This is a genomic window from Hymenobacter qilianensis (genome assembly GCF_014489555.1).
Lineage (GTDB): Bacteria > Bacteroidota > Bacteroidia > Cytophagales > Hymenobacteraceae > Hymenobacter > Hymenobacter qilianensis.
Map to the genome: position 1 here is coordinate 4,389,099 of NZ_CP060784.1, position 115,343 is coordinate 4,504,441.

Genomic DNA, 115,343 nt, shown 5'->3' on the forward strand with positions numbered 1-115,343 from the left:
GAAAAAAGGCACCCCAACAAACTCGGCAGCTAGCTCCGGCTTTTGCTCGGCCCGAATATCGATGAGAGCGGCCAGTTTGGCACCGGGCTGACGCTGCACCAACGCCGCGTGGCGGCGGCCGATGTGGCCCACCCCACAAATCACAAAGCGCACTTCAGGCTGCTCGACCCCAACGGGTAACGGTATACTCATGCAAAGGGGCGGGTTAAACCAAAAAAGGCGCGGATAGCCGTAACGATATAGCTTAGTTGGGCCGCGCTCAGCATCGGGTGGATGGGCAATGACAGCACGGTGCGGCACAAGTTCTCAGACACCGGAAACTGCCCGGCCCGTGAGCCAAGGTAGGCATAGGCGGGCTGCAAGTGCACCGGCACCGGATAATACACCATGCTCGGCACGCCCCGCTCGCGCAGATATTCTTGCAGCTCATCGCGCTGGGGGCATTTTCCAGGGTTAGGGTGTATTGGTGAAACACGTGGCTGCTCTGCGGGTCGCGGTATGGAATGCGGAGGCCGGAAATGCCCCCCAGCGCCGCATCGTAGTGGTCGGCGATGCGCTGGCGGGCGGCAGTCCAGGCGGGCAGATGGGGCAACTTTACGCGGAGCAAGGCCGCTTGCAGCGTATCGAGGCGGGAGTTGAGGCCGATGTGCTGGTGGTGGTACTTGCGGGTTTGGCCGTGGTTGGCGAGCTGGCGCAGGAAGGCGGCGCGGGCAGCATCATTTGTAAAAACAGCGCCGCCGTCGCCGAAGGCTCCAAGGTTTTTGGCCGGAAAAAACGACGTGGTGCCTACTTCTCCTATGGTGCCGGCTGCGGCTTGGGCGCCATCGGTAAATCGATACATGGCGCCAATGGCCTGGGCGTTGTCTTCGATTAGCGGAATGCCGCGGCGCGTTGAAAGCTGCATTAACGCCTCCATATCAGCACATTGCCCGAATAAATGCACTGCTAGTACTGCTCCCGTACGCGGCGTAATGGCAGCTTCCACCGCCACCGGATCGAGGCAGAAAGTGGTAGGCAGTACATCAACGAACATCGGCCGCAGGCCCAGCACGGCGGCGGCTTCGGCGGTGGCGACATAAGTAAAAGCGGGCAGAATAATTTCGGCGTTGGGGGGCAAATTCAAGCTCATCAGCGCCAGCTGGAGCGCGTCGGTGCCGTTGGCGCAGGGAATTACGTGCGGGCCACCGAGGGCGGCGCTCAGCTCCTGGGCAAAGGCTGCTACGGCCGGGCCATTGATAAACTCTGCTTCCCGCAGCACTACGCTTATAGCCTCGCCGAGGGCAGGCTGAAGGGCGGCGTGCTGAGCTGCCAGATCCAGCATGCGAATGGGTGCGGGCGGCACAAGATTGGTGGGCAATGGGCAGGGGAATGAAGAGTGGGCGCTAAGCACCAAATATAGCTGCAACCCCCAAACTAGCAGCCCCTAGGGCATGCAACCCCTACCCGCGCGCTTGCGTTTAGCCAAACAAAGATCAGACTTCCACACTGATCATTCCACCTCAGAACTAACCCCCTACTGCCATGTTTAAGAAACGAATAACCATGCATACCCTGGCCCTCTTGCTGATGGCTGGCGGTATCACTTTCTCGCAAGCCAGCTGTTCGCGCCAAGACCGCGCGGAAGTTTCGCAGGGAAGCGACCAGGCATACAACGACTTCAAGAATTTCGTCACCGAATCGGAAGCTAAAGCACAGGCGGCCAGCAATCAGGCCGAAGCCGATTATGAGCGTGAAACCACGCAGATGAAGGCCGATTACGATGCCAAAGTGGCGGCCGTAGACCAGTATGCCGATCAGTACGATGAGGCCCGCCGTCAGGAAATCGAGCAGCTTCGGACCCGCTACACCACCGCCTACGACCAGCGCGACCAGGCATGGCGCAATAAAACCAATACTGCCAGCGGCACCGATGCTACCACGGGTGTAGCCAGTGGGGCAGGCACCATGAAGGTGGGCAAATATTACAAGCCTACCAGCCCTGCTGCTCAGCTAACTGCCGCCAACGCGCGTCAGACGTATGAGAACTTCACGCAGATGATCAAGCAGAACGAGGACCGCTACGACATCGACGATTGGCGCAACATCAACGCCGAGTGGCGGGCCCTGGATGAGGCGTATGATGCTGTAAAAGGTGACATCAGCGCCAATGACCTGGCTGCTATTCAAAAGGAAAAGCTGAAGTACGCCGCCTTTAAGTCGGTGGATAAAACCCAAGCCCGCGCCGCGCAGGGAGCCAACGCCGTGAGCGACGAGGCCAAGGAAGTGAAAGACGAGACGGCCGATGAGCGCAGCAAAGTAGGCCAGGCCGTCAGCAACACCGCCTCCGATGTAAAGGAAACCGGCAAAGATGTTGGTAAAGGTGCGGCCAAAGTCGGCAAGAAAGTAGGCACCGCCGTGAAAGGTGCCTACAAAGAAGTGAAGTCGGAAGTCAAAAACACCGACAACGACTAAGTATCCTTTCCATGTTTTCAATAAAAAAAGCCCCCAGAGTTTCTCTGGGGGCTTTTTTATGGACTAGCGGGTATTTATTACTTCAATGCCCGCAGCGCCCAGAGCAGCTTCAGAATATCTAGGTTGCGCAGTTGGGGAGAACTTCCCAGCAACTGACGCTTCAGCAGGGGCTCAACTGGCGCTAACGCGATACGCGTAGCCGTTCCTAAGCCCAGGCGTTGCAGCTGTAAGGCTACACGCAGCAACTTGGTATCAGCGCCCAGCGCTTCCCTGCGGTACATATACACCAGGTTCTGCACGGCCTGGCGCGAGTTGAGCAGGAATGTCTCGCCAGCCTCCAGCCCATCGTGCAACACCGGATTGTCCAGATGCTGCACGGCAATTCCGGCGGCCCGCAGGCGCCAGCCGAACTTGGTATCCTCATGCCCGTAGCGCGTGAGCGTTTCGTCCAGTTTTACCTGATCAAACACATCCGCCCGCATCAATACATTCTTGAGCTTGAACTGGGAATGCGCAGTCTGCTGGCGCACCGCCGCCGAAAAAGCCTCCCGACAGCGCCCGTAGTGCCATCGCAGGTAAGCGGCAGTATCGGTAGGCGACGTGGGTTCATACGTGGTGCCGCCCACCAGCACGGGGGCCTTCGTCTGAACAATGGCGGCGGCGTAACGAGCCAAAAAGCGAGAATCAGGCAGATGTACGTTGTTATCAAGCAACAAAAGCCAAGGCTGCTTGGCACTGGCAGCCAAGCGGTTGCGCACGGCGGAGCGCCCGATGTTGTGGGGCAATTCCCGATATGTTACCAAAGGCCAGTCAATCAGCGCCCTGTTGAGCAGGCGGCAAGGCTCCTGCGAGCCATCGTCCAGACAGATAATCTCTACGGGCCCCTTCCAATCCATTGCCTGCCCGGCCAACGACTGTACTAGCCTGGTAACGTCGCGGTTATGAACAGGAATCAGAATGGACAGACCGGGCATGTGACCATCAACATTTAGCAATCAACAATGACCAGGTATTGTGCGCTTGCTCATTGCTACATGGCAATTGTAGAAGGCGTTATTCGGTCAGCTTGAAAGAAACCTGAGTTGAATCGATCAATTGCCCGTTCTCGCACTTCAGCACCCGCTTCGGGTACTGCCGGATGATCTGGTAGTTGTGCGTAGCCATCAGCACGGCCGTGCCCGCATTGTTGATTTCCACGAACAAGCGCATGATGTCGGCCGCTACTTCCGGGTCGAGGTTGCCGGTAGGTTCGTCGGCCAGCAGCAGCAATGGTTCGTTGAGCAAAGCGCGGGCAATAACTACCCGCTGCTGCTCGCCACCCGAAAGCTGGTGGGGCATTTTGCTGGCCGAGTTGGCCAGGCCCACGCGCATCAGCACTTCCGACAAGCGATTCTGAATGCGGGCCTTCCCGCTCCAGCCCGTTGCCTTTAGCACAAAAATCAGGTTTTCGGCTACGGTGCGGTCGAAAAGCAGCTGAAAATCCTGGAAAATAATGCCCAGCTTGCGCCGCAGATACGGCACCTTGCCGGAGCTCAGCTTTTGCAATGGAAAACCGGCCACGGTACCCACGCCCCCACCCAGCGGCAGATCGGCGTACAGCGTTTTAAGCAACGAGCTTTTGCCCGAGCCTGTCCGACCGACCAGATAAGCAAACTCGCCTTTTTCGAGGGTGAAGGTAATTTTTTGCAGTACCGTATTCACGTCCTGCATAATGTAGGCGTCGTGGAGCTCAACAACGGGTACGGCGGAATCTGACATAGTAACTATAACGCGAAATGAATCTGAGTGAGCTGCCACGGCGGGCCACTCAGTGAATACGAAGGCTGGGGGCTTTTTTAAGCCTAAAGCTCAGACTTCCAGCTTTTGCAGCTTTCCAAATTCCAAACCCGCAATCACCCCGGCCAGGGCTGTTTCCTTGCCTTCCAGCCCGTAGCGGTGCAAATCCTTCAAAGGGCGGTCGGCGCGGAAGTACGCAATCAGCACAAATTCCTCGTCGCGGAGCTGAATGTAGTCCGGAATTTTGGCCTTGCCTTTTACTTTGATGATGTACATATGGAGAGGAGCTAGAAGCTAGGATTCAGGAGTTGGAAGTCAGGAGCTAAAAAAGGAGATATGAACTACTCCTGTCTGCTGGCTCCTGACTTCTAATTCCTCAAAAATCATCCGTTCACCTTCTTATGATCGGCCAGAAACTGGGCCAGTCCTTTGTCGGTCAGCGGATGATTAAGCAAGCCGGTAATAACGTTGAGCGGACAAGTCACCACGTCAGCCCCGATTTCGGCGCACTGAATCAGGTGCGGCACGTGGCGCACCGACGCGGCCAGCACCTGCGTTGGGTAGCCGTAGTTGCTGAAAATATCCACTATCTGCTGCACCAGCACCAGTCCATCGTGCCCGATATCGTCTAAGCGGCCCACGAAGGGCGATACGTAGGTAGCCCCGGCTTTAGCGGCGAGCAGCGCTTGCCCGGCCGAGAAAATCAGGGTGCAATTGGTTTTGATGCCTTTTTCCGAGAAGTGCTTGATGGCTTTCACCCCGTCGCGGGTCATGGGCACTTTCACCACGATGTTAGGGTGCAGTTCGGCAAACATCTCGCCCTCGCGCACCATATCCTCGAAGGTGATACCGATAACTTCGGCCGACACGTCGCCATCTACCATCTCGCAGATCTGCCGGTAGTGGGCCATAATGTTGTCCATACCTTTGATGCCCTCTTTGGCCATCAATGATGGGTTGGTAGTCACGCCGTCCAGTACACCAAGCTCTACGGCTTCCTGAATTTCGCGCAGGTTAGCGGTATCAATAAAGAATTTCATGCGGTAGGTTATTACAAGAGAATGCCCCAAAGCTACCCAATTGCCGGCAAACGCGGCACTGGGTTTCGTTGGGGCATGGGCAAAAAAAAGCGAGCCAAAATCGCACCGCTCAACCGCCTACCCTTGCTACCTTCCGGTCCTGGGGGAGTTCAGCAGGAGCTGGTCGTTCTGACTCGCCGTTGCAAAGATAGACTACAGATTCGGCAGATGAAGCCAATTGTCCTGATTATTTTACGCTGAAGCAGCTAACCACAGAGTATCAACCACTTCAGATTGGGGATAACAGGCATTTAACAGCCATAAATCGGGCGGATGCACAAAACAGTTCTACTTCAGCCTGCATAATAGCCCCCTACTGATTTTGCAGGCTCGCGTTGGCCTCCTTACCTTTGCCCATGCCCCAACAGATTCTGATTCTTGATTTCGGCTCCCAGTACACGCAGCTCATTGCCCGACGCATTCGCGAGCTGAACGTCTACTGCGAGATTCATCCCTACACGCACGCCCCGGCCCTCACTGAGGATATCCGGGGCGTGGTGCTTTCGGGCTCGCCCTGCTCCGTGCGCGACCCTGACTCTCCCAACCCCGATTTGAGCCAATACCTGGGCCACGTGCCGGTGCTGGGCGTGTGCTACGGCGCGCAGCTGCTGGCTCAGCAGGGCGGCGGCGAAGTATTGCCCGCTACCATCCGCGAGTACGGCCGCGCCCGCATCAGTCACCTTGACCGGAGCAGCCCGCTTATGCGGGAGCTAAGCCTCGAATCGCAGGTGTGGATGTCGCACGGCGATACTATTCAAACGTTGCCCCCCGGCTACGAGATTATTGCCAGCACACACGAGGTAGACGTAGCCGCGTATCATATTGCTGGCCAGCCCACTTACGGCATTCAGTTTCACCCCGAGGTAACGCATTCTACCCAAGGCAAAACGCTGATGCGCAACTTTGTGGTCGATATCTGCGGCTGCGACCAAAGCTGGACGCCGGAGCACTTTGTGAGCAGCATGGTGGCGGCCTTGCAGCACACCATCGGCGAAACCGATCAGGTGATTCTGGGCTTATCCGGCGGCGTCGATTCCTCAGTGGCAGCTTTGCTGCTGCACGAAGCCATCGGGCCGCGTCTGCACGGCATTTTCGTGGATAACGGCCTGCTGCGTAAAGACGAGTACGAAGGCGTATTGCAGGCCTATGAAGTGCTGGGCCTAAACGTGCGCGGCGTGGATGCTTCGCAGGAGTTCTATTCGGCGCTCGCCGGCCTCTCTGATCCCGAGCTAAAGCGCAAAGCCATCGGCCGCACCTTTATTGAGGTATTTGAGCGCGAAGCTAAAAAAGTAGAAGGCGCTACCTGGCTGGCCCAGGGCACTATCTACCCCGACGTGATTGAATCGGTGTCGGTGAAGGGGCCGGCCGTGACGATCAAAAGTCACCACAACGTGGGCGGCCTGCCGGAGCTGATGAACCTGAAAGTAGTGGAACCGTTGCGCATGCTGTTCAAAGACGAGGTGCGCGAAGTGGGCGCGGCCCTAAATTTGCCCCCCGATATCCTGAACCGGCACCCTTTCCCCGGTCCTGGTTTGGCTATCCGCATCCTCGGCGACATCACGCCCCAGAAAGTACTGCTATTGCAGAAAGCTGATGCCATCTTCATTGATTCGCTACGTGAGTATGGCCTCTACGACAAAATCTGGCAGGCGGGCGTGATGCTTTTGCCCATTCAGAGCGTGGGCGTAATGGGCGATGAGCGCACCTACGAGCAGGTAGTAGCCCTGCGCGCGGTGACCAGCGTAGACGGTATGACCGCCGACTGGGCCCACCTCCCCTATGACTTTCTGGCCCACGTCTCGAACAAAATCATCAACCAGGTGCGCGGCATCAACCGCGTGGTGTACGACATTAGCTCGAAGCCGCCCGCTACCATTGAGTGGGAATAAATAGGACGTTAATAAAGCAAAAGCCGCTTCGGTAACCCGAAGCGGCTTTTGCTTTATTAACGTCCTATGAGAAATCCACAGTTCCTTATCCCATTCGCAACTGTGATTGTAGTTGCCTTTTGCTTATGGTTAAGTTGGCCAGGATTAAAGTGGCCTCCGCCACAACCCCTATGGAAACGGGTTCTCTTAGTGATCTGCTTTTTGATAAACCTTGCAGCTGGTATTCTTTTATTTTTTTTGGTTTTGGGTATAATAATTACTCAAACACATCATTCACAAGTATCTGATCGTTAATTATTTAATCTATTCAAACAGCCTTCTCAAGAGGAATAAAAAAGCCCCCAGATGAATTGCTGGGGGCTTTTTTATTCCTCTTGAGAAGGCTGTTTGAATGTTAGGATAGCGTCGGCGGCGTAATAGTAGGTAGGCGGTTGCTTCGGTTTCTGCTCTCGGCGGATGTAAGTAAACAATACGCGTAGCTGCATTGTGGCACTAGAAGCTGTAAGGCTGAGAGTTGGGAGTTGTACATTTTCATAGCCACCCTGTTGTCTGTTGCGAGCCAATGAGTCGGCGAAGCCAGCTGGCGATACGGAGAGGATTGACTGCCAACGATTCGGCTGAGTAAGGCGCTCCAGATAAATATAGCGGCCGGTTTTGGTATGGCGCAACCGAAATGTGCCTTCAGCCAGCTTAAACGTATCAAGCGCCGCGCTACCATTTATGCGTCTCTTTATGTGGCTCTCGCGGTTCCTGTAGCTGTTTATGTTGCGTAGCCAGTAATATCCAGGCCCAAGAACCGTCACATGAGATTCGACAGGCTCAAAATAGAGGTTTTGGCCTTGATCTTTGGTCGTTTCGGTTTCGTGATAGTCTACTCTTTCCAACCCGCTCACGTCAAACAACCGTTGCTGCTGCCAATCGCGCCTTTCCAAATGTTTGCCCTGCAACGAATCGGGCGTGACGAGCGAAGCGGTAAAAAAGGGCTGCACGGCATCCAGATTATTACGCTCAGCGAAGAAGTCAAAAATAGACGTGATACGCTTACCTGCTTCCTTGGGCAACTCGGCAACGCGCTGACCAGCACTATCAAGCTTACCATTTTGCAGCAGCTTGTACTCCTCGCTAACCTCGCGCAGTTGGGCCAACTGGCTACGCTCGGCCACCGAAAAAGCCCCCAGGGGCCGCCAGCCGACAAAAACGCAACGACGGCCAAGGAGGCAGGAATCCAGATGATGCCCCGCCCCTGCCGCACCAGAAAGTAAATGGTGATTATGGTGAGCCAGGCGGCCAGGGCCAGCACCAGATACCGCTCCTCCGTGATTCCATAGGCGCGAATACGTGTACCAATGGCCACAACCAACAGCCCCAACAGCGGAAACAAAGACCAATAAAACCAACGTGCGAATGTGCGAATCCAGGTGTTTTCGGCATTGTCGCGGATGGGATGGATGAGCAACAAAGCGAAAATACCCGCCACGGCTAGCGCCAGTATTAGCGTGGATACCCACCCTTTTGGCAGCTCCCACAACCCCAGAATCCGGGCCATGTAAGCGTAAAGGATGACTAGGTACAAGACTACCAAGGGCAAGAGCACGAATTGAGTAAAGAGCTTCAGTTCCTTTGGATAAGTCGCTTCCTGCTCCAACGCCTCAAAGTCTTCGGGCACGCCAGCCAGGAAGAACCAAGTATTGAATATCGTACCCAACACCGTGAATAAGTGAGGGTAAACCTTGTTATCAATATCGACATCAAACAAGTTATCAACCGCCACCAGAGCCAGCGAGCAGCCAACAAACAATACACCCGAATACACGCCCGCCGTCAGAATGCGGATGAACAGTGTCTCATTGTAGCGCCAGAACCCAGGGGTATCAGCTTGCCGGCGCAGTTCGAGTAAATAGGGCGATACAGCTACCAACAGGTGCATCCCAATTAGCATCAGTAGCAGCCGCAGTCCCCAAACCAGGTCTGGTTCGGGCGGACATAGGGTGTACCAAACCGCTAGAAGCAGTATAGCTCCGGCTTGCGTTAAGAGTTTCAGCCAACGAGGCCAATGGTAGCGCTCACCGGCCAAACTGACGCTCAGCGTAAGCGTGAGCCCCAGCACCGACGCCGAAATCAGCGGAAAAAGCCATTCAGGCAAGTTTTTTTCGAAGTCATCCAGACGCTGGGCATAGATACCAGCGGCGCACAATATCAATGCGCACAACAGCGTGAGGGGAAAGCGACGCACCACGCGGGCAGCTTCGCGCACGAGGCGCTGCAGAGAAGGCAGTTTCATGGAAAGCGCGAAATCAGCGCTACCAAATAACGCGAATATTCATTGTTTTCTATGTTATAGAGAACAGCAGGTAAACCAGAAATTTTGCCGTAAAAGTTGTTTAGCGCTCCTGCTCTTCTCTATGCATACCCGCGAGCTGGCGAACTGTGATATAACCCAGCAGCAGGAACGCGGAAAAGAGAACAGTGACGCCGTAAGTGCGCGGGTGAGCCATGGGGTGCAGCACCCGGTTGAGGATGTCGTAGAAGAGCGTGAGCGGATTCATAAATATATCCCAGCTGTTCCAGCGCAGGTAGCGGCCCAGATAAATCCCGAAGCTGCTCAACACAATCGCCGCCGTGGCAAAGCCCCAGCCGACGACCGTGCCCATGCGGCGGCGCACCAAGCCTTGCATCTCAATAAGGGATGCGTAAGCCAGCATTAATCCGTTCCAGGCACAGGTCAGGATCAAGGCCAGGTCGTACCAATAGGGCACGCCGGGACGCTGGGCCAGATGAAATAAGTCGGTGAGAATGTAGGGCGCGTTCGGAAAAAATAGCAGCCAGACGGCGCCAGTCGGCAGTAGCAGACGCCGCCGAACCGGCCCGGCCGCCAGGCCGAGCATCGTGCTGAGCCCGAAGGGAATTAAGGCCAGAAACAGGTTCCAGAGCAGAAACACAAACGTCAGCTCCTGCGTCATGAATACCCGAAACGTAATCAGCACGACGCTCAGGGTAATGGATGCGCCCAGCACAAACAGCAGCCCAAGACGTTGGCGCAGATGAGTGGCTGAGGGGAGCTGAGGCAGAGAAACAGGCATAAGCAGGCGAAGCGATGAGAGAAATACCGTAACGACCAAGTGCGGCGCTTGGGTATAGCCGAGCCGTGCGCACTTGCTAAAGATAAGACACGAGTCCGAAACACAAGCGTGTATGGCCTAAGCAATTGCTCGCGCGGGCTGCTCTGCGAATATTCAATGATTTGCCCCCAGCGGCCCCAGCAGTAAATCAGCCGGACGTAAGCGGCTCCGGGCCGATATCATCCCCGCCGATCCTGCGTACCTTTGTATGGCGCACGCAAGCATCGCTCACTGCCGCCTTTTCTCTCCCTCTTTATTCCATTGCCCCTCCTCTATGAGGCATCTGTACTCTCTTCGCTTCATTGCCTGCCTGTGTTGTTTTAGCTGGCTGACCGCAGTGCCCCTATTCGCCCAGACGACGACGGCAGCCCGGCCGGCCAGCAAACCAGCTAGTACGAAGCCAGCAACCACAAAAGCCCCCAGCCCACCAGCACTGCCTCCACCAAGGCCATAACTACCACTAAACCAACGCCATCATCTGCGGCCCGCAAATTGCCCCCCACGGCCCCAAAGACGGCCACAGCCAAGCCCCGCCCCGCCTTACCTGCCAATCTCAACTCCTCCGATCAGAACACGCGCTACCAGAACGGCAAGGTGCTGCTCGATCAGGGCCGCTACGACCTGGCGATGCAGGAGCTGGCACCCCTTACGCCCCAGCCGCCCGCTTTGAGCGTGGTGCTGAGGCTGCTTACTTGTATGCGGTAGCTGCCACCCGTGCTAAAAAGTGGGCGGAGGCGGAGCAAATGCTCAATTTGATTCGGGCCGAGTATAATAAGTGGGAGAATCTACCCGAAGCCATGTTCCTGCAAGCGCAGGTGTCGTTTGAGCAGGGCGAGCCCGACAATGCTTTGCAGGTGCTCGAACAGATTCCGAACAAGACGCTTGCCGCCGAGCAGGACGTCATAAAGGCTACCTATCTGGCTCGAATTCAGGACAAAGCGCTGTTTCAGAACCTATTGCAGCGCTATCCCAAAGATGCCGCCGTAGGTCGGGCTTATGCCGACAAGCTGATAGCCGGCGGTTGGTATACGGAGGCCGACAAGCCCGTTCTGGAGCAATTAATCAAGGATTTTTCCCTCGACCGGGCCCGTTACTCTGCTATTCCTCAGGCCCAAAAGAAGGCCATTTACCGAGTAGCAGTGCTGCTGCCCTTCGAGTTTAATGATCCAAGCTGGGAGAAAGTGCGTCGCAATCAGTTTGTTACGGACCTTTACGCAGGCTTGCTTCTCGCCCAGGATTCCTTGCAGCGCGAAGGCCGGCCCGTTCAGCTTTTTGCCTACGACACCGGCGCCGATACCATTCAACTCAAGCAGGTGCTGGCCTTGCCCGAGCTAGCCGGCATGGACATGATCATCGGACCGATATATAAGTCGGGCAGCAAGCTGCTGGCGCGCTATGCCCAACAGCGTCAGATTATTACCATCAATCCGCTTTCGCAGGATGGCAACCTGATCATCAGCAACAACTGGCATTATCTGTTTGAGCCCAGTATGGCGACCCAGGCTCAGGTAGCCGCTCAGTATGCCTTTCGCACCTTCAGCGGCCGCACGGCGGCTGTCCTGCACGAAGACACCAGCGACGATCTGGCCTTCGCTCAGGCTTATAAGACAGCTTATGAAGCGCTGGGGGGCAAAGTGCAGGTGCTACGGCGCCTTAACTCCAACCTGGAAGAGTCATTAGAGGCCGGCTTTACGGGCGTCGACCTCACTACTCTCGGTCATTTAGTTGTTGCCTCCGACAATCGGAAGGCCGGGGCGTATACCCTCAAGCATCTGCAAGCCCAGACTTCCCAACTACCGCTTATTACCTACGGCTCGTGGCTGGAAAATCCGTCGGTGAGCCCCAGCCGCCTCGATGCGCGCGACGTGTATCTGATTCATCGCAAGTACCTTGACCCGACTAGTTTTGGGGTGCGGCGCTTTCGCCAGCTGTATGTGCAGCGCCACAATTTGCCCCCAGCGTGTTTGCCCACTCGGGGTTTGAGTTGCTGTATTACTTCGGTCATCAGCTACATCAGCATGGCCCTGCATTTCAACAAGGCTTGGCTACGTCAGGTCCGGTTTCGGGCCCGCTATTCCAGGGTATTGGCTACCCAAATGGTGCCCACGACAATCAATACGTACCGCTTATCAAGCTTGAGCGACTAGAGGTAGAAGTGCAGAACCCGGTAGGCGGCCGTTAAGCCCAGCACCTGTATTCGCCTCACTTTCACTAGACTTTTACGCCTGTTCTCTGTTTTATCTCTATGAATTCAACCTCCCTCTCTCCTGCTCCCGAGCTTACGCTTACCACTAGCGAAGCTCTTTTTTCACGCGCCAAGAACCATATTCCCGGCGGTGTTAATTCGCCGGTACGAGCCTTTCGGGCCGTAGGTGGTCATCCGGTATTTATGCAGTCGGCGCAGGGCGCCTGGCTTACAGATGTGGATGGCAACAAGTATCTAGATTTTATAAACTCCTGGGGGCCAATGATATTGGGCCATGCGCCACAAGTTGTAGTGGAGGCAGTTCAAAAAGCTATTCCCAGCTCGCTGTCGTTTGGCGCGCCTACGCAGCGTGAGGTGGAAATGGCCGAGCTGATTAAAGCCATGGTGCCCAGCATTGAAAAAGTGCGGCTGGTGAACTCGGGTACGGAGGCCACCATGTCGGCCATCCGCGTGGCGCGCGGCTACACAGGGCGCGACAAGATCATCAAGTTTGAGGGCTGCTACCACGGCCATGGCGATTCCTTCCTTATTGCGGCCGGCAGCGGTGCCCTCACCCTGGGCACACCCGATTCGCCGGGCGTAACCGCCGGCGTGGCCCGCGATACCATCACCGTTCCTTACAACGATACCGAGGCCGTCCGCCAGGCCATTGAGGCAAACGCGGGCCAGGTGGCGGCGCTTATTCTGGAGCCGGTGGTCGGCAATATGGGCTTGGTAGCACCGGCCGAAGGCTATCTGCAAGCCCTGCGCGACCTGTGCACTGAGCACGGCATCGTCCTGATTTTTGATGAAGTGATGACCGGCTTCCGCCTTGCCCGCGGCGGGGCGCAGGAGCTGTACGGCATCAAGCCTGACATGACGACGCTGGGCAAAATCATTGGCGGCGGCATGCCGGTTGGCGCTTACGGTGGCCGTCAGGATATTATGGATAATGTAGCGCCCGCTGGCAAAGTGTATCAGGCCGGCACGCTTTCTGGCAACCCCATTGCAACGGCTGCTGGTATTGCTCAGTTAACCTATCTGCAGCAAAACCCTGACCTGTATACCGAGCTCGACCGCATCACCGCCCGCCTTGCTGACGGCACCCGGCAGATTGCCGCCGACCTCGGCCTGAACTATACCGTCAACCGCGTTGGCTCTATGTTCAGCGTATTTTTTACAGACAAACCAGTTCACAATTTGGAGGACGCCAAAACCTCAGACACCGAGGCATTTGGTCGCTACTTCCAGGCAATGCTGCGGCGGGGCATCTACCTGGCGCCGGCCCAATACGAAGCGCTGTTTGTGAGCACTGCCATCACCGACGAGCTGGTTGATGTGTATCTCACAGCCTGTCAGGAGTCTATGCGGGAAGCACACGGCTTGTAAACGAACGATTTGTAAGACAAAAAAGCCCCCAGAAAGGATCTGGGGGGCTTTTTTAGTAGCCAATGGTGCAGGTTGAGGTTATGGGAAGAACATTAAACATGACATCGGCTCCGGCTGCAACAGCCAGAGACGGTCCTAGGCCTCACTACATGCGCGGCTTATTCCGTTTGATCGAGCGCATTTTGCTCAAATATTGCCTTATTCTATCGTAGCCATGAGCTAGCAGTTACCTTTGCGGCCAAACTGTAGCTCCTCTTATGGCCCAACTTCGTCTCTTTTCTTCCTTATTTGTGTTGTGGTGCCTGCTCTTGCCTGCTTCCCAAATGGCACAAGCCCAGACGCCCGCGGAGGCCAATAAGCGCTTGTTCGACCGAAGCATTGATGAGCTAAACTTTCGTACCATGGAGACCGTGTACGACAAGTCGTTTACCCGGCGCAAGTTTCCGGTTACGCTCCGTACCTATCAGGCCCGACGCGAGTTTGACGACTTCAACAATAACGCTGACCTGAAGAAGCTGTTCCAAAACTACAACGACGTATCCGAGCGCTTTAAGAACCGTTTTGGCAAGGGTCGCCGCGACTTGGCCGAGTTTCAAAAGCAGCTCAACTCCGTCCTCATTGACAAGAACTTTGAGTTCTTTATCCGCGTGCTGCCCCGCGATGAGCGTGTAGCCCTCATCCGGTCTTTGCAGCGGATCATCAAACAATCTACTGCCCAATTTAACGCCTCCGAAGATCCGGCCCCGGAAGACCTGGCGGCTGACGGCGCGGCTGTGCCTCCCGCCGATGTTGATGCCGATCCGGAAGCGACAGCACCCGCTGAGCCGCTCGAAGACCCCGCCCCGCAGCCCGAAGCCGGAGTGCAGGAAACTGCTTCTGCTACGCACACCAATACTACCGATAGCCCCGCGCGCCACGATTGGGTTGATTACTTTACCCTGCTGCTGGCCGGCACGTCTACCCTGCTGCTGGTCTACCTTATCGTGAGTGTGCTGCCCGATCTTCGCGCCCGCCTCGACGGACTAGCCGACCAGATAGACCCACAGGCCCAGCGCCGCACACCGCGCCGTGATGCGATGGACCTACCCGAAGACCGCTACGAAGAGGAAGACAATTAACAGCTATGACGCTTTAAGCGGTGAGCGAATACCAGCCATCGAACTGCTTCTTAGCTGTTTATCCATTTTATTTCTTAAAACATGATTCTTACTGATCAGCAGATCCTGGCCGAAATAGAGCGGGGCAATATCGTCATTGAGCCCTATGATCGGGCTTGCTTAGGGACCAATTCGTACGACGTGCACCTGGGCCGCTACCTGGCCACGTACCGCGATGCTGTACTCGACGCTCGCGCTCACAATAAGATTGACGTGTTTGAAATGCCCGCTGAGGGCTTCGTGCTTCAGCCCGGCACTCTTTATCTGGGCGTAACGGAGGAGTACACGGAAAGCCACGCGCAGGTGCCGTTTCTGGAAGGCAAATCCAGCGTAGGCCGTCTGGGCATCGATATTCACGCCACTGCCGGCAAGGGCGACGTCGGCTTCTGCAACACCTGGACGCTTGAGATATCCGTGACCCAACAGGTGCGCGTTTATCCCGGCATGCCCATCGGTCAGCTTATCTATTTTGCAGTGCAGGGCGACGTGCAGACCTTCTACAATCGCAAAGCCAACGCCAAGTACAATGAGCGCACCGATAAGCCCGTTGAGTCGATGATGTGGAAAAACGAATGGTAAGAAAGGCTTGAAATACCCGGGCCAAACAAGTAGTTATACCGGTGCGCTTACTGTATAATGAAAATAAAAATTTGGCTAATAGCGCTGCTTCGCGCGGTAAGGGCTGAACCCACTGGCACAGTTTTTCGTTACTATCATACACAACCGTTGTCGTAAGCTTTATGCTGTTCCGACCGGTAATGATTGATTTAGGAGCTGATAAACGACTGACACTGATGAGAAAGAAACTTGCCACCGCTACCCTGGCTCTCACCGTTGCTCTCGGTGCGCAGGCTCAACAGAAGCCTGTCGCCGCTATGCCTCAGGACCAGACCCGCCCCACCCCACGACTGAACGCCGTGCAGGAGCGTGCCCAACGCCTCTCCGATCAGATGGCTAAGGAGTTGCGCCTTAATGGCTATCAGGCCACTAAGCTGCGCGCCATTAACGAAGATAAAGTTGCTAAGATGGCCGCCATCGAGCAGCAGCACGCCGGCAACCCCGCTCTTATTGAAGAAAAGTGCAAAGGGGTGTGCAAAGAGCGCGACAAAGAGTTAACCGCAGTTTTGTCTACCAACCAATACAGCGACTACTATAGCTCTCGTAGCTCTTTTTATAAGTATGATAAAGACTATGCGGCTACCGCTTCCGACTTCCTTTTCGTGAATTCGGTGAAGAACCCGCTACCAGCGAATAGTAAAGGTGCTACCATTGGCCCGGCCAAAACAACCACCCCTACTCGTTCTGCTTCAAGCTCGGGTAACAGGTAACACCCGGTTTCTACTATAAAAAAGCCCCCAGAATCTTTCTGGGGGCTTTTTTATGATATGTATGGAAGCAGCCTACTTGCTTTTGCTTTCCTCTTCCTCCAGATGCTGCATAAGCGTACGGCACAGCTCCTGCATTTTGGCGGCCATAACCTTGTCGTTGGTAGCTGTAGTAATGCTTTCGGCCATTGCCCCGATGGTATCCACATAGAAGCGCTTCATCTCATCAACGGGCATTTCCTTGGTCCAGAGGTCGATTTTCATCGTGCCCCGCTCGTCACGGTCCCAGAGAGCGATATTGATGGCTTTGGCGAAGTGAATATCGGGACCAGCATCGGTGGCCTGCCAGCTGATGGCTTCCGGCACTTTCTGATCGTCGAGGGCAATACTAAAGCGAATTTCAGATTTCTTCATTGCTTGAATTGCTAAATGGCCTTGAGTTAAATGGTTGATCGTTGCGGCCGTATTGGTGCCAGCAGAATGATCAGCCATTTAGCCCAAGGCCATTTAACCATTAAAATTTAAACGTAGTTGTTAAGCATTACCGGCATCACCAGCATCAGAATGCTTTCGTTGTCGTCGGCAGTGGTCGGCATGAGCAAGCCAGCGCGGTTAGGCGTGCTCAGTTCAAGGGTAATTTCTTCGGAATCAATATTGGAAAGCATTTCAGCCAGAAAACGGGCATTGAAGCCGATTTCCATATCCTCACCCTCATATTGACAAGCCAGGCGCTCGCTGGCTTCGTTGCTGAAGTCCAGATCCTCAGCCGAAACCGTTAGCTCGGAGCCAGCCAGACGCAACCGAACCTGGTGAGTCGTCTTGTTCGAGTAAATGGAAATACGTTTTACCGAATTCAGGAAATCGGCCCGGCTGATGATCAGGCGGTTTGGGTTGCTAACCGGAATTACGTTTTCGTAGTCAGGATAACGCTCATCAATCAGGCGGCATACGAGGCGCATCTGGTTGAAGCTGAAGAAGGCATTGGAGCTATTAAACTCCACTTTCACCGTGGTAGCCTCCGATGGCAAAGCGCTCTTAAGCAGGTTGAAAGCCTTACGCGGAATAATGAGGTTAGCTGACTGACCTGCGCCTACGTCCAAACGGCGGTAACGCAGCAGACGATGACCGTCCGTTGCTACAAACGTAGCCTGATTATCAGCCAACTGCACCAGAATACCGGTCATGGCTGGCCGCAGCTCGTCGGTGCTTACCGCGAAGATGGTTTTGTTGATAGCCCGTGCTAATGAGGACGATGGTATCTCAATCGGTGCTGAACCCTTCACCACCGGAACGCGCGGGAAATCGGTAGCATTCTCGCCGGCTAGCTTGTAGCGGCCGTTAGCCGAGCTGATTTCGATGGTGTACGTTTCCTCGTCCAGCGTAAACGTAACAGGCTGGTCGGGCAGATTTTTGAGCGTATCCAGCAGAATGCGGGCGGGGGCAGCAATGCGGCCTGTTTCGCGGGCTTCAACCGGCAGCTCGGTTATCATGCTGGTTTCCAGATCGGAAGCCGTAATGGTCAACTTGCCGTCCTCAATCTCGAAAAGAAAGTTCTCCAGAATAGGCACCACGGGGTTATTCGTGACTACGCCGTTAATGCTCTGGAGCTGCTTGAGCAAGGCAGAAGACGAGACAATGAATTTCATATAGTGGGGGTTCGGCCAGGGTTGGGATAAGGCGACAAAGATAGGTAGGAAGGCTGGGCTTTGAAAAGGAGAATGGCTGATGTTCTGCTAATGAAACATTCAATTGTAAGTATAACCAATCCTAACCCGTTACGACGAAAACAATCTTGCTCACCATGATCCGCAAACTGTTAGATGAATTTGAGTTAAGCTATGTGTTTATGAGAAGTTGAACAAAGCCAAATATATCGTGGCTAATACCAGTGCTAATAATTGTTTCGTTAGATGAAGAAAGAGCCTTACTAACTCGCGTTTCAATCAGATCATCTTTATTGCTACTGCGGCGTCCTTAGTCTCACAATGAACATCCTGCAACCTGTTGGTTCCCGAAGCTACATTCTGCCAGTTGCGATGTTGGCAATTATGCTATGCAATTGTGGCAGCCCACATAATGTTAGTGACAAGACCATGGACAACTTTATTATTAAGACATCTAGCAGGAAAATAAAGGAAAGATTTACAAGGGCTAAAGAAATTGCTGACAGCGTTGCTCGTATTGTAATCGCTCCTGAAAAGCTAGGAAACTTTTATTGCACATATCATTTCGAGTATTATGATGAACAGAGATACAGTAATGACTCTATCATTAGACCGCCTTTAAACTATCACATAAGCTACGTCTTGCTATATGAAGGAGATTCGATCGGATCAAGTGTAATTACAGTAGACAGCACATTTAAAGTCACTTACTGTCGTCTCGATGAGATGATTGGGCAGAAATATTTTCTTAATGATAAATTAGAAATCACGAAGACCAAGGCTTTAAGTATATCTAGTGCAAAGGGAATAGATGTGAACTCCACACACGCTCCAGCAGTGGCAGAGTTTAGATCTAACGCGGGAGACAGCTACAACAGGAACACGCAGACGCTAAGAAATTTAAAAACCTTAATCTATTTGCTTGATATAGAAAAGCGCAGATTCTATTGGGATATAGAAAATCACTGTGATGGTTGTACTGAGTTAAAGGTTGATGCTGAGACTGGCGAAGTATTCGATAAAAATAAAATAACCTTTATCTATTAAACTTAAAACCGAGCATACCGTCGTTTGCGGCGCCATGCCCGGAATAACCCAAAGCCCCCAGCAACACCAGTGGCGCGCCGATATTGAGGATCTGCCAGCGACGGCGCTGCTCCGTTATTTTCACTTTATCAAGCGGCCGGAGCGTAATCTGCTTGCTGCGAACAGCAATGAGCCCGGTTTCATCGAGCATATAATCGACGGCGTTCAGAGCCAGTTCGCGGTTGGCAAACTCGGTGTTGGCCAGACGGTCGAAGCCGAGGCGGAAGGGCTGCCCGGTTTTGGGGTCCAGCTCGCTACGCACAAAGTCACCATCACCGATGATAAGTATTTTACCGGGGCGGGCATTGGCTGCCGTGGCCGGTTGAAACTGCGTGGTGCCGGGCTGAGCACGATTGGCAAATAAGGAGCGAAACTGGCCTTCGAGCAGATAACCAACTGGCTTGAAGCTTTCGCGGTAGAGCTTGGCATTGGGCTCCATGCGGGCATCGTTCAGATTGACAGGCACCGGCGAAGGCAACACACGAGTATAGCGCGAGGTGAACAGCAGCGGCGTTTTGCGAATACCCACGGCCTTTACCGTGTCAATGGTGCTCACAAACTTGGTGTAAACCGCGTCGAGGTTGCGGGTGATGGGGTGCGGGCTGAACTGATTGATGAGCGGATAAAACTGCCACGGCATCGGCTCCACGGTGGGCTGGTCTCCGGTGGTACCCGTCACGAGCGGGATTACGCCGGAGTTCAGATCGAGCACTAAATCAGGGTTAATGCGGGCGCCGTACTTGAAGAGCAGATCTTCTAAATTGAGTTGATACGGGAAAGCCAGCATGCCGCCGCGGGCTGCGCTGTCGAGATTGACGCGCATGGCATCCATGAAAAAGAGCGCTTTGCCGCCCTGGGTAATAAACTGGTCGAGCTTGAACTTCTCAATTTCAGTGTAGGCTTGCTCGGGCTTGGCCACGATGACCGCGTCGAGAGTGCGCAGGTTGGGCACGGCAGCCAGATTAACCCGGTACACATCGTAATACTCTTGCAATGAGCCGATCAGGTCGCCGGCTTGGGCGTTGGTCAGTTCTCCGTGTCCTTCCACCACGCCAATGATTTTGCGGCGACCAGGCGACAATTTGCGGATGTTGCTGGCCAGCTCGTATTCCAGGCCTTCGATACTCTGATTCAGGCGCACATCAGAAGACGCGGTTTGGTTGCCGCGTAATAGCAGCACGTGCTTCTCGCGCGGACCAACGGCCACGGTGGCCCAGGGAAAGATGGTTTTCTCGACTCGCTTACCGTTCTCACTAGATGCCAGATTGGTAGGGCGCAGGCCTTTCTTAATCAGCGTTTCATGGTACTCACTGCGTGCTTTCTCGGAGCTGGCGGCCGAAGGGTCGACGAACACGTAGCGCAAATTTGCCCCCCCAAATACCTGCATCTCGTTCAGGGTTTCGCGCACGGCCTGCTGGAGGCGGCGGAAAGCGGGCGGAAAGTCACCATCCAGGTACACCGTGACCGTAACTGGCTCCGGCAGATTTTGCAGCAGCTGCTTGGTGGCCGGCGACATGGTATAGCGCTTTTCCTCCGTCAGATCGAGGCGAAAAAAGAGCCGCTGTCCTATGAAATTGAAAAGTAAAATCAGTCCAATGATGAGCAGAAACCGGATCAGGTCGCGGCGCTTGCGGGAAGATTGAATGGGTGGTTCGGGCATGTTGTGCGAGGCTTCCATCTTAGCTTTCTGGAGGGGTCAAGATGTAAGCAGAGTTACCAATTGCGGCTTTGCAGCACTAGCCGGGTGGCTAAGAGCAGCACGGCCATCAGGCTAAAGAAATACGTCAGGTCGCGGGAGTCGATCAGACCTTTGCTAATGTCGCGGTAGTGGGCCGCGATGCCGAGCTGACTGATATAATAAGCCGGGCTTCCTTCAAAGACAGATGCCAGCGAATCGAACCCCGAATACACCAAAAAGCAGCCCACCACAGCCACCAAAAAGGCAATAATCTGGTCGCGGGTAATGGCGGAGGCGAACACACCCATGGCCACAAACACCCCGGCCAAAAGCGCCAGCCCCAGATACGAGCCGACTGTAGCTGCCGAATCTATGTTGCCTTCCGGATTGCCGAGCTTGTACACCGAATAGTAATACAGAAGCGTAGGCAACAATGCTAGCAGCGCCAGCAGCAGACAAGCCAGAAATTTGCCCCCAGAATCTGACCATCGGTGAGCGGGCGGGTGAGCAGCAGCTCGATGGTGCCCGCCTTCTTTTCCTCGGCAAATGTGCGCATGGTGATGGCCGGAATCAGGAACAGAAAGATCCAGGGAGCAATATTGAACAGGGTTTGCAGGTCAGCGTAGCCGTAGTCCAGCACGCTGCTCTCCGGAAACACCCACACGAACAGCCCGGTAGCCACCAAGAAAACGCCTAGCACCACGTAGGCAACTGGCGAGCTTAGAAAGGCATTAAATTCTTTGCGAAGAATGGCAAACATTGGGGTCAATTAGTGAAAAAGGGCGGTCATGCAGAGGCGGAGCCGAAGCATCTCGCATGTTTAGCATGATTAATAATCCAGTATCAGCACGCGAGATGCTTCGCGTTGCTCTGCATGACCGCCTAATGATTTTATTTAGTCAGGTTCTGAAATACTTGCTCCAACGACTGCTCTTCTTGACGCAACCCCAGCAGTACCCAACCTTCCTGGGCCGCGAGGCGCGAAATTGCCCCCCGAACATCGGTCCCGGCGCTAGCCCGGATGTGGTACATATTCTGGGGGGCAATTTCGACGCTGGTAATGCCCGGCAACGCTCGCAAAGGAGCAGGGTCGATGGCTTGCTCAAATTCCGCCCGGATCAGCGTATCGCCAGCGGCGCGGGCCCCTAAGTCGCTCACCGAGCTATCGGCTACAAGCTGGCCCCTATTGATAATTACTACTCTCGTGCACAGAGCAGTTACCTCGGGCAGAATGTGAGTCGAGAAAATCACGGTTTTATCTTCGCCCAGCTCCCGGATAAGCGTACGAATCTCGCCAATCTGGTTGGGGTCAAGGCCGGTGGTGGGCTCATCGAGGATAAGTACGCCGGGGTCGTGAATCAGGGCTTGCGCCAACCCCACCCGCTGCCGGTAGCCTTTCGACAAGGCCCCGATCTGCTTGTTCTGCTCGCGGCCCAGTCCTACTCTATCCACCATTGCGGCCACGCGCTGGCGCCGCGCAGCACCTTTCAACCCGTGTACAGAGCCAATAAATTCGAGGTACTCATGCACGTACATATCCAGGTAAAGTGGGTTATGCTCAGGCAGATACCCCACCTGGCGGCGCACTTCCAGGGGCTCAGCCAGTACGTCGTGGCCGGCTACGCGCACCGTACCGGCACTGGGGGGCAAATAGCCGGTCGCAATCTTCATGGTCGTGGACTTGCCGGCCCCGTTTGGCCCTAGAAAGCCCAGAATCTCGCCTTTGCTCACCGAGAACGAAATATCATTCACGGCAGCTTGGCTCCCGAAATTTTTGGTCAGATGCTGTATTTCAACCATAGAATGTAGCGCGAAGCTCCAGCTCCGGACATCATTGCCGAGCCTAAAACGGAAGACAACGACAAGTGGGTACAAGGAAGCGCGAAGCTGGAGCTTCGCGCCACAAGTTTACTTTTTAGGCTGTAATGGTCGCATTTCCATGTCCACAATGTGGAAATTAAATGGCGTTTGCAGCGCATAAATGATGGTATCGGCAATATCCTGGGGCTGCATCATATGCTCATTGGCATCGGTGCCGGGGATATCGTCGAAGAAATTGGTTCGCACCGAGCCCGGATACAGGCAGGTGACTTTGATACCATCGTTGCGCACTTCCTTAAACAACGACTGCGAAAAGCCGCGCACAGCAAACTTGGATGCGCAGTAGCCCGCCATTTTTTCAATGCCCGTAGTTCCGGCAATAGATGAGATGTTCACGATATGGCCTATTTGCTGGCGCTTCATGGCAGGCAACACGGCCTGGCAGCAGTAAAAGGTACCGTGTACATTGGTATCAAACATCATATGCCAGTCATCAGCCGAGAAGCCATCTACCGGACCAGCAATGCCTAAGCCAGCATTGTTCACGAGCACATGCACCTCAGCGCCGAGTTGCTTGATTGTATTGGCAAACGCAACCTGCACACTGGCTTGCTTGCGCACATCGCACTCAAAAAAATGGAAGTGTTCGTGCTTCAGATCCTTCGGGCGGGTGCGCCCCCAGCCGGCTACAATAGCGCCCTTGGCCAGCAATGCCTGCGCTGTGGCCAGGCCAATGCCTTTGCTGACGCCCGTTAGAATAGCTACCTTGCCGGTCAGGTCCATAGTTTGGTGATGTTGCGAGTGAATAGTTGGTTGCAAGTTAGCTGCCCGCCGCGGCTTTTTCGCAGTTGGGTAAGTCTGCTGGTGCTGATGTCGTGGCTTTCGGGCTGCGCCAAGGATCACGAAGGCGATTGTTTTAAAAGCACGGGCAGCATCGTAACTGAACGCCGGGCGCTGCCACCCTTTCAGGACCTAGTCACCTACACCAACGTTGATGTGACGCTGGTGCAGGATACTACGCTGGCTGAACCTTACGCCGAGGTGCGCACCGGCAAAAATTTGCAGGAGGATATTGAGCTTCAGGTAGAAGATGGCCGGCTTACCGTTCGTAATACGAGCCGCTGCAACTGGGTGCGCCGCTACGACACGCCCCGCGAAGTAATCCTGCACGTAGCCAGTATCCACGACGTAGCCTTGCTGGGCGCTGGCAGCATCCGCACGGCCGGCAACTTCCGGGTCAGCACCGTTTTCTTTCACCTCGTAGGTGCCGGCGACTACGACCTCGACCTTACCAGCGACATTGTGTATCTGGATATGTACGAGTTAGGCGATGTGCGCCTGCGCGGTGCGGCCGATGAGCTAAGCCTGATTGTGGGCGGGCTTGGCTCGGTGCGAGCCACCGACTTACAAACCAAGCGCTGCTTTTTTGAGCTTACCCGCAGCAGCGACGGATCAGCTTACGTCAGGGCTTCCGACGTTGTGGGAGGCACCCATTCCGGCACCGGCACGCTTTACTATAGTGGCAATCCGGCTGCCACCGACATCCGGGTAACCGGCAAGGGCAAGGTAGTAGAGGTCAATTAACAATTGGCTTACCAGCCGCTGGCTAAATATCGCCTAGCTGCGGCCGAATCAACAGCTCCTCCACTACTGCCTGCGGCGACAAGGTGTAAGCTCCGAAAATGGCCTCAGCTACGTCTTCGGCCTTAATAAAGCGCTCGGGGGGCAAATCGGCGCCTTCCCAGCTAGCCGTAAGTGTAGCCCCCGGCAACACAGCCGTCACCCGGATACTCTGCTCTTTCAGCTCTTCGCGCAAGGCTTTCGTCAGGCCAAGCAAGGCAAACTTCGCTACGCTGTACGCGCCACCGCTGGGGTATGCCCGCAAACTGGCCACCGAGCACATCGTGAAAATATGCCCCCACCGTGCGCTAACATGCTGGGCAGCAAGGCGCGGGTTACATCATAGGTGCTATACAGGTTCACCTCGATCATGTGGCGCAGCACCGATCCATCCTCGGTGTCATCTTGGAGGCGGCCGGGCGTAAAGGCTCCGATATTATTTACCAACACCTCAATTTTGCCCCCCAGAGCCAGCACGAAATCGGTGAAGCGGCGGGCTTCGTCGGGTTGGCTCAGGTCGGCGGAAAGCGTATAGAGCTCACTGCCCGGAATTGCCTGCTCTATATCAGTGGCGAGCGTAAGCAAATCGGCGGTAGAGCGGGCGCAGGTGACGACCGCAAAGCCAGCCTGCGCAAAGCGCATGACCACAGCCCGCCCAATTCCCTTCGTTCCTCCGGTAACAATGATATATTTTTTCATTCCTTTACTTGTTGAGTTCGTTTTTACGTAGGGTTACCAAACACGGGCCGAGCATCGCTGTGGCGTAGCTGTTTGCTCTGCAAGTTCCTGTATTTCTCCCTTCCTTCTTCCGCTTTATGGTCAAAAACTTCGGCGAGTTTCTGCTTTTCATTCAAAGTATGGTCACGCGGACCGAGCGCCTCAAAACGCTTTGGCAGCGCACCCTCGAAGAGTCCGTAATTATTGGCTTCGACTCGGTTTTCATTGTCGCTATTGTAAGTGCGTTTATTGGCGCTGTTACGTGCGTTCAAATTTCCTATAACCTGGTTAGCCCGCTCATTCCGAAATCGACCATCGGGTTTATGGTGCGCGAAATGACCATCCTGGAACTGGCGCCTACCATCACCAGCATTGTGCTGGCCGGTAAAGTTGGCTCCAGCATTGCGGGTGGCTTGGGCACGATGCGCATCACCGAGCAGGTAGCAGCCCTAGAGGTAATGGGCATCAACTCAGCTTCTTACTTAGTACTTCCCCGTATTGTGGCGGCCATTCTCATGTTCCCGCTGCTGGTTATTCTGGCTATGGCGCTTTCTATTTTGGGCGGATACCTAGCTGGTACGCTCACCGGCGCTATCTCAGCTCAGGAATATATCGAAGGTCTCCGCACCGATTTTATTCCTTACAACATCGCCTTCGCCTTGATCAAATCGGTTGTATTTGCCTTCCTAGTGTCGGCTATTTCATCGTACAAAGGCTACTTCACGACGGGCGGCGCACTGGAAGTAGGAGCAGCCAGCACTGGTGCCGTAAACAACTCAATTATTGCAATCCTGATAGCCGACTTCGTGTTAGCAGCGCTGCTTTTGTAAAGCAGTAGGTTGGGCATAGGCTGGCAACATAAAGCCCCTCTCCCGATTGCTCCGCTCTAACCTCTTCCCCTATTATCTGTTTTGAACTCATGATTGAAATTCATAACGTCCAGAAATCCTTTAATGGCAACCAAGTGCTGAAGGGTATCACCTGCACGTTTGAGACGGGCAAATGCAACCTGTTGCTGGGTGGCTCAGGTACTGGCAAAAGCGTGCTGCTACAATGTATTGTAGGTCTTATGCAGCCCGACATTGGCAGCATAACTTACGATGGCAGCGTGTTTACCAACAACAAGGTGCAGATCAGGCAGGAGATCCGGCGCAAGATCGGGATGCTGTTTCAGGGCTCGGCTTTGTTCGACTCCATGACGGTGTACGAAAACATCGAGTTTCCTCTCAAGATGCTGACGCCTGAGATGACCAGGGAAGAGCGCCGCGACCGGGTGGAGTTTTGCCTGAAGCGGGTAGGCCTTGAAAACGCGGGCAACAAAATGCCCGCCGAAATCAGCGGCGGCATGAAGAAACGTGTGGGTATTGCCCGCGCCATTGCACCCAACTGTACTTACCTCTTCTGCGACGAACCCAACTCCGGCCTCGATCCGCTCACCAGCCTCAAGATTGACGAGCTGATTCACGAAATCACCCACGAGTACAACATCACCACTGCCATCATCACCCACGATATGAACTCGGTGATTGAAATTGGCGACCACATCATCTTTTTGCATAAAGGCCAAAAGCTGTGGGATGGTACCAAGGAAGAAATCCTGAACGCTCAAGTACCTGAACTGAAAGAATTTATCTTCAGCAGCAGCTTGGTGCGAGCCGCCAAAAAAGTGGACGACGAATCGGAAGGAGGCCTTGCAGCCATTACAGAAGGCGAATCAACCAGCGCTTAACTCTGGGTTTCTCTTCCACAAAAAAAGCCCCCAGACTATTCTCTGGGGGGCTTTTTTATTCAATCTGTGCTACGCATTCTGGTCACGCAGGCCTGTCAGGTGGGCCAAGTGGTGCTGGCCGTGCCAGGCATAGAGCGCCAAGGCTTGATCCAAGGTATAATCCCGATCGTTGCCGGGATGATAAAAAGTGTGCTGCCATTGCGCTTCCGTCAGGTGGTGAAGCAACACGGTCCAGCGGATATGTAAAGCCTCCAGCAGCGTCAAGGATACGGTGATAGGTGTTGCCTCTATATCGGGGAGTTCAGCCCAGGCATGCTCGTCGTAGGGCCGCACGGTGGGCCGTTCCTCGGTGAGAGCCAAGCGGAAACGCGTGTAGCTGTTGATGTGCGAATCGGCCAGATGGTGAATGACCTGGCGGCCCGTCCAGCCACCGGGCCTATACGGCTCTAAGAGCCGGACGCCGCCTATTTCGCGCGCCACAGTATTAAGCTGGACCGGCAGCTCAGCTATCTGCTGAATAAAAGTCGCGCGCTCAGGGGCGGAAAGCGGGCTCGCGGGCAGCGTCGGCTGACCGATTGGGTAGCGAAGATCAGGGCTGGGGGGCATTTTCAACTGGTTGAGTGGAAGGATAGGGCACAAAAAAAGCCTTCCATACAAGGAAGGCTTTCTTTCTAACATGACCAAAACTTAGCCGTTACGCTTATTAAGCTCATCGCGGATTTTGGCCGCTTTTTCGTAATCTTCTTTTTCGAGGGCCTGAGCCAGCATCTTGGTCAGCTCATCCAGCGACACCTGACCGCTCGGGTCGCGGGGGCTGGGCGCCGATGCCGGAGTGCCGCCATTGTCCTCGTCATCGTCGTCCTCGTCATCATCGTCCGAAGCATCTTCGGCGTTTTCATCAAGGTCGCTCAGGATGATACCAGCTTCGCTCAGCACGCTTTCCACGGTAAAGATCGGAACCCCGAACCGCAGGCCGATAGCAATGGCGTCACTGGGCCGCGCGTCTATTTCGAAGGTCGTGGCCCCATCGGAGCACACAATTTTGGAGTAGAATACGCCTTCCTTCAAATCCGAAATCATCACTTCGATGATGGCCACATGCACGTGCTCGGCAAACGACTTGAACAAGTCGTGCGTCAGCGGACGGTTGGGACTTATTTTTTCTATTTGAATAGCAATGCTCTGCGCCTCAAACATGCCAATGATGATAGGCAACCGACGGTTGCCCGTTTTTTCACCCAGAATAAGAGCGAAAGAACCCGATTGGGATTGGCTGGATGAGAGGCCGAGGATTTCGAGCTGAATTTTCTTCACAAGCGATTAAGCTGATTTTAGGTGTGTCGATTCGCGTTTATTAAACTAGTAATCAATAAGTTAATGCCATAAATAAAAACAAAAGCATCAACCTATCAAAACTCAATTTAGCAACGCATTAATTCAACTCTTTAACGGCCTGAGTTAATTTCGGTAGTACGTCGAATACGTCGCCAACGATGCCATAATCAGCCGCTTTAAAAAACGGAGCTTCTGGATCTTTGTTGATGACGACGATAACTTTCGACGAGTTTACGCCAGCCAAGTGCTGAATGGCGCCCGAAATACCGCAGGCAATATACAAGTTCGGCGACACCGTGATACCCGTCTGGCCAACGTGCTCGTGGTGAGGACGCCAATCGACGTCGGATACCGGCTTGGAGCAGGCAGTAGCTGCGCCCAGTGCTTTGGCTAAGTCTTCAATCAGATTCCAATTCTCTGGGCCTTTCATACCGCGGCCACCAGATACAACCTTATCAGCTTCGGGCAACAGAATACCACCAGCTTGCTCTTGCATGATCACCTGCTTTGGAGCATCGGCGAAGTCAGTGTCGGTGAGCTGGGCAGAGAACTGCTCCACAGTGGCGGTTTGGCCAGCATTGTGCAGAGGCTCCATCGAGTTTTTCTTGACCGCAATAATTTTTCGCTCGCCACTTAGAATAACGTCGGAGAAAGCCTTGCCGGAATACGCCCCGCGCTTCACTACAAATTGCCCCCCATCCATCTTGGGAAGCTCTACTACGTTGGTAGCCAAGCTGGCTTGCAGGCGCACCGATAAGCGCGAACCAACAGCCGCTCCAATGTTGGAGTTAGCCAGTACAATTATCTGCGCGCTTTCCTGCTGGGCTGCCGCAGCAATCAGCTTGGTGTAAGCGCCGTTTACGAAATCCTTGAGGCGGGAATCGTTATCGTATAATACTTTGCTGATGCCTTGCTCACCAAGGGTGGCAAGGTTGGTCTCGGTAGCCTCGCCCACGGCCACAGCCGTAGCCGTAGTGCCAAGCATTTGGGCTACCTGGCTTCCGTAGGAAGCTACTTCCAGCGAGGACTTTTTCACCTCACCGTTATCACACTCAACTACAATTAGAACAGACATTTATTTAGACATAAGAAGTGAAGTACAAGAAATGAGATGTTTACTAGAGAAGCTTGATATCAGCAGCATGTGCTTTGTGGTTCTCTAACCTCAATCCTGTATTAAATTACTTTGGCTTCGTTGCGCAGCAGTTTGATCAGGTCGCCGGCCGATTCGGCGGGAATAAGCTTAACACCCTGCTTCTTGGGGGGCAAAGCGAACTCGGTAACCTGGGTGCGGGCAGCTTCGCCGGTAGGCTCTACTACTTTCAAGGGCTTGGTCCGGGCCGTCATGATACCACGCATGTTAGGAATGCGGGGCTCGCACATGGGCTCCTGACACGAAACAACGAAAGGCGTAGCCACCTCCACTATTTCTTTGCCACCTTCAATCTCACGCTCCAGCGTGGCGGTGTTGCCTTCAACATCAAGCTTGATGGCCGGCGCTACGGTCGGAATGCCGAGCAGCTCGCCCACCATGCCATGCACTTGAAAGCCGTTGTAATCAATGCTTTCCTTACCCATCAAGATGATGTCATAGCCACCTTCTTTAACGGCAGCGGCAATTTGCTGAGCCACGAAAAAAGCGTCGGTGGGCTTGGCATTCACGCGGATAGCGTCGTCGGCACCAATGGCCAGGGCCTTACGGATATTGGGTTCCGTATCGGCTTCGCCTACGTTGAGCACCGTCACATTGCCGCCCAGCTTTTCCTTTAACTCAATGGCGCGGGTGAGGGCATATTCATCCCAAGGATTAATTACAAACTGCACCCCAGCCTTGTTGAGCTCCTTATTATCAGGAGTAAAGGCAATCTTGGTGGTCGTGTCGGGCACGTTGCTGATACAAACGAGAAACTTCATCGAAGGTGCTTATATGGACGAATAACTACGGGAAAGCCCCTAATTTCGGGCGAAGATACAGAAAACTCCTGCCCTATGGAAACCTCACCCAGCCGTTTACAGCAACTCTTGGCCTTCTACGCCGATGACCCCAACGACGCATTTACGATCTATGCGCTGGCCACCGAATATCGAGCAACAGAGCCACTGCTAGCTATGAAATATTATCAAACGCTGCTGGAAGAGCACCCCGACTACGTGGGGACTTACTACCATGCGGGCAAGCTGCTGGAGCAACTAGAAAAGCCCGAAGAGGCCGAAAAAGTTTACCGCCTAGGGTTGCAGGTGAGTCGTAAAGCTGGTCAGATGCACGCCGCTAGTGAGCTTCAACAGGCGCTGAATCAGCTACTGGGCCTAGATTACGAAGACGAGTAAAGCCATTAGCTTACTTATTTTGCACTAGCGCACGAGCCGCTTCCACGGCTACCCGGGCATTGGGCGCATAGGCATCAGCCCCGATTGTGCGCCACAACGTAGGATCGGCATTGAATGGCGCCCCTCCTACCATCACCGACACCTGGCTGGCGCCAATTGTATACTGTTTGGCGTTGATGAGCTGGCGCAGAATGTTCACATGGTGAGGCATGGAAGCGCCAAGCACGAGCAAATTGGCTTTAAACCCGACAACCGCCTTCCAGATATCATCGGTTGGGGTGTTGGCGCCTAAGAAGTAGGGCGTCCAGCCATCAAATTCCAGGAAGTCAGACACCATACGCACCGGCATACTGTGCAAATCGCTGGACACGGTAGTAGCCACGAAACGGAAGCCATTGGGAGCAGGTGCCTGCAAATATGGGTGGAGCATAGCCATGGCCAGCTCGGTGGCGGCGGTGCAATAGTGCTCTTGGGCAACAGTGATTTCGCCCCTGTGCCAACGCGAGCCCACTTCCCACTGCACAGGCATAAATACATGCTCGTAGATAAGGCGCACATCAATACCTTCTTTAGCTTCTTTTCGGAGTAAGCTGATAGCTTCGGCGCGCTGTCCAGCCAAGAGATTTGACAAGTACGCATCAGCAAGCGCTTTCAAAGGTGCCTCTTGGGAAGAATCAACTGGCGGGGAAGGCTCAGCTACTATCACTGGGTGCTCCAGCTCTTTAAAAGCTGCGCTCAGATAGCCCGCTGCGGCTATATACTCCGCGATGGGTAAGCGCTGGGCCAGAACCTGCTTGAGGGCCGTCAGCTGCTGAGTCAGCATCTGGTCGTGGGCCTCGTCGGCTGGATGGTGCCGGGAATGAAACAAATGCGCCTCAAATAAGCCGGCACTGTTCATCAAAATGGCGTTGGCCAAAGCATTAAGATGGCCTTGCATCTCTTGTTCGAGTGCTCGGCGGCTTTCTTCACTTCCCCCACAGTAGTCTACGTCCGGCGACAACTGACAATAAAGTACTGCAGCCTCCTCAGTTATGCTCTCGGCCTGTTGATAAATGGTTTCGGCCGTACGTTGCTGTTTTACATTCATTGCTACTTTCCCATTGCTGCCATCATAACACTACCGCGCAGTTTATCTTCTCAACCGCTATATACTTCTAATAGAATCTATTGTGTAGGGAAAGGGCACTAAAGCTACTTCGTGCTTTTACTGTGAACTAGGCTGGCTGGTTTCACTTATTGCGTTTTCATTCGTCATTTAATGACGAGCTTGTGTTTCGTATAAAATTCAGCGCCTCAACATCATTTAGTAGAGAATAAAGCGAGCTCAGCTTTTCACAAAATAGCGTTTATCTCACTGGGGGGCTTTTTTATTCCCTTATTACCGCCAACCATTGTAGAGCTAGCATCTTTGTCCAAACGGTAACGGCGGTATCGTCCGTTCGTGGCGCTGAACTTTCTCTGGTAGTCTCGTGTCAGAGGGGGCATGCGTAAAACCGCTTTTTTGTTTGCTGGGGGGCTTTTTGTGGCTGCTCCAGCCAGTCTGCTTGCCCAGACCACCGACCCTACCCTCAATGCTGATGCGCCCTTTGTGCGCAACATCCGCCCTGATCGGCCCGGCCGCACCATTACAACCAGTATGGTGCCCTTGGGCCAAGTTCAGGTAGATGCGGGCACCAACCGCTTTGAGCCGGCCGACGCCACAGGTTTCGGCTCGACTCGCACTTTGTCTGGCGCCACCCTGCGCATTGGACTACCCAGCCACATTGAGCTGCGCTTGACGCAAGGCTACCTCCATCCTACCGACAAGCGCGCCGTCACGCCCGCAATGGCTGCAGCAGTCGATTCTGAGGCACCCGTTCCTTCTACCGCTTTGCCCGGTGGTTTCGCGCCCCTAACCGTTGGGGCCAAGTTTTTGGCATCAACGGTACCTAATGCCCGCTCCCAAGTGGTGCTATTGGGCGAGGTAACACTACGCAATGGCGACGCCTCTTTCCCAAACAAAGTGCTGGAGCCCGGCGCGCGCTTACTAATCTCGCAACAGTTAGGACAGCGCTATGGGCTGGAAGCAAACTTCGGCTTTCGTCAGCGTGGCTTCCGCGCCGCCGACACCAAGCTAGGCACCTATCTCGGCACGCTGGCGCTGAATGGACCGCTGGGGGGCAATTTTGGCTTTTTCGCCGAAACGTATACCACATGGCAGCGCGAATCGAAGCTGGCGCCCGGTGCTACGGCCGGAATTTATTGGCGGCCGCTGCCTAACCTCCACTTCGACCTGAATGCCGGCCAAGGCTTCACCTCCGAAGCCGAAGGCTTATCCGTGGGAGCTGGCTTTAGCGTGCGCCTTCCTAAGTAATAACTTACTATTCGTTTAAAACGAGACGGCCGCCCCGATACTTACTTAGTGTCGGGGCGGCCGCTTTTACTCTACTTCGAAGCGCTACGGGCGCTGACCTACGCTGGCGGGCTCAATGCGGGTAGGCGTTTGGTCGCCGGCTATAATGCCGGTAGCACTACGCGCAATGGCCGTAATAATAGCCGTCATGTTGGTCATATTCAGGCTTTCCACTTCGTCGTCTACCGTGTGGTAAAGCTTATCCGTCGGAATCTGGTCGCTGCTGATGGTGTGGGCCGGCACGCCCAGACGGGCCAGGGTGGCATTATCGGAGCGGTAAAACAGGTTTTGCTCGGGATACGGATCGGGCTCGAAGCGGAAGGGTGTGCCTTCCAGCTTTTGCTGGAGCAGCTTGCCAAAGTCGGAGCGCTCGTAGCCGGTGATAAAGGCGGTCTGGGGGCCAAATTTGGCTTCCTTCCCGATCATCTCGATGTTGAACATGGCCACCACCTTCTGCGGATCAATCTGCTGAGAAAAATACTTCGAGCCGAAGCCCCCGATTTCCTCCGCCGTGAACGCCACGAATACCAGCGTCCGCTGATTCTTCTTTTTCTTCTTGCCGACCTCCAGCTTGTTCTTTTTAAAATACTCCGCCAGAGCTACCACGGCCGTTGTGCCGCTGGCATCATCATCGGCCCCGTTGGCAATGGAGTCGCCGGCCGTGGGGGGCAAAATTCCGATATGGTCATAATGAGCCGAAAACACTACCATTTCGGCTGCACGGGCTTTGTCCTTGGCCTGTCCGGGCAGGACTCCTACCACATTGCGCAGCTCTACCGTTTTGATGGTGGTGGTGGCCGTAGCAGCAAATTTGACGGGCGCCGCCGGAGCAGCCGCCAACACAAATACGCTGGCAAATGGCTTCGGCTGTTCGCCCTGCATACTGCTATGGCTCAGGTAGTCAGCCAGCTGCTTGAAACGCGGCGCATGGATTGGATCCACGAGAACCAGCGTGTTGGCAGTCGGTTGCAGCAAAGCGCCCATTTGCTGCCGCACGTTGTCCTGGGGGCCAATAACGACCACACGCGGCGGCGTGGCATCCTCGCTGGTCCAGCTGAGGGAAGGCAGCCCCGATATGGGCAGCACGTTTTCGGTCGCTACTGCCAAGCCGTCGAGCGTTACGCTGCCCGCAGTCGTACGTACTTCGTACGCCGGAAATACCTGCTCGTATGTGGTTAAGCCCGGCATTTTTTCCAGCCCAATCCGGTCAAACTCGGCGGCCAGAAACTTAGCGGCCTGCAAGCCACCCGGCTTACCGGCTGCCCGGCCCTTCATGTCATCAGCCGCCAACGTGCGGATAACACGCTCAACGTTTGCCTGCTTAATATTTTTCTGTGCTTCAGCTAGCTGGCTTATACAAGCCAATCCAATGATCAGGACAAGTTTTTTCATGGCTCAAGGTAGGAATTTTGCCTCACGACAAAACCAATTATCACGGTTCACCTATCTTCTGCCAGGCTTTTCACTTATCGTTGTTCCTATGCCGCTCCGCCCGCCCCTGATTTTGCTACTATTTCTGCTTTTCAGTGCCTGCACAACCGTACGAGAAACCCCTCCCGATGCCAGCCTGCGCAATACACGCTGGGTGCTCCGAACCCTGGCTGCCACCCCCATCAACACACTGGAGAGCAGTCAGGAAATCTACCTACAACTTAACGCTACTACCAATCAGCTGGATGGCTACGCGGGCTGCAACCGGTACTTCGGCCGCTTCGAGCAGCCCACGGCTACCACGCTGCGCCTCCTGAATATTGGCTCTACTAGGATGTTCTGCGAAGCCCGCCAACAGTTGGAAACCAACTATTTGAAAGCGCTTCAAGACGCTTCACGCTTTGAAATACAAGGCAACACCTTACGGTTGTACGCCGAAAAAAGCGACGAGCCGCTGGCAGTGTTTGAGGCCGTTTATTTAAAATAGGCTCACAAAAAAGCCCCCCAGTAAGATCTGGGGGGCTTTTTTAAGTCGCTAAAGCATAATTTATTTAGCAGGAAGCGCAGGCAACGTATTCAGCCAGGGCGCGAAAGCCACAAAATCAGCTTCGGTGCGTAGCGCCGGGCGCTTCTTAAGCTCCGCCTGAATCTGGGCCGAGTGCTCCGGCAATGCAGCTGCCAACGCCTTTGCGTTAAGCTTGATGGGCTGCAAACGACCATCGGCCGTACGGATGAAGTAGTCAGTCTGGTCGAGCAGCTCATCATAGCGCCGGTCGGCGCTGTAGGCCCCGCTGTAGCTGGCTTTTTGCAGGGTTTTGCGCTGAAGCTTGAGCAGGCTGTAGTTGCCCGGCACTAACACTTCAAAATACTCTTGGCGCAGAGCCGGGTCGGGCGCATCATAAAAGCGCTTAAAAGCTCGCGGCTGATTTTTGGTGGGGTCATTTAGCACGAAACCCTCCACCTTATTCATGTCCACATAAGTGGAGTCTTTGGGACTGCGCAGCATCAACAGCAGGCGCTGGTTGGCATCGTACTTCAGCTTTGTTTCGGGCAGGGGCACTTTGGAGGCCAGCTGAATAGTGCCCGGTATCCAAGCCGAAATCAAATAAGGCGTACCGCGCACACCCTCGTAGCGGTTGTCGAAGCTGATGGCAGCCGAACCGTTCACCAGCGACTTCAGGTTTTCCTGTGCTGCATTGCCCGAGCTAACGGCTGCACTTTGCGCCTGCGCGTGCAGGCTTACAAAAGCACTGGCTGCAATAAGAAAAGTGCGTAAGAGATTCATATTTGAATAACAGAGTGAATGGGAAATGCTACAACTTCGAAAATATATACAATTTTCGGGATAGAAGCCGCACTCTACCCACAGCCGCAGTTATGCCAGCGTCAATACAAGGTCGTCAGCATTTACTAAGGTCCCTTCGCCCAGGTGCAGGCTTTGCACGGTAGAGTCGTCGGGGGCGGTGATGGTGGTTTCCATTTTCATGGCTTCAATGATGAAGAGCGGCGTGTTGCGCTTCACCGCTTCGCCGTCTTTCACCAGCACTTTCGACAGCATTCCTTGCAAAGGAGCGCCCACCTGGCGCGGATTGGCTTTGTCAATCTTCTGATTACGCACCGTTTTGACTTCCACCGAGCGGTCGCGCACTTCCAGGTTGCGGGTCTGGCCATTGAAAGAGAAGAACACGGTACGGTTGCCGTCGTCGTTCACGTTGCCTACCGAGCGTAGCTTCACAATTACTGATTTGCCCCGAGCAATGTCGATGATGGTTTCCTCGCCGGGCTTAAGGCCATAGAAAAACACCCGCGTTGGAATCAGCGACACGTCGCCGAACTGCTGCACGTGCGCCCAATACTGCTCGAATACTTTGGGGTAGAGCAGGTAGGAAAGCAGATCGGTAAACTTAGTCTGGGGCCAAATTTGGTTTGAAAAGCCGCCCACTCCTTGTCAAAATCGATGGGCGCCAAGTGCTCGTTGGGTCGGTCAGTGAAGGGCTTTTCATCCTTGAGAATAAGCTTTTGCAGGTCAGCGGGCCAGCCGCCCTCTGGCTGCCCAATGTCGCCCCGGAACAGGCTCTGCACCGACTCCGGAAACGACAGGCTCTCCCCTTTCTCCAGCACGTCCTGGGTTGTCAGGTTATTCGTCACCATAAACAGCGCCATGTCGCCCACCACTTTCGACGAGGGCGTTACTTTCACGATGTCGCCAAATAGCTGATTCACGTCGGCGAAGGTTTGCTTTACCTGCTCAAACTTATCGCCCAGGCCCAGCGCCGCCGCCTGGGGCCGCAGGTTGGAATATTGCCCCCCAGGTATCTCGTGCTGAAACACTTCTGACGTACCGGCTTTCAAACCTGACTCAAACGGATAGTAGTACTCGCGCACCGTTTCCCAGTAGTTGGAAAACTCATTCAAGCTCCGCTGATCGAACTCCCGGTGTCGGGGCGTACCACGCAGCATCTCCACAATAGAGTTGAAATTAGGCTGCGAAGTAAGCCCTGATAAAGAGCCCAACGCTACATCAATCACATCTACATCTGCTTCAACTGCCTTTAGGTAAGTAGCTGCTTGTAAGGATGATGTATCATGTGTATGTAAATGAATAGGCAAGCTGATGGTAGACCGAAGTCCCTGAATAAGCTCAGTGGCGGCGTAAGGCTTGAGCAGGCCGGCCATGTCTTTAATGCAGAGAATATGGGCGCCTGCATCTTCGATCTGCTTAGCTAAGCGCAGATAATAGTCGAGGTTGTATTTAGGGCGCTTGGGGTCTAGAATGTCGCCGGTGTAGCAGATGCTGGCCTCGGCCAAACCCTGGGTTTTGTTGCGCACAAAACCGATGCAGGACTCCATTCCAGGCATCCAGTTAAGGGAGTCGAAAATGCGGAACACATCGACGCCCGTTTCCCAGGCCTGTTGCACAAAACGCTCAGTGAGGTTATCCGGGTATGCTTTGTAGCCCACGCCATTTGCCCCCGGATGAGCATTTGCAGCAAAATATTAGGCACCGCCGCTCTGATTTTAGCCAACCGCTCCCACGGATCTTCGTGCAGAAAGCGTAGGGCCACATCAAACGTAGCGCCACCCCACACCTCCATCGAGAAGGTTTGAGGATGCATTTTGGCGTAGCGTTCGGCCACCTTCAGCAGGTCGAAAGTGCGCATGCGCGTGGCCAGCAAACTCTGGTGGGCGTCGCGGAAGGTAGTATCGCAGTAATGAATGGGTTTATCGGCGCGCAACCACTGGGCAAATCCTTCGGGACCAAGCTCTGTGAGCTTGTCTTTGGTGCCGGGCTGGTGCGGCTCGGTGATGTTGGCGAACGGGATTTTGGGCTTGCGCAGGTCCCGTGTGGGGTCAATCAGCTTCTTAACGTCGGGGTTGCCATTGACCACCACATCGCCGATGTAAGCCAGCACTTTTGTGCCGCGGTCCTGGCGGGGCTTGTACTGGAATAGCTCCGGGTGGTCTTTGATAAAGTCCACGTTGGCCTTACCACTTACAAACTCGGGTTAGCAATGATATTTTGCAGAAACTGAATGTTGGTCTGTACCCCACGAATGCGGAATTCATCCAGCGTACGCGCCATTTTTTGGGCTGCACCTTCCAGCGTAGGCGCGTGGGCCGACACTTTCACCAGCAGCGAATCGAAGAAGGGTGACACTTTCACGCCCTGATACACCGAGCCCTGGTCGAGGCGAATACCGAAGCCGCCCGCCGAGCGATACGCCACGATGGTGCCGTAGTCGGGCTTAAAGTCGTTCTCGGGGTCTTCGGTAGTAATGCGGCACTGAATGGCGAAGCCGGTTTTGAGCGGTTTGCCCCCGGCTCCAGCCCAATTTCTGGGGAAGAAAGATTATAGCCGGCCGCAATATAAATCTGCGTTTTGATCAGGTCGATGCCGGTAATCATCTCCGTGACGGTGTGCTCCACCTGAATGCGCGGATTCACCTCAATAAAGTAGATGCGGTCCAGCTCGGGATTTACCAGAAATTCCACCGTGCCCACATTGTTGTAGTTCACCGCCCGGCCCAGACGCAAGGCGTACTCATACAGCAAATGGCGCTGATGATCAGCCAGATCCAGAGCGGGGGCAATTTCTACCACTTTCTGAAAGCGGCGCTGCACCGAGCAGTCGCGCTCGTAGAGGTGCACAATGTTGCCGTGGTTATCGGCTACCAGCTGCACTTCAATGTGCTTGGGGCGCTCCACAAATTTTTCCAGAAACACGGTGTCGTCGCCGAAGGCTTTCAACGCCTCATTCCGAGCTTCAAAAAAGCCTTTTTCCAGCTCGTCGTCGGTCCGGATAACGCGCATACCGCGCCCACCACCGCCGGAAGCTGCTTTGAGCATGACCGGATAGCCAATGCGATGCGCCTCATTTAGTGCTACTTCCAGATCAACCAGCTCCGCTTCGCTGCTTTCTATAATGGGCACCTGGCACTGTACGGCCACGCGCTTGGCGGCTACTTTGTCGCCGAGGGCTTCCATTACTTCCGGCCGCGGCCCCACGAAAATCACGCCTTCCTCCTGGCAGCGACGAGCGAACGTGGCGTTTTCGGCCAGAAAGCCGTAACCAGGATGAATAGCGTCGGCACCGTTTTCTTTGGCGGTACGCAGAATGGCTTCTATATCCAGATAAGGTTTCAGCGGCTCGTCGTCGCGGCCAATCTGATAGGCTTCATCGGCCTTGTAGCGGTGCAGGGAATAGCGATCCTCATAGGTGTACACAGCCACCGTCGGGATACCCAACTCGGTGGCGGCGCGCAGCACCCGGATAGCAATTTCACCACGGTTGGCAACGAGTAGCTTTTTGATATTCATAGTTTGGAGGTAAGTGAAGAGCGGGAAAGTGGAATCGGGACGAAGCTAGGCAATTGCGCAACAAGCTTCATGAACAGTTAGCGAATTTTTGCTAGTTGTCACTTATTCGCAATATCAGCTTTATTAGTTGCTTCGAAATAGCTGCTGCTTATCAAGGTAGTAAGCATTGCTAAAAAAGCCCCCCGGTAGTGTCCTGCTCTATACAAAAATCCCCTGCTCGGCTGCCGAAAGCCAAACAGGGGATTTGAAGCCAGAAACAATTCCGGATTTAGCGGGCAGCTCTCACCGAGCTGGCCCCACTGGCGCGGCTGCTTACTAGACGCGCATTGCCTTTATAGCGAATGTCGCTGGCGCCGGAAGCGGTTGATGACAGTTCCCCGTCGATATTAACCTGCGCGTCACTGGCGCCCGAAGCAACTATCTGAGCACCTTTGGATTGCAGCGCATACGCCTGGTACTCACTACCGCCGCTGACGTTCACTTTCTGCCGGTCGGCCTTTCCGGAAAGCTTTACATCGCTGGCACCGGAGCAGTTCACATCCAGACTTCTGGCATTGAGGTTGAGCGTTATATCGCTGGCGCCGCTGGCTTGCACTTTAAAGTCGTTGGCAGCGAAGGTCGATTGGCCCTTCACCGCCGACGCACCGCTCACAGAAACTGCCTTGAGGCTGGGGCAGGTGATATAAATATTAACGCTATTCTCATTGCGGCCCACCAGGTCGCGCCAGTTGAAATTACGGTCGCGGTATATTTTCAGGGTACCGTTCTGCACCTCCGTTTTCAGGTATTCCTGCACTTCCTCCGATGCCTCAACGACCACGCTTGTTGCGCCGCCCTGGCGTAGAAATACATTCACCGCACCACTTGCGCTGATGGCTTCGAAGCTGCCTGTTTGGCGGGTTTGCTTGGTCTGGGCTTGTACATAAACCTGGAGCGTACATGCTACTAAAAGCAGAATAAGAGTCTTGAGCTGAGTCGAGGTTTTCATGGTGTAGAATAATGATTAGAGAGTTGTCGAGGTAGATGAATAAGCCACAGGAAGGGTTGCCTAAAGTGCAGATAATATAATCATTTAGACGTTTATATAAAGCAGAAATAATCTGCAATGGCATTTGCTATCAGCGTTTTAATGGCTGGGGGCAAAATATTTTTTGCCTTCGGTCAAGATAGCCTGCAACCTTTTGTCTTCGTGCTGTCTCCCTCTCACATAGCACCCACAGTTCGACGTATATGATACCACGCTTTACTCGCTCTTTTTTGTGGCTTGGAATAGCTTTCGCGCTCAGCAGCTGCTCAGATGATTCTGATGTGGACGCCGCGCTGCTGAATGAGCGTTGGAAGCTGGCCGAAGTAGAGGGCGACGATATACGCCTTTCGAGCTTTTCCTTCGATCGGCAGTCTTATATTCAGTTCGTTGCGTCTGACAGCAAATTGCAAGGCTTGTCGGCCTGCGACGAGATTGGGGGCAATTTTCTCTTGATGCTGGCAGCAAAACGTTCACCATCACGCAAATCACAGTGAAGCCGGGCAGTTGTTCCAGTCCGGTATTTGGCGTGCGTTATCTGGCAGCGCTGCTTCGAACCGCCCGCTACGAGGTCAACAATAGGGAGCTTCGCCTGTACGATGCTACCCAGTCGACAGATCCAATCCTAACCTTTCGCGCAGAAGAATAAACTTACTCAACTACTTTATATTATCCACTGATTATTAGCCAATTATCTATCATTTATCTTATTTCTCAGGCCGGCAGAAGGTGCGCTTCTGCCGGCCTGATTTTTTGCTGCTCGTAGCAGCTTTTACTCAGCAATTAAATGAATGATGTATAGACGCAACACTTCGCGTCTTCGTGTTGAACAATGGTAGGTCGGATGGCGCCAGCAAGGAGACGCAAAGTATCACGTCTCTACATCGTCGGCGGAACCAGGTTGCGCGAATTGAGTCACGATAGTTAAGGGCGGCGCAAACCTTGGCCCTTTGGTTCAGTTGTCAAGAGACCCTTCACACCTGAACCACACGCATGGATTTCGCCCAAAAGAATATTCTCATCGTCGGTGCCTCGTCGGGCATCGGACTGGCTACAACCAAATTGCTGCACGGCCTTGGTGCCCAGCTGTTTACCGCCTCGCGCCACCTCTCACCCGAGCTGGCTGAGCTGCAAACCACCCACCTGGACCTCGACGCAACTCAACCCATCCCTCCTACCGCCCTCGATGCTCTGCCCGATACGCTGCACGGCTTTGTGTACTGTCCTGGCAGCATCAAGCTGCGGCCCTTCGAGCGGATTCCGCTGGATGATTTCAGGGCTGATTTTGAGTTGAACGTGATGGGCGCCGTGCAGCTGCTACAGCCCCTGATGAAGCGTCTGAAGAAGGCCGACGGCGCTTCGGTAATTCTGTTCAGCACGGTGGCCGCCACTACGGGCATGAGTTTTCACGCCAGTATTGCCACTGCCAAAGCCGCTCTGGAAGGCCTCACCCGCGCGCTGGCCGCCGAATTTGCCCCCCAGAACATCCGCGTCAACGCCGTGGCACCGTCGCTGACCAACACGCCGCTGGCCGCCCCTTTATTGAACACGCCCGAGAAAGCGGAAGGCGGGCCAAGCGCCACCCCTTGCAGCGCATCGGGCAACCCGAGGATCTGGCGTATATGGCGTCTTTCCTGCTCTCCGACCACAGCAGCTTTATCACGGGCCAGATAATGCCGGTTGATGGCGGCATGGGCCGGCTAAAGTAGTGAAATGGTGAGTGGTGAGTGGTGAGTGGTGAAGTGGTGAGTTTCCGTTCAGGAATTCACTTGTGTATTCGAACACGCTACAGACTCAAGCTCAGCCAGCACTTCCGTTTCGCCATTCATCACTTCACAAACTCACCATTTCACCTTTACCTATGAAAATCACGCTTTTCTGGCACCGGCGCGACCTTCGGGTGCATGATAATGTGGGCCTGGCTGCGGCGTTGCAGAGCGGGCACCCAGTAGTGCCACTGTTCATATACGACCGCGAGATTCTGGATTTGCTGCCTAGCCGCCGCGACGCGCGCGTCACGTTTATCTATCAGCAAGTGGAACACCTGGCGGCTCAGACGGAGGCTGCGGGGGCAATTTTCTGGCTGTCTACGGCCGGCCGCTCGAGGTATTTGAGCAATTGCTTCGCCAGCACGACATAGCGGCCGTGTATACCAACGAGGACTACGAGCCCTACGCTCAGGAGCGCGACACGGCCGTAGCAGCCCTTTGCCAGCAGCACGGCGCCGGTTTTCGGGCGTTCAAGGATCAGGTTATTTTTGCCAAAAGCGAGATTATGACCAAATCGGGCACGGTTCCGAAAGTATTTGGCTCTTACCAGAAAGCGTGGTTGGCGGCACTAAGCGACGAGCAGTTAAAGGCGCATCCGTCCGCCGAGTTGTTTCGCGATGACAACCTGCACCGCTTGCCCGATGCGCCCGCTCGCCCGACGCTGAAGGATATGGGCTTCGAGCATTTTGAACAATTCGTGCCCGCCACCGAACTGCCCGACGAGGCCCTGGTTCGCAACTACCACCTCACCCGCAACCAGCCCGGCCTGGTGAACAGCAGCACCCGCCGCTCGGTGCACCTGCGCTTCGGGACGCTGAGCGCGCGCGAACTCATGCGCCAAGCCAAGGAGTTGAATCCCAAGCTGCTGTCCGAATTAATCTGGCGCGACTTCTTTATGATGTTGCTTTGGCATTACCCCTTCACGGCCACCGAAAGCTACGACCCTAAGCTGCGCCGCGTGCCCTACCGCAACAATGAACAGGAGTTTGAAGCCTGGTGCGAAGGCCGTACGGGCTACCCGCTCGTGGATGCGGGCATGCGGGAGCTGAACGCGACAGGCTACATGCCGAACCGCGCCCGTATTGCCGCGGCCGGCTTCCTGGTCAAACACCTGCTCATCGATTGGCGCTGGGGCGATAAGTATTTTTCCGACAAGCTTCTCGACTATGATATGTCGCAGAACGTGGGCAACTGGCAATGGATGGCCGGCACCGGAGCCACAGCCGCCCCGTGGTTTCGGGTGTACAGTCCCCAAAGTCAGCAGGAACAATACGACCCTACGTTTGCCTACATCTGGCAGTGGATACCCGAGTTTGGCACCTGTGAATACCCCAAACCCATTGTAGATCACAAGTTTGCACGCGAACGGGCCATCGAAACCCTGCGCGCCGCCTACCGCCAAGCCGAGTAAGGGCAGTGGGTGGTGCCCTTACTTCAACTTTACCAAGTCTTTAGCTGTTGTATCTGTTCTATGGAAAACACGGAAAAGGACCGCATTAAGCAGGCTTACCTGACTTACGTACTAGACAAAAACAGGCCCCCAGCTTCGGTGTTTAAGCTTACCAAGAGGCTGAACATCCCTGAGGAAACTTTCTACCGCTATTACCCCAATTTTGGCGCTGTCGACCGCGAGCTTTGGGCTGATTTTGGCCGACAAGCGCGCGAAAAAGCTGCCTTGGAACCTGTATGGCAGGAATATGGTGCCCGCGAAAAGCTGCTGGCCTTCTATTATACCTTGCTCGAAATCCTGAAGCAAAACCGCAGCTACGCCCTCATGGCGCTGCGGCGCTCCATGCCGAACGTGCCGGGAATTACGCCCCGCGTTCTGGACGATTTTCGCAGTGAGTTTATCATGTTTGTGGAAGCGTTGCTGCGTGAGGGCCGGCGGACCGAGGAAATTGCCCCCCGGCGCTTCGTGCAGGATAGTTACCCCCGCCTTTTCTGGACGCAGGCGCTGTTTGTGCTCACTTTCTTTGCCAAGGACGAAAGCCTGAACTTCGAGCGCACCGACGCGGCCGTTGAAAAAGCCGTCACGCTCAGCTTCGACTTAGTGGGCCCCAACTCCTTCGACTCGGCCCTCGATCTGACGCGCTTTCTGCTGCACAAGCGTCGCTAATGGCTGATTTCGTGGATAATTTGCCCCCCAGCCCGCCAGTGGCGGACGAGGCTACGCCCGGCCGTCAGCTCGATTCACTGCCCACCACCAAAGTGGCGCGGGCGGCCCGCTTTGCCAAATCAGGGCTGAAAGTAGGCGCCAACTACGTGAAGCACTATGCCCGCCGCTCGGTGGGCGCTACCAGCAGCGAGGCCGACCTACACGCGGCCAACGCCGCCGAGCTGTACGGCACGCTGAGCGAGATGAAAGGCTCGGTGCTGAAAGTGGCTCAGATGCTGGCGCTGGAAAAAAAGTTTTTGCCCCCCGCCTACGCCGACCAGTTTGCCCAGGCCCAGTACCAGACGCCCCCATCTCGGCCCTCTCATTATCAAGACGTTCCGGGATGCGTTCGGCAAGTCGCCGTTTGAGCTGTTTGCGGAGTTTGACGTGAACGCCCGGCAAGCGGCTAGCATTGGTCAAGTGCACTATGCCGTATCGCAGGGCGAAAAGCGCCCCCTAGCGGTGAAGGTGCAGTACCCCGGCGTGGCCGATAGTATTCGCTCGGATATTCGGCTGGTGAAGCCCATTGCCTTGCGCGTGATGGGCCTGGATGAAGCACAGGTACGGCCCTATTTGGAGGAAGTGGAAACGCGCTTGCTTGAAGAAACCGATTACAAGCTGGAGCTGCGGCGGGGCACTGAAATAGCGGCCAGCTGCGCTCACTTGCCTCATCTGGAATTTGCCCGCTATTATCCGGAGCTGTCTTCGGCCCGTATCCTGACGATGGATTGGCTGCAAGGCGAGCATTTGAAGGAGTTTCTGACCACGAATCCCGACCAGGAAACCCGCAACCAGCTGGGGCAGGCGCTGTGGGACTTTTATATGTATCAGCTCAATACGCTGCTGCGCGTACACGCCGATCCGCACCCCGGCAACTTCTTGCTGCGCGCAGAGAACGGCGGCACCGTGGGCGTGCTGGATTTTGGCTGCGTCAAGGAAATTCCGGCCGATGTACACCGCCTTTTCAACGCCCTGCTAGCCCCCGAAACCCTGGCCGACGAAGCCCGTCTTGCCGCCCTGCTCGACGAAACCGGCATCCTCCGCTCTACTGATACGGCGGAGCGCCGCGCCTTGTACGTGCGCACCCTGCACGCGTCATTGGAGCTGGTTGGCCGGCCGTTTCGGGAAGCCACATTCGACTTTGGCGACCCCGCTTACATGGCGTCGCTGTACGCTCTGGGCGATGATTTGATGCAGGAGCCGGAGCTGCGGCAGCAACGCGAGCCGCGCGGCTCCGAGCATTTTATCTACCTCAATCGCACCTATGTCGGCCTGTACGCCTTGCTGACGGAGCTTGGAGCGCACATTCGCACCAAGTAAATCCGATTGAAGCCAGCCATTGAGCTTCGCCTAAAACTATATTCGGCGCCTCCGGTTAATGCGTCCTGAGTAAGCCCTGATTCGTGTAGCTACACGAATCAGGGCTTACTCAGGACGCATTAACTTTCTTCCCTCAATTTCCATGAAAAAACTCTGGACTCTTTGCGCCGCGCTGCTCAGCGTGGCTACCGCGGCTTCGGCCCAAACTACGGCTATGAGCTGCTGCGCCAAGCCAGTCGCAGCTACCGAAACGTTTGCTCTGCTGGCCTCCAATACCGACTTTTCCGGGGGCCACGATGCGCCGCTGCCTTATTCGTATGAGGGCGAAGGCCAAATAGTTAAGTTCAAAACTGCCGATGGCCAGACCGGTCAGGGCTTTGAAATCAAGAGCGTGACGCCTTCCAAAAAGTACCTGTTCGTGATTCATGAGTGGTGGGGCCTGAACGATTACATCAAGAAGGAAGCCGCCACGTTTGCCCGCGACTTGCCGGGCGTCAACATCATTGCGCTGGACTTGTACGACGGCCAGGTGGCCACTACGCCCGAAGAAGCCGGCAAGTACATGCAAGCCGTGAAAACCGAGCGGGCCCAGAATATCATTCGCGGGGCGATGCAGTATGCGGGTCAGGATGCGCAGTTTGCTTCCGTGGGCTGGTGCTTCGGCGGCGGCTGGTCGTTGCAGACGGCGTTGCTCGCGGGGCCCAAAGCCGTGGGTTGTGTGATGTATTATGGCATGCCCGAGAAAGACGTAGCCAAGCTCAAAACATTGAATACGGACGTGCTAGGCATATTTGCCAGCGAAGACAAGTGGATCAACCCCGAGGTGGTGGCTCAGTTTCAGAAGGATATGGCCGCTGCCAAGAAGAAGGTCACTATCAAGAGCTACGCCGCCGACCACGCGTTTGCTAACCCGTCGAACCCAAAGTATAACAAGCAATTTGCCACCGATGCGCATACCGCCGCCGTGGCTTACTTACGCAAGAATTTCAAGCTGAAGTCTTAATTCAATTTTGCAAAAAAGCCCCCCAGATGCATTTCTGGGGGCTTTTTTGTGTAAGCTTTGGTGGGACGAGGCGTAAGCGTATCAGCCAACTTTCCGGCGAAAGTTGAGGGTCGGGTTACGCCGGCTTCAGTTGCCAACTCTCGGCCAGCAAGGCCGCCATTTCCGCCACGCTGGCCGTGAGCTGCTCCCAGGAGTTGAGCACGAAGTATTGCTCCTGAAACCGCTCCTCGGAGTAAGGCGTGTCGAGCACCGTCGAAAGCTCGAAGGCGTGGCGGGCGGTTTCGTCGTGCACGCAGTGGTGAATTTCGCCGGCCGAGGACAGCAAACCGGCCCCGTAGATGCGCGGCTGCCCGCCTTCCTGCACCAGCCCAAACTGAACCGTGAAGCCATACAAGCGCCGCAGCCGCACCAAAGCCGGCAGATCGTGGCGGTGCTGCCGGCCTACGATGCCCAGAAAGTGCAGAAAGTCGGCGAAGGCAGAATCGGTGAGCAAGGGCGCGTGCCCGAATACGTCGTGAAACAAATCGGGCGTCTTCACGAAGTCGAACTGCTCCATGGCCCGCAACCGCGTGACAGCCGGAAACTTACGCTCGGCCAATAGCGCAAAGAACGTAGCGTCGTCAACTGCCTCAGGCACAGGCACCAACTCCCAATTAGTATAGCGCTGCAGCTGCTCACTCACCGCATCAAAACGCGGAATGACGGTACGCTGAAAGTCGAGGCGCGCGAGCCCGGCCCCAAAGGCCTGGGCCGCCCGCTTATGCAACAGAGCCGTCTGGCGGTCGAATAATACTTTCCAAACGAGTTGATCCTGTGTGGTGTACTGGTCGTGGCTTGTTCGAACATAGCTCTTCTAAATAAAATAAGGACACAAAAAAAGCCCGACTCTTGACGGAGTCGGGCTTGAGGTTTCGGGTTGGAGGTGGTTACTTACCTTCCTTTCCGGCCATGCAGCTCGACTCCGCCTCTATTGGGGCGATTGACGGTTAGCATAATGCATTTGGCGGATTGCAGTAACATGAAGCAAATATAGAAAATCAGAATAATAAATTACACTCGACTATTCAACTTATTTTCAGACAGATACAAAAGTCCTGCAAAATGATGCTGGGGGCTTTTTGAGCTTCAAAAAAGTTGTCGGGTGCGTGGCCGGCATTCGTCAACCGATTGATGGGGTTTTACTGCTTGCCGTTGGCTTCATACCCCATACTCAGGTTTGTATCGCCGGTTACGTGCAGATCGAGGCGGGCTTTTTGGTTTGATGGATTCAGCAACAGTGCAGTGGAGCCGGGCAGAAAACGGAGCGTGGCCCGCTGGCCGGGCGCTAAGGTAGCTTTGCCAAAAATGCCACCCCCGTGGGGCCGCTCCTTTATTTCTACCGGCACCTTGCCCGTATTGCGCGCCACTACCCGAAAGGCCCCCGGCTGCCCGCCGCCCAAAGCAAACTGCTTACCGGGCTCGATAAGCAAGTCGGAGTTCAAACCGCCACCGGCCCAGCACGCCGTAGCCAGAAACAGCGTGAGGGCGGCAGCGCCAGTCGCGGCTACAGGCCGAGTTGGCACCAGGCGGCGCACCCAATTGGTATTGTGCGTGAGCAGATAATCCAGCGAATAGCGCCCACCGCCTACTACAGTCACGAGCACGAAGCACCAGAACAGGAGCTGCTGATAGTACATGCCCAGTACGGGTTCCGGCTTCTCGTACCACACAAAGGCAATGATGAAAAACTGAAAAGCCAGCTGCACGGCACCCAAACGCGTGAGTAGGCCAAAAGCAATGAGCAGGCCGCCCGCAAACTCGCCCCAACAGGCCAGCCATGCCCACAGGTAAGGGGAAGGATACGTGAAGCCCAGGTTAGCCACTTGCTGCACAAACCAATCGGGGGAGCTAGCGCGCTTGCCTCACCGGCCAGCTTGGCGGCTTCCGTGGCGGTAGTCATGTTCACTAGTTTTGCCCAGCCGGCCCCGATGGCCATGGACAAACCCACATGCAGGCGCAGGAGCAGCCAGGCAACATCGGCGAGGCGGGAGCCTACAGGGGTGGCGGAAAACAGGAGGTTTTTCATGGTCGTCAGGGTTTGATTGAACGACCCAAAATTGTCCCCCAGCCCACTCCGAAACGCCCCGGATTACGCTTTAGGGCGTCCCAACTTATGTATTGAGCCGAGCCGCCACCTCGCTGGGCGTCGCGGCTTTCAGCTTTTTGAACACCCGGTTGAACGTCGACTTCGAATTGAAACCCGACTCCAAAGCTACCGCCAGCAAAGTGTAATGCTGGAAGCGCGGATCTTGCAGCTTGCGCTCGGCCTCGGCAATGCGGTGGGTGTTGATGTAGTCATTGAAATTCTGGCCGAAGCAAGTATTGATAACGCGCGACAGCAGGGAGGTATTGGTGCGGAGCTGGTTGGCCAATTCGCCCAACGTCAACTCCGGGTTCAGGTAGGGCCGCGCCGTTTGCATGTGGTGCGTGAGCTTATCGGCCCACCGCGTTAAGTCAGGATCGGTGGGCGCTGTTGGAATTTCGGCGGTGAGTTCGACAGAGTCTGAGACCAGACGCTGGGGGGCATTTTCGCTAAAATTGCCCCCCTGGTTTGGCGCGAGCACTTTTGCAACCTGAGTCGGAGACGCTGCCACGCTCGCAACGGGCTGTAGTTCTTCTGCGCCGTCGGGCTGAAAGTGCAATGCTGGCGCGGGCTGATACGGAGCCAACAGGCCGGCAATGCTCAGGTAATAGATCAGCAGGCCGGTGGCCAAAAACGAGTACCACACCTGAATGTAGGACAGCGGCGTCAGGACTTTATTTACCAGGCCGAAGAAAAAAGAAACCAGCAAGCCGACCAGCACCGCCACCATCAGATTGCGTAGCCATGGGAAGCTGATGGGCCCGGTGTTGGAATAATTATCGTCGAGGTAACGGCGGTAGCGCTGGTAGTCGCGCAGGGTGAGCCAGCCGTAGGCAAACACCGACAGGTAGCCCAAGATTTCTATGGTACCATCCGCTATTTCGCTCACGTTGGCAAGCGGGCCTTTGGTGCCGAAGTGCTCCGTAAAAGGTGCCCCCAGAACCCAGTGTTGCCACACTACATCGTATCCAAACACCACTAAGCGCCAACCCAGGTATGCCAGGGCAGGCAGAAATTGAAGTTTCTGGGCCCAACCAAAGCGAAAATCCTGGTTGGTAAGACTGCGGAAGTAGAAGTAAAAAGTGGGTCCCAATGCCAGCCAATGGCTGAAGGGAAAGTAAAACATGAAGGTTGAATGCGCATCGTGGGAGTCGTACCAACCGGCGAAACCCAGCATCCACTGCGTGAGAGGCAGCGTGTTAAGCAGCAGCAGCAAAGCCAACCACGTATCGGAGGCAATGCCGCGCTGCCACCCGCGCACCAGAAACAGCACTATAAACACCACGCCCTGCACAAAAAAAGGCAGCAGCAATGAGCTATACGGGCTGAATTCGAAGAACATGCGCTAAAGCTACACAACCAGCACGTTACGACGCTACACCAGCTCTTTCCGCAACCCGTACACCCGCCGCAGGTTCTGAATCAGCCGGGCCGATTCTTCGAAGTTCAGGGTTTGTTGGCCATCGGAAGCAGCTTCTTCGGGTTTCTCGTGGGTTTCGTACAGAATGCCATCGGCACCAGCCATAACGGCGGCCAGAGCCATCGGGGCCACGTAGTCGCGGATGCCGATGCCGTGCGACGGGTCTACCACGACGGGCAGGTGGGTCTTCTCTTTGAGAATCGGTACCGCGTTCAAATCTAGGGTGTTGCGCGAGGCGGTTTCGAAGGTTCGGATGCCCCGTTCACACAGAATCAGCTTCTCATTGCCCCCGAAAACACGTATTCCGCTGAGGATAATAGCTCTTCGATGGTGCCCGAAATACCGCGCTTGATGAGCACCGGCTTGTCTACACCGCCCAAAGCATCGAGCAGGTTAAAGTTCTGGGTGTTGCGGGCACCGACCTGGAATACGTCCACGTAGTCGTGCATCTCCTCTACCTGCGACACCTGCATTACCTCCGTCACCACTTTAATGCCGCGGGCGCGGGCCATCTGGTGAAATTGCTTCAGGCCTTCCATACCCAGACCGCGGAAAGAATATGGCGAGGAGCGCGGCTTAAAAACGCCCCCCGCATCAGCCGCACGTTGTTATCGAGCAAATGCTGCAGGACTTTTTCCATCTGCTCCTCGCTCTCAATGCTGCACGGGCCGGCCACGAGGCTCAACGAGCCTTCACCAATGTAAACTCCATCGCCAAGGTCAAGCACGGTGGGCTTTACGCGCCACTTGCGGCTAACCAACTGGTAGTCATCGGATACTTGATGAATGTCGCGGATGCCGGGCAGCTGCCCAATGGCGCGCAAGTCGACCTCCGCCTTACCGATGCCCACGAGGTAGCTGGCGCGCTGGGTCGTCACCTCCGTGACTTTATATTTCAGGGCTTTTATCTGGTTGATAATGTCCACTTTGGTGTTCGCGGCAATATCTTTTTCGAGTTGGATGAGCATATGTCGGTTCCCGCAGAGGGCGCAGAAGATTTGCGCAGAGGACGCTGAGTTCTGCGACTTCAGCGCGAACTTCTGCGTCTTCTGCGGGCTAATTAATTAAGAACAGAGGAAACAAAGGCTTTGGCCGCGGCGGGCGCATCATCGGCGCCTTCCAGGGCCCGGATAAAGGCCGAGCCGATAATGGCGCCGTCGGCGTAGGAGCAGGCGCGCTCGAAGCTGGTTTTGTCGCCGATACCGAAGCCAATAAGGCGCGGATTGCGCAGGTTCATGGTGGCAATGCGCTCAAAATACGCTTCCTGCACGCCCACGCCCTGCGTATTTTGCCCCCAGTCGTGCCGGGACCTGACACCAGGTACAGAAACGCATCCGTCAGCTCGTCGATGCGGCGGATGCGGGATTCGCTGGTTTGGGGCGTGATAAGGAACACGGGCCGCAGGTTGTGGCGCCGGAAGATTTCCTGGTATTCATTTACATAATCATCCAGTGGCAAATCGGGCAGGATGATACCATCGACACCGGCTTCGGCGGCTTGGCGGCAGAAGTTTTCTACCCCAAACTGCATGACGGGATTCAGGTAGCCCATGAGCAGCAGCGGCGTGTCGGGCACAGTTTGGCGGATATCCTGGAGCTGGCGGAACAGCACGCGCATGTTCATGCCGTTGGCCAGGGCGGCAGTGCTGCTCTGCTGAATCACGGGGCCATCGGCCAACGGATCGGAGAAGGGCATACCGATTTCGATGAGGTCGGCGCCGGCCGCGGCCAAGGTTTGAATCAGCGGCACCGTGGCGTCGAGCGTGGGGTAGCCGGCGGTAAAGTAGATATTGAGCAGGTCTTTGCCTTTCTTCTGGAAGGCTTGTTGGATACGGTTCATGATGATTTCTCGCAGTGTCTCGCAGTGTTAAAAACGCAGTGTCGCGCAGTGTTCAGCCCGCCAGCGCACTGCGAAACACCGCGCCAACACTGCGAAACACTGCGGGAAACCGACGCTAGCTCATCTGCTCCGCGTATTTGAGGTAGGTATCCAAATCTTTATCGCCGCGGCCCGACAGGTTCAGCACCACAATATCCTCGGGGCCCGCTCCTATCTGCTCCAAGGCGGCCAGCGCATGCGCCGTTTCCAGGGCCGGAATAATGCCTTCTAAACGGCTCAGCTCCGCTACCGCCCGCAAAGCCGGCTCATCTTCAATAGAAATAAACCGCGCCCGACCCGAAGCACCCAAAAACGCGTGCAGCGGCCCGATGCCCGGATAATCAAGGCCCGCTGAGAGCGAGTATGGCTCCGTAATCTGCCCGTCTTCGTCCTGCATGAGCAACGTGCGCGAACCGTGAATAATGCCCGGCTTGCCCAGCACCGACGTAGCCGCCGAGTGGCCCGACTTGATGCCCTTCCCAGCCGCTTCCACCGCAATCAACTGCACTGAAGGCTCATCCAGGAAATGGTAAAAAGCCCCCGCCGCATTGGAGCCCCCGCCCACGCACGCCACCACGTAATCGGGCAGCTCACGACCTACTTTCTCCAGCAATTGCTTTCTAATCTCTTCGCTGATAATAGCTTGCAGACGAGCCACCAGATCGGGGTACGGGTGCGGTCCTACCACCGAGCCGATGATGTAGTGCGTATCCACGGGGTTGCTGATCCAGTCGCGGATGGCTTCGTTGGTGGCATCTTTCAGGGTTTGGCTGCCGCTGGTCACGGGCCGCACTTCAGCGCCGAGCAGGCGCATGCGCTCTACATTGGGGCGCTGGCGCTCCGTATCGGTTTTGCCCATGTACACGATGCACTCCATACCCATCAGGGCGCAGACGGTGGCCGTGGCCACGCCGTGCTGGCCGGCGCCGGTTTCGGCAATAATGCGCGTCTTGCCCAAACGCTGAGCCAGCAGAATCTGCCCGACGGTGTTATTGACTTTGTGGGCGCCGGTGTGGCACAAGTCCTCGCGCTTCAGGAAGATGCGCGTACCGTAGCGGGCTGAGAGGCGCTTGGCTTCGAACAGCGGCGTTGGCCGGCCTACGAAGTCGCGCAGGAGCTGCTGGTAGTCGCGCTGGAAGTCAGGGTCGGCGAGGATGGTAAGGTATTGCTCGCGCAATTCTTCCACGTTTGGGTAAAGCATTTCGGGAATAAATGCCCCCCCGAACTCACCGTAGTAGCCACGGGCATTGGGTTGGAAAGCGGAAGTAGTAGCCATATCGTAGGTGATGGGTTGGAATGCTGGTTTTGGAGTCAGAAGATTATTTGAACGTCATGCAGAGCATTCTGCGCATTAAGCAGAGACGAAGCATCTCGCATGCTGACGTCTGGTTAGTTTGGCAACGACTGCACGCGAGACGCTTCGCTGCACTCTGCATGACCGCCTTCTATATAAGGTGTAGGCGTCACGCCCCGAAGCTGCTGAAACATCTGTTGCAATCGAGTCGGGTCTTTTTCGCCGGGCGAAATCTCGAACCGACTGTTTAAGTCTACGGCAAACAAGCCAGGGAGCTGGAGGTTCCGGAGCGTTTCGGCGTGCGCCAGATCGAGGCCGCCGGCGAGGAAGTAAGGAACGGGTAAAGCGTAGTCGCGCAGCAGGTCCCAGTCGAAGGTGAGGCCGTTGCCGCCGGGCTGCTCGCCTTTGGTATCAAAGAGGAAATAGTCGCAGTGCGGGACGTAGGGCAACAGCGCGTCGAAGTCAAATTTGCCCCCCAGCGCAAAGGCCTTCATTACCAGCAAGCCCGGTGCGCGTAGCTCTTGACATTGAGCGGCCGTTTCGTCGCCGTGCAGCTGAACCATATCCAGCTTAAACTCCTGCACGCGCTGCCGAATAATTTCGGTCGTTTCGTTGACGAAAACGCCTACTTTCTTGATGCTGGGGGGCAAATTATTTAGGTTGTCAGCGCTTAGCTCCTCCCCCACGTAGCGGCTGGATTTGGGATAGAAGATGAAGCCCAGAAAATCCGGTTGCAGCGTGGCCACGGCAGCCAGGCTGGCTGGTTCGCGCATTCCGCACACTTTTATATGGAGAGTTGGGTTCATAGTTTGGGAGTTTACGCTGAACGTTATGCCGTAATCGGTGCGGCAGCTTGCAGCTCCTGCACCAGCGCCGCGCAAGCTTTTTCGGGGCGGCTGTGACGCATGAACGCCTCGCCCAGCAAGAAGCCCCGGTAGCCGTAGCCGCGCACCTGCCGGATGGCGGCCGCCGTGCTCAGTCCGCTCTCCGACACTTTAACGAAGCTGTTGGGGATGCGCTCGGCCAGCTCGGCGGAGGTTTCCAGACTCATGCTGAAGTCGTGGAGGTTGCGGTTGTTCACGCCTACCAGGTTCACGGCTTCCGCGTCGAGGCTGCGGTCCAGCTCTTCGGCGTTATGCACCTCTAGCAGTACTTCCATGCCCAGACTGCGGGCAAAACGGCCAAGCGTAGCTATTTCGACGGGTGTGAGCACGGCCGCGATGAGCAGCACGGCATCGGCCCCGATGCTTTTGGCCTCCAGAATCTGGTACTCGTCTATCACAAAGTCTTTGCGCAGAATGGGGCAGAAATTGAAGCGGCGGGCCGTAATCAGATCCTCATTTTGCCCCCCAAAAAACTCCCTATCCGTGAGTATGGAAAGAGCCGATGCGCCGGCTTGCATGTAACCGATAGTGGTGCGCTCCACGGGCGCGTGGGGATTTATCCAGCCTTTGGATGGCGATTTGCGCTTGAATTCGGCGATAATACCGCTTAAGTCCTCGCGCAGCAGATAATGGCGCAACGATAGTGGCTGGGTGTTGAAGTACAAGCTGCGCTCCAGCAGCTTCACCGGCACCAGACTTTGGCGCTCGGCCACCTCGCCACGCTTGTGTTGAATAATCTGATCAAGAATAGTAGCCATGAGCTAAGAACAAGAAGCCGTGGGAGTTGGTCGGCTGTGAGAGAAATGAATAATCAGGATGAGGTGTAGAGACTCCAACTATTACGTCTCTACACGTTCAACAACTGCCGAAATGCCCCCCGCGCAGCACCGCTGGCCAACGACTCGCGGGCTACTGCCAACGCGTCGGGCAGAGACAGGGTTGGGTCGGCACATTGAATAGCGAGGGCAGCATTGGCAGTTACTACGTCGCGCTGGGCTGGAGTGCCTTCGTTATCAAGCACCTTTAGAAAAAGAGCTGCCGATTCGGCTACCGTTTGCCCCCCAGCCAGGTCGGTGGCGGTGTAGGTGGGCAAGCCGAGCGTAGCGGCGGTTACCACCTGCTCGCCCCGCGCCGACACTACTTTGGCGGTGCCCGTAAGCGAGAGCTCATCGTAGCCATCGAGGGCGTGCACTACGGCATAGCGGGTGCTGGTTTGCTGAAATAAGTAGTTGTACAAACGCAGCAATTCCAGGCTGAACACGCCCGCCAGTTGCGCGGCCGGCCGGGCCGGATTAACAAGCGGACCAAGAATATTAAAGAAGGTACGCACACCCAACTCCCGGCGCACGGGTCCGGCGTGGCGCATGGCCGGGTGAAAAGCCGCCGCGTGCAGAAAGCAGATATTCGCCTCATCCAGCTGCCGGCGCAATGTGTCGGATGGGGCCTCGAAATCGTAGCCGAAGTGAGCCAGAATATTGGAAGATCCGCACACCGACGACACGCCGAAGTTGCCGTGCTTGGCAACTTTGTGCCCAGCCCCGGCCGCCACAAAGCAGGCCAGTGTGGAGATATTCAGGGTGTCTTTGCCGTCGCCGCCGGTGCCCACAATATCGAGTACCTCGTGGGTTCCCAGCTCCGGATTACGGCAAAGATCGAGCAGCGCGTCGCGGAAGCCGCTCAACTCTGGCACCGTGATGGGCCGCATCCGGTACACGGTCATGAAAGCCGCCGTTTCGGACGCATTTACGCCTCCTTGGCCCAGGCGAAACATCGCCTCACGGGCTTCCTCGCGGGTGAGGGTCTGCTGGTCAAAAAGGGTGGTGAGGATCTGTTTCAAAATCGAGGGTTATGCTGGTTTACTATAATTAAGAACGTCATGCAGAGCATTCCGCGCATGAAGCGGCAGCGAAGCATCTCGCGTGTTTAACCGGATTACTAATCTCACTACCGCGAGCGAGATGCTTCGCTGCGCTATGCATGACGTGCTGCAGTAACCACTTCTTTTTATTCGCTCAACCAGTTCTTCAGCATCTCGTGACCGTGCTCGGTCAGGATGGACTCGGGATGAAACTGCACGCCGCGCACGTCATACTGGCGGTGGCGTAGGGCCAATACCTGGCCGTTAGCGTCGCGGGCAGTTATTTCCAGCTCGGCCGGCATCGACTCCGGTGTTACGACCCATGAGTGGTAGCGGCCAACTTTGAACCTGGGGGGCAAATTTTTGAATAACCTATCCTCGCCCGTGATGATGTCGGCGTCGGTGGCGATGCCGTGGAGCACGGCGGGCAGATTATATAATTGCCCCCCAAAAGCTTCGGCAATGCCTTGGTGGCCGAGGCACACGCCCAGCATCCGTTTGGTAGGCGCGTAGCGCTGGATAATGGCGGGCATCAGGCCAGCATCGGCGGGCACGCCGGGGCCGGGCGAAAGCATGATGGCGTCGTATTGGTCTACTTCTTCCAGCGTGATTTTATCGTTGCGCACAACGGTGGTTTGGGCGCCGTAGCCTAGCTCACGCAAGAGCTGCACGAGGTTGTAGGTGAAGGAGTCGTAGTTATCGAGAACGAGAATGCTCATGAGGATAAGAGCTAATATTTAATAGTTGTCTTGGCTTTGGAGGGCTTTTTTCTGAGTAAAACAACATCAGCAACGAGGTTAACCACCCCAGCCGCGCCGTTGGCGCGGCGTCCCCTCCTCATCTGAGGAGGGGAGCTTGTCGTTCTATACCGTGGCGGTTAGCTTCTCTCCTATTGCTTCGGCCATTTTCAGGGCTTTGCGCAGGGCGGCCAGCTTGTGATGCACTTCGTTTAGTTCGGAGTTGATGTCGGAGGCGGCTACTACGCCGGCGCCGGCTTGGTAGTGGAGCTGATTGCCGGTGCTGAGGAAGGAGCGAATCATAATAGCGTGGTTGAAGTCTCCGTTGAAGCCTAAGTAGCCCAGGGCGCCGCCGTAGTAGCCGCGGCCGGTGGGTTCGAGCTTGTCTATCAGTTGCATAGCGCTGTGCTTGGGGGCGCCGGAGAGGGTGCCGGCCGGGAAAGTATCGGCTACCACTTGCAGGGGCGACGCGTCAGAGGCCAAGGTGGCAGTTACCTCGCTGACTAGATGAATGACGTGAGAGTAGTACTGAATTTCGCGAAAGACCTTGACTTTTACTTCGTCGCCGTGGCGGGCGAGGTCGTTGCGGGCCAGGTCCACGAGCATTACATGCTCGGCGTTTTCCTTGGGGTCGTCGGCTAGCTTTTGGGCGAGGGCGGCATCTTCGGCATCGTGGCCGGTGCGGCGGAAAGTGCCGGCAATCGGGAACAGGCTGGCGGCGCGGCCTTTGATCAGCAACTGGGTTTCGGGGGAGGAGCCGAAGATTTTGAAGTTGCCGTAGTCGAAGTAGAACAGGTACGGCGACGGATTCACGGAACGCAGGGCACGGTACACGTTGAACTCATCACCCACAAAACCTTGCGAAAAGCGCCGCGACAACACGATCTGAAACACGTCGCCTTTGCGGCAGTGGTTTTGACCAGCGGCCAGCTTTTCCAGAAATTCTTCGTCGGTGAGGTTGGTCGTCTCCTCGCCTACTGGCGCAAATCCGAACTCCGGTAAGCTCGGATTGCGCACCAGATTCACCAGTCGCGTCAGGCCGTCGTGGTCGGTGGGCTCATCGGCGGGCGAGTGCTCAAACACATACAGCTCATTGCGGAAGTGGTTGATGGCAATGACGTAGCGATAAGTGCCGTAAATGATATCAGGAATCTGCCCGGCCGATTCTTTGGCGGGGTTCAGCGTCAGGTCTTCGAAATACTGCACGGCCTCGTAGCCCATGTAGCCAAAAAGTCCCCCAGTAATAAAGTCGAACTCGCTTTTCTCAGTTTGGAAGCGGCCGGCAAATTCGCGCAGGTGGTCCAACGCCAAACGGGGCCCTGCCAGCATTTCGGTGGTAGCGGTGCCATCAGGAAAGGTTTGGCGCAACTCGCTCCGGCTTAGCTCAAAGCGGGCCAGCGGGTCGCAGGCCAGGTAGCTGAACGCGTTTTGCTGACCGTGGTAGTCGGAGCTTTCCAGTAGCAGGCAGTTGGCGTACTGATCGCGCAGGCGCAGGTAGAGGCCTACCGGCGTCACGGTATCGGCCAGCAGGCGTACGTGGCGGGTTTTGAGCGAGTAAGAAGGTTGCGGCGAGTTATTCATGAAATGTGGGGGGCTTTTTTAGTGGTGAGCTAGGCCTTTTTCAAACCACCGGAAAACAAAAAAGCCCGGCGGGTGGCCGGGCTTTCCTTTATGTTCGATGCGAGGTTTTGTTATTGAATGACCTTACCGCACGCACAGGTTTTCCCGTCCGGATTTTCGGAGAGGCCACCACCATGCTTGCGAAGTCATTGAGAAATTCATTGCCACTGAGTAAAGGCGTTTGTGCCGCAAATATACGGGCGAACTTACACTGCGCAAGTAATTTTTAAATCGGCAATGTCGCAGCTTGCTCAATGTCATTGGCTTGCACGCGAATTTTTGCCCCCCAGCGCCTTCGTTTTATAGAGCCATTGATAAGCTGCCGGAAACTCGCGCCGCCAAAACCATTCGGCGTGCTTGCCATCGGCTACGGCCCGGTAGCTGATGGCCGTGGGCTTCACCCCAGCCTTCCGCAAAGAATCCCGCATAGCAGCCATCAGCGGCACCATTGTTTCACTTTCCTGCTCGCCGGCTACCAAGTAAAACTGCATGGGTTGCCGCACTTTAGCGCGACTCACGTAGGCTAAAATGGAGTCTTGCGCGAACCACAGCGCCGGCGAAAACACCCCGATTTTGCTGAACACGCGCGGATATTTCAGGCCCGCGTACAAAGAAATAAGCCCGCCCATGGAGGAGCCGGCTATGCCCGTATGTTGTCGGTTCTTTAAGGTGCGATATTTCGCATCAATGTAGGGCTTAAGGGTTTGCACCATGAAATTCAGGTAAGCATCGCCTTGTCCGCCGCCGTACTTGGCATTGCGCCAGGGCGAGAGCTCATCGAGGCGCGTGTCGCCTCCGTGGTCTACGGCCACCACAATGCAGCCCGTATCCTGACCCGCGAGCTGGAGCTGGCGCAGAGTTTCATCTACGCCCCACTCCCCGCTGAAGCCAGTGAATTCGTCGAATACATTTTGGCCATCGTGCAGGTACAGTACGGGGTAGCGCCGGCGGCTGGTGGCGTAGTCGTTGGGTAGATACACCCACACGCGCCGCTTGCGGTTGAGCTGGGGAATGGCAAAAGAATCGGCCAGAACGGTCACGTTGGGTGTAAGCGTGTGCTGCTTCACGGGTGCGCCGCCCGCCAGATCCTGCCAATTCTTGATTTCGTGCGTTACCGTTTTGCCCGTAGCGGCCGAATAGCGGCGGTTATCGATGGCCTTGTTGGCGGCATCCGTTTCTACTGTTTCCCAGGAGCCGCGCGTGAATTTGTATTCGAAATTATCGAGGCTGGGGGGCAAAACCAGTTGGTAGCTGCCATCCGAGTTTTTGGTGAGGGCGTGGGGGGCATTTTTTGGGTTCCAGTTGTTGAAAGAACCCGCGACGTACAGCACGGCATCAGCGGGCGTGTTGGTCGGGACACGCTCAACGCGCAAAATGGTCTGGGCTACTGTGACGCTGGCGCACCAGAGTAAGCAGGTTATTATGAGAAGAATACGCATGCAAATAGGGTGCTTACTGAAGCACAAGCGGGTTTCTAAGGTAAGGCTTCATCAGCTGGCGAAGATAGGCAGCGAATCACAACCTCGTTTTTATACCAACCAGAGAAAGAATAATGCTGTATCTTCGCAACGCAATCGTTTGCGCAAATTTATAGCATCAGGCGTTTCAAGACGCTTTATTAATAGTCCGTTTTCCTGGTTTTATGCTCATACGCTTACTCAGCGCTGTATTTCTTTTACTCCTCTGCAATGGCTTGCTGCCGGCCTCAGCGGTGGCTCAGCAAGAAGCGCGTCGGCCAGATGGGGATGTATTTGTTGATAAACAGGGTGTGTTGCGGTGGCAAAAGACGAAGAAAGAAGTGGCTTTATTCGGGGTGAATTACACTACGCCCTTTGCCCACGCCTACCGTGCCCATCAGCGCGTAGGCGCCGCGCACGAGCAGGCTATCCGGCAGGATGTGTATCACCTTTCCCGGCTCGGCCTCGATGCATTCCGGGTGCACGTGTGGGACGTGGAAATCACGGATACGCTGGGCAATCTGCAAGAAAATGAGCACCTGAAGCTGCTCGATTTTCTGGTGGCTGAGCTCAAGCAGCGCGGCATCAAAATCATTTTGACGCCCATTGCCTACTGGAACAACGGCTACCCGGAGCCCGACACCGGCACTGGTTTTTCCAGCATTTATTCCAAAGCGCAGGCTTATACCAACCCGCGAGCTATTCTGGCGCAGGAACGGTATCTGACGCAGTTTCTGAACCACCGCAACCCGTACACGCAGCAGCTCAACCGCGAAGACCCGGACATCATTGCTTACGAAGTTTGCAATGAGCCCAAGTACAGCAAGCCCGAGGCACCGGTTACGGCTTTTGCCAACCGCATGGCCCAGGCTATCCGGGCCACGGGCTGCCGCAAGCCGGTATTCTACAACATTGCTGAAAGCCCCGCCGTGTACGATGCCATTCTGGATGCTAACGTGGACGGCGTCACTTTTCAGTGGTATCCCCAGGGGCTGGTGAGCGGGCACGCGTTGCGCGGCAACTTCCTGCCTTACGTGGACCAGTACCCGATTCCGTTTCGCCAGGATAAGCGCTTCACTACCAAGGCCAAAATGGTGTATGAGTTCGAGTCGGCCGACATTATTCAGCCGGTGATGTACCCCTTTATGGCGCGCAGCTTCCGGGAGGCAGGTTTTCAGTGGGCCACGCAGTTTGCCTACGACCCGATGGCCATTGCTTTTGCTAACACGGAGTACCAGACGCACTACCTCAACTTGGCCTACACGCCGGCCAAGGCTTTGAGCCTGCTCATCGCGTCCAAAGTATTCCACCGCGTGGGCCGGGGCCAATCGTTTCCCAGCTACCCCCAGGATTCAGTGTTCGATGCGTTTCGGGTAAGCTACCGCGAGCAATTGAGCGAGATGAACACACCGGAAGAGTTTTACTACACTTCTTCCACGACCACCCAACCGAAAAAGGCCGCCGGTTTGCGCCATGTAGCCGGCGTGGGCTCTTCGCCAATTGTAAAATATGGCGGCACCGGCGCCTACTTCCTCGACCGGCTGGCCGCCGGGGTGTGGCGCCTGGAGGTGATGCCCGATGCCGTGCCCATCCGCGACCCATTCGAAAAAGCTTCGCTGAGCAAGCCCGTCACGCAGATTTTGTGGAACGACCAGCCCCTGCAAATCACGCTGGCCGAGCTGGGGGCAATTTCTCTTTGCGCGGCCTGAACGTAGGCAACACCATGCAAACCCAGGCCACCAATGGCCGCACCACCGTGCGGCCGGGCGTGTATCTGCTGGCGGCGGGGGGCAAATCGACCAATCGATACACGGCCCAATCGACTTTCCATCAGACTAAGCTAGGCGAGTTCGCGGCCCCTGCTCCCACCAAAATTGCCCCCCAGGTGCTGCACGTGCCAATGGCGCAAGTATCGGCGGGGCAGCCGGTGCGCATTACCGCCCGCCTCACCGGGGCCGAGCCGCAGGACAGTATCTTCCTCGTAGCGCAGCATTACTACGGCCGCACCCAGGTGTTGCCCATGACCACCACCAGCTACGCGACGGTGGAAGCTACCGTGCCGGCCGAATTGGCGTATCCGGGCTTGCTGCGCTACTGGATTGTGCTGAAAAAAGCCCCCAGCAAGCGCTGACATTTCCCGGCGGTTTTCCCGGTCAGCCCCGCGACTGGGATTATCACCACCCCGAGCATTACGCCGTGCCCATTGTGGCCGCCGGCACGCCTTTGCCCCTGTTCAGTGCCGCCCAGGACAAGGACCAGGTAGAAGCGCGCGGCATTAGCAGCACGGCCTGGACCGATTACGTCACGACGCCGGCCGGCGAGCTGGCTTTGCGCATGGTGGTGGGCCAACCTCAGTTGGGCCAACCGAAACCGGCCGCAACGGCTGGCCCTTCGGCGGCTTTGCGGGCTTACTTCGGCCACAAGCTGGCGGGTCGCGCTGCTGATTTAGCCAGCTTCAAAGAGGTGGTGGTGAAGGGTCGCGCAAACCAGCCCGCCACCGCCGTGAAGGTAGTGCTGCAAACAAAAGACGCGGCGGCCTATTCGGCTACCGTGCAGCTGGGCGCGGAGGTGCAAGAGGTGCGTATCCCGCTCGCCGCATTCCGCTCCGATGCGCTCCTGCTGCTGCCTCGGCCCTACCCTGGTTTCCTGCCGCTTACGCATCAGTCCTCCAGCCAACCAGCCCTGCAACTCACTGACGCTGAAGTGCTGCAATTAGTGCTCGACGCTGCTGCTCCCGCTAATGGTCAGTTGCACGTGGATATTGAATCAGTCTCTTTACGATAAAACGCATGTTTTCTATCCCGACGCTTTTACCTGTTCTTTCACGCATCAGCGGCGGCTTATTGCTGGTAGCAGCCCTTAGTCAGTGCACCAGCCCCGATAAGCCGAAGGACCTGACCCCAGCCCCAGCCATTGACTTCAATCAGGAATGGCAGTTTGCAAAAGACATAGATACGGTTGTCACTCCTTCGTTTTTTGTTAAAACAGCCGACAGCGCTGCCCAGTGGAAGGTTGTATCGTTGCCGCATACGGCCCAAATCGAGCCCGTTGTAACTGATAAAAAGCAGTGGCAGGGCACCTGTTTCTACCGCAAGTTTTTTCAGGTGGCCGCCACCGATTCGGGTAAGCGTGTGGCCTTGCATTTTGGGGCGGCTATGCACACGGCCGATGTGTATCTGAATGGCAAGCGACTCCAGCGGCATCTGGGGGGCTATTTGCCCTTCACTGTGGATATTTCGCATCAGCTGAAGTTCGGACAGGAGAACTGTCTGGTAGTGAAGCTGAATAACCAAGACAACCCCGACGTACCGCCCGGCAAGCCCCTCAAAGACCTGGACTTCAACTTCTACAGCGGCCTCTATCGTGAGGTGCAGTTGTTAGTTCAAGACAAAGTATACATCACTGACCCTGTGCAAGCGGGCCGACCGGCAGGTGGAGGCATTTTGCTGCATTATGAAAACGTGAGCCCCCAATCGGCGACGCTACAGGTGCAAACGGATGTGCAGAACGATGCCGCTCAGGCTCAACCAGTGCAAGTGCGCGCTACCCTGCTCGACGCCAAAGGCACCGAGATAGGCAAGATCGAGAACAAAGAAGTCAATATTGCTGCCGGCGCTTTCGGCAAGGTAAGCCAGCAGCTCACTATCCCTAAGCCGCAATTGTGGTCCCCAGAAACGCCGTATCTGTATCGCTTGGTAGTAGAAGTGCTGCGCGAGGGCAAAGTTATTGATCGTCAGGAAGTAAAAACCGGCGTGCGCACCATTCGCTTTGCTACGGATGGCTTTTACCTAAACGGCCAAAAGCTACGCTTGCGCGGCACCAACCGTCATCAGGAGTATCCTTATCTGGGTTACGCGCTGTCGGACAATGCCCAGTACCGCGACGCCTGGCAGATTCGGGAGGCTGGATTCAACTTCGTGCGCTGCTCCCACTACCCGCCTTCCCCGGCCTTTCTGGAGGCCTGTGATGAGTTGGGAATCTTGGTCATGAACTCTATTCCCGGCTGGCAGTTCTTTGGCGACGCCGATTTCCAAAAAAACAGCCTGCAAGATGTGCGCGACATGGTGCGCCGCGACCGCAACCACCCCAGCATCGTGCTCTGGGAGTCGTCGTTGAATGAGACCGACATGAGCAAGCCCTACATGGAGCAAACCCACGCGGCCGTGCACGAGGAGCTGCCCTGGAAGGAAGGCGTATACACTTGCGGCTGGATGGACTACGCCTACGACGTGTTCATTCCGGCCCGCCAGCACCGCAAAGCCCCCGATTACTGGAATAAGTACGCCGGCAAAAAGCCCCTGTTTCTGTGCGAATACGGCGATTGGGAATACTATGCGCACAATGCCGGCTTCAACCAAACCGCCTATGCGGGCCTGAAAGAATCGGAGCGCACGTCGCGCCAGCTGCGCGGGCAGGGCGAGCGGGCTCTGGCCCAGCAGGCCCTCAACTTTCAGGAAGCCCACAACGACAACTACCGCAGCCCCGCCGTCGGCGACGCCAACTGGCTGATGTTTGACTACAAGCGCGGCTACGCCCCCGATATCGAGTCGTCTGGCATAGCCGACATTTTCAGGCTGCCGAAGTTTGCCTACTACTTCTATCAAAGCCAGTATGGCCCCATAAATGCCCCCACGGCTTCGGTAAGCCCATGGTTTTCATTGCCAACTACTGGCAGCCAACCTCCAGTAAGCAGGTAGTGGTGTACAGTAATTGCGATGAAGTAGAGCTCTCGCTCAACGGCAAAGTAGTAGCCCGCCAACGCCCCGACAAAAACAACTTTTCCGACCAGTTGCCTCACCCGCCCTTCACCTTCACGCTGCCGAACTACACGCTGGGCACCTTGCGGGCCGTGGGCTACTATCAAAGTAAGAAAGCGGCCCAAATGGAGCGGCGCACGCCAAGAGCCGCCCAAAGCATCAAGCTCTCCTACGCCCGCAATGGCAAAGACCTAGTAGGCGGCCAGAACGACGCCGTGTTTCTTTATGCATCTGTAGTTGACGAAAATGGCACCGTAGTACCCGATGCCATTAATTCGGTGCGCTTTAACGCTAAAGGCGGCGAGTTGATCGGCAATAACCCGGTAAAGGCTGAAGCCGGTATAGCCACTATTCTGCTAAAAATGCCCCCCAGGCAAGGTTCAGCTCAACTTTCCGCCACTGCGGATGGCTTGGCTTCTGCCACTCTCACCGTCGGGAGCGAATAATAATTGTTGCTGCTGTTACGAAAACAAAATACTGCATGGCACTGCAATTCAGAGCCCCTGTTTTAGCAATCGTTTGTGTGAAATAAGCAGAATGCATATCACTTTAAGTCAAGCAATTAATCGGCTTTAAAAAACACGTGGAATTGAATATTCAATTATCACAGAATACGCGATTACCAAAAGCTAATGAAATTTAATTATCGATTGTGTTTTTCTTGACATTATAAATTTACTCAGTAGTAGGGCGCTCAGTTATGTGCACGGCGATTGAATGAGTGGTTGATAAGTACGACGGGGCTGATTTATCAGGCTCAACAAATACAGAAAGGTATTTTAGACACTTCCGCAATTCCGAAAATTGCAGTTGGTAATGTTGAATTTGACACAAATAAATCAGGCAGTTTTAAATAAATGACAGCTTAAATTAATTGCATTTTTTAACGTCAAACCTTTAACTTGCGCAGTTTTTTCACCATTTTAGAATGTGGGCAGAAATAGCCAAGTCTGAATTTTATGGTCCGCCGGCCGTAGTGATTCTTCATTTCTCCACCCACCTTTTTGCTTGCCCGGCTTAGCCGGTTCTTTTATTCCCACCTCAAACATTTTTTCAATGAAACACCCTTACCTGGCGAAACTACTGTTTCTCCTTTTGTTCATCTGTGCCGGGTTTACCGGCGCGTTCGCCCAGACCGGCTCCGTGAGTGGTCGGGTACTGGACGAGCAGAGCCAAGGATTACCCGGCGTGACAGTACTGATTGAGGGTACTTCACTTGGTAACTCCACAAATGCCGACGGCACTTTCTCTATCCAAAACGTGCCGGCGGGCCAGCAGACCTTGGTCGTATCCTTTATTGGATATACAACAAAGCGTCTGCCGGTTGCCGTCACAGCAGGTCAGAATACGGAAGTAAACGCAACCCTAGGTGAAAATACTACCCTGCTCAATGAGGCAGTAGTGGTTGGCTACGGTACGCAGCGCCGGCAAGACGTGACAGGCTCCGTAGCTACCGTTGACTCCAAAGACTTCGTGCAGGGACAAATCACCAACCCCGAGCAGCTGATTAACGGCAAAGTAGCTGGTGTGCAAATCACATCGGGTGGCGGTGCTCCTGGCTCGGCTACCAGCATTCGTATTCGTGGTGGTGCTTCGCTGAATGCTACCAACGAGCCGCTGATCATTATTGATGGTGTTCCTATTGATGGCAATAGCATCAGTGGAGCAGCTAGCCCCTTAAGCACCATTAACCCCAATGATATTGAAACTTACACCGTTTTGAAAGATGCATCGGCCACAGCCATTTACGGCTCGCGCGCTTCCAACGGGGTTATTATCATCACCACCAAGAAAGGCTTGCAAGGTGAGAAATTGGCCGTTGCTTTCAGCAGCCAGTTCTCAATAGCCAAGAAGTACAACGAAGTAGACGTTCTCTCAGCCGACCAATTTCGGGCCGTAGTTGATCAGCGTGGTAATGAGGCGCAAAAAGCGCAAGTAGGTGCAGCAAGCACCAACTGGCAGGATGTTATTTTCCAAACCGCTTCTACGACCGACAACAACATCAGCTTGACCGGTGCGCTCGGCAAATTGCCGTTCCGGGTGTCAGCTGGTTATCTCAACCAGGATGGTATTCTGAGAACGAGCAATTTGGAGCGTTTCACAGGCTCTATCAGCCTGACGCCCGTGCTGCTGAAGGACAATCTGCGTTTGACTTTGAATGCAAAAGGTAGCCGGGCTAACAGCTTTTTCGCTGACGAAGGGGCAATTGGTGCCGCTATCAACTTCGATCCGACCAAGCCCGTTACTGGTGACAACTTTGGTGGCTACTACGAGTGGACTCAAGCGAATGGTAACCCACTAGCATTGGCTACCCGCAACCCACTAGGCTTATTAGAATTGCGTCGCGATGAAGCCACGGTTGACCGCTTCATCGGCAACGTGCAGTTCGATTATCGCCTGCCTTTCCTCACCGATCTGCGCGCCGTATTAAACCTCGGCACTGACCGCTCTTCCAGCGTTGGCACCCGCTTCGTACCGGCTATTGCAGCACGTTCGTTTACTCGTGGTGGTGAAAACAACCAGTACGCCCAGGATCGTTACAACAAGCTTCTCGACTTCTACCTGAACTATGTGAAGTCAATTGGTGGGAGCCGCCTCGACCTCACGGGGGGCTATTCTTACCAGGATTTCATCCGGGAGGAGCCGCGCTTCGACGACCTTCGTGAAGACCGCACTGTGTTTTCACCAGCTGCCTTCCCTTTCCCTTTTAAGACGCAGAACACGCTGGTTTCCTTCTTTGGACGCGCTGTTTATAACCTGAAGGACCGCTACACAGCTACGGCTACGCTTCGCTCTGACGGTACTTCTCGCTTTGCTCCAGGAAAGCAGTTTGGCTACTTCCCAGCTGTTGGTCTGGCCTGGAGTATCAAGGATGAAACCTTCCTAAAAGGTGTAGATAAGATAACGCAACTTAAGCTGCGTGCTGGCTACGGCATCACAGGTCAGCAGGATTTGGAAACGGCTGTCGGCAACTATCCCTTCCTAGCTCGCTATACCGTAGGCGATTTGAATACCCAATATCAGTTTGGTTATAACGCTGATGGTACCCCTCGTTACATTAGTACCCAACGCCCAGAAGGATACAATAAAGACCTGAAATGGGAAGAGACCACCACCTATAATGCTGGTCTTGACTACGGAATTCTGGATGACCGCATCTCCGGTTCGATTGACGTCTACAAGCGCGAAACCAAGGACTTGTTAGCAGTCGTAGCACTTCCAGCAGGTTCTAACCTGATCAATGAGTTTGCCCGCAACATTGGTACGCTGGAAAACCGTGGTATCGAAGTTGCCCTGAATGTTGTACCGGTCCGCTCTGAAAACTTCAACTGGAGCGTCAACTTCAATGCGGCTTATAACGACAACGAAATCACCAGCTTAAGCGACGTTACCGATCCTAACTTCACAGGCTATTTGGTTGGCGACATTTCAGGTGGTACGGGTAACCGCATTCAGATCAACTCTGTAGGATACCCTGCCAATTCGTTCTATGTGTATAAGCAGGTATATGGTCCTGAAGGTAATCCCCTCGAAGGAGTGTATGCCGACTTAAATGGTGACGGCCAAGTAACGGAACTAGACAAGTATCGCTACAAGTCATCTAACCCTAAGACTACGCTGGGCCTCAGCTCCAACGTATCGTACCAGAAGTTTAACCTGTCCTTCACGATGCGTAGCTACCTCGATAACTACGTGTACAACAACGTATACGCGGACCGGGGTACTTACCGTGGCCTGTTTGATCCGAATAACTTCCTCGGCAACGTTTCTACGAATGCTTTAGAGACCAACTTTGCCAACAACCAGTTCTTCTCAGATTACTATGTAGAGAATGCTTCGTTCGTGCGTATGGACAACATCACTGTTGGCTATAACGGCGGACAGCTCTTCAACGAAAAGCTAAACTTTGGCCTGACCTTCGCTGTTCAGAACGTGTTCGTTATCAGCGACTATAGAGGGCTCGATCCGGAGATTTTCAGCGGCATCGACCGTAACTTCTACCCCCGTCCGCGAACGTTTACGGTTGGTCTAAATCTGGGATTCTAATTTCCTCGTACTTCAACAGACATGAAAAATTTACTAATAAGGAGCTTATTAGCCATTGCGGTGACTACCTCCACGCTAGGCCTCTCGTCTTGCGTAAAGGATCTCGACAGAGAGCCTGAATTTGATCCGACCTCTGCCATAGTTTATAATGATCCAGCCAACTATGAAGCTGTATTGGCGAAGCTTTATTCTGGCTTGGCGGTTAGCGGTCAGCAGGGTCCTAGTGGTGCCCCGATCTACGCGGTTTCGATGAAGGTACTTCCCCTTACCTGCGTATGTATTGGTTTACGCAGGAGCTCCCTACCGATGAGGCTATCATTGCGTGGAACGACGGTGACCTGCCTGAGCTCAATCGCTTAACCTGGACTCCGAGTAACACGTTTGTTCGCACCATGTACAATCGCCTGTTTTATCAGGTGACTGTTTGCAACGAGTTCATTCGTGAAACCACCGACGAAAAGCTAAGTGGACGTGGTGTTTCGGGTGCGCTGGCGGAGAACGTTAAGCAGTATCGGGCAGAAGCTCGGTTTCTGCGTGCTCTGAGCTATTTCCATGCACTCGATATGTATGGCAATGTGCCCTTCGTGACCGAGAATGATCCAGTAGGCGCATTCCTGCCGAAGCAAACTACCCGCGCTGAGCTATTTAGCTACATTGAGTCGGAGCTATTGGCTATCGAGCCTGAATTAGCTGCTGCTCGGCAGAACGAGTATGGCCGTGCCGACCGCGGTGCTGCCCAGACGTTATTAGCTAAGCTCTACCTGAATGCCCAAGTGTATACTGGTCAGCCAAAGTTTACGGAAGCTGCTACCTATGCTAAGAAGGTAATCGATTCAGGCTATACGCTCACACCAGTATACAACAACCTGTTTGTAGCTAACAACAACATAACAGGCGCTTCCGAAATCATCTTCCCCATCACTTTCGATGGATTGCGGACGAAGACGTATGGTGGCATGACCTTCCTAGTTCACGCTGGTGTGAACAATGGCACGATGGACCCTGCTGCTTATGGCGTTAATGGTGGCTGGTCGGGCTTCCGCGCCAAGTCTACTCTTGCTGATAAGTTCACGGATCTAACTGGTGCCAATGACGACCGTGCCCGCAACTTTGTGACTGATGGCCACAAGAAGGAGAACACCGATATTTTCACCTTCACAGATGGCTATGGCTTGCAGAAGTATCGCAACGTAACCTCAACTGGTGGCAAAGGCAATGACACCTCCGGTGAGTTTATCGATACCGACTTCCCTATGTTCCGCCTTGGCGACGTGTATCTGATGTACGCAGAAGCTGTAGTTCGTGGCGGTGCTGGAAGTGCTGCTGATGCTCTGACTTACGTTAACCGCGTGCGCCAACGCGCCAAAGCATCCACTATCACTGCTGGTCAGTTAACGCTGGACTTTCTGTTGGATGAGCGGGCTCGTGAACTGCACATGGAGTGCCACCGTCGTACCGACCTGATTCGCTTCGGCCGCTTTGGTGGTACCAACGTGACGTATAACTGGCCCTGGAAAGGTGGTGTATTACAAGGACGCCCTGTATCTGAAGCGCTGAACCTCTACCCTATTCCATCTTCCGACCTCACTGCTAATCCTACATTGAAGCAGAACCCAGGTTACTAATTGACCGACGTAGTTAAAACCGAATATCTAGCGACTCTAGATATTCGGTTTTGATTCTTCAAATCCTCAAAAAAATTCCCATACAGATGAAAAACTGGCTTACCCAAATTCTGGGACTTTGCACAGCCGTACTACTGCTCTCTTCCTGCGAAAAGGATGAAAATCAGATAGTAGCAAAGCCCGGCCGAGAGACTACTCTCACTACTGTATCCACCAATGTACCCCTTACGCTAGAGGACAAGGACAAGACCTACGTGGTCTACTCTTGGACACCCGTTTCGTTTGGCTACCAAGGTGAAGTGGTTACCTACACTTTAGAAGTTGATAAAAAAGGGAATGAGTTTGCCTCTCCCAAATCGTATTCTACTGGCGCGGCACTTACCAAAACATTCACGGTAAATGAAATCAATAACCTGATGATTGATTTGGGTGCGGTACAGGATGACAAGACAAAAGAGTACAGCCCCATTGAATTGGAAGTACGCGCTAAAGCAGCCCTTGGCGCAAGCCCTACGGCTAATGCATTAGCTAAGTATTCCCCGGTTACTGCCCTTTCTGGCAAGCCTTACAACGCCAATGCTGCCATCGTTTACCCTTCACTTTGGGTACCGGGCGCTTATCAGGGCTGGGCTCCGGAAAAGGCCCCTTTGATTGCTTCGGGAGACAAAGCAAATACAAAGACATATGAAGGCTACATCAACTTTACGGGAACTGATTTAAACTTCAAATTGACAAGCGTAGCTGCTTGGTCTGGTACGAACTACGGAAAAGGTGATGCAGATAACACCCTTTCTACCGACGGCGGCGCGGGCAACTTACAGGTGCCGTCACCCGGCTATTATTTAATAAAAGCCAACACCGATAAATTGACTTGGTCGGCTGAAAAAACCACATGGGCTGTGATTGGTTCAGCTACTAGCAAAGGGTGGGATGCTGATACGCCTATGACGTACGATCCTGCCACTGGTGTTTGGACGGTAACTACTACCCTTTCGGCTGATGGAAAGATAAAGTTTCGTGCGAATAGTGACTGGGCCATCAACTATGGCGACAAACTCGTTGATGGTAAGGGCGATGGCTTGCTAGAGGGTGGTGCCGATGATATTGCGGTGCCCGGTGCTGGCAACTACACCATTACGCTGGATCTGAGCAAAGGAGCTGGTAACTACAGCTACACGTTCAAGAAAAACTAAACCAGTTTCATCTGACTTATCATTCCCAGAAGGCCACCGCGATGCGGTGGCCTTCTTGTTTTCCCGTTTCCTTGTTATAGATACCAATAGCAGAGAATAGCATGCTGGGGGCTTTTTCTCTAAAAAAAGCCCCCAGCATGCTATTCAAGCGTAAAGCTTTCATCTACCAGATTCTTTTCCGTGCTTCGCTTCTGCTGCTACGGGCATCGCAACGGTAGCTAACCCATTTCCTGATCTTCCCATCCGTTCTTCAGACCATTTCTTCTATGATCATTATTGCCGACGGCGGCTCCACCAAAACGAACTGGTGCCTCATTGACGACGCGGGTACGCGTATCAACTTCAATACCGAGGGCTACAACCCCGATTTCATTAATACGGCGGGTATTCAAGCCTCCCTGCAGAAAAACCTGCCCGACACGCTGGAGCTGGACAAAATTGAGGAAGTGCATTACTATGGCGCTGGTATTTCATCGGCTAAAAAAGCGGAGATAGTAGCCGCCGCTATGCGGGCGGTATTCACGAAGGCGGAAGTAGTAGTTGATCATGATTTGCTGGCGGCCGCCCGGGCGCTGCTAGGCACAAAGCCTGGCTTTGCGGCCATTCTAGGCACAGGCACCAACTCCTGCATCTATGATGGCAAGAATGTAGCGATGAATGTCGACTCGCTCGGGTATTTTCTGGGTGATGAAGGCAGCGGCTCTTTCATTGGAAAGCGGCTGCTCCGCGACTACTTGCGTGGCTTTCTGCCCGATGGCTTGCAGGAAAACTTCCGCGAAACCTATGGCCTTACCCGCGACGAAATCCTCGATCGGCTCTATAATCAGCCTTTGCCCAACCGTTTTCTGGCCAGCTTCGCCAAGTATGCCTACGACCACAACAACGTAAGCTACTGCCGCGAAATAGTGCTCGACGGCTTCAAGGCTTTCTTCGACAATCTGGTAACCAAATATCCTAACTATCAGGATTACACCTTCAACTGCATCGGTTCGGTAGGCTACAACTTCCGCGACGCGCTGATTCAGGTGGCCAAAAGCCACGATATGGAAGTGGGCAAAATCATCCGCTCCCCCATCGATGATCTGGTGGATTATCACACCATCCTTACTAAAAAACAGAAGTAGAATGCACGGCTGGCAGGTCGGGGCACTGTCCTTTCTTTCCAGACTTGCTACCAATAAAAAAGAGCGACCCTGCTGGCAGGGTCGCTCTTTTTGGTTCTTGGGGGCTTTTTTAGTGTTGAACTACCAATCTTGTGGTTTGAATTTGCCCCCCGGCGCTCAAACGAACGAAGTACACGCCGTTGGCCAGCCCCGCCACCGATACCGGCAGCTCGTGGGCCCCTACAGCCTGACGTGGGGTAGCTGGCAGCGTGCGCACGTTGGCCCCGAGCAGGTTCGTGATAGTTACCGCGACCGGAGAGGCCGTCTTCAGCTCGTAGCGAAGTGTAGCGGTGGCCGCGGCCGGATTGGGCGCAGCCGTCAGGTTCAACACTAAATCCTGCTTACGCTTGGCCGATAATACCACGCCCTGCGGCCGGTTCACTTTCTGCGATGTATACACGCGGTACTCACCGGGTCCCAGCGTGATGGGTGTGTTCAACTCTGCGGCGCTCACGGTTAAAGTAGCATCGGAGAGGTAGTTATACCAGGTGCCGGCGCTCTGAAAGCCGGGCGCAATAGTACGCGACACGACATCAAAATTTCCGATAACCGTCACACTTAAGTCGGCATTCGCCACGTGAATGCTTTTGGTGGTTCCGCTCAGGCTTTGCGTGTAGGTTGCCGGGCTTTCAAACACCGACTGCGTTTTCTTCAGCTCAATCAGGCTCCGGTACACGTTGTACAAGTTGCGACGGGCCGGATCCTGCTGATATTCCCACCGGATGGGCTTGTTACCGACGCGCCCATTGAAGTTGATACCGACGTCGTAGCCAAGCTCGCCAAATTGCCACACCATCTTGGGGCCGGGAACGGTAAAAAAGAAAGCCGCCGCCTGGCCCATGCGGCTCAGGGCGGTATTCACATCGCGCACGTTGTAGCCGGGAGCGGCACCGCTTTGGTTGCCTTCATTCACGGCCCGCACCATCAGGCGTTCCTCGTCGTGGCTTTCCATATAGGTAATCAGGTTGGGCTGTTGCCAGCCGCGGTTGGCGTAGTAGCCACCGCTAAAGTCGGAGCCGCTGTTCAGGCCACGCACGGCGTTGGCATAGCTGCCGTTCTGATTGCCCCACAGCATCATGCCGTAGTCAGCCAATACCTTCTCCTCATCATTGTCGCTCAGGTGTTCCAGAATGCAGTACACGTTGGGGTCAATGGCGCGAATCTGATCGTAGATGTTCTTCCAGATGGCAATACGCGAGTCGTCGCGGCGGCCCCAGGCACTCACGTCGTTGGGGTTGTTGCGCTGGGTAAAGCCCTTCGATAAATCGTAGCGGTAACCATCGATGCGGTATTCCTGTAGCCAGAACTCATTTACCCGCTCCACGAAGTATTTGGTAAACGAGCTTTCGTGGTTGAAGTCGTAGCCTACGTTGAAAGGGTGCGTAGCCGCCCGGTTGAACCACGGGCTCCCGGCAGTGGGCGCACCGTTTTCAAAGTACATCTGCACCATCGGCGACTGCCCGAAAGAGTGATTGAGCACCATATCGATGATGACGGCCATACCGCGCTTGTGGCACTCATCCACGAAGCGCTTCAGGTCATCCTTGGTGCCGTAGTATTTGTCGGGAGTGAAGTAGAAGGATGGGTTGTATCCCCAGCTTTCGTTGCCTTCAAACTCATTGATGGGCATCAGCTCAATGGCGTTTACGCCCAAGCGTTGCAGGTAGCTCAGCGTATCCGTGAGGGTTTTGTAATCGTGGCGGGCAATAAAGTCGCGCACCAGCAGCTCATATACCACCAAATCGGTACGCTTCGGCTTCTGGAAGTTCGTAACCTGCCACTGGTACTCTGCCTGCCCTGACTGAAAAGTAGAGACAATGCCAGTGGTTTTGCCGGTCGGGTACTGCAACAAAGCCGCCGGATACGTGACTGCCGGAATCGTCTGGTCGTTGTTCGGGTCGAGTACTTTCTGGGTATAAGGGTCAGCAACACGCAGGGCACCATCTACCAGGTACTGATACGTGTATTCGCGGCCGGGCGTGAGGTTATCCAACTGTATCCACCAGCGGCCGTTGCTGCTGTTGTCGGGCGCATTGTCGGTAGCACTCACGGGCGTCCGCTTCATGGCCGACGCCGTAGTGGGCTGCCAATCGTTGAAGTCACCAATGGCGTAAACAAACTGCTTATTGGGTGCCGTCAGACTCAATATCGCGGATGAGCCGCCATTCAAGTACGTTACGCCATCTTTTTTGGCCCCCACCGGCAATTGCGCCACGGCAACAGCTTCGCGGCTTTGTGCGGTCAGCAGTGTTTCGGCTATACCATTAGCGTCCGTAGCGGTAAGGCGAATGGTATTGGCCCCCGGCGCGGTCAGCGTCACCGTTCGGGTGATGGTGGTTGCATTTGGCTCTGAGGCGCCCAGCTGCACGCCATTCAGGTACAAAGCCAGCGTGGCGGGCACAATTGAGCTGCCCGTAACGGTGGTCGGCGTATTCAGCACGAAGAAATTGCTGCCCGGCCCAGTGGGAGCGGTAAAGCGCAGATTAAACCGATCCTGAGCAACATCGATGAAAATGTCGCCACTGGGTCCCCGACCTACTTTACTGCCGTCCGCATTCTTGAAAATCATTCCCAGCCGATAAATCGTGGTGCCGGGCGTGATGGGGTAAAAAGTATTCGGCGTGAAGGTGATAGTATAAATGTTGGCATTGGTAGCCGAGCGCGTCATTTTGGCCGCTGGGTCGGGCTGGTTGAAGGCGGGGCTTTTGACGTTGGTCCAGGTAGAGCCAGTAGGTCCGCTGGTAATAACGCCGGTCCAGATATACACGTCACCGGTGAAATTGGCTAGTTCGCCGTTGCCCTGCGTGGCATTGAAGGTGATCGTGACGGGCTCCGAAGCCAGAAAAACGGCTGGCTGGGTTGTAACCTGTCCGTACGCTACGGGAAGCCCCGTTAGTAGCACAAGCAGGCTAAATAAAAGTCGAAGTGTTTTCATTAAAAATGGATTGATGGTGGGAAGTCAGGAGAGCTGAACAAAGCATAATGCTTCATTTCATTCAGCGTTAATAAGCAAGAAGAATAAAGGTACACAACGAACTGTTTAGCTTAGCTCCTGAGCGCGTCCATTTGTTTGTAGCTTTGATTGTTCTGACCCCCGAGGTCATCAGCTCCCGCATGACGCTTTTCTTTCGCTTTTCTATAAAAGTCCGGTGGTGCTTAGTGCTTCTTCTGGCAATAAGTGGGTTAAGACCAGTCATTTGCCAGGCCCAAAGCAATGCTGATACGGCTTTAGTTGCGCCGGCTCCTCCCCTCTTACGCCACTCAGCCCTACCCGCCGATACGGCCCGCATAAGCCACCGCCTTCCCATCCTGGCGGGCGGACTCGCGCTGAGCTACACGGGCCTCGTGTATGGCTTGAGCAAAAGCTGGTATACCGGTGAGCGGACTGCCTTTCATTGGTTCGATGATAGCCGCGAGTGGAAGCAGCTAGACAAGGCCGGACACTTCTGGGGGGCTTTTCACGAAAGCCGCGGCGCGGTGGATATGCTGCGCTGGGCCGGCGTGCCCGACCGCAAAGCCCTCTGGTATGGCGGCTTCGTGGGTTTCCTGCTCCAAAGCCCCCTAGAGCTGCTCGATGGCCGCGACCCCGCTTATGGCGCTTCCGCGTATGATCTGGGGGCCAATTTTCTGGGCTCGGCCGGACTTATTGCTCAGCAGCTGGCATGGAATGAAGTGCGGATAATGCCCAAATACTCTTTCCGCACCACCCGATACGCGGCGCTCCGGCCCAATGTGCTGGGCAAGAGCGTAGGCGAGCAGCACCTGAAGGACTACAACGGCCATACCTACTGGCTTTGCGCCGACGTAGCGGCGTGGCTGCCGCAGGAAAGCAAATGGCCCAAGTGGCTGCAACCGGCCGTGGGCTACGGCGCTCAGCAAATGGTGTACAACGACCCCGCTACCAACGCCATTCTGGGCCTCAACGATTACCGGCAGTATTATTTGAGCTTCGATGTAAACCTGATGCGTATTCCGACGCGCAGCAAATTTCTCAAGCGCGTGTTCTACGTAGCTAGCATTTTCCACCTGCCCGCCCCCGCTTTGGAATATAACTCCCGGCGCGGTTTCGTCCTGCACGGACTGTATTATTAAAGTATAGGCATACACTGCCTCGGCGGCGAAGCCAGCCTGCTACTTACTGCACCCTTCACTTCAGAGCAATTATTACCCGCTGCAAACAGCGGGCTTGAATTATCGTGTCTACAATTTCAAGGCTAAAAATTACACCCCATACAACTGCATCATTATAATAATACAATTCTCAGCACAAGAAAAGCTCATCAATACATTATCTGCAAATACTCACTTCAGAGAAATATCCTTGATGTTGCTCCGGCTCATAGCTAAACTAACCGGGGACGTTCATTCTACAAAACGCTGACTACCAAACGCTAGCTCAACCATTCCCACTCTTCGCCACTTACTCTATCCACACACCATGCCTCATCCTTAAACCTGAAACCTAGATATGAAAAAACTCTTATTGTTAACCTTAATGGTCTTGGCCACTTTTCGCTTAGCGATGGCCCAGGATCGAACGCTACAAGGACGAGTAACGGACCGTGCTACGGGCAACGGCCTGCCTGGTGTAACCGTGCTCGTGAAGGGTACCACTATCGGGGCCTCAACCGACTCGGAAGGCAGCTATACTCTATCGGTGCCGGCTTCAGCTACTACGCTTACGTTTAGCTTTATAGGCTATACCACCCTTGATCGGCCCATCACCGACGCCAGCACTATCAATGTGGCGATGGAGGCCTCTGCCCGCGAATTGGGTGAAGTGGTCGTAACGGCGCTGGGCCTAGAAACCAGCCGCGACCGGCTTGGTACGGCGCAATCTACGGTGCAGGGGCAAGCGCTGGTACGCTCCGGCGAAACCAGCCCCATCACGGCTCTTTCGGGCAAGGCGCCCGGTGTGCTCATCACCCGCTCTACCGGCGACCCCGGTGCCAGCGCTAACATTCAGATTCGGGGCGCCAGCACCATCACGGGCAATTTGCAGCCCCTGATTGTGGTGGATGGGATTCCGATATCCAACACGTCGGTGGGCGAAAACACGCCCGGTACCGCCGGCGGTATTGTGGCCAGCGGTGGCGGGGCGGCCTCCAACCAGATTTCGGGTGTCGTGCAGCAGTCGCGCCTCAATGACATCAACCCCGACGATATTGCCTCTATGGAAGTACTGCGCGGAGCCGCCGCCGCCGCACTGTGGGGTACGCGGGCCGCGAATGGCGTATTGGTGATTACCACCAAAAAAGGCCGCAGTGCCGACAAGCTCAACCTCTCCTACCGTACCACCTACGGCATCGACGAAATAAACCAGGTGCCTGAGCTTCAGCAGCGCTACGGGCAAGGTCTCAATGGTTTGTTTGCCCAGGGCAATGCCCGCAGCTGGGGCGACCGTATTGCCGACCGCTCCGGGGGAGCCGATGCAGCTATTACAACGCCTGGCGCGCCTGGCTACCAGGGCTTTATTACCTTCGCCGATGGAACGCAGCGCTTCGCCATTCCGGCCGGTACTGCTGCTAACCCTCACGGCGGCAAGAACAGCCGCGACACCTACGACCACAGCGACGAGGTATTTGGCCGGGGCTATACTTGGGATAATATTGCCACGCTCAGCGGCGGCGACCCGCGCAGCAACTTCTACATCAGCTTGGGCAACACTCACACCGAGGGCATCGCGCGCAACAACAGCGACAACGACCGCACTACCTTCCGGGTAAACGTAGACCGGCAGCTGGCCACCAAGTTCCGGGCAGGTATAAACGCCACGTATGCGCGCACGTTTTCCAACAGGGTGCAGCAGGGCTCCAGTGGCAGCAGCATCTTCCTGGGGGCCTTCGTAGCCCTGCCGACTTCAACAACGCCTACTACATCGGCGACTACACCGACCCGCAGGGCAATATCTTCCTCCGGCGCCAATCCTCGTACCGTAATCAGCTGGGCAACAGCAATAACCCCGGATTCGACAACCCTTTCTGGACCATCGATAACGTGCGCGACCAGACGCGGGTGCAGCGGCTTATTGGGGCCCTGGAGCTGACGTATGATGCCACGAACTGGCTGAATATTATCAATCGTACGGGCGTTGACACCTATACCGACCGGCGCTCCACGGTGTATCCCATTGGGGCGGGGCAGTCGCCTACGGGGCAAATTGGGCAATCGACGATTCAGGAGACGCAGATCAACAACGACCTGATCGCACGCGCCACCCATGATTTCTCCGAGAGCCTGGGGGGCACTTTACTGGTGGGGGCCAATATTAACATCCGGCGGGGCGAGCAGGTGGGTGCTAATGCGACCAATTTTATTAACCCCTTCTCGCCGCCTCAGCTGGACAACACCCTCGCCGACAGCCGCCAACCCTTCAACCTTGTGCTGGAGCAGCGTACCGCGGCCGCCTACGCGCAAGTAGATCTGGCTTTCTTCAACCAGCTCTACCTCACGGGCACCGGCCGCGCCGAAACTGCCTCCACGTTTGGTCCCGAAACCAGCAGCACTTTTTTCTTTCCGGCTGGTACGTTGGCTTGGCAGTTTACCAAGCTTGCGCCCTTCACCGAGAACAAAGTGTTGAGCTTCGGTAAAGCTCGGTTGGCTTACGGCTCGGTGGGTGTGCAGCCTACCCCCTATCTCACCCGCACCTACTACGTGCCCGGCGATGCTAACATCATTGCCGATGGATGGGGTACCACCCTGGATGCGGCCAACTACGGTGGGGGCTTTGTGCGCTCGAACGTGCAGGGCAATCCCGAAATCAAGCCGGAGCGCAAAACCGAGCTGGAGGGTGGTCTGGATCTCCGCTTCTGGCAAGACCGCATCAACTTTAGCATTACGGGCTACACCAACCGCACCAAGGACGCTATTCTGACCGTGCCGGTGGCGGCCACAACTGGCTTTGTATCAACGAGTGCCAACGCGGCCGAAATCGAAAATAAGGGCCTGGAAATAAGTCTTGGTGCCGATGTTATCAATCAGCCTGATGGCTTTGTGTGGAATATTGCGCCCAACTACTCCCTCAACCGCAACGAGGTAACCGACCTGTCGGGCGCGGAGTCTATCTTCCTCAATGGCTTCACGGGCACTTCGTCGCGGGCCGTGCGGGGCTACCAGATGGGCGCCTTGTGGGGCAGCCGCTGGGAGCGCAACTCCGAAACGGGCAGCCTGGTATTCGATACCAATGGCTTCCCAATTCAGGCCGCTACCGAGGGCATAATTGGTGACCCCAACCCTAGGTGGCGGGGGGGCCTTGGCAATACCTTTAGCTACAAAGGCCTGTCGCTGAATGTGTTGTTCGACCACGTCGACAACCTGGACGTGTGGAACGGTACCAAGGGTGCGCTCTACTCCTACGGTACGGCCAAAGACACGGAAGCAGAAACGACAGTATCGGCGGCCGATGCGGCTACGCTGCGCCTGTGGAACAGCCAGACGGTAGCGCAGCGCTACCAGCCCAATGCCGATGGCACTTATACCTTCCGCGGGTCTGTCACCGATTTTGGGGCCGGACCAGTAGTGGCCGACGAGCAGTGGTATCGGAATGGCTTGGGCAATGGCTTTACCGGACCAGCCGAGCAGTTTATCGAAAATGTGAGCTACACCCGCCTGCGCGAAATCACGCTGGCCTACAGCCTGAAGCTTCCCTGGCTGACAGAGCGTGCCAAGCTCCAATCGGTGGACGTGTCGCTGACGGGGCGCAACCTGGCTTTGTGGACCGACTACACCGGCGTAGACCCTGAAACCAACTTAACGGGTGTATCCAACGGCCGCGGGCTGGACTACTTCAACAACCCCAGCACCCGCTCCTATATCATGTCCCTGAACTTCAACTTTTAAGCAGTGCCAGGAGGCTCTCAGTACTGACGTGCTGAAGGGGCCTCCTGACACCTTCCTCCACGATTTTGCTCGTTCAATCATATGAAAACATCCCTGCGTTATTATCTGCTGCTGGCCCTGCTTTTGGTGGGCTTGGGCAGTTGCGAAAAACTTACAGAGGGCTACGACATCAACCCAAATGCCCCCAGGACGCCCCAGCCGACCAACAGCTGACGGCGGTGCAGGTATCGGAAGGCTTTGTGCTGAGTGGCGAGATGGCCCGCACGGCCGGTTTATTTAGCGACTACTTCACCGGCACCGACCGCCAGTATGAGGGTTTGCAGAACTACACCACCGTATCGGGCGACTACGATAATATGTGGAGCAATACCTTCACGCTGGTGCTGGCCAACGCCCGCATTGTGACCCAGAAGGCGGAGGCAGTCCAGAATTTTCAGCTGACGGGCATTGCCCAGGTGCTCGAAGCCCAGATGATTGGGATGGCTACCTCGGTTTGGGGCGACATTCCTTACTCGCAAGCTTTGCAGCCGGGCCAGCCAGCTCCATTTGACCGGCAATCCGACATCTATGCCAGCGTTCAAACCTTACTCAGCACCGCCATTACCAACCTGGGACGCACTGGTATTAATCCGCAGGAGCGCGACATATACTATGGCGGCGACCTGGCCAAATGGCGGGCAGCGGCTCACTCGCTGAAGGCACGGTTTTATATGCACGTGCGCAACTACCCGCAGGCGGCGGCCGAAGCAAGGCTTGGGATTGCCAGCCCCGACGGAGATATGCTGATGCCGTACGGTGGTACGGTGAGCACGAGCGCCAACCCTTACTACGACTTTATCGATATCAACCGTACTGGCTATATGGGAGCGGCTGGCTCGTATGGGGTGCGTCTGCTACAGGGTGAGCGCGATAATGCCCGTACAAATGAGTCGGCCCGCTTCGAGTATTTCTACACCACCGAAGCTGGCTACAGCGACGTCGACCCGAACATTCTGGAGGGTGGTGCCTTCGCGGCCGATGCTGACTTTCCGCTTATTACCTACGTCGAGACACAGGCTATCCTGGCCGAAGCCCAAGCCCGCGCCAACGACCTGACCGGCGCATTGGCTTCGCTCAACAATATCCGGGCATACAACCGCACCACCTTCACAGGTGGCACTTACGCTGCCTACACCCTGGCCGATTTTGCGTTGGGTGGGCTTCTGAATACGGGCCAATCGCAGCAGCAAGCCTTGCTGCGGGAAATTCTGACGGAGAAATACCTGAGTCTGATTGGTCAGATTGAGCCCTACAACGATGTGCGCCGCACGAATAATCTGATCGGCGTGCCCAAGAAACGCACTGATGCGCCCAACATTCCGCAGCGCTATCTGATTGCGCAGAATGAGGTGAACGCCAATCCCAATGTGCCTGATCCTATTCCGGGGCTCTACGAGCCGACGGAAGTCAACCGGTAGCTTCAGCTTCGCTGGCTTGGCCAACTCGCTACATTTCATGAAAAGTCCCGGCTGTTTTGAGCCGGGACTTTTTGTTGTTAGAATGGGGCGAATTATAATTAAAAGGCACGCAGAGGACAGGGCACCTTACTTTTGGCGGCTTGGTTGAGGCATATAACACGGAGAATATCCGCGCTATACCTCAGCCCGAAGCAAAGCCCGAAACTCTACGCTACTTTTGCTTCTCACCCTAAGTTGAACCCACGCCTTACCGATATGAATGTAGGAGACCGAGTACGCCTGCTCACCGGGCGCGAAGAAGGCATTGTCACCCGTTTGCTCGACAACGATCTTGTTGAGGTTGCCATAGATAACGACTTCACGATTCCGGTGCTGCGGCGCGAGGTGGTAGTAGTAGCCGCTGAGGAGCACAAAGCGTTTGGGCAGAGCGCGGCCTCCGTGGCCGCTGAGCGCCAAGCCGCTGCCAGCGCCCCACGGCCTAGTTTTGCCCCCAGAAACCTGATGCGCCCGCCAATAGCAGCGTGGGGGGCAAAAAAGCGGACAAAGGCCCGAAACCAGAATTACCCAAGGCACAAAAAGGCTTGTATCTGGCGCTCAGCCACCAGTCGCCGGAGCTGCTGGCCGTGCAGCTGATCAATAATACCGACACCGATTTGCTGTTCACTTATGGCGAGGAGCAGCAAGAGAAATATCGGGGCCTGCTTTCCGACAAGCTCGGTCCGAAGGCAGTAAGTAAGCCCTTGGCTCACCTTCATCTTAAAGATTTCGAGCAGTGGCCCGCCGCAGTGGTGCAGCTTTTGCCCCACCGCCTGAATGGCGACACGGCGTTTGAGCTGCTTACCAAGCGTTTGGCTTTCCGGGCCAACAGCTTTTATACCAGCCGGCAGCCAGCGCCTATCTTGCAGAAAGAAGCGTATCTTTTTCAGCTCGACGAGAAGCCTGCTGCACCCGTAGCACTCGAAAAGCTGGCTGCAAACCTGCAAGCCCAGCTAAGCGGTAATGCGCCGGCCAAACCAGCGGCGGTAGCACCTGTTCCGGAGCCGGTCAAAACCATTCTGCCACCCTCGCACGAGGTTGATCTGCACCTGGAAGTGCTCAACCCTGATGCCGCTATCCTCGACCCGCCGCTTACCAACACGGCCATCCTGCGGCTGCAGCTCGACGCGTTTGAGGATGCGTTGAGTCGGGCATTGGCCACCAACATGCACGAAATCGTGTTTATTCACGGCACCGGCAACGGTACCTTGCGGAAGGAGATTCACAAAAATCTGAGCCGCAACCGCGACATCAAGTTCTTCGAGGATGCGCAGAAAGAGAAGTTCGGCTACGGCGCGACACTTGTGCGGCTAAAGTAATTCTCCGCTTAAGCGATTCAATCATTTCACTTAGTAGGCCGAACAATGAGACGCGACACGTCGCGTCTCATTGTTGAACGATTCAAATAGAACGTTCTATTAAACAACGCCGAGACGCGACGTGTCGCGTCTCTACATCTGGTATACCAATTTGAAACCGCTTTAAAAAGCGAATATCCGTTCCAGACTTCACAAAAAAAGGCTGCCCGCAAAGGCAGCCTTTTTTACAAACAACTAATCAAGCCTACAAGTGAGCAATTGGATCAGCGTTACCATCGGGGTCGTTTTTCACGGTGCCGCTGGTAGTGAAGTTTTTGCCTTTCATGATAAGTACACCGGCCATGTGTGGCGTAGCCATCGAGGTGCCGCTGATGGTGTTGTAGCCACCATTCAACCAAGTTGACTGTACGCTAACACCGGGCATGCAGTAGTCTACCGGCGGGTTGCCAAAGTTGGAGAACGAAGCCCACGAATCTGAGCTATTCATAGCTGAGATAGTGTAGATATTCGCTCCATTCACCCGAGCAGGTGAGTGATTATTGGCGTTGTCGGTTTCGTTACCGGCGGCCAAAGCGAAGAGTACTCCTTTTTGAGAAGCGTTTAAAACGGCCTGATCAAGCGCGCTAGATACGCCACCGCCAAGGCTCATGTTAGCTACGTCGCCGGATGCGCCATTAGCGCCTACATAATCCACACCGGCAATTACGCCCGAGTTGGAGCCGCTACCGCGGGAATCCAGTACGCGAACTGCTACTACTTTAGCACCAGCGGCTACCCCTACTACACCACTAGCGTCGTTTTTGGCGGCAATAGTACCAGCGCAGTGCGTGCCGTGGCCGTTGCCATCATCTGGCGAGGCGTAGTTTTTGCCACTGGTCAGGAAAGACTTGCTGCGGGCTACATCAACGTTCAGGTCGGGGTGATCCAAGTCGATACCAGTGTCGATAACCCAGGCCGTGCGGCCAGTAGCGGCACCATCGCCGGTACCCACGCGGGCAATGCCATAAGGCGTCACCTGTGCAGCCTGTATGGTGCTGCCGCCGCCATTGTTAGGATTACCAAGCGTGATAATCCGGTCTTGCTCCACGTAGGCTACGTTTGCATCCTTACGTAGCTCAGCCGCTTCGCCGGGGCTCAGCTGGGCCACGAAGCCTTTCAGTGCATGACCGTAGGCATGACCTACTTTATCGCCGCTCAGGCCACGGGCACGAAGTATGCCCTGACCAACACCTTTTACTTTGTTTACTTTCGCGTCGTAGGAAGCGTCGCCATCGGTATCAACGGCACCGTCTTTCAGCACGACAATGTACTGGCCCTCAATCAAATCATCGGAAGCTTTTGCGTCGGTACTGATCTGGGCTACCGATGGATCTTCGGCATCAATGGAATTGTCGGAACAGGCGGTGAAAACGGCTGAAGCAGCTACGAGCGAAGCGCTCATTACCCAGAAAGAAAGACGCGGATGTAGTTGGTTTTTCTGCATGCTTTTGAAGAATGGAGTAATGGGTGAAAAATGACTTGTTCGCCGCCCGCTGCCGAAGCTTTAAAGCCTCTATTCTGTCAGCGACCAGTGGGGTGATTGTTTAGCCAATGTATCGATTCAAAAATGGCATCCAAGTCGGCCCATCCTTTCTGGGGGCAAAATCAGGCTTTTTAACCCCATTTTAAGCCCAAAAAACGCGCTTGAGATTAGCGCTACCGTAGAAATGGGAAAATATCACGGTATTTGTGACATAGAAAGAACTATATGTATTTTCAGGGGTGATTGAACTCTGGAAAGCCCGCCGGCGCACCATCGAATTTTGACCCCGTGGCCTTTATTTAGACAGGCAGCAACCTCAAACATAAGCGCCCAACCACTGAAAGCGCTACCTTTGTCTTTGTGATGAGTCGCTCCACCGCGGCGCCTTCGGGCGGCGAGGAAAGTCCGGGCAACACAGAGCACCCTGCTTCCTAACGGGAAGGATGGGCCGTAAGGCTCAGACAGCCAGTGCCACAGAAAACTACCGCCTACGTTGTCTTCGGGCAGCCGGTAAGGGTGAAAAGGTGCGGTAAGAGCGCACCAGCGGCCGGGCAACCGTGTCGGCTGGGTAAACCTCAGGGGTTGAAAGACCAAATAAGCGGGCACGCTGTCTGGCAACAGGCAGCACCGGGCGGCTCGTCCGGCGTCCGTGGGTAGGTTGATGGAGCCTTTCGGCAACGACTGGCCTAGATAAATGGTGGAGACGCTGAGCCTTCGGGCCCGGCGGACAAAACCCGGCTTACAGACTCATCACCACCGTATCATCGGTCGTTGCAGCTTCGGTTGCGGCGACCGATTTTGTTTTTGGTAGTCTGGGTGGCAAATATGGAAGGCAGACGCCTGAAAATTAAATAATTACAATTTTTCATGTGTATTGTGTTCTTTCCTCATTGAATCCTTCAATAACTTTACTCACTAAACGGGTAATGCTTTTCGTTACCTTCGCTACACCCTCAGTATTAATTTATTCTGCTCTCAGCTTATGCCCAAAATCCTCATTATCGACGACGAAAAGTCGATTCGCAATACGCTAAAGGAAATTCTGGAGTACGAAAGCTACGCCGTTGACCAGGCCGAAGACGGTCCGTCCGGCTTGGATATGCTTATCAAGAATAAGTACGACGTGGTGCTCTGCGATATCAAAATGCCCAAAATGGATGGGCTGGAGGTATTGAGCCGCGCGCAGGAATTGGCCCCCGACGCTGCTTTTATTATGATTTCGGCGCACGGCAGCATCGACACGGCCGTGGACGCCACCAAAAAAGGCGCCTACGATTTCTTGCAGAAGCCACCAGACCTGAACCGCCTGTTGGTAACGGTTCGCAACGCCCTCGACCGCACGAAGCTAGTAACTGAAACCAAGACGCTTAAAAAGAAAATCGCCAAAAGCTCCGAGATGGTCGGCAACTCGCCGGCGCTGGAGCAGGTGCGCAAAGCCATTGCAAAAGTAGCCCCCACCGATGCCCGCGTACTCATCACGGGGCCCAACGGCGCTGGCAAAGAGATGGTAGCACGCCAGCTGCACGAGCAAAGCAACCGCGCCAACGGACCGATGATTGAGGTTAACTGCGCCGCTATTCCTTCGGAGCTGATTGAAAGTGAGCTGTTTGGTCATGAAAAAGGCTCGTTTACCTCGGCCGTAAAGCAACGCATCGGCAAGTTTGAGCAGGCGCACGGCGGCACGCTGTTTCTGGATGAAATCGGCGACATGAGTCTGTCGGCTCAGGCGAAAGTGCTGCGGGCCTTGCAGGAAAACAAAATCACCCGCGTGGGGGCGAAAAGGAAATAACGGTGGACGTGCGCGTACTGGCCGCTACTAACAAAAACCTCCAGCAGGAAATCGCGGAGCGCAACTTCCGCGAGGACTTGTATCACCGCCTCTCGGTTATTCTTATCCAGGTTCCGCCTCTCAACGACCGTCGCGAGGACATCGGCGACTTGGTGCAGAAGTTCCTCGACGATATTGCCCGCGACTACGGCAACAAGCCCAAAACCGTCACCCCCGAAGCGCTTGCTTATTTGAAGAGCCTCGACTGGCGCGGTAATATCCGGGAGCTGCGCAACGTGGTAGAGCGCCTGGTAATCATGAGCGACGACACCATTACGGAGTCAGACGCTAAGATGTATTCAGGCAAGTAGCGGCCGTTCAACGAGGGCCTCATCCCCCGGCCCCCTCTCCCAAAAAGAGGAGGAGCCTGACGCTCGGCCTACACCGCACCTTCCGCTCTCGCTCCAGGTACGGCTACCTGTTTTAGTAGGTTAAGTTCAGTATAAAAAAGCCCCCCAGATACACGTCTGGGGGGCTTTTTTACATTTTAGAAACAATAATTCGGTTGCGGAGGCGGTAGCCGACGCAGCCGCGTAGAACGACTAACGTTAGGCTCCCCCTCTTTTTGGGAGAGGGGGCCGGGGGGTGAGGCCCTCGTTGAACGACCCGAACAGGTCAAACTTACACCATCTGATTACAGCCGCGCACATCGGAGTTATCCAGCCGCCCGAGCACTTCAAACGAGCCATCGGAGTATTGGCGAGCTAAGTCTTTGGTTTCGATGAAGGCGCAGGAATCAATATTTGCCAAATCAATGACATTAATAGCGCCAGCCGGACGCGTGGCATCGACTGAAAACGGGTCGGAGGGCTCGCGGAGCAGAATGCGCAGGCCTGGGGGGCAAAAAAAGCGGCCGTCGCCGGTGCTATAGGCTTGAGAAAGCAACTCGGTCATGCCGTATTCGGAGTGAATACCCTGGGGCCCAAAAGCCGTTTGTAGCTCAGCATGCAGCTCTTCCCGAATCATTTCGCGCCGCCGCCCTTTCATACCACCAGTTTCCAATAACGTGAGCCCCAACAACTCGGGTGCGCCTGCATAGGCGGCCACTAAATCGAGCAGGGCATACGATACGCCCAAAAGCATTACCTGACGACCGGAATTGCGCTTGGCCGTGGCCAGCGCCTGCAACAAAGCTTTGTGGTCGTGGAGGAAAAACGCGGGCTGGGTTTGGCCCGATGCCTTGGCAAAATATTCAACCATAGCCACCAAGGAAGATTGCCCCTGCTCTAAGTAGGAAGGCAGAAGCGCCAGGAAAATCCAGTTGGTAAGGGCGCCGTAGGTTTGTTCGAAGATGCGCGCGGCATTCTGACGGTACAAGGCAGGATCGCGCAGGAGGTGGCGGCTCCGTTGCTGCTGGGTAGTGCCGCTACTCAGAAAGGTTTCCTGCGGCGCCCAGTCGGCGGGAGTGGTGCGTACCTCGTGCGTTTTAAAGAACTCGATGGGCAGAAATGGTATATCCGTCAGTGCATGAACGTCGTTGGGGTCGCGGCCCAGCGCAGCCAGGTATTCGCGGTATGGGGGGCAATTCTGAGCCTGATGCTGGAATAAGCGCAGGGCCGTTTGCTCAAAAGCGGCAGCGGATATAGCAGGCAAAGCGCGGAGGTGCTCATCACGGAAACTCATTGCAAAACAGTGGGGTTAAAAGCTAGATATAACAAACGCAGCACGTCTTCGTTGAGAAGTTGTATCTTCCGTTCTGGCTGAAAAGGCCGCGTTCGACCCGTCTTTTTTACTCTGATATGAAACTACTTCGTACTCTTCGGACAAGCACGCTGCTCCTGCTCACGGGCCTGGCAGTGTCTTCTTGCCTTGAAATGCCTGATTATCCCGAAACACCTTCTATTAGCTTTAAAAGCATTTCCTCCGAGCGCGTTTCCGATGGGTTTGGTCTCTATGATCGGGTGACCATAACCGTCAGCTTCAAAGATGGCAACGGTGACCTGGGCCTACGGGAAGAAGATAAAGTAGAAGGTTCGCCCTGGGCCAGACTGAATCCTGATTTGACGCTAAACCCATTCTACAATAACTACTACATTACCCCCCTTATTCGGAATGCGGCCGGTGAGTTCCTTCCGCTGGAGCTGGATAACCCGAATGACAATTATAACAGCACTTATCCTCCTCTGGATAAAGACAGTAATGGGCGCGAAACACCGTTGCGCGGCGATCTAAGCTTTACCACGGACTTTTTTGCTGGTGACCCTTTAAAACCAGGAGAAGTTGTACGCTTCGAAGTCTTTATCTACGACCGCGCACTGAATAAAAGCAACACCATCATCACGGACCCCATCACGATTCCGCGCTAAACGCGCTTCGTTATTAATCAGAGATAAGAAAACCCCGACTGAGCCTTTCCAGTCGGGGTTTTTCGTGTTGACTTGGGTGCTTAATAGATGGCTGGGAAGCGCTTAGGATCGGTTTCCTGCATCATCTCATACACCGTATCGAATACATCTTCGGCGTTGGGCTTGCTGAAGTAGTCGCCGTCGGAGCCGTAAGGCGGACGGTGGGGCTGAGCGGCCAGGCAACGAGGCTGGGAGTCGAGCAAGCGGTAGGCCTGCTGGTCGTCGAGCACGTGCTGCATCATGTAGGCCGTAGCGCCGCCGGGCACATCTTCATCGGCAAAAAGCACACGGCTGGTTTTGCGGATGCTGTCGGCAATGACATGCTGCAAATCGAAAGGCAGAAGCGTTTGTACGTCAATTACTTCCACCGAAATGCCTACCTCACTTAATTGCTTGGCGGCATCCAGTACAATGCGGCACATCGAGCCGTAGGTTACGATGGTCACGTCGGTGCCGGCTAGCAGCACTTCCGGCACGCCCAACGGTAAGGTAAACTCGCCTACGTTCTGCGGAATGCGCTCCTTGAGGCGGTAGCCGTTCAGAGGCTCGATTACCAGGGCGGGCTCGTCGCTGCGTAACAAGGTATTGTAGAAGCCGGCAGCCTGTGTCATATTGCGGGGCACGCACACATGCATACCGCGTATGCTGCTCAGAATCATGCCGATGGGTGAGCCGCTGTGCCAGATGCCCTCCAGCCGGTGCCCGCGCGTACGCACAATAAGGGGGGCTTTTTGGCCACCCTTGGTACGGTACTGCAAGCACGCCACGTCATCCGACAAAATCTGGACGGCATACAACAGATAATCAAGGTATTGAATCTCCGTGATGGGTCGCAGGCCGCGCAAAGCCGCGCCGATGCCCTGCCCCACAATAGTGCACTCGCGAATACCGGTATCGGTCACGCGCAGTTCGCCGAACTTCTCCTGCAAACCGGCAAAAGCCTGGTTCACATCCCCGATACGGCCCACGTCTTCGCCGATGGCAAAAATAGTGGGGTCGCGGCGGAAGTTAGCGTCGAAGCAAGCCTGCAATACTTCGCGGGCATCCACCTGGGGGGCATTTTCGACAAATTTGGCGGGCTCCACCTCGATGTTCAGCGCCGCCTGCTCGCTTTGGCTATAGAGGTAAGAGTTGTAGCGGTCAGCGTTTTCGGCGAGCGCCTGATCCAGCCATTGTGATAGCTCGCGGCGACTGGCGGAGCGCTGCTGGTCGCGGGTGAAGCGCAGGGCTTTGCGCACGGTGCGCACCAGGTCGGCGCGGATGGGTGCAGGATTGTGCTTTAACTGCTCTACCATTTCGTGCAGAGCGTTCTGCTGGCCGGTTTCGTTTACCAGCTTTTCCAGCAGGGCCGCTACCTCGTCGCGCTCCTGCTTGATGGGGTTGAAAAAAGCTCCCCAGGCCGCGGTGCGCGCCTCGCGCACGGTGTTCTTCGCTTCGTTTTCCAGCTGATCCAGCTCCTCGGCGGTGACAACTTCTTCCGAGAGCAGCCACTCGCGCATTTTGAGCAGGCAATCGTGCTCTTCCTCCCAGGTCAGGCGGTCCTTGGTTTTGTAGCGCTCGTGCGAGCCCGACGTGCTATGACCCTGGGGCTGCGTTACTTCCGTTACGTGAATCAGCACCGGCACGTGCTCGCGGCGGCAAACGTCGGCGGCGCGCTGATAGGTATCCAGCAGAGCCGGATAGTCCCAACCGCGAACCACGAAAATCTCGAAGCCTTGCTCGCCGGGCGCATCGCGCTGCAAGCCGCTCAGAATGGCGCTGATGCTTTGCTTACACGTTTGATATTCAGCCGGAACGGATATACCGTAGTGGTCATCCCATACCGACATCAGCATCGGAATCTGCAATACACCGGCAGCATTCAGGGCCTCAAAAAACATTCCCTCCGAAGTGCTGGCATTGCCGATAGTACCGAAGGCCACCTCATTGCCGTTCACACTGAACTGCGTCCGATCGTGCAGCTCGGGGTTCTGGCGGTACAGCTTAGAGGCGTAAGCAAGACCCACGAGGCGCGGCATCTGCGAAGCCGTGGGCGACACGTCGGCCGACGAATTCTTCAACTCCGCGAGGTTCTTGAAATTACCGTCTTCGTCGAGCAGGCGGGTGGCGAAATGGCCGTTCATGGCTCGGCCACCGGTGGCGGGCTCGGCTTCCACGTCGGGGTGAGCGTACAGCTGAGCAAAGTATTGCTGCAAGGTCAGTTCGCCGGCGGCCATCATAAAGGTCTGGTCGCGGTAGTATCCCGAGCGGAAGTCGCCGGGCTGAAACACGCGGGCCATGGCCAGTTGGGGCAGCTCTTTGCCGTCGCCGAAGATGCCAAACTTGGCCTTGCCCATAAACACTTCCTTCCGACCAGCTAAGGAAGCGTGGCGACTTTCCCAACCCAAGCGGTAGTCATGGAGCAGGTCTTCTTTGCTGAGAGTGGCCGGGGTGACGGCTAGTGCGGATTCGGCAGTGGACATAAGGAAGAGTGGGAATAAGGCAGGTGGTGGCGGTCGGCATAACTGGGGGTGGGGCCGTCCGTTTTGCAAAAGTACGGATTTGGGCGCGATGCTGATGAAATGCCCCCAGAGCCCCCTACGAGGCCGGACACTTTTTGTCTATCTTTGGGGTATCACGCCGTGCTGCTTGGTTCTGCTACATCTAGTTAAAGCCAGAAGCGCTGTCTTGGGTTTCTTCCTTTCACGTTATCATTTTATGAAAAACCGCGCCTCTCTCCTATTTGCTCTGGTCCTGATGCTCTTCTGTTTTTCGGCCCAAGCGCAGGGTGTTATGACATTCGAAAAAGAGCAGCACGACTTCGGCAACGTGCCCGAAGGCACGATGGCCACCCACGAATTCAAATTCAAGAACACTGGCAATCAGCCTATTATTATTGCCACCGTGCAGGCCTCCTGCGGCTGCACCACCCCCGACTGGACCAAAACGCCCGTGCTGCCCGGCAAAACCGGTATGGTGAAAGCCGTGTACAGCAGCGCTGGCCGCCCCGGCGTGTTCAACAAAACGGTGACCGTAACCAGCAATGCCGCCACGCCGAGCACCACCTTAACTATCAAAGGCACCGTACTTGGCCCGGAGGAAATTAAGGCCAGCCTCACGCCTGCTCAAAAAGCGATGGCGCCCCGCCTCGTCCTCGACCGCACCGCTCACGACTTTGGCAAGATGGAGGCCGGTCAGCAGCCTTCGGCTCGGTTCACGGTAAAAAATACGGGCAAGCAGGATTTGCTGCTGGGTATGATAACCTCGCCCTGCAACTGCGTAGGCTACAAAAAAGCCCCCAACCCATTAAGCCGGGCCAAAGCGCTGTGGTGGAGATTCTCTACGCGCAGCGCCAGATTGGCCAAATGACGGATGTAGCCACGCTCAACTCCAACGCTGTAGAAGGTCCTGCCAAGCTCACCATTAAGGCCAATGTAGTGCGCGATCTGAACGCGGCCAGCATGGTAAAAGAAAGCGCCACGGCTGTACCGTTTAAGTAGCACGAACTTTTAGTTCGCATATCACCGTAGATGGTAGAAGGCATTGAAAAATGCCCCCAACGTCATTGTTCAACGATACGCGAACTGAAAGTTCGTGCTACTCGCCACATTGCCTATCTTTGCGGCCGTTTTCACCCCTCGTCTTCCACCCAATCTTCACTTCTCTGCCATGATCATCGGCGTACCAAAAGAAATCAAGAACAACGAAAACCGCGTAGGCCTGACGCCCGCTGGCGTTGCTGAGTTGCGCAAGCACAACCATACTGTCTATGTACAGGCTACTGCCGGCCTAGGTAGCGGTTTTCAGGATGCCGAATACGAAGAAGCCGGCGCGCTGATCCTCGCTACCATCGAGGAAGTATACGCTCAGGCTGAGATGATTGTGAAAGTGAAAGAGCCGATCAAGGAGGAGTATAGCCTGATCAAAGAAGGCCAGCTGCTCTTCACTTACTTCCACTTTGCCAGCGGCGAGGAGCTCACCCACGCCATGATTGAGCGCAAAGCGGTATGCCTGGCTTATGAGACGGTAGAGCTGCCCAACCGCGCCCTGCCTCTGCTCATTCCGATGAGCGAAGTAGCCGGCCGCATGGCACCGCAGGAAGGCGCTAAGTATCTGGAGAAGCCGCTGAAAGGCCGCGGCATTCTGCTGGGGGGCGTTCCTGGAGTGAAGCCCGCCAATGTGCTGGTACTCGGCGGTGGCATTGTAGGTACGCAGGCTGCGAAAGTAGCTGCCGGCCTCGGTGCTCAGGTTACCATCATGGATATCAGCCTGAACCGTCTGCGCGAGCTCGACGACTTCATGCCCAAGAATGTAATTACCCAGTACTCCAACGAGTACAACATTCGCGAAGCCATCAAAACTGTTGACCTCGTAGTAGGTGCTGTGTTGATTCCGGGTGCAAAAGCCCCCACCTCATCACGCGCGACATGCTCAAGACCATGCGCCCCGGCACTGTGCTCGTAGACGTGGCCGTGGACCAGGGCGGCTGCATCGAAACCTGCAAGCCAACGACCCACGAAGACCCGACCTTCATCATCGACGATATCGTGCACTATTGCGTGGCCAACATGCCAGGCGCTGTGCCTTACACTTCTACCCTGGCTTTGACCAACGCTACGTTGCCTTACGCCGTGCGCTTGGCTAACCTGGGCTGGCAGGAAGCTTGCCGCCGCGACCCAGCTTTGCGCCTGGGCCTGAACGTGGTAAACGGCGAAGTGGTGTACCAAGGCGTAGCCGAAGCCTGGAACCTGCCGCTGGTGAGCGTTGACTCTGTATTGGAGCCAGCCCACGCGTAAGTATCTATTTGTGCTAAAAAGCCTTCCCGATACCTCATCGGGAAGGCTTTTTAGTTGATGAGTGTTGTATTCGCTGGCTTAAACATAAATGTACAGCTTGCTTGATACAACAGTTCTTACGAGTAGAGACGCAACATTTTGCGTCTGGTCGTTGCTGATGTTGTTTAATTGATTGTCTTGACTTGGATTGCTCAAAAACTAGTCGCAAAATGTTGCGTCTCTACTTGGCACTCTGCTTATAAAATTGCTCTAGCTATTGATGAAGGGAATTATTTATACCGGCGAGACCATCACCGACCACAAGCTATTAGCCATGCTGCCCAAAGAACTGCAAGCCTTTCTGCGGCAGCACAATGGCGTAGTGGCATACTTCGGCGGCCTGCATATTCGGGGCTGCTGTACTGAGCCGGCGTGGCACTCGTTGCGGGAGGCCTGGCAAGGCGAGCAGTCTTTGCAAAAAACCTACGACACCGTTCTGAAGAATGACATTCCATTTGCCCAGGACTGCGTGGGCAACCAGTTTCTGCTGCGCCAGGGCGAGGTCGTTTTTCTTGACACGGAAACCGGAGAAATAGCGCCGCTGGAGGTTGATTTCAAGCATTTCCTGATCGGCGCGGATAAGTTTCCGGTCGATGCTTTGGGCTTGGAGCCACTGCGGCGGTGGCAGCAACAGGGAGGCATGCTGGCTCCCGGTCAGTTGCTACATGTGTATCCGCCGGTTTGCATTGCTGCCGATACCGATAAAGCAACTCTAGCAACTGTTTCAGCGCCAAAGCGTCTGGCTTTCCTAGCTGACTTATATCGCCAAATCAAGCACTTGCCCGACGGTCAGGCGCTGACTATAAAGCCGTTGCAGGATTAGATTTCTTAGAATGCCGTCTCCTCTTTTACGCCTGCTACTTCGTCGCTTCGCTCTTCTGCTGGGTGTTTATGTGCTGTTGCGCGCGGGCTTCTACTGGGCAAATCAGGAAGTATTTCGGGAGGCATCGGGACCGGAGGTGGTGTGGGCATTCTGGCACGGCTTCCGGTTTGATATTGCGGCCCTGCTGCTGCTGAATCTGCCGTTTCTGCTGCTGTCAATGGTGCCGCGGTTTGACAAAGGCTGGCAGGGTTTGGTGCGCGGCGTCTATCTTACCTTGAACGCCACGGGTATGGCGCTCAACATTATTGACAGCCAGTACTTTAAATTCATCGGTAGGCGCACTACCGATGAGCTATTTACCATTACCGGCGACATTCAGCGGCAGGCAGGCCAACTGGCTTTTCACTACTGGTTTCTGGTGCCGCCGTTCGTGGTGTTGTTTGGGTTGCTGTGGTATTTCTACCCCATGCCCACGGCTGCAATTTTGCCCCCCAGCCCAATAAAAAGTTCCCCGTCACGCCGCCTCATTCGACCGCTGCTGGCGGTGGTGCTTATAGCGGCACTCACAGTTGTTGGCATCCGGGGCGGCTTGCAGCTCAAGCCGTTACGCACTGGCCACGCCTTCGTGCAAGTGCCACCGGTGTTGGGGCATCTGGCACTGAACAGCACCTTTACTTTTCTGCGCAGTCTGGGCTATCAGGCCGTGGAAAGGCGAACCTATTTTCAGTCTGATGCGCAATTGCAGCAAGCCTTGGCGCCGCGAATGCCAGACGCCAACCCCGGTGCCCCGCGCGACAACGTAGTTATTTTGCTGCTGGAAAGCTTTTCCTCCGAGTACACCGGCATTGAGAACGGGGCCGCGGCTACACGCCTTTCTTCGATTCGTTGGCCGCTGGGGGCTTTTTTTCCACGACCACTACGCCAACGGCCGCCGCTCCATAGAAGCCTTGCCGGCCGTGCTGGCAGGTATGCCGGCATTGATGGAAAGCCCGTTTATCACCTCGAATTTTCAAACCAATGAGCTGCACGGCCTGGGCGAGTTGCTGGGACGGCAGGGCTATGCCACATCGGTGTTTCATGGGGCCGAGAACGGGACGATGGGCTTTAATACGTTTGCCGGCATGGTAGGCGTGCAGCAGTATTTCGGGCTCAATGAATATCCCGACGGCGCCCAAAGTCCCGACTTTGATGGGCACTGGGGCATCTTCGATGAGCCTTACTTACAATACTTTGCCCGGCAGCTAAGTAAGCAGAAACAGCCGTTTTTCTCTACCGTTTTCACCCTCACTTCCCACGAGCCGTTCCCGGTGCCGACGCAGTACAAGGACCGCTTCACTCCCGGCAAACTACCCATTCACGCCTCCATCGGCTACACCGATTTCGCGCTCCGGCAGTTTTTCAAAACGGCCGCCCAGCAGCCCTGGTACAAGAATACGCTGTTCATTCTGCTGGCCGACCACACCTCCCAGACGCTTACGCCCGAGTATCAAAATACCTTAGGCAGCTACAAAACACCCCTGCTACTGTTCCACCCGGGCCGGAAATTGCCCCCCGCCAACGTGGGTCGCATCACCCAGCAAGCCGATATTCCCGCCACCGTGCTCGATTATCTGGGCATGGCTCCTGGTGGCAAGCTGCTGCCTTTTGGCTATTCCGTATTCGACACGCTGGCCAACGGTCGCGCCTTTTTCCTCACGGGCGGCTCGTATTATCTTGTTCACAACGACTATGTTACGGAGCTGACAGCCGACGACAAGGTACGCCTCTACCCTTACCAACGCCATAATTTGCCCCCCACGCCCATCGAAAACGCTGCCAAGGCCCAACAGTACGGCCGGGAGTTGCGGGCCAGCGTGCAGTATCTGACCAATGGGCTGCTGGATAACTCACTATACAAATTACCTGAGCAAGATTAACTCATCTGTCATGCAGAGCGCAGCGAAGCATCTCGCTCGCTGATGTTGCAATACTAAATCTAACGACCGCGAGCGAGATGCTTCGCTGCGCTCTGCATGACCTCCTATCTTAGACCCTTTTACGCAATCAGAGCTAGCGCTTGCGGGTAACTGGGAATTTCAGCTAAGCGCTGATTGTTTTTCTGAGCGAAGTCAACCAGCCAGCAATAGTGCTGCAAGCCATTGGTTAACAACAGAAACGGCGCTCCAATCGTCTGGTTATAGGTGGTAACCTGGTGCGCAACGGCAGCCGTGATGGGCACCGTGGCAGCCTTACATTCTACCAATAACAGTGGCGCCCCGCCGGGCCCGAAAGCGCAGATATCGGTGCGTTTCTGGCGTTGGTTGTAGGCGTGGCCGCGCTCAAGGCTAAGCAAGCTCCGCGGGTAGTTCAAATGCCCCGTGAGGTAGTGCACCACGTGCTGGCGCACCCACTCTTCGGGCGTGAGCACCACGTTTTTGCGGCGCAAGACATCCCATATCAGGGAGTTTGCGCCTGATTTTGTAAGTTTGTACTCGAAAGGCGGCAGGTCGAGGGCTTGCATCACCTCCAAAGGTACGGCCCGGAATCACTGCTTCCGCTTTTCACCCGCTGTACCGTCGTTCGAAAGTGCGACGGTTTTTTGTTTAAATGGCTAAATGGTCTTGGGTTGAATGGCTGGTCGTCTTATCACTTTGTTGGACAATCAGCTATTTAACCTCCAACCATGTAGTCCTTTAAAACAGCCATTTAACCAACAACCATTTAACCCCACCCTATGAAGAACAAATCCGCGATAGTGGAGAACTGGCTGCCGCGCTATACCGGCGTGCCACTCAAGGAGTTTGGGCAGTATATCCTGCTTACCAACTTTATCAATTACGTGAACATGTTCGCTGAGCAGTTCGACGTCGAGGTGCGGGGCCTAGATAAGCCCATGCAGTCAGCCACAGCCAATGGTATTACGATCATCAACTTCGGCATGGGCTCGCCCATGGCGGCCACAGTTATGGATCTGCTGTCGGCCATCAAGCCCAAGGCGGCTTTGTTTCTGGGCAAATGCGGCGGTTTGAAAAGCAAAACCAAGCTCGGCGACCTGATTCTGCCCATCGCGGCTATCCGCGGCGAGGGTACTTCCGATGACTATCTGCCGCCTGAAATCCCAGCCCTTCCCTCCTTCCGCTTGCAGCGGGCCGTGTCGTCGATGATCAAGAAGCACGAAAAGGACTATTGGACCGGTACCGTGTACACCACCAACCGCCGCGTGTGGGAGCACGACGACGCGTTCAAGGAGTACCTACGCCAGATTCGGGCAATGGCCGTTGACATGGAAACGGCCACGATTTTCGTGGTGGGCTTTATAAACGAGATTCCCCACGGGCCCTGCTGCTGGTAAGCGATAACCCAATGACACCCGAAGGCGTGAAAACCGCCGAAAGCGACTCGAAAGTAACCCAAGGCTACGTGCACACGCACTTGCAGATCGGCATCGACTCGCTGATTGAGCTGAAGAACTCCGGCGAATCGGTGAAGCACATGCGCTTCGAGTAAGCAGGAAGCCTGAATTTAGAAGTAGCTGGCATTATTAAAACAGAACGTCATGCAGAGCGGAGCGAAGCATCTCGCGTGCAGTCGTTGGATTTTCTAATCTGACAACCGCGAGCGAGATGCTTCGCTCCGCTCTGCATGACGTTCTGTTTTATGCCTACTAATGCGTTTGCTTTATCCTAATGCGCAAAGTATCTGGCTATAAATTTTGCAGCACCGCTTAACTTGCCCCTATGATTCGACTTTTACGCCCGCTTTTCCTACTGCTGCCGCTGCTTGGCGGATTCAGCAGCTGCCAAAATGCCCCCCAGCAGCAAGCCGCCGACCTGGTGGTGTACAACGCCACCGTGTACACCGTCGATTCGGCATTCTCCAAGGCTCAGGCTTTTGCCGTGCAGGATGGCAAGTTTCTGGCCGTCGGGACGGCGGACGAAATACGGCAGAAGTATAAGGGCAAGCAGGAAGTAGACGCTGGGGGCAATTTATCTACCCTGGCTTCTATGATGCGCACTGCCACTTCTACCGCTACGCCCTGGGCCTGCGCTTCGCTGATCTGGTAGGCACTACCTCGTGGGGCGACGTGGTGAGCACTCTACAACGGCAGCGCCAGCAGTACCCTCAGGCTGCATGGCTCATAGGTCGCGGCTGGGACCAGAATGACTGGCCCGCCAAGCAATTCCCTACCAAAGACACGCTGGACAAGCTATTTCCTAACGTGCCTGTGCTCATCACTCGCGTGGATGGCCACGCCGCCATCGTCAACCAGAAGGCTCTGGACCTGGCCGGTGTGACGATAAGCACACCCGTTAGCGGTGGCGTTATTGGCCGCGATGCTTTGGGAGAACTAACTGGTTTGCTAGTAGATAATGCCGTGGATCTGGTGTCGGCTAAAATTCCGGAGCCTTCCGCAACGGAAGCCAACGCCGCGCTCCTGCAAGCGCAGCAATTGTGCGTAGCCGTGGGCCTTACCAGCCTCGCTGATGCGGGCCTAGACAAAGCGAACATCGACCAAATGGAGGCCTTGCAGAAACAAGGCAAGCTGAAGCTGCGCCTGTACGCCATGCTGAATCCGACGGCGGCCAACAAGCAATTCTACTTTAAAAATGGCCCCGTAGAAACGGATCGGCTGACAGTGCGCTCTTTCAAAGTGTATGCCGATGGAGCCTTGGGTTCGCGGGGTGCTTGCTTGGTAGAGCCCTACCACGACCGGCCCAAAGAAACAGGCTTCCTGCTGTCTACTGAAAAGGAATACCGCGCTCTGGCTAAAGAAATTGCAGCCAGCAAATTCCAGATGAATACCCACGCCATCGGCGACTCGGCCAACCGCATTATCCTGAATATCTACGGGGAAGCGCTTAAGGGCCAAAAAGATAGACGGTGGCGCATCGAGCACGCCCAGGTTATCACGCCCGCCGATATGGGCAAGTTTGGGCAGTTTGGCATTGTGCCTTCGGTGCAGCCGACCCATGCCACCTCCGACATGTATTGGGCCGGTGAGCGGCTTGGGTCGGAGCGCGTAAAAACAGCCTACGCCTTTGAGCAGCTGCGCAAGCAATATGGGCAAGTAGCCCTGGGCAGCGACTTTCCGGTGGAAGATATTAATCCTCTCTTCGGCTTCCATTCCGCTGTGGCTCGCCAGGATGCGAAGAACTACCCGGAAGGTGGTTTTCAGCCCGAAAACGCCCTTTCCCGCCCCGATGCCCTGCGCGGCATGACCACTTGGGCGGCCCACGCTGCGTTTGAGGACAAGCAAAAAGGCAGCATTCAGCCCGGTATGGCCGCCGATTTTGTGCTGCTCAATAAGGACTTGCTCACAGCCCCGGCGCCCGAGCTACGTGGTGCCCAGGTGCAGCAAACCTGGATTGCTGGAGAGCGGGTTTTTTCGCTTAAGAAGTAGCTGCAGCAGAGTTGAGCACAGGCTATTCCCGAGTGCTACAAACCCATAAAAAAGCTCCCCAGATATGATTCTGGGGAGCTTTTTTCGTGAATCAAATTCTTAACCCCAACCTTGCTCATCGGCGCTGGGGCCGTACATGGCCGGCACCGGAATATCGAGCAGGCGCAGGTACACGCTGAGCTGGCCGCGGTGGTGAATGCTGTGATTCAGGCCCATAATGCGCAGCGCAGCACCTTTGGGACGCTCCATAAACACCTGGTCGCCGGCGTGCAGCTTAAAGGAGTGCGTGAGCTTCTCGTCATCCGACTCACTCAGGGCTTTGCGCAACGTGGCCGAATACTCGTCGAAGCGGGCCAGCAGCTCTTCTTTTGACGTGGGCGTTGGGCCCGGTTTGGGACCGTTCTTGTCAAGGAAATCCCGCGAATCGTGCTGCACGAAAAGCGTTTTGAACGCCAGCAGATTTACCACGTGAGATGCCAACTGTCCCAGCTTCATGCTTTTCGGATGCGGCTGGTAATCCGCCTTATCGAAAGGTACGCGCTCCAGTATTTTGCGGGTGGTCAACAGCTCGTGGTCGAGCTCGGAGAGTATATTTTGCTGAAGAGAAGAAGTGTGCATGGGGTGGATTATAAGAGGAAACTGGAATGTAACAATTAGAGACGCAATACCTTGCGGTTCATCGTTGAACGACTCGTTGCAGAACAACTCTGGCTAAAACACTCAACTAAACAACGACGAGACGCAAGGTATTGCGTCTCTACAGGGCGGCCTGTCTGATAGGGGTTTCTTCTGCAGTAGCGGCATCGGGGCGCAGGTTCTGGCCACGCATTCTGAACAGGAATATCAGGCCCAGAATAAAGAACACAATGAGGGCCAGAATGCTGTTGCGCATATCGCCCGTGATTTGGGAAATAATGCCAAAAACGGCCGTTCCGATTACAATACTGAGCTTTTCAGTGACGTCGAAAAAGCTGAAATAGGAAGCTGTATCGGGTGTATTCTCGGGAATAATTTTGGAATAGGTAGAGCGCGAAAGCGACTGTACGCCGCCCATAGTCAGGCCAATGACGGACGCCAACGCGTAGAAGCTCCATCCAGCCTGCACGAAGTAGCCCGCCACGCAGATCAGCGCCCACACGGCCACCGACCAGCTCAGCGCCCGCGTATTGCCAATGGCCTCGGACAAACGAGCAAATAAATAGGCGCCCAGAATGGCTACTACCTGCAAAAGCAAGATGGTGATAATCAGTGCCTGCGACTCTAGTTTGAGCACTTTATCACCGAACACGGTGGCTACGTACATCACCGTTTGCACGCCCATGTTGTAGGTAAAATAAGCCAGCAGAAAGCGCTTAAGCATAGGAAGCTGCTTGATCTGCTGCCACACATTACTCAGTTCGTGAAAGCCGTTGAGCAGGAAGTTGCCCTGGGCGGCGGGCATATGGTCGGGGCGGCCGGTGTCGGCGGGCAGGCGCGAAAGAGCGAATTGGCCGAAAATAGCCCACCACAGGCCCGTAAACAGGAAAGAGATGCGCGGCGGCAACGCTTTATTTGCCGGGTCGATGCCGACCAGATCGGGCTTGAGCACGATTACCAGACTCAGAACCAGCAGAATAACACTGCCCACATACCCGAGCGAAAATCCCTTGGCCGACAGCCGGTCATACTGATCTTCGGTGGCAATAAGTGGCAGATAGGAGTTGTAAAACACGATGCTGCCCGCCCAGCCAATGGTGGCCGACATCAGCAGCAGCACCGACAACCCAAAGGTCTCTTTCGTAAAGAAGAATAAACCCGCACATGAGGCCGCCCCCAGAAAGCAGAAAAAACGCAGAAACAGCTTCTTGCGACCCGAAAAGTCGGCAATGGCGGTAAGAATAGGGCTGAGCCCCGCAATAATGAGAAATGACGCCGAAATAGCGTATGTGTACAGCGAAGAGCCGGGCAGGTTGAAGCCCAGGAAGTTAACCATATCCTGACCCCGCTCATTGACGGCCACCGAGCCATAATAAATGGGAAATATCGTGCTGGTAATCACCAGCGGATACACCGAATTGGCCCAATCGTACATGGCCCAACCATTGGTAATACGCGAGTTATTCTTCTCGACTGGGGCCGAAGTAGCCACGGCAGCTTGCTGCATACAAACAGGGAAAGAAAGTGGTAGTGGGCAAGATAACGGGTTTTCGGGCAGTCCGGGTTACGCCAGTGGTTCAGCTTGCGAATCCGCATTCTCGGCGGCTTGTTCGCCCATGTCATTTTCCAGCAAAGATGCGTATTGGGCGGGCGTATCAACGTCCAAAATCCCCCCGGAAACGGTACGCTGCCCACGGCGCTGCCGTAGCTAGCAATGAGCTGGCGAGCCCCCTCCGCGCCACCCAGCTGGCGAAGCGCAGGAAACGTATCAGCACTAAAAACGGCGGGCACGCCGAGTGTACCACCGTAAGCCGCGGCCACCACCGGCGCCTGGGTCAGTTGCTGTTTCTTAATTAATTGCAGCAGCAATGCAGGCGTCAGCAAAGGTTGATCGCAGAGCATAACAACTATGGCTGAGGGCGGCTGGGGGGCTTTTTCCAAAGCTGCTAGTCCGGCCCGGATAGAGGAGCCCATACCCGTAGCCCAGTCAGCATTGTGAGCTGTGAGGAAAGACAAACCCTCGACTTCGGGAATTAAAGGCTCATGCAAAGCGCCCGTAACGAGCACCAGCGGCTGGCAACCCGTGGCCGCGGCTGTTTCGGCCGCCCAGCGCAGCAGCGTTTTGCCCTGATAGTACAACAGCTGCTTGGGCTGCCTCATCCGGGCAGATGCGCCGGCCGCTAATAGGATCAGAGCTACGGACGCCGCGGTAGCAGAATCGGGGTTTAACTCAGAGAGCATGAGGCTGCTACCGTCAGATTGTTTTCCGGCGCAAGGGAAGAAGTAAGCACGGGCGTCTGCTCATGAATGGGCCCGTCGATCTGGTGCAAAAAGCCCCCCGGACGACCTTTGAGCACCGCCTGCATCTCGGCCACAATGGAAAGCGCAATTTCTTCCGCCGTCTCTGCCCCGATATTCAAGCCCACCGGACTATACAGGCGCGGCACGAGCTGCTGGTTCGGCTGCAAACCTTCCGCTTCCAATTCCGCCAGTAGTCGATTGGCTTTTTTGCGCGGCCCCAACAAACCGATGTAAGGCGTAGCGGTAGGTAAAAGGTAACGTAGCGCAGCCAAGTCGTAATGATAATTGTGAGTCATGAGCAGGGCAAACTGCTGGCTGGGGGGCAAATTTGAAAGCTCGTCGAAGCTTAACACGCGCACCTCTTCCGCCTCCGGAAACCGCCCAGACGTAGCCTGCGCCGGCCGGCCATCCACCACGCGCACCAGCCAGCCCAAGCCAGCAGCCAGGCGCACCAGGGGCTGCACATCGTTGCCGGCACCGAATACCGTAACGCGCACGGGCGGCGGTATCACTTCCAGAAAAACCCGCAACGTGCCCGCCACCGTGTCATAATCGGCGGTGGCTGACTGGACGCTGTTCAAGGTTTGTTGGGCGTGCTCTAGTAGTTGGGCAGCTATACTGGCTTCAAAATTCAGCGCGCCCTGGTTGGTACCATCGCGCAGCAAAAGCAGACGCTCGCCTACCTTCACTTCGGTATTTGTACTTAAGCTAAAGCCCGTCAGCAATACTGCTGGCTGCTCCTGCTGGACACAGGCACGCAGCAATTCTATGGGATTTGTCAGGTCACTAAAATCGAGGGGCTCCAGCAGAATCTGAATTATTCCTTGGCAGCCCAAGCTAACGCCGTGCTCCACGTCTTCTTCCTCATCCATAGAATCGTAGGTGACCAGCGCCGGTTTGCGGCGTACGATGGCCTGGCGAGCCCTCCGACGAGCATCTCCTTCTAAGCAACCTCCACTAATGGCGCCCGTCAGCTGTCCATCCTCCGTTACCAACATACGCGCCCCCGGCCGACGATAAGCCGAGCCATTTACATGCACCACGGTAGCCAGCGCACACGCCCGGCCAGCCGCACGATGCGCGTCGTAGGCAGCAAGTAAACGGCGTATTTCACTCATAAAACTGCTTATTAATCTGCATCAGCCGCCTCATAGCATACCCGGCCCGCGCGGCACTCAGCAGCTTCCGCCACCTCGTCATCCGGACCAAACGACTCCATTGTACGCAAACACCAGCAAGTAGCGGTCATTCCATCAACTAAAAGCCAGGGCTGATCTCCACCCTCACTCGTCCCTAAGCCCGTTTTGCTACGCAAAAAACGACAGATACCGGTATGAGTTTCAAGGAGAACGGGAATGTAAGTGGGCATATAAATATGTTGTTCAATGGAGGCCTCAACCCCTAGCCCCTTCTCCTAGGGGAGAAGGGGGACTAGTTTTTAGTTATTCTAGAAAACTAGCTATAGTTAGAACTTTAGTAATTTAGAACTAGTCCCCCTTCTCCCCTAGGAGAAGGGGCTAGGGGTTGAGGCCTCTCCTACACCTCCCCTGCTTTCAAAATCGCCCGCTTCACTATGGCTGCAAAAATCGGCACTTTGTAGGCGTTGTGTTCCAGCGGAGTTGCTCCGGTAGTAGCTGCCTGCCCGGCGGCGCGGGCAGTTTCTTCGTTTATTGGTTTGCCAATTAAGGCTGCTTCAGCAGCGGCGGCACGCAGTGGAACCGGGGCGGCGGCGCCCAGCACAATGCTGGCCTTGGTGCAGCGGCCATTTTGCTGCTCCAGCACCACGGCTACGTCGGCCAGCGCCCAATCATAGCTTTCGCGCTCCCCAAATTTGATGTACCAAGAGCCAGTACCGGCAGCGGGCGTGGGCAGCAACACATCAGTAATCAGCTCATTGGGCTGAATCGAATTCTCGCGCTTTACATCCTTTTCCGGCGTCACGAAAAACTGCTCCAGCGGCACCCGTCGCACGCCTTGCGGACCCGTCAATTCGACTTGGGCTCCGAAGGCGACCAAAGCCGTACTAATGCTGGAACCATGCACCGCCGAGCAAGTCTGGTTTCCCAGGATTGCATGGTACTTATTCTCGGCGCCGGGCTGGTTAGCGAAGCAAACAGTACCGCCTTTTTTCAGGCACTTAAAATTCTCATTGCGAAAATACCAGCAGTGCGGACGCTGCATAATATTGCCCCCCAGCGTGGCCGCGTTGCGCACTTGCGGCGTTGCGGCATGGCTGACTGCTTCGGTAAGAGCACGGTAGCTTTTGTGCAGGTCGCCGTCGCGCTCCAGCTGGGCTAAGGTGACCAAAGCGCCAAGGTGAGTGCCGTCTTTGCCCGCATTACGAATCGCGTCCAGCTTGGGCAAGTTGCCGATTCCTACAATGCGAGCGGGCGCCAGTACGTGCTCCTTCATCAAATCCAGCACGTCCACGCCACCGGCTTTGAAGATGGTGGCCGACTCCGGCTTGGCATTCACCAGCATAGCATCGGCTACCGGCGTTGTGTTTTGGCCCGTAGCCTGCTTGACGCTTGTTGCGTCGGTCCATTGAAAGGCGTTCATCCTGCTATGTCGTTAATTAGGCAGTATTTGCTAGTCAGAAAGTGAAGTAACCTGAGCTATACTTTGCCTAGTTTCTGTTTGGGTTTGGCCAGCGCATTTAGGACTCGCTCAGGCGTAATGGGCAGCTCATAAATACGCACCCCAATGGCATTGTACACGGCATTAGCCACGGCTGCGGCAGTAGCTACGTTGGCCGATTCAGCAATACCCAGCGCATCGGTTGAGCTGGTAGCGGTGTATTCCTCTACCATGATGATGTCGATTTGGGGTACCTCGCGTGAGCCTAGTATTTTATACTGGTCGAGGTTGGCGTTCATCATGTGGCCGTAGTTGCGGTCCATATGGCGGTTTTCGTACAGTGCCCAGCTGATGCCCTGCAAAATTCCCCCGTTGATCTGGCTTTCCAGCGCCAGTGGATTAATAGGGCGGCCACAGTCGTGGGCACCCACTACCCGCTCCACTTTCACGTAGCCAGTCTCGGTATCCACGCTCACTTCCACAAACTGAATTCCGCCCGATTGCCCGAAGGATACCCCCGGCCGGAAGAAACCGCCATAGTCATCCTTGCGCTTTTCGGTGGCCGAAACCTGCTGGGTTGGCAGTTTTTGGGCTGCTTCGCGGAAGCTCAAGCTTTTACCAGCGTTGCTTTTCGCCACAATTTTGCCCCCCACAAACGCCAACTCACTAGCCGCCACGCCCATGCTTGGTGCCACCGCGGTCAATAGCTGCTGTCCAACTTTGTAGGCGGCGGTGCGGGCCGGCGGCGTAATGGAGCCTGTGGTTTTGCTTCCGCCCGAGCCAGGGCCGGGCGGATAATTCGTGTCGCCGATGCGTACGGTTACGTCGGTGGGTTGCAGGCCCAACTCTTCGGCTACCACCTGGGCCAGCACCGTGCGGATACCTGTTCCCAAGTCCTGTACGCTCGACATGATTTCCACGGAGCCATCCTGGTGCAAGCGCACCTCGCAGGAGGAGTCCATATCAATAAAACGCCCCCACTCCGACTGGGCCGCGCCCACGCCGCGCTTCACCACGCCGGGCGAGGAGCCGGGGGCTTGGCGCTTGCTCCAGCCAAAACGCTCAGCGCCCACGCGGCGCTGCTCGCGGCGCATCTCACTTTTGTCAATCTTGTCGCGTAGGGCTAGAGCATCCACACCTACCTTTTCAGCCAACTCATCGATGAGCTGCTCCAGGGCAAATGCCCCCTGCGGCGCGCCAGGCGCGCGGAAGGCTGCGCCTGGTCCGGCATTGGTAAGTACGTCGTATTGCTCGCCCTTAAAGTTGGGGTTGGTGAGGTACATGGTTTCGGCAATCCAGCCAACGCCCGCGCCCAAGCCCACGCCGGCCGTGCCGTAGCTGGTGAGCTGCATAGCAGTGAGCGTTCCATCTTTTTTGGCCCCAATACGCAGATTTTGCACCGAGTTAGGCCGATTACCAACTGCTACGTGCTCCTCGCGCCTATCGAGCATAATACGCACGGGCACGCCTGTTTTCTTCGACAAATGCGTGGCGGCTACGCCGTAGTTACCGGCGCCGTATTTGGCCCCAAATCCGCCCCCATAAACTCGGTAATCACGCGTACCTGCGTTTTGGGCAGCTTAAACAGCTCGGCCATTTCGCTGCGGGCGCCGGCCGTATCCTGAGTAGAGAGGTACACGGTCAGGCCATCGGGACGGTAGTCGGCTACCATGCCATGGGTTTCCAGTGGGGCGTGGGTTTGCACTTGGGTTCTAAACTCGCCCTCCACAATGATTTCGGCTTCCTTGAAGCCTTTTTCTACGTTGCCGCGCGAGCCGCCAAACATGCTTTTGGTACTCGGGCCGCGCACGTTGCCTTTCTGGGGCAAGCCCCCGGCCGCGCCGCCGCCACCGCCACTCTCCTCCATACTTACCTGCTTGCCGCCGTACACCAGCGGCGCATCGGGTTTGCGGGCATCATCCAGGTCAGTTACGAAGGGCAGCAATTCATATTCCACCTTAATCAGGCGGGCAGCTTCGTCGGCGGCTTGCTGGGTGGTAGCGGCTACGGCCGCAATGGGCTGCCCGGCGTAGCGCACCTTCGGAAATTTGCCCCCCGTAGACTGCACTTTCGGGTTTTTGTGGTTGGGGTCGCGCTCAATAGCTGAGCCCATCACCGTTTCAATGATATAAATGGCCTTCACACCAGGGTAACGCTCGGCGGCGCTGGTATCTACGCCCTTCACGTTGGCGTGCGGATGCGGCGAGCGGTACATGCGGCCATACAGCATGCCCGGCAGGTTGATATCGTAGGTATACTTGGCCTGACCGGTTACTTTCAAATGCGCATCGAGCCGACGGGTGCGCTTGCCCAACACGTTCAGCTTGTCGTTTACCGCCAGCACGGGCGGCTCATCGGTGGGCACTTCGCGGGTAATGGTCTTCAGATTTACACCCGGAATGCCCATTGGCATTGTCAGCGACTGGGTAGCAGCCGGCGCCGCCGAACCGATGGCCGGGGCCGCCAGTGCGGCGGCGAGGGCAGCAAACTTGCCCTCCTTCTTCGCCGACTTTTTGAGTTTACGGTAGCTGGCCATAATCTATCCTTTGGCGGCCTGGGCCTGGGTTTGGGAGTAAGCAATACCGGCCGCGGCCAGCGTAGCCTCAAATACTTTGGGGTATGTACCACATCGGCAGAGGTTGCCGCTGGTGGCTGTTTTCACGTCGTCGAGCGTGGGCTTGGGGTTGCGTTGCAACAGGCTGGCGCAGCTCATCACCATGCCCGGCGTACAGAAGCCGCACATGCTGGCATCGTGAGCCACAAAAGCCTCCTGCACGGGGTGAAGCTTGCCATTTTTGGCCAAGCCTTCGATGGTCGTTATTTCGCGCTTGCCTACTTCAATGGCCAACGTCATGCAGGAGTTGACGGGCGTATTATCGAGCCACACCGTGCAAGCCGAGCAGGCTCCCCGGTCGCACACTACTTTGGTGCCCGTCAGATTCAGCTCTATGCGCAGCACTTCCGCCAAGGTCTGACGAGGCTCAATAGCGACTTTCTTCTTGTCACCATTGATCTTGAGCGTGACGCTGGTGCGTCCTGGACCAACCGTATCGGGTGCGGGGGCCGCTGCTTCGGCATCGGCCAAACCAGCAATGCCGCTGGTCATCAGTACGCCACCAGCCGCCGTGATGCCAGCGCCTTTCAGGAAACCACGCCGCGACAGGCCCCGGCCCGCGTTGGCGCTTTGTTCAGAGTTCTCTTCGGGATCTTTCATCTAGCTTATAAATAGAAAAGCGCTTCGAATACTCAGCCAAGCATTTGGGGGGCTTTTTCAGGCCAAAGCAATGCAGATCAGCTGAGAGGCAGGTATTGTTCAGTACCAATAGCTGAGCTTACCATACGCAGTATGATCAGCTATGACTAAGATAAACAGATCATTCCAAAAATGGCTTGAGGCTACCTTCAAAAGGTGGTTTAAAATACCTGCACACAGAAAAGCCTGACTCCAGGGCCAGGCTTTTCTAGGGCTTAATAAGGGCTGAATTACTAACGCTGACAAGGGCCAGGTGTCGTGGAAATGACGCCCGCTCTACCAGCTTCGCAAGCGTTGCCGTAGGTCTTGCCGTCGCAGCCGCAGACTGGGTCTACGTTTGCGGGGCAAGGCCCGGAGCTGATTTTACTTTTGTCAATGCAATTCGGGTCCGGATCGGAGTCGGAGTTGCAGGCCATCAGAGTTACTAGCAGTAAGCAGGACAATACCTTTTTCATGATTCTAAACTGATTGAGGCGGGAGTAATAAATGGAGCCTTAAAAAGCCCCCCAGGTTGCATTGATGATGTGTTCGGGCCTGGATAAAATAAGAAACCCGCCGCTGGCACCTCGCACTACGGACTGTATCTTCGTGGAAGCAGAGAAACGAAGCAGTGGAGCCCCAGCCCGAACATCGCAAAATCATTCACCTCGACATGGACGCCTTCTACGCTTCCGTGGAGCAGCTCGACAATCCTGCCCTGCGCGGACGGCCTGTGGCGGTTGGTGGCTCGCGGCAGCGCGGCGTGGTAGCGGCCGCCAGCTATGAAGCGCGCGAGTTTGGCGTACGCTCTGCCATGGCGTCGTCGGTAGCGCTGCGCAAATGCCCGGATTTGGTTTTTGTGAAGCCGCGCTTCGATGTATACAAAGCCGTTTCGCGGCAGATCAGAGCCATTTTTGCGGAATACACGCCGCTTATCGAGCCCGTTTCGCTGGACGAGGCTTACCTAGACGTAACTCAAAATCTCAAGCACATTGCGTCGGCTACGCAGGTGGCCCAGCAGATTCGGGGGGCAATTCTGGCCGAAACTCAACTCACGGCCTCGGCGGGCATTTCCTACAATAAGTTTCTAGCCAAATTAGCTTCCGACTATCGCAAGCCAAACGGGCAGTTTGTCATTCGTCCACACCAAGGGCTGGCGTTGGTAGAGACGTTGGCCGTGGGCCAGTTCCACGGCATCGGCCCCGTGACGGCCGCGCGCATGAACCAGCTAAGCATTTTCACCGGCCTCGATTTGCGCTTACAAACAGAGGCGTTTCTACGGCAGAACTTCGGCAAAGCGGGCAGTTACTACTATGCAATTGCCCGCGCGCAAGACAACCGCCCCGTGGTAGCCGACCGGATTCGTAAGTCCGTAGGCTCCGAAACCACATTTGAGCAGGACTTGGCCAGCTATGAAGAGTTGATGCAAGGAATTGCCCCCTGCCTGGAATCCGTATGGGACTATTGTGAGCGCACCGAAACCAGAGGCCGCACGGTTACGGTGAAAGTCAAATATGCCGACTTCCAGCAAGTCACACGTAGCCGCACAGCCCTAGCTTCCGTCCATACCAAAGCCATGCTTGAACAGATCAGCTTAGAGCTACTAGCCGGACTGCTGCCCTTGTCCCAGGGCGTTCGACTGCTGGGCGTGTCCCTGTCAAATTTGGATAGTGAAGAAGTTACCGGCCGACAATTAGCCTTAATTTTTTAGGATTTCTAACTGACCACCTAAATCCTAATGTTCTGCACATTAAAAACCCCAAATCTTTAAGCTGGGGGCTTTTTCGCTTATTATGCTCACCACTAACCTACCTCAATCGATTTAGATAGGTAGATTTATAAGGCAGATTTTTTTTGGAAGCACATGATTTAATTTGCAAATTGTTGGAGTTTCTAGTACTCTTAACAAGAATTTCGCCCAACATCCCAGCTCTCTAACCCCTTATGAATGTCCTCATAATGTCACTGCGAGCTGGTTTGGCCCTTGTAGCCTGGTGATGTCTGGCATGTAGCCACCCTTTTTTTTGAGCCTTTACACAATCGTTTGTGAATAAGTCTCGACACAATCGATTGTGCATTCTATTATTTTCCATCCCCACCATTTCCCACTTCATGAAAAAGCCTGTACCCAAAATGAGTCGGTTAGCTATTCCGGCTCTTCTTTGCTGCCTGCCCTTTCAGCCATACACAGCGGCGGCAGCATCTTACTCTGAGTTCTTAGCTAGCTCACTAACCGTTCAGACTCCCGACGTGACCATTAATGGCCGGATAACGGACGAAAATGGTGAAGGCTTGCCTGGTGTAAACGTAGTGGTCAAAGGCACTACCAATGGTACACAAACAGGTGCAGACGGCAGCTATACCCTTACGGCCCCCGACAATGCCACGCTGGTCATTTCTTACGTAGGCTACACTTCCCAAGAAATAGCTGTTGGAGGGCGAACTACCATTAATGTGGGCTTGGTACCCGATGCGAAGGCACTGAGTGAGGTAGTAGTAGTAGGTTATCTGACCGAAGACCGCCAAAACGTGAGTAGCTCAGTGAGCAGCCTCGACGTGAAAGAGGCGAACAAAGCACCTGTAGCAACGGCTACCCAAGCGCTTCAGGGCCGCCTGCCTGGCGTACAGGTAACCGGCTCGGGCGGACCAGGTGCTGCCCCGATTGTTAATATTCGAGGTATTGGTACCCTAGGTAATGCTGGCAGTGGCCCACTCTATGTAATCGACGGGTTGTGGACTGATAATATTCGGGATCTGAACCCAAATGATATTGAGTCGCTCACTGTCCTGAAAGATGCCTCTTCTACAGCCGTTTACGGTTCACGGGGTGCCAACGGCGTAGTACAGATTACCACGAAAAAGGGTAAAGCTGGCGCACCTGCCATTAGCTTCAATGGGTATATGGGCGTAGATCAGATCTCTAAGACCTATAACCTAACCAACGCCAGCGAGTGGGCCGACCGCGCCGTTATTGCTTATCAGAACGCTGGCCTTGACCCATTGAATAACGGACAAAACAGCTTAGCTGGCGCTGTAAAAGGTCCGGGTGGTGCCTTCGACCCGAGTATCGATACCGATTGGCAAGATGAGTTTTTCCAAACTGGCCGACTCGAGGATTACAACCTATCTTTCTCTGGTGGATCATCGGGGGAGAAGAGCACTACCAACTTCCTGATTTCAGGTGAATATTTTCACCAAGAAGGAATTGTAAAAGGCCCTGACTTTCAGCGCTACAGCTTACGCCTTAACTCCGGATTTACCCGCGGACGTTTACGCTTACAAGAAAACGTGCAGCTCACCCACCTCGATGTCACGCTGCTAAACGGCGCGCCATTCATCGATGTGCTCACCATGCTGCCCAGCATTCCGGTATATGATCCGGCGAATGAAGGAGGATTTGGAACTGGTTCGACCCGCCTCAACACGTTTGCCACGAACCCCATTGGTGCGCAAGCGTTGCTGAATCGCACGCAATCTGACAACCGCTTGGCAGGTAACATCAGTGCTGAGTACTCCTTCTTCGATTTTCTTACTTACCGCCTGAACGTGGCCATGGACGGCCATACGTACAGCAATGCTGATGCCCAGCAGTCTGGTATTCTCCGTCAGAACACTCGCATCAACACCTCGTCGCTTAATGAGTTTTTAGGCTATGACTTGTTCCTGCTGGGTGAAAACACGTTGAACTTCAATAAGCGACTAGGTGACCACACTGTGAATGCGCTGGTTGGTGTTTCGGAACAGAGCCTCCGTGCTCATAACGTGCAAGCTGGCGGACAGGGCTACACTCAGGCTGGGGGCAATATTTCTTCGAGCTGAGCGCTGCACCAAAAGTTGGGGTTGTTCAAGGCAGCTCTTTCAGGAACACAAAACGTTCTTTCTTCGCTCAGGCTACTTACGATTACAAAAACCGCTATCTGTTATCCGTTAGCGCCCGCCGCGATGGTTCCTCCCGCTTTACAGAGGATAACCGCTGGGGAAACTTTGGTGCCGCCTCGGTTGGCTGGCGCCTAAGCGAAGAAGAATTCTTCAAGACAACTGTACCGCAGGTGAATAACCTGAAGCTACGTGCCAGCTATGGTGCCAATGGCAACGACGCCGTAGCCGGTGCTGCCGGTGGTAGCTATCTTACGCAGGCTATTGTAGGCCAAAACGTGAACTACGTGATTGGTACTGGCCAGAACATCGTCAATGGTCAGTCACAGTTGGCTCTTCCTAGCCCTGATATTAAATGGGAAGAGCGCTACACGACAAACGTAGGTTTGGACCTTGGCGCATGGGATGACCGTATTACGCTGTCTACTGATTACTATATCTCCAAAACCCGCAACGCACTGGCACCAGTACAGGTGCTGACTTACCTAGGTCACTTTGGTGCTACTCTGTTCCAAAATGCGGGCGATATCGAGAACCGTGGTTTTGAATTGGCTTTAGGCTACCACGAAAACAAAAGTGCCTTCACTTATGGTGCTGACTTTACGCTCACCACGGTTAAAAATGAGGTTACATCGCTGCCCGTTGTAGGCCAAGTATTAGAAGGTGGCGAACTCCTGACTCGCTCGGAGGTGGGCCGTTCGCTCGGTGAGTTTTACCTGATTCCTTTCGATGGCATCTTCCAATCGGCGGATGAAGTAGCCAACTACAGAAACTCTGCTGGTACCGTTATTCAACCCTTCGCTTCAGCTGGCGACGTGCGCTACCGGGATACCAACGATGACGGACGGATTAACAACAGTGACGCGGTTTATTCAGGGAAATCAATTCCTAACCTGCTGATGGGTCTGAATCTGAATGCTGCCTTCAAAGGCTTTGATCTGTCAGTGTTCTTTAACTCCGTAAGCGGCAACAAGATTTATAACCAAGCCCGCAGAGACTTGGAAAGCTACGCTGGCCCAAACAACTACAACGCCGACGTAGAACCTTGGTCTCCTGAAAACCCATCGACTTCTACGCCACGGTTGCTGCAAGGTGGTGGTAGCGGCGACTTGGGCTTAGCTGCTGCTTCCAACTCGCTGTTTAACACAACGCGCTGGCTGGAAGATGGATCATACATCCGTTTGCGGAACATTCAGCTTGGCTACACCTTGCCAACGTCAGTGACAAGCAAAGTACCAAGCTTGGGCAGCATTCGTGTGTATGTGACCGGCCGCAATGTATTTACCGCTACGGACTACACAGGCTTCGATCCGGAGATTACCGGCACGGGCTTCTACAGCCGCGGCGTCGACATCAGCTCTTATCCCAACGTGCGCAGTTTCACGGGCGGCGTACAGGTTAACTTCTAAATCACGACGGGGTAATAGATACTTTTTACCTACTGCCCCACCCAAATCGTTTTCTCTACTTAGATGAAAAGCAATAAACTACTTACTCTTCTGCTCGCGGGGGTCTTTTGATGACCACAGCCTGCGAAAAGGACCTGTTGGATCAGAGCAATCCGAACGCTCCCACCAAGGACAACTTCTGGCAAAACGAGGCTGATGCTGTAAAAGGAGTATATGCCGCTTACTCTGGTCTCCAGCAGTTTGCTGTGTACTACCGCAGCTGGCACTTCATGGCGCACCGCTCCGATGAGTCGTTCAGTGCAAGCCCTTTTGTGGAGTTGGCCAACTTTACGCGCTTCATCCAGCCCGATGTAGACTTCTTTATCTCGTCGTTTGCTTGGAACGATTACTACCGTACGATTTACCGTACGAATCAGGTAATCGGCCGGGTGCCCGGTATTACCATGGACGAAACGCTGAAAAAACAGTTGGTTGCCGAAGCCAAGTTCATACGGGCCCTGTCGTACTTCGATATGGCTTATTTCTTCGGCAATGTGCCTCTGATCTTGGAAGAGCCTAGTGACGTAACTGCCCGGGCACCTCAGGTAACACAGGCAGAGACGGAGGTACAGATGATTACCGATTTACAATCTGCTATTCCAGACCTTCCCCTTTCGTACAATGACGACCAAAAAGGTCGTGCTACTAAGGGCGCGGCGCAGGCACTGCTCGCCAAAGTGTACATGCAGCAGCGTAAGTGGGCAGAGGCTTCTGCTTTATTCACTCAAATCGCGGCTTCAAACCAATATGATTTGGTACCCAACTACCTTGACAACTTCACCGATCGGAACGAGAATAACCGCGAGTCGGTATTTGAAGTGCAGTTTACGGGTTCAGTGCTGGAAGTGGGTCAGGGCCAGGACAATGGCTCGGCTTCGGAAAGCCACGACCGTCCCAACTTCTTTGGCCCTCCCGGTCCTACGTTTGCCGACGTGCAGCCCCGTCGCTGGTTGCTCAATGCTTATACGGACTCCACGGTATCGTTTGCTCCGGGCAGCACAACCAGACACAGAATCGATCCTCGGCGCGATATCAGCATTATTCACGCTGGCAACCCGGATGTCTTCTACGGCCGCACCTTCCAGCAATGGAACTGGAACCCCAACCAGCAGTACTGGCGCAAGTATCTGAATGACCGCACCCGCACTGATGAGAACTTTTCATCGGGCATCAACCACCGCGTTATTCGCTACGCCGATGTACTCTTGATGCAAGCCGAAGCTCTCGCCCAACTCAATCAGGTAAGTGCAGCGCTGCCACTCGTTAATAGAGTACGCACCCGCGTAGACCTGAGACCGCTAACTGGCAACTTCACGCGTGAGTCTATGCTCCAGGCTATCTATATGGAACGGGCGAAAGAATTGGCTGGCGAAGGTACCCGCTGGTTCGATATTCTTCGCTGGGGCCTGATGGACAACCAAGCTGGCATTGATGAGTTGAAAACGCGCGATACGGACTTCAACAACTTCCGTCTGGGTGTCTCGAAGCTACTGCCAATACCACGGCGTGACCTTGGTATTGACCCCAACCTCAAACAGAATCCTGGCTATTAACCGATTGATTAATTGATAGACACACAGCCGCTCCGGCCACAGC

96 protein-coding genes, 2 other RNA genes and 12 pseudogenes (1 of these 110 only partly in view) are annotated in these 115,343 nt (G+C 55.1%); 54 read left to right on the plus strand and 56 right to left on the minus strand.

Annotated elements, in window-relative coordinates; translation table 11 throughout:
* The 3 genes and pseudogenes from H9L05_RS19910 to H9L05_RS19915 all read right to left on the minus strand — a co-directional run.
* Positions 1–192: the start of a Gfo/Idh/MocA family protein gene (locus tag H9L05_RS19910; protein WP_187732386.1), read on the minus strand. 864 nt of this gene lie to the left of the window's left edge; the window shows 192 of its 1,056 coding nt (coding positions 1–192); its start codon is at positions 190–192; its stop codon lies beyond the left edge, outside the window.
* Complete coding sequence (locus H9L05_RS26500; RefSeq protein WP_317175026.1) at positions 189–389, minus strand: DegT/DnrJ/EryC1/StrS family aminotransferase; 201 nt, start codon at positions 387–389, stop codon at positions 189–191. The genes H9L05_RS19910 and H9L05_RS26500 overlap by 4 nt, the downstream gene beginning before the upstream one ends.
* A 110-nt stretch (positions 390–499) precedes the next feature.
* Positions 500–1,321: pseudogene (locus H9L05_RS19915) on the minus strand (DegT/DnrJ/EryC1/StrS family aminotransferase); the annotation flags it as partial.
* A 200-nt stretch (positions 1,322–1,521) separates the two neighbouring features.
* Between H9L05_RS19915 and H9L05_RS19920 the strand changes: the two are divergent.
* A complete protein-coding gene (locus H9L05_RS19920) occupies positions 1,522–2,451 on the plus strand; it encodes a hypothetical protein (protein WP_187732387.1) in 930 nt (309 codons plus the stop codon).
* A 77-nt stretch (positions 2,452–2,528) separates the two neighbouring features.
* On the opposite strand, the gene H9L05_RS19925 is transcribed toward H9L05_RS19920, so the two are convergent.
* The 5 genes from H9L05_RS19925 to ffs form a co-directional block, all read right to left on the minus strand.
* Positions 2,529–3,425: a glycosyltransferase family 2 protein gene (locus H9L05_RS19925; RefSeq protein ID WP_187732388.1), complete on the minus strand. Its 897-nt coding sequence runs from the start codon at positions 3,423–3,425 to the stop codon at positions 2,529–2,531.
* A gap of 79 nt (positions 3,426–3,504) precedes the next feature.
* On the minus strand, positions 3,505–4,209 hold the full coding sequence (locus H9L05_RS19930; protein ID WP_084447824.1) for a cell division ATP-binding protein FtsE: 705 nt from the start codon (positions 4,207–4,209) through the stop codon (positions 3,505–3,507).
* A gap of 90 nt (positions 4,210–4,299) precedes the next feature.
* The gene (locus H9L05_RS19935; RefSeq protein ID WP_133273275.1) at positions 4,300–4,503 is read right to left on the minus strand and encodes a fructose-6-phosphate aldolase; all 204 of its coding nucleotides are present in this window, start codon (positions 4,501–4,503) and stop codon (positions 4,300–4,302) included.
* A 107-nt stretch (positions 4,504–4,610) separates the two neighbouring features.
* The gene (gene fsa / locus H9L05_RS19940) at positions 4,611–5,267 is read right to left on the minus strand and encodes a fructose-6-phosphate aldolase (RefSeq protein ID WP_187311237.1); all 657 of its coding nucleotides are present in this window, start codon (positions 5,265–5,267) and stop codon (positions 4,611–4,613) included.
* 83 nt (positions 5,268–5,350) lie between these two features.
* An RNA gene (ffs, locus tag H9L05_RS19945) (signal recognition particle sRNA small type) lies at positions 5,351–5,447 on the minus strand.
* A 215-nt stretch (positions 5,448–5,662) separates the two neighbouring features.
* Between ffs and guaA the strand changes: the two genes are divergently transcribed.
* Positions 5,663–7,195: a glutamine-hydrolyzing GMP synthase gene (gene guaA, locus H9L05_RS19950; RefSeq protein WP_187732389.1), complete on the plus strand. Its 1,533-nt coding sequence runs from the start codon at positions 5,663–5,665 to the stop codon at positions 7,193–7,195.
* Between the two features lie 365 nt (positions 7,196–7,560).
* On the opposite strand, the gene H9L05_RS19955 is transcribed toward guaA, so the two are convergent.
* The 3 genes from H9L05_RS19955 to H9L05_RS19965 form a co-directional block, all read right to left on the minus strand.
* A complete protein-coding gene (locus H9L05_RS19955) occupies positions 7,561–8,142 on the minus strand; it encodes a hypothetical protein (protein WP_187732390.1) in 582 nt (193 codons plus the stop codon).
* Positions 8,085–9,476: a DUF4153 domain-containing protein gene (locus H9L05_RS19960; RefSeq protein WP_187732391.1), complete on the minus strand. Its 1,392-nt coding sequence runs from the start codon at positions 9,474–9,476 to the stop codon at positions 8,085–8,087. The genes H9L05_RS19955 and H9L05_RS19960 overlap by 58 nt, the downstream gene beginning before the upstream one ends.
* Positions 9,477–9,576: 100 nt before the next feature.
* Positions 9,577–10,275 carry a DUF1361 domain-containing protein gene (locus H9L05_RS19965; protein WP_187732392.1) on the minus strand — a complete coding sequence of 233 codons (699 nt, stop codon included), beginning with the start codon at positions 10,273–10,275 and terminating at the stop codon, positions 9,577–9,579.
* Between the two features lie 531 nt (positions 10,276–10,806).
* On the opposite strand from H9L05_RS19965, the gene H9L05_RS19970 reads away from it, so the two are divergent.
* The 6 genes from H9L05_RS19970 to H9L05_RS19995 all read left to right on the plus strand — a co-directional run bounded on the left by H9L05_RS19970 (position 10,807) and on the right by H9L05_RS19995 (position 16,373).
* A complete protein-coding gene (locus tag H9L05_RS19970; RefSeq protein ID WP_187732393.1) occupies positions 10,807–11,019 on the plus strand; it encodes a hypothetical protein in 213 nt (70 codons plus the stop codon).
* Positions 11,007–12,461, plus strand: a complete 1,455-nt coding sequence (locus tag H9L05_RS19975) for an ABC transporter substrate-binding protein (protein ID WP_187732394.1) — start codon at positions 11,007–11,009, stop codon at positions 12,459–12,461. The genes H9L05_RS19970 and H9L05_RS19975 overlap by 13 nt, the downstream gene beginning before the upstream one ends.
* Before the next feature lie 98 nt (positions 12,462–12,559).
* Entirely contained in the window at positions 12,560–13,888 is a 1,329-nt protein-coding gene (gene hemL / locus H9L05_RS19980) for a glutamate-1-semialdehyde 2,1-aminomutase (protein WP_187732395.1), read from the plus strand.
* Between the two features lie 257 nt (positions 13,889–14,145).
* On the plus strand, positions 14,146–15,006 hold the full coding sequence (locus H9L05_RS19985) for a hypothetical protein (protein WP_187732396.1): 861 nt from the start codon (positions 14,146–14,148) through the stop codon (positions 15,004–15,006).
* Between the two features lie 81 nt (positions 15,007–15,087).
* On the plus strand, positions 15,088–15,624 hold the full coding sequence (gene dcd / locus H9L05_RS19990; RefSeq protein ID WP_187732397.1) for a dCTP deaminase: 537 nt from the start codon (positions 15,088–15,090) through the stop codon (positions 15,622–15,624).
* Positions 15,625–15,839: 215 nt separating this feature from the next.
* Positions 15,840–16,373: a hypothetical protein gene (locus tag H9L05_RS19995; RefSeq protein ID WP_187732398.1), complete on the plus strand. Its 534-nt coding sequence runs from the start codon at positions 15,840–15,842 to the stop codon at positions 16,371–16,373.
* A gap of 72 nt (positions 16,374–16,445) precedes the next feature.
* On the opposite strand, the gene gldC is transcribed toward H9L05_RS19995, so the two are convergent.
* Positions 16,446–16,784 carry a gliding motility protein GldC gene (gene gldC / locus H9L05_RS20000; RefSeq protein ID WP_187732399.1) on the minus strand — a complete coding sequence of 113 codons (339 nt, stop codon included), beginning with the start codon at positions 16,782–16,784 and terminating at the stop codon, positions 16,446–16,448.
* A gap of 107 nt (positions 16,785–16,891) precedes the next feature.
* Positions 16,892–18,016 (minus strand): DNA polymerase III subunit beta, encoded by a 1,125-nt coding sequence (dnaN, locus tag H9L05_RS20005; protein ID WP_133273287.1) that lies wholly within the window; start codon positions 18,014–18,016, stop codon positions 16,892–16,894.
* A gap of 339 nt (positions 18,017–18,355) precedes the next feature.
* Between dnaN and H9L05_RS20010 the strand changes: the two genes are divergently transcribed.
* The gene (locus tag H9L05_RS20010; RefSeq protein WP_187732400.1) at positions 18,356–19,081 is read left to right on the plus strand and encodes a hypothetical protein; all 726 of its coding nucleotides are present in this window, start codon (positions 18,356–18,358) and stop codon (positions 19,079–19,081) included.
* Here H9L05_RS20010 and gldG read toward each other — a convergent pair.
* The 5 genes from gldG to H9L05_RS20030 all read right to left on the minus strand — a co-directional run bounded on the left by gldG (position 19,071) and on the right by H9L05_RS20030 (position 23,402).
* Positions 19,071–20,780 carry a gliding motility-associated ABC transporter substrate-binding protein GldG gene (gldG, locus tag H9L05_RS20015; RefSeq protein WP_223284591.1) on the minus strand — a complete coding sequence of 570 codons (1,710 nt, stop codon included), beginning with the start codon at positions 20,778–20,780 and terminating at the stop codon, positions 19,071–19,073. The genes H9L05_RS20010 and gldG overlap by 11 nt on opposite strands.
* 53 nt (positions 20,781–20,833) lie before the next feature.
* Positions 20,834–21,229 carry an ABC-2 transporter permease gene (locus H9L05_RS26505; RefSeq protein ID WP_317175027.1) on the minus strand — a complete coding sequence of 132 codons (396 nt, stop codon included), beginning with the start codon at positions 21,227–21,229 and terminating at the stop codon, positions 20,834–20,836.
* A gap of 5 nt (positions 21,230–21,234) precedes the next feature.
* Complete coding sequence (locus H9L05_RS26510) at positions 21,235–21,558, minus strand: ABC-2 transporter permease (RefSeq protein WP_317175028.1); 324 nt, start codon at positions 21,556–21,558, stop codon at positions 21,235–21,237.
* Between the two features lie 131 nt (positions 21,559–21,689).
* Complete coding sequence (gene gldA, locus H9L05_RS20025) at positions 21,690–22,598, minus strand: gliding motility-associated ABC transporter ATP-binding subunit GldA (protein WP_187732401.1); 909 nt, start codon at positions 22,596–22,598, stop codon at positions 21,690–21,692.
* 108 nt (positions 22,599–22,706) lie between these two features.
* Complete coding sequence (locus H9L05_RS20030; RefSeq protein WP_187732402.1) at positions 22,707–23,402, minus strand: SDR family oxidoreductase; 696 nt, start codon at positions 23,400–23,402, stop codon at positions 22,707–22,709.
* Between the two features lie 87 nt (positions 23,403–23,489).
* On the opposite strand from H9L05_RS20030, the gene H9L05_RS20035 reads away from it, so the two are divergent.
* Complete coding sequence (locus tag H9L05_RS20035; RefSeq protein ID WP_187732403.1) at positions 23,490–24,203, plus strand: GIN domain-containing protein; 714 nt, start codon at positions 23,490–23,492, stop codon at positions 24,201–24,203.
* A gap of 22 nt (positions 24,204–24,225) precedes the next feature.
* Here the strand turns inward: H9L05_RS20035 and H9L05_RS26515 are convergent, their stop codons facing one another.
* The gene (locus tag H9L05_RS26515; protein WP_317175029.1) at positions 24,226–24,504 is read right to left on the minus strand and encodes an SDR family oxidoreductase; all 279 of its coding nucleotides are present in this window, start codon (positions 24,502–24,504) and stop codon (positions 24,226–24,228) included.
* Positions 24,468–24,938 carry an SDR family NAD(P)-dependent oxidoreductase gene (locus tag H9L05_RS20040; protein ID WP_317175030.1) on the minus strand — a complete coding sequence of 157 codons (471 nt, stop codon included), beginning with the start codon at positions 24,936–24,938 and terminating at the stop codon, positions 24,468–24,470. Before H9L05_RS20040 ends, H9L05_RS26515 begins: the two co-directional genes overlap by 37 nt.
* A 116-nt stretch (positions 24,939–25,054) precedes the next feature.
* Here H9L05_RS20040 and H9L05_RS20045 point away from each other — a divergent pair, with 116 nt between their 5' ends.
* Together H9L05_RS20045 and H9L05_RS20050 are read left to right on the plus strand one after the other, a co-directional pair.
* Entirely contained in the window at positions 25,055–25,786 is a 732-nt protein-coding gene (locus H9L05_RS20045) for an MlaE family ABC transporter permease (RefSeq protein WP_187311221.1), read from the plus strand.
* An 89-nt stretch (positions 25,787–25,875) separates the two neighbouring features.
* The gene (locus tag H9L05_RS20050; protein WP_187732404.1) at positions 25,876–26,685 is read left to right on the plus strand and encodes an ABC transporter ATP-binding protein; all 810 of its coding nucleotides are present in this window, start codon (positions 25,876–25,878) and stop codon (positions 26,683–26,685) included.
* Between the two features lie 69 nt (positions 26,686–26,754).
* Here H9L05_RS20050 and H9L05_RS20055 read toward each other — a convergent pair whose 3' ends face one another.
* From H9L05_RS20055 to H9L05_RS20070, 4 genes are all read right to left on the minus strand, one after another.
* Positions 26,755–27,291 carry a YfiT family bacillithiol transferase gene (locus tag H9L05_RS20055; protein WP_187732405.1) on the minus strand — a complete coding sequence of 179 codons (537 nt, stop codon included), beginning with the start codon at positions 27,289–27,291 and terminating at the stop codon, positions 26,755–26,757.
* Positions 27,292–27,372: 81 nt separating this feature from the next.
* A complete protein-coding gene (locus H9L05_RS20060; RefSeq protein WP_187732406.1) occupies positions 27,373–27,999 on the minus strand; it encodes a bifunctional nuclease family protein in 627 nt (208 codons plus the stop codon).
* A gap of 118 nt (positions 28,000–28,117) precedes the next feature.
* Positions 28,118–29,095: an electron transfer flavoprotein subunit alpha/FixB family protein gene (locus H9L05_RS20065; RefSeq protein WP_187732407.1), complete on the minus strand. Its 978-nt coding sequence runs from the start codon at positions 29,093–29,095 to the stop codon at positions 28,118–28,120.
* Between the two features lie 101 nt (positions 29,096–29,196).
* Complete coding sequence (locus tag H9L05_RS20070) at positions 29,197–29,934, minus strand: electron transfer flavoprotein subunit beta/FixA family protein (RefSeq protein ID WP_187732408.1); 738 nt, start codon at positions 29,932–29,934, stop codon at positions 29,197–29,199.
* Between the two features lie 75 nt (positions 29,935–30,009).
* On the opposite strand from H9L05_RS20070, the gene H9L05_RS20075 reads away from it, so the two are divergent.
* Positions 30,010–30,348, plus strand: coding sequence for a tetratricopeptide repeat protein (locus tag H9L05_RS20075; RefSeq protein WP_187732409.1), 339 nt, complete (start codon positions 30,010–30,012; stop codon positions 30,346–30,348).
* Between the two features lie 10 nt (positions 30,349–30,358).
* Here H9L05_RS20075 and H9L05_RS20080 read toward each other — a convergent pair whose 3' ends face one another.
* Positions 30,359–31,264 carry a cobalamin B12-binding domain-containing protein gene (locus H9L05_RS20080; protein WP_187732410.1) on the minus strand — a complete coding sequence of 302 codons (906 nt, stop codon included), beginning with the start codon at positions 31,262–31,264 and terminating at the stop codon, positions 30,359–30,361.
* Positions 31,265–31,831: 567 nt separating this feature from the next.
* On the opposite strand from H9L05_RS20080, the gene H9L05_RS20085 reads away from it, so the two are divergent.
* Positions 31,832–32,701 (plus strand): transporter, encoded by an 870-nt coding sequence (locus tag H9L05_RS20085; RefSeq protein ID WP_187732411.1) that lies wholly within the window; start codon positions 31,832–31,834, stop codon positions 32,699–32,701.
* A gap of 84 nt (positions 32,702–32,785) precedes the next feature.
* Here H9L05_RS20085 and H9L05_RS20090 read toward each other — a convergent pair whose 3' ends face one another.
* Complete coding sequence (locus H9L05_RS20090) at positions 32,786–34,132, minus strand: M20/M25/M40 family metallo-hydrolase (RefSeq protein ID WP_187732412.1); 1,347 nt, start codon at positions 34,130–34,132, stop codon at positions 32,786–32,788.
* A gap of 88 nt (positions 34,133–34,220) precedes the next feature.
* On the opposite strand from H9L05_RS20090, the gene H9L05_RS20095 reads away from it, so the two are divergent.
* On the plus strand, positions 34,221–34,658 hold the full coding sequence (locus tag H9L05_RS20095; RefSeq protein WP_187732413.1) for an META domain-containing protein: 438 nt from the start codon (positions 34,221–34,223) through the stop codon (positions 34,656–34,658).
* Between the two features lie 60 nt (positions 34,659–34,718).
* On the opposite strand, the gene H9L05_RS20100 is transcribed toward H9L05_RS20095, so the two are convergent.
* From H9L05_RS20100 to H9L05_RS20110, 3 genes and pseudogenes are all read right to left on the minus strand, one after another.
* Entirely contained in the window at positions 34,719–35,456 is a 738-nt protein-coding gene (locus tag H9L05_RS20100; RefSeq protein WP_187732414.1) for a hypothetical protein, read from the minus strand.
* 90 nt (positions 35,457–35,546) lie between these two features.
* A pseudogene (locus H9L05_RS20105) lies at positions 35,547–38,989 on the minus strand (pyruvate carboxylase).
* 268 nt (positions 38,990–39,257) lie between these two features.
* A complete protein-coding gene (locus H9L05_RS20110) occupies positions 39,258–39,977 on the minus strand; it encodes a head GIN domain-containing protein (protein WP_187732415.1) in 720 nt (239 codons plus the stop codon).
* A 242-nt stretch (positions 39,978–40,219) separates the two neighbouring features.
* On the opposite strand from H9L05_RS20110, the gene H9L05_RS20115 reads away from it, so the two are divergent.
* From H9L05_RS20115 to H9L05_RS20140, 8 genes and pseudogenes are all read left to right on the plus strand, one after another.
* Positions 40,220–40,510 (plus strand): hypothetical protein, encoded by a 291-nt coding sequence (locus H9L05_RS20115; RefSeq protein WP_187732416.1) that lies wholly within the window; start codon positions 40,220–40,222, stop codon positions 40,508–40,510.
* Between the two features lie 496 nt (positions 40,511–41,006).
* Positions 41,007–41,722, plus strand: a pseudogene (locus H9L05_RS20120) (SDR family NAD(P)-dependent oxidoreductase).
* A 152-nt stretch (positions 41,723–41,874) separates the two neighbouring features.
* A pseudogene (locus H9L05_RS24260) lies at positions 41,875–42,308 on the plus strand (deoxyribodipyrimidine photo-lyase); the annotation flags it as partial.
* Positions 42,309–42,680: 372 nt separating this feature from the next.
* Positions 42,681–43,193 carry an FAD-binding domain-containing protein gene (locus H9L05_RS24265; protein ID WP_262892716.1) on the plus strand — a complete coding sequence of 171 codons (513 nt, stop codon included), beginning with the start codon at positions 42,681–42,683 and terminating at the stop codon, positions 43,191–43,193.
* 60 nt (positions 43,194–43,253) lie between these two features.
* On the plus strand, positions 43,254–43,898 hold the full coding sequence (locus H9L05_RS20130; RefSeq protein ID WP_187732417.1) for a TetR/AcrR family transcriptional regulator: 645 nt from the start codon (positions 43,254–43,256) through the stop codon (positions 43,896–43,898).
* Positions 43,898–44,305, plus strand: a complete 408-nt coding sequence (locus H9L05_RS26520) for a hypothetical protein (RefSeq protein WP_317175031.1) — start codon at positions 43,898–43,900, stop codon at positions 44,303–44,305. Before H9L05_RS20130 ends, H9L05_RS26520 begins: the two co-directional genes overlap by 1 nt.
* Positions 44,220–45,257 (plus strand): AarF/UbiB family protein, encoded by a 1,038-nt coding sequence (locus tag H9L05_RS20135; protein ID WP_317175032.1) that lies wholly within the window; start codon positions 44,220–44,222, stop codon positions 45,255–45,257. The genes H9L05_RS26520 and H9L05_RS20135 overlap by 86 nt, the downstream gene beginning before the upstream one ends.
* 142 nt (positions 45,258–45,399) lie before the next feature.
* On the plus strand, positions 45,400–46,260 hold the full coding sequence (locus tag H9L05_RS20140) for a dienelactone hydrolase family protein (RefSeq protein ID WP_187732418.1): 861 nt from the start codon (positions 45,400–45,402) through the stop codon (positions 46,258–46,260).
* A 115-nt stretch (positions 46,261–46,375) separates the two neighbouring features.
* Here the strand turns inward: H9L05_RS20140 and H9L05_RS20145 are convergent.
* The 13 genes and pseudogenes from H9L05_RS20145 to H9L05_RS20200 form a co-directional block, all read right to left on the minus strand.
* Positions 46,376–47,074 (minus strand): annotated as a pseudogene (locus tag H9L05_RS20145) (phenylalanine-4-hydroxylase); the annotation flags it as partial.
* A 364-nt stretch (positions 47,075–47,438) separates the two neighbouring features.
* Complete coding sequence (locus tag H9L05_RS20150; protein ID WP_187732419.1) at positions 47,439–48,131, minus strand: DoxX family protein; 693 nt, start codon at positions 48,129–48,131, stop codon at positions 47,439–47,441.
* A gap of 279 nt (positions 48,132–48,410) precedes the next feature.
* Positions 48,411–49,724 (minus strand): helix-turn-helix domain-containing protein, encoded by a 1,314-nt coding sequence (locus tag H9L05_RS20155; protein WP_187732420.1) that lies wholly within the window; start codon positions 49,722–49,724, stop codon positions 48,411–48,413.
* Positions 49,725–49,757: 33 nt separating this feature from the next.
* Positions 49,758–50,769, minus strand: a pseudogene (locus H9L05_RS20160) (bifunctional 3-deoxy-7-phosphoheptulonate synthase/chorismate mutase).
* A gap of 92 nt (positions 50,770–50,861) precedes the next feature.
* Positions 50,862–51,077: a tryptophan synthase subunit alpha gene (locus tag H9L05_RS26525; protein WP_317175033.1), complete on the minus strand. Its 216-nt coding sequence runs from the start codon at positions 51,075–51,077 to the stop codon at positions 50,862–50,864.
* Positions 51,035–51,640, minus strand: a complete 606-nt coding sequence (trpA, locus tag H9L05_RS20165) for a tryptophan synthase subunit alpha (protein ID WP_317175034.1) — start codon at positions 51,638–51,640, stop codon at positions 51,035–51,037. Before trpA ends, H9L05_RS26525 begins: the two co-directional genes overlap by 43 nt.
* A gap of 115 nt (positions 51,641–51,755) precedes the next feature.
* Positions 51,756–52,955, minus strand: coding sequence for a tryptophan synthase subunit beta (gene trpB / locus H9L05_RS20170; RefSeq protein WP_187732421.1), 1,200 nt, complete (start codon positions 52,953–52,955; stop codon positions 51,756–51,758).
* Positions 52,956–53,068: 113 nt separating this feature from the next.
* Positions 53,069–53,779, minus strand: coding sequence for a phosphoribosylanthranilate isomerase (locus H9L05_RS20175; protein ID WP_187732422.1), 711 nt, complete (start codon positions 53,777–53,779; stop codon positions 53,069–53,071).
* A gap of 23 nt (positions 53,780–53,802) precedes the next feature.
* A complete protein-coding gene (trpC, locus tag H9L05_RS20180; RefSeq protein ID WP_187732423.1) occupies positions 53,803–54,615 on the minus strand; it encodes an indole-3-glycerol phosphate synthase TrpC in 813 nt (270 codons plus the stop codon).
* Between the two features lie 89 nt (positions 54,616–54,704).
* Complete coding sequence (gene trpD / locus H9L05_RS20185; RefSeq protein ID WP_187732424.1) at positions 54,705–55,694, minus strand: anthranilate phosphoribosyltransferase; 990 nt, start codon at positions 55,692–55,694, stop codon at positions 54,705–54,707.
* Positions 55,695–55,861: 167 nt separating this feature from the next.
* Entirely contained in the window at positions 55,862–56,434 is a 573-nt protein-coding gene (locus H9L05_RS20190; protein ID WP_187732425.1) for an anthranilate synthase component II, read from the minus strand.
* 144 nt (positions 56,435–56,578) lie between these two features.
* A complete protein-coding gene (locus H9L05_RS20195; protein WP_187732426.1) occupies positions 56,579–58,033 on the minus strand; it encodes an anthranilate synthase component I family protein in 1,455 nt (484 codons plus the stop codon).
* 296 nt (positions 58,034–58,329) lie between these two features.
* On the minus strand, positions 58,330–59,511 hold the full coding sequence (locus H9L05_RS20200; protein WP_187732427.1) for an alpha/beta hydrolase-fold protein: 1,182 nt from the start codon (positions 59,509–59,511) through the stop codon (positions 58,330–58,332).
* A gap of 203 nt (positions 59,512–59,714) precedes the next feature.
* Between H9L05_RS20200 and H9L05_RS20205 the strand changes: the two genes are divergently transcribed.
* The 9 genes from H9L05_RS20205 to H9L05_RS20240 all read left to right on the plus strand — a co-directional run bounded on the left by H9L05_RS20205 (position 59,715) and on the right by H9L05_RS20240 (position 72,275).
* Positions 59,715–61,238, plus strand: coding sequence for a cellulase family glycosylhydrolase (locus tag H9L05_RS20205; RefSeq protein WP_187732428.1), 1,524 nt, complete (start codon positions 59,715–59,717; stop codon positions 61,236–61,238).
* The gene (locus H9L05_RS20210) at positions 61,226–61,660 is read left to right on the plus strand and encodes a hypothetical protein (RefSeq protein WP_187732429.1); all 435 of its coding nucleotides are present in this window, start codon (positions 61,226–61,228) and stop codon (positions 61,658–61,660) included. Before H9L05_RS20205 ends, H9L05_RS20210 begins: the two co-directional genes overlap by 13 nt.
* Before the next feature lie 65 nt (positions 61,661–61,725).
* Positions 61,726–62,313, plus strand: a complete 588-nt coding sequence (locus H9L05_RS20215; protein ID WP_187732430.1) for a hypothetical protein — start codon at positions 61,726–61,728, stop codon at positions 62,311–62,313.
* Between the two features lie 5 nt (positions 62,314–62,318).
* On the plus strand, positions 62,319–64,226 hold the full coding sequence (locus H9L05_RS20220) for a glycoside hydrolase family 2 protein (protein WP_223284592.1): 1,908 nt from the start codon (positions 62,319–62,321) through the stop codon (positions 64,224–64,226).
* Positions 64,178–64,732 carry a DUF4982 domain-containing protein gene (locus H9L05_RS24270; protein WP_223284593.1) on the plus strand — a complete coding sequence of 185 codons (555 nt, stop codon included), beginning with the start codon at positions 64,178–64,180 and terminating at the stop codon, positions 64,730–64,732. The genes H9L05_RS20220 and H9L05_RS24270 overlap by 49 nt, the downstream gene beginning before the upstream one ends.
* 610 nt (positions 64,733–65,342) lie before the next feature.
* Complete coding sequence (locus H9L05_RS20225; protein WP_187732431.1) at positions 65,343–68,333, plus strand: SusC/RagA family TonB-linked outer membrane protein; 2,991 nt, start codon at positions 65,343–65,345, stop codon at positions 68,331–68,333.
* A gap of 275 nt (positions 68,334–68,608) precedes the next feature.
* Entirely contained in the window at positions 68,609–69,958 is a 1,350-nt protein-coding gene (locus H9L05_RS20230) for a RagB/SusD family nutrient uptake outer membrane protein (protein ID WP_317175035.1), read from the plus strand.
* A gap of 86 nt (positions 69,959–70,044) precedes the next feature.
* Positions 70,045–71,151: a SusE domain-containing protein gene (locus tag H9L05_RS20235; RefSeq protein ID WP_187732432.1), complete on the plus strand. Its 1,107-nt coding sequence runs from the start codon at positions 70,045–70,047 to the stop codon at positions 71,149–71,151.
* Between the two features lie 266 nt (positions 71,152–71,417).
* Positions 71,418–72,275 carry an N-acetylglucosamine kinase gene (locus H9L05_RS20240; RefSeq protein ID WP_187732433.1) on the plus strand — a complete coding sequence of 286 codons (858 nt, stop codon included), beginning with the start codon at positions 71,418–71,420 and terminating at the stop codon, positions 72,273–72,275.
* A 109-nt stretch (positions 72,276–72,384) separates the two neighbouring features.
* Here H9L05_RS20240 and H9L05_RS20245 read toward each other — a convergent pair whose 3' ends face one another.
* Positions 72,385–75,249, minus strand: coding sequence for a DUF4961 domain-containing protein (locus tag H9L05_RS20245; RefSeq protein WP_187732434.1), 2,865 nt, complete (start codon positions 75,247–75,249; stop codon positions 72,385–72,387).
* Between the two features lie 143 nt (positions 75,250–75,392).
* Between H9L05_RS20245 and H9L05_RS20250 the strand changes: the two genes are divergently transcribed.
* The 7 genes and pseudogenes from H9L05_RS20250 (at position 75,393) to H9L05_RS20270 (ending at position 82,965) form a co-directional block, all read left to right on the plus strand.
* Complete coding sequence (locus H9L05_RS20250) at positions 75,393–76,406, plus strand: YfiM family protein (RefSeq protein WP_223284594.1); 1,014 nt, start codon at positions 75,393–75,395, stop codon at positions 76,404–76,406.
* Between the two features lie 430 nt (positions 76,407–76,836).
* Positions 76,837–77,556: pseudogene (locus H9L05_RS25335) on the plus strand (carboxypeptidase-like regulatory domain-containing protein); the annotation flags it as partial.
* Positions 77,557–78,221: 665 nt separating this feature from the next.
* Positions 78,222–80,153 carry a TonB-dependent receptor gene (locus tag H9L05_RS20260; RefSeq protein ID WP_262892717.1) on the plus strand — a complete coding sequence of 644 codons (1,932 nt, stop codon included), beginning with the start codon at positions 78,222–78,224 and terminating at the stop codon, positions 80,151–80,153.
* A gap of 81 nt (positions 80,154–80,234) precedes the next feature.
* Positions 80,235–80,366 carry a hypothetical protein gene (locus tag H9L05_RS25340; protein WP_262892579.1) on the plus strand — a complete coding sequence of 44 codons (132 nt, stop codon included), beginning with the start codon at positions 80,235–80,237 and terminating at the stop codon, positions 80,364–80,366.
* A gap of 5 nt (positions 80,367–80,371) precedes the next feature.
* Positions 80,372–81,610: a SusD/RagB family nutrient-binding outer membrane lipoprotein gene (locus H9L05_RS20265; protein WP_187732437.1), complete on the plus strand. Its 1,239-nt coding sequence runs from the start codon at positions 80,372–80,374 to the stop codon at positions 81,608–81,610.
* A 234-nt stretch (positions 81,611–81,844) separates the two neighbouring features.
* On the plus strand, positions 81,845–82,243 hold the full coding sequence (locus H9L05_RS24275; RefSeq protein WP_223284595.1) for a hypothetical protein: 399 nt from the start codon (positions 81,845–81,847) through the stop codon (positions 82,241–82,243).
* Positions 82,192–82,965 (plus strand): Smr/MutS family protein, encoded by a 774-nt coding sequence (locus H9L05_RS20270; RefSeq protein WP_223284596.1) that lies wholly within the window; start codon positions 82,192–82,194, stop codon positions 82,963–82,965. Before H9L05_RS24275 ends, H9L05_RS20270 begins: the two co-directional genes overlap by 52 nt.
* Before the next feature lie 244 nt (positions 82,966–83,209).
* Here the strand turns inward: H9L05_RS20270 and H9L05_RS20275 are convergent, their stop codons facing one another.
* Positions 83,210–84,448 carry a S8 family serine peptidase gene (locus H9L05_RS20275; RefSeq protein ID WP_223284597.1) on the minus strand — a complete coding sequence of 413 codons (1,239 nt, stop codon included), beginning with the start codon at positions 84,446–84,448 and terminating at the stop codon, positions 83,210–83,212.
* A gap of 399 nt (positions 84,449–84,847) precedes the next feature.
* Here H9L05_RS20275 and rnpB point away from each other — a divergent pair.
* Together rnpB and H9L05_RS20285 are read left to right on the plus strand one after the other, a co-directional pair.
* Positions 84,848–85,245: RNase P RNA component class A (rnpB, locus tag H9L05_RS20280), an RNA gene on the plus strand.
* A gap of 224 nt (positions 85,246–85,469) precedes the next feature.
* Positions 85,470–86,626: pseudogene (locus H9L05_RS20285) on the plus strand (sigma-54-dependent transcriptional regulator).
* A gap of 310 nt (positions 86,627–86,936) precedes the next feature.
* Here the strand turns inward: H9L05_RS20285 and H9L05_RS20290 are convergent.
* Entirely contained in the window at positions 86,937–87,938 is a 1,002-nt protein-coding gene (locus tag H9L05_RS20290) for an acyl-CoA synthetase family protein (protein WP_187732438.1), read from the minus strand.
* 116 nt (positions 87,939–88,054) lie between these two features.
* On the opposite strand from H9L05_RS20290, the gene H9L05_RS20295 reads away from it, so the two are divergent.
* Positions 88,055–88,621: a hypothetical protein gene (locus H9L05_RS20295; protein ID WP_187732439.1), complete on the plus strand. Its 567-nt coding sequence runs from the start codon at positions 88,055–88,057 to the stop codon at positions 88,619–88,621.
* A gap of 80 nt (positions 88,622–88,701) precedes the next feature.
* Here H9L05_RS20295 and H9L05_RS20300 read toward each other — a convergent pair whose 3' ends face one another.
* Positions 88,702–91,122, minus strand: a complete 2,421-nt coding sequence (locus H9L05_RS20300; protein WP_187732440.1) for an alpha-ketoacid dehydrogenase subunit alpha/beta — start codon at positions 91,120–91,122, stop codon at positions 88,702–88,704.
* A gap of 310 nt (positions 91,123–91,432) precedes the next feature.
* Here H9L05_RS20300 and H9L05_RS20305 point away from each other — a divergent pair.
* From H9L05_RS20305 to H9L05_RS20325, 5 genes and pseudogenes are all read left to right on the plus strand, one after another.
* Positions 91,433–92,139 (plus strand): annotated as a pseudogene (locus H9L05_RS20305) (DUF1573 domain-containing protein).
* A 169-nt stretch (positions 92,140–92,308) separates the two neighbouring features.
* Positions 92,309–93,435 (plus strand): annotated as a pseudogene (gene ald / locus H9L05_RS20315) (alanine dehydrogenase).
* Positions 93,436–93,694: 259 nt separating this feature from the next.
* Positions 93,695–94,297 (plus strand): SMI1/KNR4 family protein, encoded by a 603-nt coding sequence (locus H9L05_RS20320; protein ID WP_187732443.1) that lies wholly within the window; start codon positions 93,695–93,697, stop codon positions 94,295–94,297.
* A 10-nt stretch (positions 94,298–94,307) separates the two neighbouring features.
* Complete coding sequence (locus H9L05_RS24280; RefSeq protein WP_223284599.1) at positions 94,308–95,318, plus strand: LTA synthase family protein; 1,011 nt, start codon at positions 94,308–94,310, stop codon at positions 95,316–95,318.
* A complete protein-coding gene (locus tag H9L05_RS20325; RefSeq protein ID WP_394368502.1) occupies positions 95,245–96,213 on the plus strand; it encodes an LTA synthase family protein in 969 nt (322 codons plus the stop codon). Before H9L05_RS24280 ends, H9L05_RS20325 begins: the two co-directional genes overlap by 74 nt.
* Positions 96,214–96,332: 119 nt before the next feature.
* On the opposite strand, the gene H9L05_RS20330 is transcribed toward H9L05_RS20325, so the two are convergent.
* Entirely contained in the window at positions 96,333–96,797 is a 465-nt protein-coding gene (locus H9L05_RS20330) for a type I restriction enzyme HsdR N-terminal domain-containing protein (protein WP_187732445.1), read from the minus strand.
* A 213-nt stretch (positions 96,798–97,010) separates the two neighbouring features.
* Between H9L05_RS20330 and H9L05_RS20335 the strand changes: the two are divergent.
* From H9L05_RS20335 to H9L05_RS20340, 3 genes and pseudogenes are all read left to right on the plus strand, one after another.
* Positions 97,011–97,783 (plus strand): annotated as a pseudogene (locus H9L05_RS20335) (AMP nucleosidase).
* A 230-nt stretch (positions 97,784–98,013) separates the two neighbouring features.
* The gene (locus tag H9L05_RS26530) at positions 98,014–98,340 is read left to right on the plus strand and encodes a hypothetical protein (RefSeq protein WP_317175036.1); all 327 of its coding nucleotides are present in this window, start codon (positions 98,014–98,016) and stop codon (positions 98,338–98,340) included.
* On the plus strand, positions 98,313–99,677 hold the full coding sequence (locus H9L05_RS20340; protein ID WP_317175204.1) for an amidohydrolase: 1,365 nt from the start codon (positions 98,313–98,315) through the stop codon (positions 99,675–99,677). The genes H9L05_RS26530 and H9L05_RS20340 overlap by 28 nt, the downstream gene beginning before the upstream one ends.
* Before the next feature lie 99 nt (positions 99,678–99,776).
* On the opposite strand, the gene H9L05_RS20345 is transcribed toward H9L05_RS20340, so the two are convergent.
* The 9 genes and pseudogenes from H9L05_RS20345 to H9L05_RS20380 form a co-directional block, all read right to left on the minus strand.
* Positions 99,777–100,295, minus strand: a complete 519-nt coding sequence (locus tag H9L05_RS20345) for a DinB family protein (protein WP_187732446.1) — start codon at positions 100,293–100,295, stop codon at positions 99,777–99,779.
* A 139-nt stretch (positions 100,296–100,434) separates the two neighbouring features.
* Positions 100,435–101,820, minus strand: coding sequence for an MFS transporter (locus tag H9L05_RS20350; RefSeq protein ID WP_187732447.1), 1,386 nt, complete (start codon positions 101,818–101,820; stop codon positions 100,435–100,437).
* Positions 101,712–102,554 carry a nucleotidyltransferase family protein gene (locus H9L05_RS20355; RefSeq protein ID WP_187732448.1) on the minus strand — a complete coding sequence of 281 codons (843 nt, stop codon included), beginning with the start codon at positions 102,552–102,554 and terminating at the stop codon, positions 101,712–101,714. Before H9L05_RS20355 ends, H9L05_RS20350 begins: the two co-directional genes overlap by 109 nt.
* Positions 102,539–103,732, minus strand: a complete 1,194-nt coding sequence (locus H9L05_RS20360) for an XdhC family protein (RefSeq protein ID WP_187732449.1) — start codon at positions 103,730–103,732, stop codon at positions 102,539–102,541. Before H9L05_RS20360 ends, H9L05_RS20355 begins: the two co-directional genes overlap by 16 nt.
* Before the next feature lie 418 nt (positions 103,733–104,150).
* The gene (locus H9L05_RS20365) at positions 104,151–105,173 is read right to left on the minus strand and encodes an FAD binding domain-containing protein (protein ID WP_187732450.1); all 1,023 of its coding nucleotides are present in this window, start codon (positions 105,171–105,173) and stop codon (positions 104,151–104,153) included.
* A 56-nt stretch (positions 105,174–105,229) separates the two neighbouring features.
* Positions 105,230–106,285 (minus strand): xanthine dehydrogenase family protein molybdopterin-binding subunit, encoded by a 1,056-nt coding sequence (locus H9L05_RS25345; RefSeq protein ID WP_394368503.1) that lies wholly within the window; start codon positions 106,283–106,285, stop codon positions 105,230–105,232.
* 75 nt (positions 106,286–106,360) lie between these two features.
* Positions 106,361–107,727, minus strand: a pseudogene (locus H9L05_RS25350) (xanthine dehydrogenase family protein molybdopterin-binding subunit); the annotation flags it as partial.
* A 3-nt stretch (positions 107,728–107,730) separates the two neighbouring features.
* On the minus strand, positions 107,731–108,405 hold the full coding sequence (locus H9L05_RS20375) for a (2Fe-2S)-binding protein (protein WP_187732451.1): 675 nt from the start codon (positions 108,403–108,405) through the stop codon (positions 107,731–107,733).
* 272 nt (positions 108,406–108,677) lie between these two features.
* Positions 108,678–108,899 (minus strand): Kazal-type serine protease inhibitor family protein, encoded by a 222-nt coding sequence (locus H9L05_RS20380; RefSeq protein ID WP_187732452.1) that lies wholly within the window; start codon positions 108,897–108,899, stop codon positions 108,678–108,680.
* A gap of 197 nt (positions 108,900–109,096) precedes the next feature.
* Between H9L05_RS20380 and dinB the strand changes: the two genes are divergently transcribed.
* The 4 genes from dinB to H9L05_RS20400 all read left to right on the plus strand — a co-directional run bounded on the left by dinB (position 109,097) and on the right by H9L05_RS20400 (position 115,300).
* The gene (gene dinB / locus H9L05_RS20385) at positions 109,097–110,134 is read left to right on the plus strand and encodes a DNA polymerase IV (RefSeq protein WP_229743094.1); all 1,038 of its coding nucleotides are present in this window, start codon (positions 109,097–109,099) and stop codon (positions 110,132–110,134) included.
* A gap of 401 nt (positions 110,135–110,535) precedes the next feature.
* The gene (locus H9L05_RS25355; protein ID WP_187732454.1) at positions 110,536–112,242 is read left to right on the plus strand and encodes a SusC/RagA family TonB-linked outer membrane protein; all 1,707 of its coding nucleotides are present in this window, start codon (positions 110,536–110,538) and stop codon (positions 112,240–112,242) included.
* Positions 112,239–113,708, plus strand: coding sequence for a SusC/RagA family TonB-linked outer membrane protein (locus tag H9L05_RS25360; protein WP_187734353.1), 1,470 nt, complete (start codon positions 112,239–112,241; stop codon positions 113,706–113,708). Before H9L05_RS25355 ends, H9L05_RS25360 begins: the two co-directional genes overlap by 4 nt.
* Before the next feature lie 110 nt (positions 113,709–113,818).
* Positions 113,819–115,300, plus strand: a complete 1,482-nt coding sequence (locus H9L05_RS20400; protein ID WP_223284994.1) for a RagB/SusD family nutrient uptake outer membrane protein — start codon at positions 113,819–113,821, stop codon at positions 115,298–115,300.
* Positions 115,301–115,343 lie beyond the last annotated feature (43 nt).

Coding starts and splice junctions, on each gene's coding strand:
- H9L05_RS26500 (WP_317175026.1), bottom strand. CDS start 389: ATGGTGTATTATCCGGTGCCGGTGCACTTGCAGCCCGCCTATGCCTAC.
- H9L05_RS19920 (WP_187732387.1), top strand. CDS start 1,522: ATGTTTAAGAAACGAATAACCATGCATACCCTGGCCCTCTTGCTGATG.
- H9L05_RS19925 (WP_187732388.1), bottom strand. CDS start 3,425: ATGCCCGGTCTGTCCATTCTGATTCCTGTTCATAACCGCGACGTTACC.
- H9L05_RS19930 (WP_084447824.1), bottom strand. CDS start 4,209: ATGTCAGATTCCGCCGTACCCGTTGTTGAGCTCCACGACGCCTACATT.
- H9L05_RS19935 (WP_133273275.1), bottom strand. CDS start 4,503: ATGTACATCATCAAAGTAAAAGGCAAGGCCAAAATTCCGGACTACATT.
- fsa (WP_187311237.1), bottom strand. CDS start 5,267: ATGAAATTCTTTATTGATACCGCTAACCTGCGCGAAATTCAGGAAGCC.
- guaA (WP_187732389.1), top strand. CDS start 5,663: ATGCCCCAACAGATTCTGATTCTTGATTTCGGCTCCCAGTACACGCAG.
- H9L05_RS19960 (WP_187732391.1), bottom strand. CDS start 9,476: ATGAAACTGCCTTCTCTGCAGCGCCTCGTGCGCGAAGCTGCCCGCGTG.
- H9L05_RS19965 (WP_187732392.1), bottom strand. CDS start 10,275: ATGCCTGTTTCTCTGCCTCAGCTCCCCTCAGCCACTCATCTGCGCCAA.
- hemL (WP_187732395.1), top strand. CDS start 12,560: ATGAATTCAACCTCCCTCTCTCCTGCTCCCGAGCTTACGCTTACCACT.
- H9L05_RS19985 (WP_187732396.1), top strand. CDS start 14,146: ATGGCCCAACTTCGTCTCTTTTCTTCCTTATTTGTGTTGTGGTGCCTG.
- dcd (WP_187732397.1), top strand. CDS start 15,088: ATGATTCTTACTGATCAGCAGATCCTGGCCGAAATAGAGCGGGGCAAT.
- H9L05_RS19995 (WP_187732398.1), top strand. CDS start 15,840: ATGAGAAAGAAACTTGCCACCGCTACCCTGGCTCTCACCGTTGCTCTC.
- gldC (WP_187732399.1), bottom strand. CDS start 16,784: ATGAAGAAATCTGAAATTCGCTTTAGTATTGCCCTCGACGATCAGAAA.
- dnaN (WP_133273287.1), bottom strand. CDS start 18,016: ATGAAATTCATTGTCTCGTCTTCTGCCTTGCTCAAGCAGCTCCAGAGC.
- H9L05_RS20010 (WP_187732400.1), top strand. CDS start 18,356: ATGAACATCCTGCAACCTGTTGGTTCCCGAAGCTACATTCTGCCAGTT.
- gldG (WP_223284591.1), bottom strand. CDS start 20,780: ATGCCCGAACCACCCATTCAATCTTCCCGCAAGCGCCGCGACCTGATC.
- H9L05_RS26510 (WP_317175028.1), bottom strand. CDS start 21,558: ATGTTTGCCATTCTTCGCAAAGAATTTAATGCCTTTCTAAGCTCGCCA.
- gldA (WP_187732401.1), bottom strand. CDS start 22,598: ATGGTTGAAATACAGCATCTGACCAAAAATTTCGGGAGCCAAGCTGCC.
- H9L05_RS20030 (WP_187732402.1), bottom strand. CDS start 23,402: ATGGACCTGACCGGCAAGGTAGCTATTCTAACGGGCGTCAGCAAAGGC.
- H9L05_RS20035 (WP_187732403.1), top strand. CDS start 23,490: ATGTCGTGGCTTTCGGGCTGCGCCAAGGATCACGAAGGCGATTGTTTT.
- H9L05_RS20040 (WP_317175030.1), bottom strand. CDS start 24,938: ATGAAAAAATATATCATTGTTACCGGAGGAACGAAGGGAATTGGGCGG.
- H9L05_RS20045 (WP_187311221.1), top strand. CDS start 25,055: ATGGTCAAAAACTTCGGCGAGTTTCTGCTTTTCATTCAAAGTATGGTC.
- H9L05_RS20050 (WP_187732404.1), top strand. CDS start 25,876: ATGATTGAAATTCATAACGTCCAGAAATCCTTTAATGGCAACCAAGTG.
- H9L05_RS20055 (WP_187732405.1), bottom strand. CDS start 27,291: ATGCCCCCCAGCCCTGATCTTCGCTACCCAATCGGTCAGCCGACGCTG.
- H9L05_RS20065 (WP_187732407.1), bottom strand. CDS start 29,095: ATGTCTGTTCTAATTGTAGTTGAGTGTGATAACGGTGAGGTGAAAAAG.
- H9L05_RS20070 (WP_187732408.1), bottom strand. CDS start 29,934: ATGAAGTTTCTCGTTTGTATCAGCAACGTGCCCGACACGACCACCAAG.
- H9L05_RS20075 (WP_187732409.1), top strand. CDS start 30,010: ATGGAAACCTCACCCAGCCGTTTACAGCAACTCTTGGCCTTCTACGCC.
- H9L05_RS20085 (WP_187732411.1), top strand. CDS start 31,832: ATGCGTAAAACCGCTTTTTTGTTTGCTGGGGGGCTTTTTGTGGCTGCT.
- H9L05_RS20090 (WP_187732412.1), bottom strand. CDS start 34,132: ATGAAAAAACTTGTCCTGATCATTGGATTGGCTTGTATAAGCCAGCTA.
- H9L05_RS20095 (WP_187732413.1), top strand. CDS start 34,221: ATGCCGCTCCGCCCGCCCCTGATTTTGCTACTATTTCTGCTTTTCAGT.
- H9L05_RS20100 (WP_187732414.1), bottom strand. CDS start 35,456: ATGAATCTCTTACGCACTTTTCTTATTGCAGCCAGTGCTTTTGTAAGC.
- H9L05_RS20110 (WP_187732415.1), bottom strand. CDS start 39,977: ATGAAAACCTCGACTCAGCTCAAGACTCTTATTCTGCTTTTAGTAGCA.
- H9L05_RS20115 (WP_187732416.1), top strand. CDS start 40,220: ATGATACCACGCTTTACTCGCTCTTTTTTGTGGCTTGGAATAGCTTTC.
- H9L05_RS24265 (WP_262892716.1), top strand. CDS start 42,681: ATGTTGCTTTGGCATTACCCCTTCACGGCCACCGAAAGCTACGACCCT.
- H9L05_RS20130 (WP_187732417.1), top strand. CDS start 43,254: ATGGAAAACACGGAAAAGGACCGCATTAAGCAGGCTTACCTGACTTAC.
- H9L05_RS26520 (WP_317175031.1), top strand. CDS start 43,898: ATGGCTGATTTCGTGGATAATTTGCCCCCCAGCCCGCCAGTGGCGGAC.
- H9L05_RS20140 (WP_187732418.1), top strand. CDS start 45,400: ATGAAAAAACTCTGGACTCTTTGCGCCGCGCTGCTCAGCGTGGCTACC.
- H9L05_RS20155 (WP_187732420.1), bottom strand. CDS start 49,724: ATGTTCTTCGAATTCAGCCCGTATAGCTCATTGCTGCTGCCTTTTTTT.
- trpA (WP_317175034.1), bottom strand. CDS start 51,640: ATGAACCGTATCCAACAAGCCTTCCAGAAGAAAGGCAAAGACCTGCTC.
- trpB (WP_187732421.1), bottom strand. CDS start 52,955: ATGGCTACTACTTCCGCTTTCCAACCCAATGCCCGTGGCTACTACGGT.
- H9L05_RS20175 (WP_187732422.1), bottom strand. CDS start 53,779: ATGAACCCAACTCTCCATATAAAAGTGTGCGGAATGCGCGAACCAGCC.
- trpC (WP_187732423.1), bottom strand. CDS start 54,615: ATGGCTACTATTCTTGATCAGATTATTCAACACAAGCGTGGCGAGGTG.
- H9L05_RS20190 (WP_187732425.1), bottom strand. CDS start 56,434: ATGAGCATTCTCGTTCTCGATAACTACGACTCCTTCACCTACAACCTC.
- H9L05_RS20195 (WP_187732426.1), bottom strand. CDS start 58,033: ATGAATAACTCGCCGCAACCTTCTTACTCGCTCAAAACCCGCCACGTA.
- H9L05_RS20200 (WP_187732427.1), bottom strand. CDS start 59,511: ATGCGTATTCTTCTCATAATAACCTGCTTACTCTGGTGCGCCAGCGTC.
- H9L05_RS20205 (WP_187732428.1), top strand. CDS start 59,715: ATGCTCATACGCTTACTCAGCGCTGTATTTCTTTTACTCCTCTGCAAT.
- H9L05_RS20220 (WP_223284592.1), top strand. CDS start 62,319: ATGTTTTCTATCCCGACGCTTTTACCTGTTCTTTCACGCATCAGCGGC.
- H9L05_RS24270 (WP_223284593.1), top strand. CDS start 64,178: ATGGTTTTCATTGCCAACTACTGGCAGCCAACCTCCAGTAAGCAGGTA.
- H9L05_RS20225 (WP_187732431.1), top strand. CDS start 65,343: ATGAAACACCCTTACCTGGCGAAACTACTGTTTCTCCTTTTGTTCATC.
- H9L05_RS20230 (WP_317175035.1), top strand. CDS start 68,609: ATGTATTGGTTTACGCAGGAGCTCCCTACCGATGAGGCTATCATTGCG.
- H9L05_RS20235 (WP_187732432.1), top strand. CDS start 70,045: ATGAAAAACTGGCTTACCCAAATTCTGGGACTTTGCACAGCCGTACTA.
- H9L05_RS20240 (WP_187732433.1), top strand. CDS start 71,418: ATGATCATTATTGCCGACGGCGGCTCCACCAAAACGAACTGGTGCCTC.
- H9L05_RS20245 (WP_187732434.1), bottom strand. CDS start 75,249: ATGAAAACACTTCGACTTTTATTTAGCCTGCTTGTGCTACTAACGGGG.
- H9L05_RS25340 (WP_262892579.1), top strand. CDS start 80,235: ATGAAAACATCCCTGCGTTATTATCTGCTGCTGGCCCTGCTTTTGGTG.
- H9L05_RS20275 (WP_223284597.1), bottom strand. CDS start 84,448: ATGCAGAAAAACCAACTACATCCGCGTCTTTCTTTCTGGGTAATGAGC.
- H9L05_RS20290 (WP_187732438.1), bottom strand. CDS start 87,938: ATGAGTTTCCGTGATGAGCACCTCCGCGCTTTGCCTGCTATATCCGCT.
- H9L05_RS20295 (WP_187732439.1), top strand. CDS start 88,055: ATGAAACTACTTCGTACTCTTCGGACAAGCACGCTGCTCCTGCTCACG.
- H9L05_RS20300 (WP_187732440.1), bottom strand. CDS start 91,122: ATGTCCACTGCCGAATCCGCACTAGCCGTCACCCCGGCCACTCTCAGC.
- H9L05_RS20320 (WP_187732443.1), top strand. CDS start 93,695: ATGAAGGGAATTATTTATACCGGCGAGACCATCACCGACCACAAGCTA.
- H9L05_RS24280 (WP_223284599.1), top strand. CDS start 94,308: ATGCCGTCTCCTCTTTTACGCCTGCTACTTCGTCGCTTCGCTCTTCTG.
- H9L05_RS20330 (WP_187732445.1), bottom strand. CDS start 96,797: ATGCAAGCCCTCGACCTGCCGCCTTTCGAGTACAAACTTACAAAATCA.
- H9L05_RS26530 (WP_317175036.1), top strand. CDS start 98,014: ATGATTCGACTTTTACGCCCGCTTTTCCTACTGCTGCCGCTGCTTGGC.
- H9L05_RS20345 (WP_187732446.1), bottom strand. CDS start 100,295: ATGCACACTTCTTCTCTTCAGCAAAATATACTCTCCGAGCTCGACCAC.
- H9L05_RS20350 (WP_187732447.1), bottom strand. CDS start 101,820: ATGCAGCAAGCTGCCGTGGCTACTTCGGCCCCAGTCGAGAAGAATAAC.
- H9L05_RS20355 (WP_187732448.1), bottom strand. CDS start 102,554: ATGCTCTCTGAGTTAAACCCCGATTCTGCTACCGCGGCGTCCGTAGCT.
- H9L05_RS20360 (WP_187732449.1), bottom strand. CDS start 103,732: ATGAGTGAAATACGCCGTTTACTTGCTGCCTACGACGCGCATCGTGCG.
- H9L05_RS20365 (WP_187732450.1), bottom strand. CDS start 105,173: ATGAACGCCTTTCAATGGACCGACGCAACAAGCGTCAAGCAGGCTACG.
- H9L05_RS25345 (WP_394368503.1), bottom strand. CDS start 106,285: ATGCGCCGCGAGCAGCGCCGCGTGGGCGCTGAGCGTTTTGGCTGGAGC.
- H9L05_RS20375 (WP_187732451.1), bottom strand. CDS start 108,405: ATGAAAGATCCCGAAGAGAACTCTGAACAAAGCGCCAACGCGGGCCGG.
- H9L05_RS20380 (WP_187732452.1), bottom strand. CDS start 108,899: ATGAAAAAGGTATTGTCCTGCTTACTGCTAGTAACTCTGATGGCCTGC.
- dinB (WP_229743094.1), top strand. CDS start 109,097: ATGGACGCCTTCTACGCTTCCGTGGAGCAGCTCGACAATCCTGCCCTG.
- H9L05_RS25355 (WP_187732454.1), top strand. CDS start 110,536: ATGAAAAAGCCTGTACCCAAAATGAGTCGGTTAGCTATTCCGGCTCTT.
- H9L05_RS20400 (WP_223284994.1), top strand. CDS start 113,819: ATGACCACAGCCTGCGAAAAGGACCTGTTGGATCAGAGCAATCCGAAC.